At 70.9% G+C, this 109988-nt stretch carries 115 protein-coding genes, 1 tRNA gene and 2 pseudogenes (1 of these 118 running past the window's edge); 62 read left to right on the forward strand and 56 right to left on the reverse strand.

The window, feature by feature from the left end:
* The first annotated feature begins 391 nt into the window (after positions 1-391).
* From EXE45_RS06375 to EXE45_RS06415, 9 genes are all read left to right on the forward strand, one after another.
* On the forward strand, positions 392-1552 hold the full coding sequence (locus EXE45_RS06375) for a LeuA family protein (protein WP_174549015.1): 1161 nt from the start codon (positions 392-394) through the stop codon (positions 1550-1552).
* 373 nt (positions 1553-1925) lie between these two features.
* On the forward strand, positions 1926-3737 hold the full coding sequence (ilvB, locus tag EXE45_RS06380; protein WP_092921652.1) for a biosynthetic-type acetolactate synthase large subunit: 1812 nt from the start codon (positions 1926-1928) through the stop codon (positions 3735-3737).
* Positions 3734-4417 (forward strand): acetolactate synthase small subunit, encoded by a 684-nt coding sequence (ilvN, locus tag EXE45_RS06385; protein ID WP_092921654.1) that lies wholly within the window; start codon positions 3734-3736, stop codon positions 4415-4417. The genes ilvB and ilvN overlap by 4 nt, the downstream gene beginning before the upstream one ends.
* A gap of 92 nt (positions 4418-4509) precedes the next feature.
* Positions 4510-5568 (forward strand): ketol-acid reductoisomerase, encoded by a 1059-nt coding sequence (gene ilvC / locus EXE45_RS06390; protein WP_092921656.1) that lies wholly within the window; start codon positions 4510-4512, stop codon positions 5566-5568.
* A gap of 58 nt (positions 5569-5626) precedes the next feature.
* The gene (leuC, locus tag EXE45_RS06395) at positions 5627-7087 is read left to right on the forward strand and encodes a 3-isopropylmalate dehydratase large subunit (protein WP_137693845.1); all 1461 of its coding nucleotides are present in this window, start codon (positions 5627-5629) and stop codon (positions 7085-7087) included.
* Positions 7087-7710, forward strand: coding sequence for a 3-isopropylmalate dehydratase small subunit (leuD, locus tag EXE45_RS06400; RefSeq protein ID WP_137693846.1), 624 nt, complete (start codon positions 7087-7089; stop codon positions 7708-7710). Before leuC ends, leuD begins: the two co-directional genes overlap by 1 nt.
* Before the next feature lie 5 nt (positions 7711-7715).
* Complete coding sequence (locus EXE45_RS06405; protein WP_137693847.1) at positions 7716-8714, forward strand: isocitrate/isopropylmalate family dehydrogenase; 999 nt, start codon at positions 7716-7718, stop codon at positions 8712-8714.
* A 95-nt stretch (positions 8715-8809) separates the two neighbouring features.
* Positions 8810-9184, forward strand: a complete 375-nt coding sequence (locus EXE45_RS06410; RefSeq protein WP_092921664.1) for a DUF555 domain-containing protein — start codon at positions 8810-8812, stop codon at positions 9182-9184.
* Between the two features lie 107 nt (positions 9185-9291).
* Positions 9292-9831: a CBS domain-containing protein gene (locus EXE45_RS06415; protein ID WP_092921666.1), complete on the forward strand. Its 540-nt coding sequence runs from the start codon at positions 9292-9294 to the stop codon at positions 9829-9831.
* A gap of 33 nt (positions 9832-9864) precedes the next feature.
* On the opposite strand, the gene EXE45_RS20370 is transcribed toward EXE45_RS06415, so the two are convergent.
* The 4 genes from EXE45_RS20370 to EXE45_RS06430 form a co-directional block, all read right to left on the reverse strand.
* Positions 9865-10038 carry a hypothetical protein gene (locus tag EXE45_RS20370; protein WP_167603387.1) on the reverse strand — a complete coding sequence of 58 codons (174 nt, stop codon included), beginning with the start codon at positions 10036-10038 and terminating at the stop codon, positions 9865-9867.
* 105 nt (positions 10039-10143) lie between these two features.
* Positions 10144-11220 carry a phosphoribosylformylglycinamidine cyclo-ligase gene (gene purM / locus EXE45_RS06420; RefSeq protein WP_137693848.1) on the reverse strand — a complete coding sequence of 359 codons (1077 nt, stop codon included), beginning with the start codon at positions 11218-11220 and terminating at the stop codon, positions 10144-10146.
* A gap of 149 nt (positions 11221-11369) precedes the next feature.
* Positions 11370-12044 (reverse strand): metalloprotease, encoded by a 675-nt coding sequence (locus EXE45_RS06425; protein WP_092921670.1) that lies wholly within the window; start codon positions 12042-12044, stop codon positions 11370-11372.
* Positions 12041-13819: a TraB/GumN family protein gene (locus tag EXE45_RS06430; protein WP_092921672.1), complete on the reverse strand. Its 1779-nt coding sequence runs from the start codon at positions 13817-13819 to the stop codon at positions 12041-12043. Before EXE45_RS06430 ends, EXE45_RS06425 begins: the two co-directional genes overlap by 4 nt.
* A 144-nt stretch (positions 13820-13963) precedes the next feature.
* Between EXE45_RS06430 and EXE45_RS06435 the strand changes: the two genes are divergently transcribed.
* The 3 genes from EXE45_RS06435 to EXE45_RS06445 all read left to right on the forward strand — a co-directional run bounded on the left by EXE45_RS06435 (position 13964) and on the right by EXE45_RS06445 (position 15762).
* Positions 13964-14668: a winged helix-turn-helix domain-containing protein gene (locus tag EXE45_RS06435; protein ID WP_092921674.1), complete on the forward strand. Its 705-nt coding sequence runs from the start codon at positions 13964-13966 to the stop codon at positions 14666-14668.
* Between the two features lie 84 nt (positions 14669-14752).
* Complete coding sequence (locus EXE45_RS06440; RefSeq protein ID WP_092921676.1) at positions 14753-15211, forward strand: bifunctional nuclease family protein; 459 nt, start codon at positions 14753-14755, stop codon at positions 15209-15211.
* Between the two features lie 68 nt (positions 15212-15279).
* Positions 15280-15762, forward strand: a complete 483-nt coding sequence (locus EXE45_RS06445; protein ID WP_092921678.1) for an acyl-CoA thioesterase — start codon at positions 15280-15282, stop codon at positions 15760-15762.
* Positions 15763-15781: 19 nt separating this feature from the next.
* Here the strand turns inward: EXE45_RS06445 and EXE45_RS06450 are convergent, their stop codons facing one another.
* From EXE45_RS06450 to glpA, 14 genes are all read right to left on the reverse strand, one after another.
* A complete protein-coding gene (locus EXE45_RS06450) occupies positions 15782-16285 on the reverse strand; it encodes a DUF123 domain-containing protein (protein ID WP_137693849.1) in 504 nt (167 codons plus the stop codon).
* Positions 16286-16322: 37 nt separating this feature from the next.
* Positions 16323-16766: a DUF393 domain-containing protein gene (locus EXE45_RS06455; RefSeq protein WP_092921682.1), complete on the reverse strand. Its 444-nt coding sequence runs from the start codon at positions 16764-16766 to the stop codon at positions 16323-16325.
* A gap of 78 nt (positions 16767-16844) precedes the next feature.
* Positions 16845-17129 carry a hypothetical protein gene (locus EXE45_RS06460; protein ID WP_092921684.1) on the reverse strand — a complete coding sequence of 95 codons (285 nt, stop codon included), beginning with the start codon at positions 17127-17129 and terminating at the stop codon, positions 16845-16847.
* A gap of 96 nt (positions 17130-17225) precedes the next feature.
* Positions 17226-18284 (reverse strand): metal ABC transporter permease, encoded by a 1059-nt coding sequence (locus EXE45_RS06465; RefSeq protein ID WP_137693850.1) that lies wholly within the window; start codon positions 18282-18284, stop codon positions 17226-17228.
* Positions 18284-19024, reverse strand: a complete 741-nt coding sequence (locus EXE45_RS06470) for a metal ABC transporter ATP-binding protein (protein WP_137693851.1) — start codon at positions 19022-19024, stop codon at positions 18284-18286. Before EXE45_RS06470 ends, EXE45_RS06465 begins: the two co-directional genes overlap by 1 nt.
* Before the next feature lie 94 nt (positions 19025-19118).
* Positions 19119-20135 (reverse strand): metal ABC transporter solute-binding protein, Zn/Mn family, encoded by a 1017-nt coding sequence (locus EXE45_RS06475; RefSeq protein WP_137693852.1) that lies wholly within the window; start codon positions 20133-20135, stop codon positions 19119-19121.
* Between the two features lie 120 nt (positions 20136-20255).
* Entirely contained in the window at positions 20256-20774 is a 519-nt protein-coding gene (locus EXE45_RS06480; protein ID WP_137693853.1) for a YbaK/EbsC family protein, read from the reverse strand.
* A 132-nt stretch (positions 20775-20906) separates the two neighbouring features.
* A complete protein-coding gene (locus EXE45_RS06485; RefSeq protein WP_092921695.1) occupies positions 20907-21632 on the reverse strand; it encodes a ribosome assembly factor SBDS in 726 nt (241 codons plus the stop codon).
* Positions 21633-21729: 97 nt separating this feature from the next.
* The gene (locus EXE45_RS06490; protein WP_137693854.1) at positions 21730-21930 is read right to left on the reverse strand and encodes a hypothetical protein; all 201 of its coding nucleotides are present in this window, start codon (positions 21928-21930) and stop codon (positions 21730-21732) included.
* 118 nt (positions 21931-22048) lie between these two features.
* Positions 22049-23455: an ASPIC/UnbV domain-containing protein gene (locus EXE45_RS06495; RefSeq protein WP_137693855.1), complete on the reverse strand. Its 1407-nt coding sequence runs from the start codon at positions 23453-23455 to the stop codon at positions 22049-22051.
* An 81-nt stretch (positions 23456-23536) separates the two neighbouring features.
* Positions 23537-24517 carry a hypothetical protein gene (locus EXE45_RS06500; RefSeq protein WP_137693856.1) on the reverse strand — a complete coding sequence of 327 codons (981 nt, stop codon included), beginning with the start codon at positions 24515-24517 and terminating at the stop codon, positions 23537-23539.
* Positions 24518-24667: 150 nt separating this feature from the next.
* Complete coding sequence (locus tag EXE45_RS06505) at positions 24668-26248, reverse strand: anaerobic glycerol-3-phosphate dehydrogenase subunit C (RefSeq protein ID WP_137693857.1); 1581 nt, start codon at positions 26246-26248, stop codon at positions 24668-24670.
* Positions 26245-27624 carry a glycerol-3-phosphate dehydrogenase subunit GlpB gene (gene glpB, locus EXE45_RS06510; protein WP_137693858.1) on the reverse strand — a complete coding sequence of 460 codons (1380 nt, stop codon included), beginning with the start codon at positions 27622-27624 and terminating at the stop codon, positions 26245-26247. The genes EXE45_RS06505 and glpB overlap by 4 nt, the downstream gene beginning before the upstream one ends.
* Complete coding sequence (glpA, locus tag EXE45_RS06515) at positions 27624-29465, reverse strand: anaerobic glycerol-3-phosphate dehydrogenase subunit GlpA (protein WP_137693859.1); 1842 nt, start codon at positions 29463-29465, stop codon at positions 27624-27626. Before glpA ends, glpB begins: the two co-directional genes overlap by 1 nt.
* Before the next feature lie 174 nt (positions 29466-29639).
* Between glpA and EXE45_RS06520 the strand changes: the two genes are divergently transcribed.
* The 5 genes from EXE45_RS06520 (at position 29640) to EXE45_RS06540 (ending at position 34805) form a co-directional block, all read left to right on the forward strand.
* Positions 29640-29849, forward strand: a complete 210-nt coding sequence (locus EXE45_RS06520) for a hypothetical protein (RefSeq protein ID WP_137693860.1) — start codon at positions 29640-29642, stop codon at positions 29847-29849.
* On the forward strand, positions 29846-31384 hold the full coding sequence (gene glpK / locus EXE45_RS06525) for a glycerol kinase GlpK (protein WP_092921711.1): 1539 nt from the start codon (positions 29846-29848) through the stop codon (positions 31382-31384). The genes EXE45_RS06520 and glpK overlap by 4 nt, the downstream gene beginning before the upstream one ends.
* Positions 31385-32521, forward strand: a complete 1137-nt coding sequence (locus EXE45_RS06530; protein WP_092921713.1) for a hypothetical protein — start codon at positions 31385-31387, stop codon at positions 32519-32521.
* A gap of 342 nt (positions 32522-32863) precedes the next feature.
* A complete protein-coding gene (locus tag EXE45_RS06535) occupies positions 32864-34036 on the forward strand; it encodes a Cdc6/Cdc18 family protein (protein ID WP_092921717.1) in 1173 nt (390 codons plus the stop codon).
* An 88-nt stretch (positions 34037-34124) separates the two neighbouring features.
* Positions 34125-34805 (forward strand): HAD-IIB family hydrolase, encoded by a 681-nt coding sequence (locus EXE45_RS06540; RefSeq protein WP_092921719.1) that lies wholly within the window; start codon positions 34125-34127, stop codon positions 34803-34805.
* Positions 34806-34844: 39 nt separating this feature from the next.
* Here EXE45_RS06540 and EXE45_RS06545 read toward each other — a convergent pair whose 3' ends face one another.
* Positions 34845-35129, reverse strand: a complete 285-nt coding sequence (locus EXE45_RS06545) for a ribonuclease P protein component 4 (RefSeq protein WP_092921721.1) — start codon at positions 35127-35129, stop codon at positions 34845-34847.
* A 116-nt stretch (positions 35130-35245) separates the two neighbouring features.
* Positions 35246-35563: an RPA12/RPB9/RPC11 RNA polymerase family protein gene (locus tag EXE45_RS06550; RefSeq protein ID WP_092921723.1), complete on the reverse strand. Its 318-nt coding sequence runs from the start codon at positions 35561-35563 to the stop codon at positions 35246-35248.
* A gap of 104 nt (positions 35564-35667) precedes the next feature.
* Between EXE45_RS06550 and EXE45_RS06555 the strand changes: the two genes are divergently transcribed.
* The 5 genes from EXE45_RS06555 to EXE45_RS06575 all read left to right on the forward strand — a co-directional run bounded on the left by EXE45_RS06555 (position 35668) and on the right by EXE45_RS06575 (position 38837).
* Complete coding sequence (locus EXE45_RS06555; RefSeq protein WP_199233599.1) at positions 35668-35862, forward strand: methytransferase partner Trm112; 195 nt, start codon at positions 35668-35670, stop codon at positions 35860-35862.
* Between the two features lie 100 nt (positions 35863-35962).
* Complete coding sequence (locus tag EXE45_RS06560) at positions 35963-36544, forward strand: hypothetical protein (protein ID WP_174549003.1); 582 nt, start codon at positions 35963-35965, stop codon at positions 36542-36544.
* A 78-nt stretch (positions 36545-36622) separates the two neighbouring features.
* Complete coding sequence (locus tag EXE45_RS06565; RefSeq protein ID WP_006113388.1) at positions 36623-36811, forward strand: hypothetical protein; 189 nt, start codon at positions 36623-36625, stop codon at positions 36809-36811.
* 21 nt (positions 36812-36832) lie between these two features.
* The gene (locus EXE45_RS06570; RefSeq protein ID WP_092921727.1) at positions 36833-37279 is read left to right on the forward strand and encodes an RNA-binding protein; all 447 of its coding nucleotides are present in this window, start codon (positions 36833-36835) and stop codon (positions 37277-37279) included.
* Positions 37280-37397: 118 nt separating this feature from the next.
* Entirely contained in the window at positions 37398-38837 is a 1440-nt protein-coding gene (locus EXE45_RS06575; RefSeq protein WP_137693861.1) for an FAD-dependent oxidoreductase, read from the forward strand.
* Between the two features lie 27 nt (positions 38838-38864).
* Here the strand turns inward: EXE45_RS06575 and EXE45_RS06580 are convergent, their stop codons facing one another.
* From EXE45_RS06580 to EXE45_RS06595, 4 genes are all read right to left on the reverse strand, one after another.
* Positions 38865-39371, reverse strand: a complete 507-nt coding sequence (locus EXE45_RS06580; protein WP_137693862.1) for a hypothetical protein — start codon at positions 39369-39371, stop codon at positions 38865-38867.
* Positions 39368-39862: a phosphopantetheine adenylyltransferase gene (locus EXE45_RS06585; RefSeq protein ID WP_137693863.1), complete on the reverse strand. Its 495-nt coding sequence runs from the start codon at positions 39860-39862 to the stop codon at positions 39368-39370. The genes EXE45_RS06580 and EXE45_RS06585 overlap by 4 nt, the downstream gene beginning before the upstream one ends.
* Before the next feature lie 75 nt (positions 39863-39937).
* The gene (locus tag EXE45_RS06590) at positions 39938-40582 is read right to left on the reverse strand and encodes a winged helix-turn-helix domain-containing protein (protein WP_137693864.1); all 645 of its coding nucleotides are present in this window, start codon (positions 40580-40582) and stop codon (positions 39938-39940) included.
* A 98-nt stretch (positions 40583-40680) separates the two neighbouring features.
* Positions 40681-41760, reverse strand: a complete 1080-nt coding sequence (locus EXE45_RS06595; protein WP_092921737.1) for a glutamate--cysteine ligase — start codon at positions 41758-41760, stop codon at positions 40681-40683.
* 259 nt (positions 41761-42019) lie between these two features.
* On the opposite strand from EXE45_RS06595, the gene EXE45_RS06600 reads away from it, so the two are divergent.
* From EXE45_RS06600 to EXE45_RS06610, 3 genes and pseudogenes are all read left to right on the forward strand, one after another.
* Positions 42020-43363: an NAD(P)/FAD-dependent oxidoreductase gene (locus tag EXE45_RS06600; RefSeq protein WP_137693865.1), complete on the forward strand. Its 1344-nt coding sequence runs from the start codon at positions 42020-42022 to the stop codon at positions 43361-43363.
* The gene (locus tag EXE45_RS06605) at positions 43360-44268 is read left to right on the forward strand and encodes an alpha/beta fold hydrolase (RefSeq protein ID WP_092921741.1); all 909 of its coding nucleotides are present in this window, start codon (positions 43360-43362) and stop codon (positions 44266-44268) included. The genes EXE45_RS06600 and EXE45_RS06605 overlap by 4 nt, the downstream gene beginning before the upstream one ends.
* Before the next feature lie 271 nt (positions 44269-44539).
* Positions 44540-45142: pseudogene (locus EXE45_RS06610) on the forward strand (RNA-guided endonuclease InsQ/TnpB family protein); the annotation flags it as partial.
* Between the two features lie 77 nt (positions 45143-45219).
* On the opposite strand, the gene EXE45_RS06615 reads toward EXE45_RS06610, so the two are convergent.
* Entirely contained in the window at positions 45220-45774 is a 555-nt protein-coding gene (locus tag EXE45_RS06615) for a DoxX family protein (protein WP_092921743.1), read from the reverse strand.
* Between the two features lie 143 nt (positions 45775-45917).
* Positions 45918-46601, reverse strand: a complete 684-nt coding sequence (gene nth / locus EXE45_RS06620; RefSeq protein WP_137693866.1) for an endonuclease III — start codon at positions 46599-46601, stop codon at positions 45918-45920.
* Between the two features lie 144 nt (positions 46602-46745).
* Between nth and EXE45_RS06625 the strand changes: the two genes are divergently transcribed.
* From EXE45_RS06625 to trpG, 6 genes are all read left to right on the forward strand, one after another.
* The gene (locus EXE45_RS06625) at positions 46746-48029 is read left to right on the forward strand and encodes a tRNA pseudouridine(54/55) synthase Pus10 (protein ID WP_137693867.1); all 1284 of its coding nucleotides are present in this window, start codon (positions 46746-46748) and stop codon (positions 48027-48029) included.
* Positions 48030-48147: 118 nt separating this feature from the next.
* Positions 48148-48837 (forward strand): universal stress protein, encoded by a 690-nt coding sequence (locus EXE45_RS06630; RefSeq protein ID WP_092921749.1) that lies wholly within the window; start codon positions 48148-48150, stop codon positions 48835-48837.
* Positions 48838-48956: 119 nt separating this feature from the next.
* Positions 48957-49991, forward strand: a complete 1035-nt coding sequence (gene trpD / locus EXE45_RS06635; RefSeq protein WP_137693868.1) for an anthranilate phosphoribosyltransferase — start codon at positions 48957-48959, stop codon at positions 49989-49991.
* Positions 49991-50635 carry a phosphoribosylanthranilate isomerase gene (locus tag EXE45_RS06640; RefSeq protein WP_092921753.1) on the forward strand — a complete coding sequence of 215 codons (645 nt, stop codon included), beginning with the start codon at positions 49991-49993 and terminating at the stop codon, positions 50633-50635. Before trpD ends, EXE45_RS06640 begins: the two co-directional genes overlap by 1 nt.
* Positions 50632-52332: an anthranilate synthase component I gene (trpE, locus tag EXE45_RS06645; RefSeq protein ID WP_137693869.1), complete on the forward strand. Its 1701-nt coding sequence runs from the start codon at positions 50632-50634 to the stop codon at positions 52330-52332. The genes EXE45_RS06640 and trpE overlap by 4 nt, the downstream gene beginning before the upstream one ends.
* Positions 52329-52922 carry an anthranilate synthase component II gene (trpG, locus tag EXE45_RS06650; protein WP_092921757.1) on the forward strand — a complete coding sequence of 198 codons (594 nt, stop codon included), beginning with the start codon at positions 52329-52331 and terminating at the stop codon, positions 52920-52922. The genes trpE and trpG overlap by 4 nt, the downstream gene beginning before the upstream one ends.
* 12 nt (positions 52923-52934) lie before the next feature.
* On the opposite strand, the gene EXE45_RS06655 is transcribed toward trpG, so the two are convergent.
* The 6 genes from EXE45_RS06655 to EXE45_RS06680 form a co-directional block, all read right to left on the reverse strand.
* On the reverse strand, positions 52935-53681 hold the full coding sequence (locus EXE45_RS06655) for a molybdenum cofactor biosynthesis protein B (RefSeq protein WP_137693870.1): 747 nt from the start codon (positions 53679-53681) through the stop codon (positions 52935-52937).
* A 67-nt stretch (positions 53682-53748) separates the two neighbouring features.
* Positions 53749-54165, reverse strand: a complete 417-nt coding sequence (locus EXE45_RS06660) for a hypothetical protein (protein ID WP_092921761.1) — start codon at positions 54163-54165, stop codon at positions 53749-53751.
* 101 nt (positions 54166-54266) lie between these two features.
* The gene (locus EXE45_RS06665) at positions 54267-54482 is read right to left on the reverse strand and encodes a hypothetical protein (RefSeq protein ID WP_137693871.1); all 216 of its coding nucleotides are present in this window, start codon (positions 54480-54482) and stop codon (positions 54267-54269) included.
* Between the two features lie 90 nt (positions 54483-54572).
* Complete coding sequence (locus EXE45_RS06670; RefSeq protein WP_137693872.1) at positions 54573-56768, reverse strand: PAS domain S-box protein; 2196 nt, start codon at positions 56766-56768, stop codon at positions 54573-54575.
* Positions 56769-56873: 105 nt separating this feature from the next.
* A complete protein-coding gene (locus tag EXE45_RS06675) occupies positions 56874-58112 on the reverse strand; it encodes an NAD(P)/FAD-dependent oxidoreductase (protein WP_092921767.1) in 1239 nt (412 codons plus the stop codon).
* A gap of 444 nt (positions 58113-58556) precedes the next feature.
* Positions 58557-59135, reverse strand: coding sequence for a DUF1684 domain-containing protein (locus tag EXE45_RS06680; protein ID WP_092921770.1), 579 nt, complete (start codon positions 59133-59135; stop codon positions 58557-58559).
* Positions 59136-59287: 152 nt separating this feature from the next.
* Between EXE45_RS06680 and EXE45_RS06685 the strand changes: the two genes are divergently transcribed.
* Genes EXE45_RS06685 through EXE45_RS06695 form a run of 3 tightly spaced genes read left to right on the forward strand, consistent with a single transcriptional unit; the run spans position 59288 to position 61500 of the window.
* Positions 59288-59884, forward strand: a complete 597-nt coding sequence (locus EXE45_RS06685) for a DUF6149 family protein (protein ID WP_092921772.1) — start codon at positions 59288-59290, stop codon at positions 59882-59884.
* A 51-nt stretch (positions 59885-59935) separates the two neighbouring features.
* Positions 59936-60952, forward strand: coding sequence for an AI-2E family transporter (locus tag EXE45_RS06690; RefSeq protein WP_092921774.1), 1017 nt, complete (start codon positions 59936-59938; stop codon positions 60950-60952).
* A 35-nt stretch (positions 60953-60987) separates the two neighbouring features.
* Positions 60988-61500, forward strand: a complete 513-nt coding sequence (locus EXE45_RS06695; protein ID WP_137693873.1) for a TspO/MBR family protein — start codon at positions 60988-60990, stop codon at positions 61498-61500.
* Here the strand turns inward: EXE45_RS06695 and EXE45_RS06700 are convergent.
* On the reverse strand, positions 61497-62126 hold the full coding sequence (locus EXE45_RS06700) for a GNAT family N-acetyltransferase (protein ID WP_092921777.1): 630 nt from the start codon (positions 62124-62126) through the stop codon (positions 61497-61499). The two genes, EXE45_RS06695 and EXE45_RS06700, sit on opposite strands and share 4 nt — an antisense overlap.
* A 70-nt stretch (positions 62127-62196) precedes the next feature.
* Between EXE45_RS06700 and EXE45_RS06705 the strand changes: the two genes are divergently transcribed.
* Entirely contained in the window at positions 62197-62772 is a 576-nt protein-coding gene (locus tag EXE45_RS06705) for a class I SAM-dependent methyltransferase (RefSeq protein WP_137693874.1), read from the forward strand.
* A 60-nt stretch (positions 62773-62832) separates the two neighbouring features.
* On the opposite strand, the gene EXE45_RS06710 is transcribed toward EXE45_RS06705, so the two are convergent.
* Positions 62833-64248, reverse strand: coding sequence for an ATP-binding protein (locus tag EXE45_RS06710; RefSeq protein WP_092921781.1), 1416 nt, complete (start codon positions 64246-64248; stop codon positions 62833-62835).
* A gap of 192 nt (positions 64249-64440) precedes the next feature.
* Between EXE45_RS06710 and idi the strand changes: the two genes are divergently transcribed.
* From idi to EXE45_RS06745, 7 genes are all read left to right on the forward strand, one after another.
* Positions 64441-65055 (forward strand): isopentenyl-diphosphate Delta-isomerase, encoded by a 615-nt coding sequence (idi, locus tag EXE45_RS06715; protein WP_092921783.1) that lies wholly within the window; start codon positions 64441-64443, stop codon positions 65053-65055.
* Between the two features lie 102 nt (positions 65056-65157).
* The gene (locus tag EXE45_RS06720) at positions 65158-65913 is read left to right on the forward strand and encodes a DUF2064 domain-containing protein (RefSeq protein WP_092921785.1); all 756 of its coding nucleotides are present in this window, start codon (positions 65158-65160) and stop codon (positions 65911-65913) included.
* 70 nt (positions 65914-65983) lie between these two features.
* Positions 65984-66952 carry a CPBP family intramembrane glutamic endopeptidase gene (locus EXE45_RS06725; protein WP_137693875.1) on the forward strand — a complete coding sequence of 323 codons (969 nt, stop codon included), beginning with the start codon at positions 65984-65986 and terminating at the stop codon, positions 66950-66952.
* 214 nt (positions 66953-67166) lie between these two features.
* Positions 67167-67250 (forward strand) — tRNA-Ser (locus EXE45_RS06730).
* Positions 67251-67534: 284 nt separating this feature from the next.
* A complete protein-coding gene (sod, locus tag EXE45_RS06735) occupies positions 67535-68134 on the forward strand; it encodes a superoxide dismutase (RefSeq protein ID WP_137693876.1) in 600 nt (199 codons plus the stop codon).
* A 511-nt stretch (positions 68135-68645) separates the two neighbouring features.
* Positions 68646-68960: a DUF5827 family protein gene (locus tag EXE45_RS06740; protein ID WP_092921791.1), complete on the forward strand. Its 315-nt coding sequence runs from the start codon at positions 68646-68648 to the stop codon at positions 68958-68960.
* A complete protein-coding gene (locus EXE45_RS06745; protein WP_137693877.1) occupies positions 68957-69871 on the forward strand; it encodes an ATPase in 915 nt (304 codons plus the stop codon). The genes EXE45_RS06740 and EXE45_RS06745 overlap by 4 nt, the downstream gene beginning before the upstream one ends.
* 25 nt (positions 69872-69896) lie before the next feature.
* Here the strand turns inward: EXE45_RS06745 and EXE45_RS06750 are convergent, their stop codons facing one another.
* The 3 genes from EXE45_RS06750 to EXE45_RS06760 all read right to left on the reverse strand — a co-directional run bounded on the left by EXE45_RS06750 (position 69897) and on the right by EXE45_RS06760 (position 71343).
* Positions 69897-70379, reverse strand: coding sequence for a hypothetical protein (locus EXE45_RS06750; RefSeq protein ID WP_092921795.1), 483 nt, complete (start codon positions 70377-70379; stop codon positions 69897-69899).
* Positions 70380-70445: 66 nt separating this feature from the next.
* The gene (locus EXE45_RS06755; RefSeq protein WP_092921797.1) at positions 70446-70793 is read right to left on the reverse strand and encodes a 4a-hydroxytetrahydrobiopterin dehydratase; all 348 of its coding nucleotides are present in this window, start codon (positions 70791-70793) and stop codon (positions 70446-70448) included.
* 79 nt (positions 70794-70872) lie between these two features.
* On the reverse strand, positions 70873-71343 hold the full coding sequence (locus EXE45_RS06760; protein ID WP_092921799.1) for a hypothetical protein: 471 nt from the start codon (positions 71341-71343) through the stop codon (positions 70873-70875).
* Between the two features lie 75 nt (positions 71344-71418).
* Here EXE45_RS06760 and EXE45_RS06765 point away from each other — a divergent pair, with 75 nt between their 5' ends.
* On the forward strand, positions 71419-72246 hold the full coding sequence (locus tag EXE45_RS06765; protein ID WP_137693878.1) for a BtpA/SgcQ family protein: 828 nt from the start codon (positions 71419-71421) through the stop codon (positions 72244-72246).
* Between the two features lie 28 nt (positions 72247-72274).
* On the opposite strand, the gene EXE45_RS06770 is transcribed toward EXE45_RS06765, so the two are convergent.
* From EXE45_RS06770 to EXE45_RS20375, 5 genes are read right to left on the reverse strand one after another with little or no spacing between them, the layout of a single operon-like run.
* On the reverse strand, positions 72275-73438 hold the full coding sequence (locus tag EXE45_RS06770) for a carbohydrate kinase family protein (RefSeq protein ID WP_137693879.1): 1164 nt from the start codon (positions 73436-73438) through the stop codon (positions 72275-72277).
* Entirely contained in the window at positions 73435-73956 is a 522-nt protein-coding gene (locus EXE45_RS06775) for a nucleoside deaminase (protein ID WP_137693880.1), read from the reverse strand. The genes EXE45_RS06770 and EXE45_RS06775 overlap by 4 nt, the downstream gene beginning before the upstream one ends.
* Positions 73957-73980: 24 nt before the next feature.
* Complete coding sequence (locus EXE45_RS06780; RefSeq protein WP_137693881.1) at positions 73981-74328, reverse strand: hypothetical protein; 348 nt, start codon at positions 74326-74328, stop codon at positions 73981-73983.
* A gap of 18 nt (positions 74329-74346) precedes the next feature.
* Positions 74347-75072, reverse strand: a complete 726-nt coding sequence (locus EXE45_RS06785; RefSeq protein ID WP_137693882.1) for a Rho termination factor N-terminal domain-containing protein — start codon at positions 75070-75072, stop codon at positions 74347-74349.
* A 14-nt stretch (positions 75073-75086) separates the two neighbouring features.
* Complete coding sequence (locus EXE45_RS20375) at positions 75087-75263, reverse strand: hypothetical protein (RefSeq protein WP_167603389.1); 177 nt, start codon at positions 75261-75263, stop codon at positions 75087-75089.
* Between the two features lie 231 nt (positions 75264-75494).
* Here EXE45_RS20375 and EXE45_RS06790 point away from each other — a divergent pair, with 231 nt between their 5' ends.
* A complete protein-coding gene (locus EXE45_RS06790; RefSeq protein ID WP_137693883.1) occupies positions 75495-76427 on the forward strand; it encodes a permease in 933 nt (310 codons plus the stop codon).
* Positions 76428-76560: 133 nt separating this feature from the next.
* On the opposite strand, the gene EXE45_RS06795 is transcribed toward EXE45_RS06790, so the two are convergent.
* Positions 76561-76740 (reverse strand): hypothetical protein, encoded by a 180-nt coding sequence (locus EXE45_RS06795; protein ID WP_092921813.1) that lies wholly within the window; start codon positions 76738-76740, stop codon positions 76561-76563.
* 114 nt (positions 76741-76854) lie between these two features.
* Here EXE45_RS06795 and EXE45_RS06800 point away from each other — a divergent pair, with 114 nt between their 5' ends.
* The 3 genes from EXE45_RS06800 (at position 76855) to EXE45_RS06810 (ending at position 81191) form a co-directional block, all read left to right on the forward strand.
* Positions 76855-77775, forward strand: a complete 921-nt coding sequence (locus EXE45_RS06800) for a CehA/McbA family metallohydrolase (protein ID WP_137693884.1) — start codon at positions 76855-76857, stop codon at positions 77773-77775.
* A gap of 90 nt (positions 77776-77865) precedes the next feature.
* Entirely contained in the window at positions 77866-79140 is a 1275-nt protein-coding gene (gene glp / locus EXE45_RS06805; RefSeq protein WP_137693885.1) for a gephyrin-like molybdotransferase Glp, read from the forward strand.
* On the forward strand, positions 79137-81191 hold the full coding sequence (locus EXE45_RS06810; protein WP_137693886.1) for a molybdopterin biosynthesis protein: 2055 nt from the start codon (positions 79137-79139) through the stop codon (positions 81189-81191). Before glp ends, EXE45_RS06810 begins: the two co-directional genes overlap by 4 nt.
* Here the strand turns inward: EXE45_RS06810 and EXE45_RS06815 are convergent.
* The 3 genes from EXE45_RS06815 to EXE45_RS06825 form a co-directional block, all read right to left on the reverse strand.
* Positions 81161-81646 carry a PaaI family thioesterase gene (locus EXE45_RS06815; RefSeq protein ID WP_137693887.1) on the reverse strand — a complete coding sequence of 162 codons (486 nt, stop codon included), beginning with the start codon at positions 81644-81646 and terminating at the stop codon, positions 81161-81163. The two genes, EXE45_RS06810 and EXE45_RS06815, sit on opposite strands and share 31 nt — an antisense overlap.
* A 74-nt stretch (positions 81647-81720) precedes the next feature.
* Positions 81721-82704 (reverse strand): hypothetical protein, encoded by a 984-nt coding sequence (locus tag EXE45_RS06820; protein ID WP_137693888.1) that lies wholly within the window; start codon positions 82702-82704, stop codon positions 81721-81723.
* Positions 82701-84377, reverse strand: coding sequence for a histidine kinase N-terminal 7TM domain-containing protein (locus tag EXE45_RS06825; RefSeq protein ID WP_137693889.1), 1677 nt, complete (start codon positions 84375-84377; stop codon positions 82701-82703). The genes EXE45_RS06820 and EXE45_RS06825 overlap by 4 nt, the downstream gene beginning before the upstream one ends.
* 139 nt (positions 84378-84516) lie before the next feature.
* On the opposite strand from EXE45_RS06825, the gene EXE45_RS06830 reads away from it, so the two are divergent.
* The 8 genes from EXE45_RS06830 to tgtA all read left to right on the forward strand — a co-directional run bounded on the left by EXE45_RS06830 (position 84517) and on the right by tgtA (position 92364).
* A complete protein-coding gene (locus EXE45_RS06830) occupies positions 84517-85245 on the forward strand; it encodes a lipoate--protein ligase family protein (RefSeq protein WP_137693890.1) in 729 nt (242 codons plus the stop codon).
* Between the two features lie 58 nt (positions 85246-85303).
* The gene (locus EXE45_RS06835; protein ID WP_092921829.1) at positions 85304-85702 is read left to right on the forward strand and encodes a 30S ribosomal protein S6e; all 399 of its coding nucleotides are present in this window, start codon (positions 85304-85306) and stop codon (positions 85700-85702) included.
* A 10-nt stretch (positions 85703-85712) separates the two neighbouring features.
* Positions 85713-86189, forward strand: coding sequence for a hypothetical protein (locus tag EXE45_RS06840; protein WP_137693891.1), 477 nt, complete (start codon positions 85713-85715; stop codon positions 86187-86189).
* 98 nt (positions 86190-86287) lie between these two features.
* Positions 86288-87373 carry an Lrp/AsnC family transcriptional regulator gene (locus tag EXE45_RS06845; RefSeq protein ID WP_137693892.1) on the forward strand — a complete coding sequence of 362 codons (1086 nt, stop codon included), beginning with the start codon at positions 86288-86290 and terminating at the stop codon, positions 87371-87373.
* Positions 87374-87404: 31 nt separating this feature from the next.
* Positions 87405-88103, forward strand: a complete 699-nt coding sequence (locus tag EXE45_RS06850; protein ID WP_092921835.1) for a bifunctional precorrin-2 dehydrogenase/sirohydrochlorin ferrochelatase — start codon at positions 87405-87407, stop codon at positions 88101-88103.
* Complete coding sequence (gene hemA, locus EXE45_RS06855) at positions 88100-89440, forward strand: glutamyl-tRNA reductase (protein WP_137693893.1); 1341 nt, start codon at positions 88100-88102, stop codon at positions 89438-89440. Before EXE45_RS06850 ends, hemA begins: the two co-directional genes overlap by 4 nt.
* Before the next feature lie 553 nt (positions 89441-89993).
* Positions 89994-90770 (forward strand): Nif3-like dinuclear metal center hexameric protein, encoded by a 777-nt coding sequence (locus EXE45_RS06865; RefSeq protein ID WP_137693895.1) that lies wholly within the window; start codon positions 89994-89996, stop codon positions 90768-90770.
* A gap of 115 nt (positions 90771-90885) precedes the next feature.
* Complete coding sequence (gene tgtA / locus EXE45_RS06870) at positions 90886-92364, forward strand: tRNA guanosine(15) transglycosylase TgtA (RefSeq protein ID WP_137693896.1); 1479 nt, start codon at positions 90886-90888, stop codon at positions 92362-92364.
* A gap of 91 nt (positions 92365-92455) precedes the next feature.
* Here tgtA and EXE45_RS06875 read toward each other — a convergent pair whose 3' ends face one another.
* On the reverse strand, positions 92456-92788 hold the full coding sequence (locus EXE45_RS06875; protein ID WP_092921843.1) for an uS10/mL48 family ribosomal protein: 333 nt from the start codon (positions 92786-92788) through the stop codon (positions 92456-92458).
* Positions 92789-92961: 173 nt separating this feature from the next.
* On the opposite strand from EXE45_RS06875, the gene EXE45_RS06880 reads away from it, so the two are divergent.
* Positions 92962-93408: a bis(5'-nucleosyl)-tetraphosphatase gene (locus EXE45_RS06880; RefSeq protein ID WP_092921845.1), complete on the forward strand. Its 447-nt coding sequence runs from the start codon at positions 92962-92964 to the stop codon at positions 93406-93408.
* An 11-nt stretch (positions 93409-93419) separates the two neighbouring features.
* On the opposite strand, the gene EXE45_RS06885 is transcribed toward EXE45_RS06880, so the two are convergent.
* The gene (locus EXE45_RS06885; protein ID WP_092921847.1) at positions 93420-94754 is read right to left on the reverse strand and encodes an RNA-guided endonuclease TnpB family protein; all 1335 of its coding nucleotides are present in this window, start codon (positions 94752-94754) and stop codon (positions 93420-93422) included.
* 310 nt (positions 94755-95064) lie between these two features.
* On the opposite strand from EXE45_RS06885, the gene EXE45_RS06890 reads away from it, so the two are divergent.
* Both EXE45_RS06890 and EXE45_RS06895 read left to right on the forward strand, forming a co-directional pair.
* Positions 95065-96060, forward strand: coding sequence for a DUF5787 family protein (locus EXE45_RS06890; RefSeq protein ID WP_137693897.1), 996 nt, complete (start codon positions 95065-95067; stop codon positions 96058-96060).
* Between the two features lie 21 nt (positions 96061-96081).
* Positions 96082-96291: a hypothetical protein gene (locus tag EXE45_RS06895; RefSeq protein ID WP_092921851.1), complete on the forward strand. Its 210-nt coding sequence runs from the start codon at positions 96082-96084 to the stop codon at positions 96289-96291.
* A 70-nt stretch (positions 96292-96361) separates the two neighbouring features.
* Here EXE45_RS06895 and EXE45_RS06900 read toward each other — a convergent pair whose 3' ends face one another.
* The gene (locus EXE45_RS06900) at positions 96362-99469 is read right to left on the reverse strand and encodes an FAD-binding and (Fe-S)-binding domain-containing protein (protein WP_137693898.1); all 3108 of its coding nucleotides are present in this window, start codon (positions 99467-99469) and stop codon (positions 96362-96364) included.
* Positions 99470-99629: 160 nt separating this feature from the next.
* On the opposite strand from EXE45_RS06900, the gene EXE45_RS06905 reads away from it, so the two are divergent.
* From EXE45_RS06905 to EXE45_RS06915, 3 genes are all read left to right on the forward strand, one after another.
* Positions 99630-100208: an LUD domain-containing protein gene (locus EXE45_RS06905; RefSeq protein ID WP_092923215.1), complete on the forward strand. Its 579-nt coding sequence runs from the start codon at positions 99630-99632 to the stop codon at positions 100206-100208.
* The gene (locus EXE45_RS06910; RefSeq protein ID WP_137693899.1) at positions 100205-102502 is read left to right on the forward strand and encodes an LUD domain-containing protein; all 2298 of its coding nucleotides are present in this window, start codon (positions 100205-100207) and stop codon (positions 102500-102502) included. Before EXE45_RS06905 ends, EXE45_RS06910 begins: the two co-directional genes overlap by 4 nt.
* A 175-nt stretch (positions 102503-102677) precedes the next feature.
* Complete coding sequence (locus tag EXE45_RS06915; protein ID WP_092921857.1) at positions 102678-102992, forward strand: PRC-barrel domain-containing protein; 315 nt, start codon at positions 102678-102680, stop codon at positions 102990-102992.
* Positions 102993-103030: 38 nt separating this feature from the next.
* Here EXE45_RS06915 and EXE45_RS06920 read toward each other — a convergent pair whose 3' ends face one another.
* The 5 genes and pseudogenes from EXE45_RS06920 to EXE45_RS06940 form a co-directional block, all read right to left on the reverse strand.
* Positions 103031-103357: a hypothetical protein gene (locus tag EXE45_RS06920; RefSeq protein ID WP_092921859.1), complete on the reverse strand. Its 327-nt coding sequence runs from the start codon at positions 103355-103357 to the stop codon at positions 103031-103033.
* A 46-nt stretch (positions 103358-103403) separates the two neighbouring features.
* Positions 103404-103820, reverse strand: a complete 417-nt coding sequence (locus tag EXE45_RS06925) for a hypothetical protein (protein WP_137693900.1) — start codon at positions 103818-103820, stop codon at positions 103404-103406.
* 90 nt (positions 103821-103910) lie between these two features.
* Positions 103911-104606, reverse strand: coding sequence for a hypothetical protein (locus EXE45_RS06930; RefSeq protein WP_092923218.1), 696 nt, complete (start codon positions 104604-104606; stop codon positions 103911-103913).
* 90 nt (positions 104607-104696) lie between these two features.
* A pseudogene (locus tag EXE45_RS06935) lies at positions 104697-104927 on the reverse strand (thioredoxin family protein); the annotation flags it as partial.
* A gap of 36 nt (positions 104928-104963) precedes the next feature.
* A complete protein-coding gene (locus EXE45_RS06940) occupies positions 104964-106307 on the reverse strand; it encodes an RNA-guided endonuclease TnpB family protein (RefSeq protein WP_137693901.1) in 1344 nt (447 codons plus the stop codon).
* Between the two features lie 410 nt (positions 106308-106717).
* On the opposite strand from EXE45_RS06940, the gene EXE45_RS06945 reads away from it, so the two are divergent.
* Complete coding sequence (locus tag EXE45_RS06945; RefSeq protein ID WP_241988345.1) at positions 106718-107011, forward strand: DUF433 domain-containing protein; 294 nt, start codon at positions 106718-106720, stop codon at positions 107009-107011.
* Between the two features lie 61 nt (positions 107012-107072).
* On the opposite strand, the gene EXE45_RS06950 is transcribed toward EXE45_RS06945, so the two are convergent.
* Both EXE45_RS06950 and EXE45_RS06955 read right to left on the reverse strand, forming a co-directional pair.
* Positions 107073-108017 (reverse strand): DUF368 domain-containing protein, encoded by a 945-nt coding sequence (locus EXE45_RS06950; RefSeq protein WP_137693903.1) that lies wholly within the window; start codon positions 108015-108017, stop codon positions 107073-107075.
* A gap of 68 nt (positions 108018-108085) precedes the next feature.
* On the reverse strand, positions 108086-109988 hold the 3' portion of the coding sequence (locus EXE45_RS06955; RefSeq protein ID WP_137693904.1) for an oligosaccharyl transferase, archaeosortase A system-associated. 1244 nt of this gene lie beyond the right edge of the window; the window shows 1903 of its 3147 coding nt (coding positions 1245-3147); its start codon lies off the right edge, out of view — the gene reads right to left on this strand; its stop codon occupies positions 108086-108088.

The raw sequence follows: 109988 nt of genomic DNA on the forward strand, positions 1-109988 counted from the left end.
CGCGCCGACCTTGGAGGGCCCTCGGCTCGCGACGCGCGCCGACCTTGGAGGGCCCCGGTTCGCAACGCGCGCCGACCGGCTCGAACCCCTCGCCGGACCGCGTGCCGGCCGCGGTTCGAACGAAACGAACGTCGATTCTGCTTATTAACTGGCTTCCGGATCGGAATACCGGTCGGATCACCGGTGTGCGTATAACCTCCTTAAGGTGTTTGTATGTCGTCGCTGTCGTGCGGTTTGCTGTTCGCGCCGAGCGCCGATCCGAACTGCCGGTCCGCTCCGATTTTGCGATCGTCCAAACCGTTAAGTACCCGACCGTCTTGTCGTGAACCGATGACAGACATCACGGAGGCTTCGTCGGACACCCCGGCGGATCGAGTTCTTCCAGGGCACGATAGCTTCTAACGTCGATATCGGTCCTGTCAGGATCTTCGACACGACCCTGCGAGACGGAGAACAGTCACCACGCACGTCGTTCAGCTACGATGAGAAACGCCGCATAGCGGCGACGCTGGACGACATGAACACCCACGTCATCGAGGCGGGGTTCCCGGTCAACTCGGACGCGGAGTTCGAGGCCGTCAGCGACATCGCCGCCGCGACGGACACCACCGTCTGCGGGCTGGCGCGGGTCGTCGAGGGCGACATCGACGCCGCCATCGACTCCGGCGTCGAGATGGTCCACGTGTTCGTCTCCACCAGCGACGTTCAGCTGGAGGACTCGATGCACGCGACCCGCGAGGAGGCGAAGGGGCGCGCGGTGGACGCCGTCGAGCAGGTGAAAGACGCCGGCGTCGAGTGTATGTTCTCGCCGATGGACGCCACCCGGACGGACCCGGACTACCTGACCGACATCGTCGAGGCCGTCTCCGAGGCGGGCACCGACTGGATCAACATCCCCGACACCTGCGGCGTCGGGATGCCGACCAGCTTCGGGCAGACGGTGAAGGCCGTCGTCGAGGCGACCGACGCCCGCGTCGACGTCCACACCCACGACGACTTCGGTATGGCCGCGGCCAACGCGGTCACCGGCTTCGAGAACGGCGCCGAGCAGGCGCAGGTGTCGGTCAACGGGATCGGCGAGCGCGCCGGCAACGCCGCGTACGAGGAGGTCGTCATGGCGGTCGAGTCGGTGTACGGCGTCGACACCGGCATCGACACGACTCAGATCACCAAGCTGGCCCGGATCGTCGAGGAGGCCTCTGACATCCCGGTGCCGGCGAACAAGCCGATCACCGGACGCAACGCGTTCGCCCACGAGTCCGGCATCCACGCCGCCGGCGTCATCGAGAACAGCGACACGTTCGAGACCGGCGTGATGACCCCGGAGATGGTGGGGGCCGAACGCGAGTTCGTGCTGGGCAAACACACCGGTACCCACAGCGTGCGCAAGCACCTGGTGGAGGCCGGCTTCGACCCGACGGACAGCGAGGTCCGGACGATCACCAAGCGGGTCAAGGAGTACGGCGCCGGCAAGCGGCAGGTGACCGCCGGCGACGTCGAGCGGTTCGCCGAGGAGGCGGGCGTCACGCGCGACGAGGAGGTCCGGGTCTGATGCCCGCCTCCTCGACCGGAGCGCTCCCCGAGCGACCGCGAGGGCGGTCGTGCGAGGAGCCCGACCGGGGTCTCGTCCCGGACCCCCGACAGGAATTTATACCCCGCCCGCGTTGCTCCGAGCGAGATGCGACGGCACGCCGCGGCCGCGGGGCGAACGCGCGTTCCCGGAGCCGTCGCGCCGATCATCGTAGGGGTCTGACCCCCTACATCATCCCTTCCTCACCGACGCGACGCACCGCTGACCGCCGGCGGACTGACCGTCTCCGACGCACGGAGTCGCGCTCCGCGTCCGAAAAGAGCGATCCCGTCCGCACCGCGTTCGCAGCGACCGACACCACCCGCCAGATGCCACACCGAACACCACCACGACAATGAGCGACACAGCAGCACACACACGAGAAGATGAGCCGGAGGGCTCTACGGAGCCGCCGGCGGGAGCCGACGACGGGACCCCCGACGCCGACGAGACCCCCGCCGCCGGCCCGGTCTCGACCGGCGCCGAGTCGGTCGTCGCCGCCCTCGAAGCGGCGGGCGCGAAGACCGCCTTCGGGGTTCAGGGCGGCGCGATCATGCCCGTCTACGACGCGTTATACGACTCGTCGATCCGACACGTAACGATGGCCCACGAGCAGGGCGCCGCCCACGCCGCCGACGCCTACGGCGTCGTCGCCGGGGAGCCGGGGCTCTGTATGGCCACGTCCGGCCCGGGCGCGACGAACCTCGTCACCGGTATCGCCGACGCGGACATGGACTCGGACGCGTTGTTGGCGCTGACCGGACAGGTGCCGACGGAGTTCGTCGGCAACGACGCGTTCCAGGAGACCGACACGGTCGGCGTCACTCGCCCCGTCACGAAGCACAACTACTTCGCCGGCGGCGCGGACACCGTCGGGGACACCGTCGGCGAGGCGTTCGAGCTGTCGCGCGCGGGACGCCCCGGCCCGACCCTGGTCGACCTTCCGAAGGACGTGACGCAGGACGAGACCGACCGAACGCCCGGTCCGGCGGCGCCGCCGGCGGGGACCGACCCCGACCCGAACGCCGACCCGGACGCGGTCGAGGAGGCCGCGCGCGCAATCGAGTCGGCCGACCGGCCCGTCTGCCTGTTCGGCGGGGGCGTCATCAAGGCCGACGCGAGCGACGAGGCGCGGACGTTCGCCCGGAGCTACGGGATTCCAGTGACGACGACGATGCCGGGGATCGGCTCGTTCCCCGAGGACGACGACCTCTGTCTCTCGTGGGCGGGGATGCACGGCACCGGCTACGCGAACCTGGCGATCACCCACACCGACTGCCTGATCGCGGTCGGTACGCGGTTCGACGACCGGCTGACGGGCGGGATAGACACGTTCGCGCCCGAGGCCGAGGTGATCCACGTCGACATCGACCCCGCGGAGATAAGCAAGAACGTCCACGCCGACTACCCGCTGATCGGCGACGCCGGGCGCGTGTTGGACCAGCTGACCGCCGCGGTCCGCGAGGCGCCAGACGCCGAGGCGTGGCGCGACCGGTGCGCCGAGTGGAAGGAGACGTACCCGCTCACCTACGCGACCCCCGACGACGAGCCGCTGAAGCCGCAGTTCGTCGTCGAGGCGTTCGACGAGGCGACCGACGACGACACCATCGTGACGACCGGCGTCGGCCAACACCAGATGTGGGCCTCGCAGTTCTGGTCGTACTCGGAGCCCCGGACGTGGGTCTCCTCGCACGGGCTCGGCACGATGGGATACGGCGTTCCCGCCGCGGTCGGCGCCCGCGTCGCGGCCGACACGATGGGCGAGGCGGACCGCGACGTGGTGTGTTTCGACGGCGACGGCTCCTTCCTGATGACGATGCAGGAGCTCTCCGTGGCCGTTCGCGAGGAGCTGGACATCACCATCGCCGTGCTCAACAACGAGTACATCGGGATGGTGCGCCAGTGGCAGGACGCCTTCTACGAGGGGCGTCACATGGCCTCCGACTACACGTGGATGCCCGAGTTCGACAAGCTCGCGGAGGCGTTCGGCGCGCTGGGCCTGCGAGTCGACGACTACGACGAGGTCGCGCCCGCCGTCGAGGAGGCGCTCGACTACGAGGGGCCCGCCGTGGTCGACTTCCACGTCGACCCCGAGGAGAACGTCCTCCCGATGGTGCCGAGCGGCGGCGCGAACGGGAAGTTCGCGGCCGCGGAGGACCAGCTATGAGCGGCGACGCGTCCGAGTCGGGGGCTCCCGACGCGGACTCCCGGCCCCTCCCGGGCGAGCAGCCCGGCCCGGACGAGCGCGACCATCCCGAGGGGCGTCGGAACCTCGAGGGGATCCGGATCGACCCCGTCGTCGAGGCCGAACACGAGTCGCGGCGCGCCGTCATCTCCGCCCTCGTCGAGGACGAACCGGGCGTGCTCGCGCGCGTCTCCGGGCTCGTCTCTCGCCGCCAGTTCAACATCGAGAGCCTCACGGTCGGGCCGACGACCGTCGAGGGCCACTCGCGGATCACGATGGTCGTCGAGGAGACGGACCCCGGCATCGACCAGATCGAAAAGCAGATGGCGAAGCTGAAGCCGGTCATCTCGGTCGGCGAGGTCGCCGGCGACGCGGTCACCTCGGAGCTCGTCCTACTGAAGGTCGAGGCCGACGACCCCGCCGCGGTCCAGGCGGTCTCCGAGATGTACGACGGCCGCACGGCCGACGCCGGCCCCGAGACGATCACCGTCGAACTCACCGGCGACAAAACCGACATCGACGGCGCGATCCGCGCCTTCGAGCGGTTCGGGATCGTCGAGATAGCGCGGACCGGACCGACCGCCCTCGCGCGCGGAGACACACCGACGGCGCCCGGAGAGAAGCCCGGAACGGCCGGCGAACCGACCACCCACGACGACTGACACGCGAATCCACACGACGACTGACACGCGAACCCGCGCAACCCGCGAACGCACGCGCACACACGAACACACGGCGAACACACACGATACACATGACCGAAGACGACACGCAGACGTTCGACTCGACAGTATACTACGACGACGACGCGGACGAGGAGGCGATCGCCCACAAGACGGTGGCTGTCCTCGGCTACGGCTCGCAGGGCCACGCCCACGCGCAGAACCTCGCGGACAGCGGGGTGGACGTGGTCGTCGGCCTCCGCGAGGGAAGCTCCTCGCGGGCCGCCGCCGAGAGCGACGGGCTCCGCGTGGCGACCCCCGCGGACGCGGCCGCCGAGGCCGATATCGTGAGCGTCCTCGTCCCCGACACCGTCCAGCCGGACGTGTACGAGAACGCGGTCGAACCCAACCTCGACGCGGGCGACACGCTTCAGTTCGCGCACGGGTTCAACATCCACTACAACCAGATCCAGCCGCCCGCGGACGTCGACGTGACGATGGTCGCGCCGAAGTCGCCGGGGCACCTCGTCCGCCGGAACTACGAGAGCGACCAGGGGACGCCCGGCCTGCTCGCGGTGTACCAGAACGCGACCGGCGACGCGCACGACGAGGGGCTTGCGTACGCGGCCGCCATCGGCTGTACCCGCGCCGGCGTCGTCGAGACGACGTTCCGCGAGGAGACGGAGACCGACCTGTTCGGCGAGCAGGCCGTCCTCTGTGGCGGCGTCACCTCGCTCGTGAAGCAGGGGTACGAGACGCTCGTCGACGCCGGCTACTCGCCGGAGATGGCGTACTTCGAGTGTCTCAACGAGCTCAAGCTCATCGTCGACCTGATGTACGAGGGCGGGCTCGGAGAGATGTGGGACTCCGTCTCCGACACCGCCGAGTACGGCGGGCTCACACAGGGCGATGTCGTCGTCGACGAGCACGCCCGCGAGAACATGGAGGAGGTCTTAGAGAAGGTCCAGAACGGGCAGTTCGCCCGCGAGTGGATCGCCGAGAACCAGGCCGGGCGGCCCTCCTACACCCAGCTCCGGAACGCGGAGAAGGACCACGAGATCGAGGCCGTCGGCGACGAGCTGCGCGGGCTGTTCGCGTGGGAGGAGTCGACCGACGACGAGGAAGAGGAGAGCGCCGAGGTGACCGCGTGATGGGCGTAGCGGGAACCGGACCGGCGTCCGGCGCAACCGCGGTCGGAGGTGACTCCAGATGAGCGAGGGCACGCTGTACGACAAGGTGTGGGACCGCCACAAGGTGACGGAGCTCCCGAACGGACAGGACCAGCTGTTCGTCGGGCTCCACCTCGTCCACGAAGTGACGAGCCCGCAGGCGTTCGGCATGCTCCGCGAGCGCGACCTCGACGTCGCGTACCCCGATCGGACGTTCGCGACGACAGACCACATCGCGCCCACCGAGGCCGACAAGCGGGAGCGCCCCCTCGCCGACGACCAGGCCGAGGAGATGCTCTCCGCGCTCGAACGCAACGTGAGCGACAGCGGGATCACGTTCTTCGGCTTCGAGTCCGGCAAGCAGGGGATCACCCACGTCGTCGCCCCGGAACTGGGGCTCTCCCAGCCCGGGATGACCGTCGCCTGCGGCGACAGCCACACCGCGACCCACGGCGCGTTCGGCTCCATCGGCGTCGGCATCGGCACGAGCCAGATCCGCGACGTGCTCGCGACCGGCTGTATCGCGGCGGACAAACAGAAGGTCCGCCGGGTCAACGTCGAGGGCGAACTCGGCGAGGGCGTCTACGCGAAGGACGTGATCCTGAAAGTGATCCAGGACCTCGGCGTCGACGGCGGCGTCGGGCACGTGTACGAGTACGGCGGTCCCGCCATCGAGGCCCTCGACATGGAGGGCCGGCTCGCGGTGTGTAACATGTCCATCGAGGGCGGCGCCCGCGCGGGCTACATCAACCCCGACGAGACCACCTACGAGTACCTGAAGGGCCGCGAGTACGTCCCCGAGGGCGAGGCGTTCGAGGAGCGGAAAACGTACTGGGAGTCGATCAGCTCCGACGCGGACGCCGAGTACGACGACGTGGTCACCGTCGACGCCGACGGGCTCGACCCGCTCGTCACCTGGGGAATCAACCCCGGACAGGTGATCGAGATCTCGGAGCCGGTCCCGCACCCGGACGACTTCGAGGCCCGGACCGACCGCGAGGCCGCGGAACAGGCGCTCGATCACATGGAGATCGAGGCCGGCCAGTCGATGCTCGGCTACGACGTCGACGTGGCGTTCCTCGGCACCTGTACCAACGGCCGCCTCTCGGACTTCCGGGAGGCCGCGCGGATCTTGGAGAACCACGACGTCGACGAGGGCGTCCGCGCGCTGGCCGTCCCCGGCTCCGAGACCGTCCGCCAGCAGTGCGAGGCGGAGGGAATCGACCAGACGTTCATCGAGGCCGGCTTCCAGTGGCGCCGCGCCGGCTGTTCGATGTGTCTCGCCATGAACGACGACGCCCTGGAGGGCGACGAGGTGTGCGCGTCCTCGTCGAACCGCAACTTCGTCGGCCGGCAGGGGTCGAAGGAGGGGCGGACGGTGCTGATGAGTCCCGCGATGGTCGCGGCCGCGGCCGTCGAGGGCGAGGTCGCGGACGCGCGCGACTACCTCGACGACGGGCCGACCGGGGGCGCCGGCGGCGTCGAGGAGGTGGCGGACTGATGGCCCCCGACGCGAACGCGGGCGGCGACCAGCACATCACCGACGTATCGGGCACCGGCGTCCCGATCCCGGGCGACGACGTGGACACCGACCAGATCCTGCCGGCGCAGTTCATGAAGGAGGTCACGTTCGACAACATGGCGGACTACCTCTTCTACGACGCCCGGCGCGACGAGGACGGGGAGTTCAACGACCACCCCCTCAACCGCTTCGACGGCGCGTCGATCGCGGTGGTCAACTCCAACTTCGGCTGCGGCTCCTCCCGTGAACACGCGCCGCAGGCGATGATGCGCTGGGGCGTCGACGGGATCGTCGGCGAGTCGTACGCCGAGATCTTCCGCGACAACTGCAAGTCGCTCGGCATCCCCGCGGTCACCGCGGACCACGAGACCGTGGTGGCGCTCCAGGAGTGGATCGAGGCGAACCCCGACGGCCACATCGACATCGACGTCGAGGGCGAGACCGTCACCTACGGCGACACCGTCATCGACGTGGAGGTCGACGACGCGATGCGGGAGGCGTTGGTCGAGGGGATCTGGGACACGACGGCGCTGATGTACTCGAACCGGAGCAAGGTCGACGAGACGGTCGCCGGCCTGCCGTACGTCGAGGGGGACGACTGAGCCGAATGACGGACGAGATCGTCGTCATCGAGGGCGACGGCATCGGCCGCGAGGTCGTGCCGGCCGCCGTCGAGGTGTTGGAGTCGTTCGAGTTGGACTTCGAGTTCGTCGCCGCCGAGGCGGGCGACGCGACGAAAGCGGCCACCGGCGAGGCGCTCCCCGCGGAGACGTACGACCTGGTCGCCGACGCGGACGCGACGCTGTTCGGCGCGGCCGGCGAGACGGCCGCCGACGTCATCCTCCCGCTGCGCGAGGCGGTCGACTCGTTCGTCAACGTCCGCCCCGCGAAGGCGTACCCCGGCGCCGACGCGCTCCGCCCCGAGACGGACGTGGTGTTCCTCCGCGAGAACACCGAGGGCGTCTACGCCGGTCACGAGGACCGCCTGTCCGACGACCTCTCGACGCTGACGCGGGTCGTCACCTCGTCCGCGTCGCGGGAGCTGGCCGAGTACGCCTGCGAGTTCGTCCGCGACGGTCGCGGTCCCGCGGGCGACCCCGACGAGGGGTTCACGGTCGCGCACAAGGCGAACGTGATGCGCGAGACGGACGGCCGGTTCCGCGAGGAGGTCCTCGCGGTCGCCGACGAGCGCGGCGTCGACGCCGACGAGGAGCTGATGGACGCGTTCGCGACGAAGCTCCCGCTGGACCCGAGCCAGTACGGCGTGATCGTCTGTCCCAACCTCGCGGGCGACGTGCTCTCCGACCTGGCCGCCGGCCTCGTCGGGGGGCTCGGCCTGCTTCCGTCCGCGAACGTCGGCCACGAGAACGGGCTGTTCGAGCCGGTCCACGGCACGGCGCCGGACATCGCGGGCGAGGGGATCGCGAACCCGACGGCGGCGGTCCTCTCGGCGGCCATGCTGCTGGAGTACCTCGGGCACGTCGAGGAGGGTGGACGGGTGCGCGCCGCCGTGGAGAGCGTCCTCGCGGACGGCCCGCGCACCGGCGACCTCGGCGGGTCGGCGACCACCGACGAGGTCACCGCGGCGATCGTCGACCGGCTGTAAGGCGGCGCTCGCCCCCGATCGCGTCGGAACGGCGGGCGGATCGCGACCGCGAGCGAACCACAAGACAGGAAACCCTGCGGCCCCTCCGACCGGATATGAGCAACTACGAAGTCGCGATGGAAGCCGCCTGGTTGGTCCGTGACGTCGAGGAGACCGACGACGCCATCGGCGTCGCGGTCAGCGAGGCCGGCAAGCGACTCAACGAGACGGACAAGCAGTACGTCGAGGTCGAACCCGGCGTCACCGGCTGTCCCGCCTGCGGCGAGCCGTTCGACGCCGCGTTCCTCGCGGCGAACACGGCCTTGGTCGGACTCCTCTTAGAGATCGACATCTTCAACGCCGACAGCGAGGAGCACGCCGAGCGGATCGCGAAAAGCGAGGTCGGCGGCGCGCTCCGCGACGTCCCCCTCGAAGTCATCGACGTCTTCGAGACCGAGGCCGACGACGAGGACGAGGGCGCTGACCGATAGCCGCGACCGCGTCCGCGGACCCGACGCGGTCGGTCGAAGGATCCGCGGGCGACGCGAGTTCGATCGGTCCCGAAAGCTTTTCTAATAACCATAAGTAATTAGGTGGTATGGAACTGCCGACGCCACAGGACCTCCGCGAGCGCCGGACGGCGCTCGATCTGACGCAGAGCGAACTCGCCGACGCCGCGGACGTCTCGCAGCCGCTCATCGCTCGGATCGAGGGTGGCGACGTCGACCCCCGACTCTCGACGCTGCGCCGCATCGTCAACGCCCTCCAAGAGGCCGAAGGCGAGGTCGTGCGCGCGGCCGACCTGATGAACGAGACCGTGATCAGCGTCGCGCCGGACGACGCCGTGAGCGAGGCGGTCGAGCTGATGGAGGCCGAGGCGTACTCGCAGCTCCCCGTCCTCCAGAACGGGGTGCCGGTCGGCTCGATCAGCCAGGGCGACGTCGTCCACGCCGGCGAGAACGTGGGCGACCACCCCGTCAGCGAGGTGATGAGCGAGTCGTTCCCGACGGTCGCGCCGTCCGCGACCGTCGACGAGGTCCGGAACCTCCTCGACCACTACAAGGCCGTGATGGTCACCGACGGCGGCGAGACCGTCGGGATCATCACGGAGGCCGACATCGCGGCGCAGCTGTCGTAGCGCTCCGCGGGGCCGACCGCGCCGGACCGCGCCCTACTCCTCCCGGCGCTCCGAGAGCCGCTCCCAGATCTCCGTACAGCCCGCGCCGTCCTCCACGTCGTCGAGGTGGCTCGATCCGCCTCCCGCGTCGCCGTCGGCCTCGTCGTCCCGTCCGGAGCCGTCGCTGTCCCCTCCCGTCTCGTCGTCCGCCGCGGCTCCGTCGGTCATCTGCCGGACGTAGGTCAACGCCGCTGATAAGCGGCCATTCGGCGGCACGACGCGCCGCGTCTCCCCGCCGGCCGCAACGCTCTCCGGTACCCCGGACGCGCCCGCTTACAGCTCCAGTCCGCGGATCGCGACGGTCGCTCTCCCCTCGTCGCCGGCCTCATCGCTCGCCTCGGCGGCCTCGACGCGCCCGATCACGCGCCCGTCGGTGGCGTCGGCCAGCGACTCGGCCGCGTCGGAGTCGAGCGCCGCGACGAACCCGGTCCCCATGTTGAACGTGCGGTGCATCTCCTCGTCGGTGACGTTCCCCTCACTCTGGACGAACTCGAAGACCGGCTGGGGGTCGAACGCGTCGTCGATCACGTAGCGGTGGCCGCCCAGGCGTTCGAGGTTCGTCCAGCCGCCGCCGGTGACGTGGGCCGCGCCGCGCACGCCGTGGGCGCGCATCGGGTCGAGCAGGTCGGTGTAGATTCGGGTCGGTTCGAGCAGCGCGTCGCCCAGCGTCTCGTAGCCGTCGAACGGACAGGGGTCGGCGTAGGCGTGCTCGCGCGTGACCGCCTCCCGCGCCAGCGTGAGCCCGTTCGAGTGGATCCCCGACGAGCGCCAGCCGACCAGGGCGTCGCCCGGCTCGGCCCGGCCGTCGAACACGCCGTCCTTCGCGGCGAGGCCGGCGCAGGTGCCGGCCAGGTCGAGCCCGCGGACCACCTCGGGCATCACCGCCGTCTCGCCGCCGACGAGCTCCATGTCGGCCAGCTCCGCGCCGCGGGCGAGCCCCTCGCCGACCTGCTCTGCGAACCGCTCGTCCGGCTCGTCGACCGCGAGGTAGTCGACGAACGCGACGGGGCGAACGCCGGCCGCGACGAGGTCGTTGACGTTCATCGCGACGCAGTCGATGCCGACCGTGGAGTAGTCGCCGAGCGCCTCCGCGACGAGCAGCTTCGTCCCGACGCCGTCGGTCGCGAGCGCGAGGTAGCGGTCGCCGATGTCGAGCAGCCCGGCGTACTCGCTCCCGGAGCCCTCCGCCTCGGTGTCCGCCCCGACCGCGCCGATCAGCGCCGCGGTCGCCGCCTCGCTCGCGTCGACGTCGACGCCCACGTCCGCGTAGGTGAGTTCGTCGCCCTCGGCCGCCTCCGGTTCCCCGTCGTCGCCCGCCGATCCGCCGTCGCCGCCGTTGCCCTCGGTCATGTGTGAGGGGGCACGCCCCCGGAGCAAAAGCGCACCGTTCCGGAGGGCGGGGAGCGGTCGCGGAACCAGACGGGCCGGCGATCAGAACGAGGCGGCGGTCGTGACGAGCCGGCGATCAGAACGAGGCGGCGGTCGTGACGAGCCGGCGATCAGAACGGCCCGCCGAACCCGAGCCCGACGACGAAGACGAGCCCGAAGGCGAGCAGCACGGACGGGACGAAGACGGCCGCCCAGACCGGCTTGCTCCAGTTCAGCACCGTCTTCCCGTCGAGCGGACCGTACGGGACGAGATTGAACGCGGCGAGGAACGCGTTGATCGCGACGCCGCGCGCCCCGAGGATCGTGACGATCTCGCTGCCGACGATTCCGCCGAGGGCGAAAAGCGGGACGAACGCGACCATCAGCCCGAGGTTCACGACCGGCCCCGCCAGCGCGATGTGGCCGTGTTCGCGGGGCGTCAGCCGTCCCCGGTGGTGGACGGCGCCCGGCGCGGCGAAGATGAAGCCCAGTAAGGAGCTCATCACCGCGAGGAACAGCATGCTGTTGTCCGCGCGGAACTCCGCGACCTGGTCGTAGTGGACCGCGACGACCTTGTGTGCGACCTCGTGGAGCAGGAAGGCGACCCCGGCGGTCGCGAGCGCGACGAACAGCGGCGGGAGCACGCCGGCGGCGAGGATCCGACTGATCCCGCCCGAGCCGCCGACGAAGAACAGCGTGAACGCCACGCCGAGCGCGAGCCACGCGACGAGGAGGTCGCGGATCTCCTGTCCGCTGAAGTAGAGCCCGGCTATCCGACGCCCGGCGAACGTCGAGTCGCCGCTCATGCGATCCCCTCCACGGCGCCGCGCACGAGGTTCGCGCCGTTGATCGCGCCGTCGACGAGCAGCCGCCCGACGTCCTCGACGCCGCCGACCTCGGCGCCGAACATCGCCGGGATGACGTACGCCGCGAAGAGGAAGCTCGCGACGATGCTCCCGACGTTCGTCATCGCGACGACGACGATGAGCCGGAACAGCGGCACGTCTAACATTGCGGAGACCAGCTCCGCCGCGGAGCGCGTCTCGTCGGCGAGCAGGTCGTTCAAGGCGCCGATGTCGGCGACGTTCACGGTCAGGCTCCGGAGTTCGACGTAGCCGGTGAACCAACCGGGCGCGAGCAGCGGGTTGATCGAGGTCATCCACGCGACGGCGCCGCCCACGCCGGCCGATAGCCAGCGCGCGCCGGCGACCTTCGCGAACGCGAACGCGAAGACCCCGTTGATCAGGAACCACGCGCCGAACAGCCGGAGCAGGAACGCGTTCCCGGCCCCGCCCAGGGCCAGCAGGACAAAGAAGCCGACGAAGCCGACCGTGATCGCGTAGCCGATCGCCTTCTTCCACGGGAGCCCGCGACCGGACTCCTGGCCGACCAGGCTCTCCATCGGCGGGAGGGTCGTCGGGCGGGCGAGGTAGCCCTCGATCCCCGCCCGGTGGCCGGCGCCGACGACCGCGACCACGTCGTAGCCCGACTCGCGGAGCGCGACGAGCCGGTGGGCGATGAACGCGTCGCGCTCGTCGATGAGCGCCTCCGCGCCGCCCGGAGAGAACTGGCGGAACTCCTCCATCATCATCGTCACCACGTCCGTGTCGGTGAGGTCGGCCTCGTCGAGCTCCTCGATCCCGCCGGCCTCGGCGTCGACGTCGCCGCCGGCGAACGCGCCCACCGCGACCGCGAGGACGGCGCCGACGACCAGGCCGAGGCCGATCCCGACCCCGAAGCCCCCGATCGCCGTGACGGCGAAGCCGCCGAGGTACGTCGACACGAGCCCGTCGACGACGCCCGTGACCCCGGCGGCGACGCCGAGCGCGAGCCCGGTGCCGACCGCGGCGTAGAGGCGCTGGTCCGGCGAGAGCGCGAGCGTCCCGACCTGGTCGACGACGATACCCGCGACGAGCGCGACGAGGACGCCGGCGGCGACGCTCGTCAGCACGGCGTTCGTGATCCCGACGGCGCCGCCGAAGAGGCCGATCGCCGGTCCGGCGAGGATCCCGACGAAGAGCCCGCCGATCACGCCGGCGACCCGCGGGTCGCTGACGCCGAACGCGAGCCCGCCGACGAGACGCAGCTTCTCCGTGACCGTCATGCGCGCCCAGAAGCGCTGGATCGTGGTCTGGATGTCGCGGTCAACGAGGGCCACGTCGATGCCGAGCGACTCCGCGAGGTCGACGGCGGCCTTCATGTCCGCCCCCGGCTCGATGTCGAACCGCTCGCCCAGCTGGGTCTGGACGTACGAGAGCATCCAGTACGCGAGGAACTGGAACACGGTGTTCCCCCTGAGCAGGTCGCTCGCGTCGAGGTCCTCGGGCGTCTCGCCGTTGAGCTGCCGGTAGCGCCCCTCGTCCAGCTCGACCGCGACGACGTCGGGACGCTCCCGCTCGATCGCCGCTTCGACCTCGTCGACGGACTGCTCCGACACGTGCGCGGTCCCGACGACCGTGACCGACCCTTCGTCGGCGGCGGGATCGCGGCGCGGCCCCGCCTCGAGGCCGCCGCCGTCGGTCCGCGCGGACCGATCGGCCGACGGGGGCGCCTCGTCGGTCCCCCGTGACGTCTCTGTCATCACCCGTCGTACTCGGTCACCGCGTTTAGGGTTTGTGAGTCGATCCCGGCGTTCGCGCGCCCGCCGCCGCGTCGCGGGCCCGCCGCCGAACCGCGTTCCCGGCGATCCAACAAACTTGTATTCTCACGCCTCTCACCTCCTCGTATGTCCCGGCTGTTGCCCTCCCTGCCGGACGCGACCCCGGAGGAGCGCGAACCCCGGGTCGTCGGCGTCGACGACGACGAGGCCGACGACCTCATCGCCGCCCTCGGCTCCGAGACGGCCCGGGCGATCCTCTCGACGCTCCACGAGCGCCCGGCGACGAAGTCCGAGCTCGCCGACGAGGTCGACACGTCGCTTCAGAACGTCCAGTACCACCTCTCTCGGCTCGACGAGGCCGACCTCGTCGACGTCGTCGACACCGCCTACTCCGAGAAGGGCCGCGAGATGGACGTGTACGCCGCCGCGGACGAGCCGCTCGTGCTGTTCGCGGGCGGCTCCGAGGAGTCGACCGGGATCAAGACCGCGCTCATGCGCCTGCTCGGCGGCTACGGGATAATCGGCCTCGCGGCGGTCGCGGCCCAGCGGCTCCTCGCGGTCGGCTCGCTCGGCGGGTACCGGGCGAGGAGCGACGCCGGGGCGGCCGGCGGCGCGGGGGGCGACGGGGGCGCGGCCGACGGTCCGACGATAGCGAGCGCCCCGAACGCGGACTCCGGGGCCGAGACCGCCGACGGCGCGATCGAACTCGTCGGCGACCCGCTCGCGGAGTACGCCGTCTCGCTCGTCGAGCCCGGACTCGTCTTCTTCGTCGCCGCCGCGCTCGTGTTCACGCTCGCGTGGGCGTACTGGTACCGCGCGTCGAACCGGTAGCGCGGGCGTCGTACCGGGCGGAGCGCGTCCGCCAAACGGCGGCTCGTGGGACAGCTATTCAAAGCGCCGTCCCTACGTTCGCGTATGGAACACGAGGCCGAGGTCGTCGGCGTCGGTGCGGGGTCGGCGCCGAGCGGCGACGTCCCGGCGGTGATCCTGTCCGCGCGCGGCGAGTACGTCCCGATATTCGTCAGCGCCGACCAGGCTCGATCGATCGGGATGGCGCTGGAGGGCGAACCGTTCGACCGACCGCTCACCCACGACCTCCTGGTCGACATCCTCACGGAGTTCGGCGGCGCCATCGACCGCGTCAGGGTCGACGACCTCCGCGACGGCACCTTCTACGCGAAGGTCGACGCCGAGCGCTACGAGGACGGCGAGCCGGAGCGGTTCGTCTTCGACGCCCGCCCCTCCGACGCGCTCGCGCTCGCCGTGCGCGTCGACTGTCCGATCGTCGTGACCGACGAGGTGATCGACGAGGCCGGCCGCCCGTCGGACTCGGTCGAGTTCAGCGGCGACGGCGACCCGTCCGAAGAGCGCTGAGCCGCCGGGTCCGGTGACGGCCGACCGGGAAGCCCGTCGTTCAAGTCGCCGGGCGTCCCACGACGGGTATGGACGAGACGGCCACGCTCGCCTCCTCGCACACCGAGATGACGGAGATGCTGCTCCCGAACGACACGAACAACCTCGGCCGCGCGCTCGGGGGCGCCGTGTTGCACTGGATGGACATCTGCGGCGCCATCGCCGGCATGCGCTTTTCGAACCGACAGGTCGTCACCGCCTCGATGGACCACGTCGACTTCATCGCGCCCATCGAGACGGGCGAGGTCGCGATCATCGAGGGGTACGTGTTCAACACCGGTCGGACGAGCGTCGACGCGAAGGTCGACGTCCGCGCCGAGGACCCGCGAACCGACGAGACGCGGCGGACGACCACCTCCTACTTCACGTTCGTCGCGCTCGACGACGAGGGACGCCCGACGCCGGTTCCCGATCTCGCGTGCCCGACCGCGGACGAGGAAGCCCTCCGCGACGACGCCCTCGAAGGCCGCGAGGAACAGCTGCGGCAGGTCGTCGACCGCTACGACATCTGAACGGGCGCCCCGCGAGCGTTCACTCCGCCGAGCCCGCGACGACCTCGACGGTCGCGTCCGGCGCGTCGGACGCGGCGACCGCCGCCCCGTGCGCCGCCAGCGCGCGCTCCGCGAGGGCGTCGAGCGCCTCGTCGGCGTCGCCGCCGCGCTCGTCCCGGTCGCCGCTCGCGAGGTGGCTCGGACAGCCGCAGTCGGAGGCGCCGAAACCGTCGATCGGTCCCGGCGGCAGGCGCTCGGCGACCGCGCACTCGACGTCGACGCCGACGCTCCGGACGACGCGGTCGATCCGCGCGGTCGGGCGGCCGAGCAGGTAATCGACGTGCCAGTGGCGGACGTCGTGGTCGCCGCGGGCGGTCCGGCGGTGTCTGTCCACCCGCGAGAAGCCGCCCGAGCCGAGCGCGCTCCCCGTGTAGGCGTACGCGCCGGCCGGGAGGCGGTACTCGCCCAGCGCGCCCGCCGACAGCGTCGCGTCGCTCGCGAGGGCGACGACGAGGGTGTAGCTCCCCCCGTCGGCGCCGCTCATCGGTCGATCACCGCCCGAGCGCCGCTCTCAGCGGCACTCACGACAGCGCGGCCGGGGCCTCGTCGGCGGCCGACCGGAGCGATCCCACCAGATCGCTCGCGTCGCCGTCGAGCGGGTAGGCGTCGTGGAAGTCCGCCGGGTCGCGGTCGCGGCCCGACAGCGCGCCGACGACGCCGGCGATGCGGTCGTAGTTGTCGCGGACGAGCCCCCCGACGATCCCGGGTGTCCCGGCGCGGTCGGCCAGCTCTTCGGCGGCCGACCGGCCCGCGTACACCCGGCGCTCGGCGGGGTCGACGAACACCATCGCGAAGGGGCGCGAGCCGAACTGGGCGTCGAGGAACGGCCCGACCGGGTCGGCCTCCCACGGGACCGCGACGACGCCGTCGAGCCGGCGGAGCGCGACCGCCGCGACCGAGCAGTACGGGCAGTCGCCGTCGAATATCAACACCGGAGCGTCGGCGCCGTCCGGGTCAGGAGTCATATCGAATAAGAGGGTTTCCATCGGCTTAAGCGGCCGGCCGGGACGAACTTGTTCGGTCGGAGAGCGTCGCGAACCCGCTCAGTGCGAGTGACCGAGCGCCTCTTCGAGCGGCTGTCCGAACCGCTCCTCGAACAGCTCCGCGGCCGTCTCCTCCATCTCCGCGATGTCGTCGGGCACGTCGCCCTCGCTGTGGTTGACGATGACGTGCGCCTGCTGGGCCATCGCCTGAACGATCACGTCGGAGACGACCCGCGTCGCCGGCTCTCCCTGCTCGCTGAGCACGTCGACGAGGCCGGCGGGCAGTTCGAACGACTCTTCCTCACCGTCGGGGCCGCTGACCGTGTAGGTCTCGGTGTCTCCCATACGCGTGGGTCGCGGCCGCGACATAAGGGTCTGTGGAAACCGGACGCGAGCCGGACGCGGTCACCGCTCGCGAGCCGGGCGCGGATTCCTCCGTCCTCACCCGTGCGTCGAGATGGCCCTCACGGAGAAGCCGGAGCCGACGACGCTCGCGAGGTACACGGCGATGGCCGTGACGACGATGGATCCCCCGGAGGGAAGCCCGAGGCCGATCGAGACGGCGAAGCCCCCGATCACCGACAGCTGGCCGACGATGACCGAGAGGTACACCGTCTCGCGGAAGCTCCGGGCGACCTGCGAGGCGGCCGCGACGGGGACGACTAACATCGCGGCGACGAGGATGACGCCCAACACCTGCATCGCGCCGACGACGACGACCGCGGTCAACACCACGAGCAGGGTGTTGTAGCCGGTGACGTTCAGCCGTGCGACCCGCGCGGCCTGCTCGTCGAAGGTGATGAAGAGGAGCTGTTTGTACGTCAGCGCCACGCCCGCGACGACGATCAGCGCGAGCGCGCCCATCAGGCGCGCGCCCTCCGGCGTGACCACCGCGAGGTTCCCGAACAGGTACCCCTGAATGTTGACGCCGGTGAGGCCGTCGCCGTAGCTGATGATCAGCGTGCCGACCGCGAAGCTCCCGCTGAGCATGATCGCGATCGGCACGTCGCCGTAGGCGTCGGTGCGCTCGGTGAGCCACTGGACCGCGAGCGCGCCGAGGATACCGACCGCGAGCGCGACGAGCAGCAGCGACCCGTTCCACCCGGTCGAGGAGGTGACGAGGATGCCGACCGCCACGCCGGCGAACGCCGTGTGCGCGAGCGTCTCGCCGATCAGCGCCATCTCTCGGTGGACGAGGAACGAGCCCACGAGCGGAGCGACCACGCCGACGAGCACGCCGACCGCCATCGACTGCCACATGATCGGGTGTCGGAACACGTTCGTGCCGAACGCGGCGTCCATCCCGCGGCCAAGCGAGCGGAACGCGACGTAGAGGTCGCTCGCCACCGGGAGGTCCCGCGCCCAGTAGAGCAGGAGGAACCCGAGCATGCCGGCCGCGACGACGCCGGTGAGTCCGATTCCGACGAGCTCCGCGGTTCGGCGGAGGCCTCGGACGGAGCGGGCACGCGCCCGGTCGTCGGCCGCTGATTCCCCGCTCATCAGTGGTGATGGTGGACGACCTGTCCGTCGGTGCCGTACGCAGCCGCGAGGGCGTCGCTCTCGACGAACGACTCGGTGTCCCCGTGATGGTACAGCTCGGTGTTGATACAGGCGATGCGGTTGGCGCGCTCGGTGACGACGCCGATGTCGTGCTCGATGAGGATGACCGTGATCCCCTCGTCGTTGAGGTCGTCGAGGAGGGCGTAGAAGGCGTCGCGCGACTCGGCGTCGACGCCGACCGTCGGCTCGTCGAGCGCGAGCAGGTCCGCGTCGCTCGCGAGGGCCCGCGCGATGTACGCCCGCTGTTTCTGGCCGCCCGACAGCTCCGAGACGAGCCGGTCGGCCAGCCCCTCGATACCGACCGTCTCGATGGCGTCCGCGACGGCGGCTCGGTCGGTCGCGGAGAGTCGCCCGCGGCCGGCGCGTGCGAACCGGCCCATCGTGACGCACTCGCGGACGGTGACCGGCATCGCGCCGCCCCGGCTCGTCGCCTTCTGGGAGACGTAGCCGATCCGGCCCCCGTCGTCGAACTCGTCGATCGGACGCCCGAACAGCTCGACGGACCCCTCGTCGGGCTCGTGGAGCCCGAGCATGAGGTGGAGCAGGGTCGTCTTCCCGGAGCCGTTCGGCCCGACGAGCCCGAGGAAGTCCCCCTCCTCGACGGTCAGCGAGACGTCGCTGACGGCGACGGTGTCGCCGTAGGCGAACGTCACGCCGTCGAGAGCCACGATTGCGGTCACTGCGTGTCCCTCACGTGGGGAGCCCGTACGTTTAGCTCTTTTACTCCGTCGTCGCGTCCGCAGCGGGGAGTCCGGCGGTCGGTCACGGTCCCGCTCACTGCGCCCCCAACGCCCGCTCGAAGGCGGGGACGTTGATCTCGGTCATCTGTTCGAGGTAGCCGTACCCGGCCTCGTTCCACTCGCGGGTCGTTCCCCCCGCGGGCGTGACGGGGACCGCCGCCGTCGCGCCGCTGTTCGCGACGATCGACTCGGCGAGTCTGGGCGACTGGAAGCGGTCGTACAACACGACCTCGATCCCCGCCGAGTCGACGAGTTCGATCGTGTCGGCTATCTCCGTCTGCGTCGGCTCGTTCTGCGGCGAGACGCCGACCGGCGAGTGGAGTCGGAAACCGTAGCGCGCCTCGAGGTACTGAAACGAGTTGTGACCCGCGATCACCGCCACGTCTCGCGCGGCGTCCTCCGCGATCGACTCGAAGGCGGCGTCGATCGCGTCGAGCTCCTCGACGTACGCGTCGGCGTTGGCGGCGTACGCCTCGGCGTTGTCCGGATCCGCCTCCCCGAGCCCCGTGGCGATCGTGTCGACCATCTCGCCCGCGAGGACCGGGTCGACCCAGACGTGCGGGTCGTACCGGGTCTCGCCGTCGCCGTCGCCCCCGCCGCCGTCGCGGGTTCCGCTCCCGTCGTCCCCGCCCGTCCCCCCGCCGTGCGAGTGGTCCCAGGCGAGCAGGTCGTCCTCCAGCCCGTCGAGCCCGTCGATCACGGCGACCGTGTCGTAGTCCCTCTCGAGGGTCGCGGCGAGGTCCTGCGCCCACGAGAACTCCGGGCTGTCGAGGTAGACGAACGCGTCCGTCGCGGCGACGTCGGCGGCGAGGGTCCCGTCCGGGGTCCAGCCGTGACCGAGCTGCCCCACGTCGACCGGGTCCTCGAAGCTCGCGCGGTCGCCCGCGACTTCGTTCGCCCAGTCGCTGAGGGTGAAGAAGGCGGCGTACCCCGAGTCGAACCCCTCGGGGTCGGCGTTCGCGGCGCCGGAACACCCCGCCAACGCCGCCGTCGTTCCGGCGACGGCCAACCCGGCGCCGCGCCGCAGCACGGACCGCCGTGAGTGAGTCATACCGATCGATACCACCGATTAACAGAAAAGAGTTGTTATTTCACAACTCCCAGTTAATAACTCAGGTTCGAAACCCGCCCGACGTTAACAACTCGACGGCGGGGTACCGGCGACGTTGGCTCAGTCGGTGAGGTCGACGACGGTCGCGTCCGCGAGTCCCGCGAGCGTCTCGGGCTCGACCGCGAACACCGCGTTCGGTGTCCCCGCCGCGCCGTAGACGGTGTCGTACTCGGTGAGCGTCGGATCGAAGACGGTCGGCAGCGCGGCGTCGTGGCAGACCGGTGGAACGCCGCCGATGCTCCAGCCGACGACCTCGCGGATCCGGTCGGGGTCGCCCATCTCGGCGGCGTCGGCACCGAAGTGGTCCGCGACGGCATCGAGGTCTAGCCGGTTCGCGCCGCTCGTGATCGCCGCGACGAGGTCGTCGGGCGGAGCCCGACCGCCGGACCCCCGTCGCGCCTCGTCGTCGCCGCGGGAAAGCGAGACGATGATCGTCGACGCGATGGCGCCCGTCTCGCAGCCCAGGGCGTCGGCCGCGGCGGCCGCGGTCTCGGTGCCGGCGTCGAACTCCAGCACGTCGACGTCGGCGTCGTACCGTTCCCGGGCTCGCTCCCCGAACTCCGCCGCGCGTGGATGCATGCGATCGGAGCCGCGCCCGGACGATATCAAGCCCTCGGACGCGGTGAAACTGCGCCAAGTCGATCGGCGTCAGCGGCGTCTCTGATCCCGTCAGCGGCGGTTCAGACCGCGTCAGCGCCGGTTCGGACCCCGTCAGCGGGTCCGCAGCTCGTCTTTGTCCTTGATCACGCGGGCGTCGCCCTCGCCGGAGGTGACCTCGTTGACGAGGTCGTAGAGGTCGTTCTGGAGCCCGGCGGGGAACGTGAGCACGCCGACCCACGAGCCGTCGTTCTGCCACTCCTCGCGCTCTAAGTCACCGAACTCCCGGATCTGGGCCTGCCCGGACCCCGCGTAGTCGGCCGGGAGCTGGACCGCCATCGTCACCTCCTCGAACCGGATCGGGATCACGGGTCGGAGCGCCTCGAGCGCGTCGTCCACCTGGTTCTCCACCGGCTCCATCGGATCGATCTGGAACCCGGCCTCCTCGAGGGCGCGCTCGATACGCTCGGGGGGGTGCGGCGAGTCGTCCATCTGCGGGTTCACCGCGTTGCGCGTGATGGTGGTGACCAGCTGGTTGTGCTTGCGCTCCTGCATCTCCTCGCGCTGCTCGGCGGTGATCTGGATCTCTCCGCGCTCGACGACCTCGGGGATGATCGAGAGCGCGTCCGTGGTGCCGAAAACGGTCTCTAAGTCCTCCTCGGCGGGCCGGTCCCCGCGCGAGGCGTTCTCGAAGACGTCCTCCGCGGCGATGACGTCTTCCAACTCCCCCTCGAACTCCCCGCGTTTGATCGCGAGCGCGGCGTCGGGGTCGATCAGGACCTCGAAGCGCTCCCCGTGCGACTCCAGTCGGGCCGTCACGGCCTCGTCGAGCGATATCATACCGGAGGGTACCACCCCCGCGGGCAAAAAGCCTCCCGCCGCCGCCGGTCGTCGCGTCGAGTCGTCGGGTCCGGGCGTCGCGCCGCCGCTCCCCCGACTACCCGCCCGCCGTCGGCCGCTCGTCGTCCCACTCCGCTCGGCACGACTGCGAGCAGAAGTGCCGGTGAACGACGTCGTCGCCGTCGACCCACGTCACCGTTCGGTGCCCGGTCCCCAGCGCCGGCTCGCCGCACGTCGCGCAACTCGGCGCGGACTCCTCGTCGACGTCCTCCTCGAGCTCCGAGGTCGGATCCACCATACCTCCCGGTACGCCCGCGGACACTTGAACCCGCGAAGGGCGGCAGTTCTGGCCACGGCTCCCCCGGTCTCGCACCGAGGGCGGGCCGATCGGGCGGGCGGCGTGGGCGCTCGCGTCGCTAGCGCGTCGTCCGCACGTCGCGGTCGGTCGCCTCCTGTGACGGGTGTTTGACGGTGATCTCCCGGTCCGCGCTCGGTCCGACGACCGTCCGCTCGCGGCCGTCCGGCCACCGCACGTCCACGCGCAGCGGCTCCGCGTCCCCGAGTCCGAAGTGCGCGACCGGCTCCGTCTGACAGAGGCAGCCGCCGCCCGCGTCGATCGCTCGCCGCTGGACCCCGTCGTCGGTCTCCAGGGTGACGACGGCGCCGCGGGCCGGCGCGCCGTGCCGCGTCGTCGGACGTACCCGGAACCATCCGGCGGCCGACGCGTCGTCGTCGCCGTACGCCGTCACCGGCTGCGCGGCGACCTCGCCGTGGACGACGAGGAGCTCCAGCGCCCCGTCGCCGTCGAGGTCGGTCGCGACCGCGCCGGTACCGAACCCGTCCGGCTCCGCGGCCGCCCCGAGCGACGCCGCCTCCCAGCGCGCCGCCTCGTCGGACCCGTCGACCCGCTCGAACAGGCGGTTCTCGGCGCCGCAGACGTTGAAGAAGAGCTCCTCGCGCCCGTCGTTATCGAAGTCCGCGGCGACCACGGTCCGGACCGCTCCGACGTCGCGGAGCGCCGGCGGGGCCACGTCGTCGTACCCGCCGCCGGGCGAACAGCGCAGGAGGCGGCTCGGGGCCGCCTCGTTGCCGACCGCGAGGGCGAACGTCCCTCCTTCGTCGACGACCGCGGCGCCGCGCGTGTCGCCGGCGGGGTCCGAGAGGTCCGGTCCGCCGTCGGTCCGGACGTAGTGGCCGTCGCGGTTGCTGAACAGGCGGTTCGGCCCGCCCTCGACGCCCGCGAACAGGTCGCCCTCGCGGGAGCGGTACGGGACCGCGAGCAGCGACCGACACCCGCCGTCCACCTCCAGCCCGACCGCCTCGGCCATGTCGGTGATCTCGCCGTCGTCACCGAGCTCGTAGAACGCGAGGGGCGCGGCGTACCCGGAGACGGCGACCCCGTATCGCCCGGTCCCCAGCCGGTCGAGCGCCGCGACCGACCGGCCGGCGCGGACGTCGAGCCGGTCGGCGTTCACCTCGCGGGCGAACACGTCGGTCCAGCGGTACCGGTCGGCCTCCAGGCGGCTCAAGAGGAGGTCGGGGTCGCCGCCGTCGACGCCGCGCGCGCAGTTGTGGACGTACACCTCCTCGCAGCCGTCGGCGTCGAGGTCGGCCGCGCACACGCCCATCCCGTGGCGCGTCCCGTCGGCGACGATGCCGCAGGCGGTGTCCGAGAAGCGGCCGTCCTCCCGGGCGTACAGCCGGTTCGGCTCGCCGTAGCCGGCGACGAAGACGAGCGGCCCGTCGCGGCCCGGCGTCACCGCGACGCCGTACCCGCGCATCGGGCGCCCGTCGTCGACGAGCGAGGACCGCTCCGTGAACATGGCCGTCCGTCACCGCTCCGAGAATATGAACGCACGGGTTGGATACGACCGCGCGGCGGCGGGAGGAAATCGACGGCCGGGCTAGAGGTGCCGCTCGATGTACCGGTTCACCCGCGAGACGCGCTCCGCGTCGAACGTCCAGAGGCCGCGCCAGACGCGGGGCTCCGTCTCGACCGCGAGGAGCCCGACGCCCCCCTCGATCCCCCGCACGAGGTCGCTTCTCGGGTCGCTCTCGGCCGGGTGCGGTCCCTCCGGAGGGCGGTACACCACGAACCAGCTGTCGGTGAAGTCCGGGTCGTCCCCGGCGTGGACGACCGCGTCGAGGTCCGTCGGGAGCTCGTCGGGGACGCCGTAGAGGTGCGTGTCGACGCCGGTGTCGGAGACGCGCTCGTACACCTCGCGCGTGCCGACCTCGTCGTCGATTCGCGAGAGCCGCTGGAACGACGAGCGCAGGGTGCCGTCGCCGGCGGTCCACGCCGCCCGCTCGATGAACCGCGAGATGGTGATCAGGAGCAGCTTCTGCCGGTTCGACTCGGGATACCCTCGAAGCGTGAACGTCGCGTCGTCGAGGCCGCTTATCACCGACGGGAGATCGACGTCCCCCAGCGGCCGGCTCCCGGTGACGTACAGGTCGGAGTTGACGAACAGCACGGCGTCACCGAGCTCGCCGAGCGTCGAGCCGGCGACCACCTCGTCGCCCTCCATGAGCAGCACGAGGTTCTCGATGTCGTCGGGGTCGTCCCCGTCGAACGGGACGTTGTCGTGGCGGCGGAGCACGTTGACGTCGATCGACGGGGCGGGTTCGTCGCCGTCGACGACGCCGCTCGTCGTCAGCTCCCGGGCGGTCAGTCCCCCCCGTCGCTCGGGGCCGGCGACCCCGGCGCCGTCGGTCGCGGGCCGCTCGGCGTCGCCCGTCGTCATCCGGCCGTCGACCACCCGCACTGCGTCGTCGCCGAACGTGTCCACGAGCATGTTCAAAACCGGGTCCGGGTCGGTTCGGTTGACGGTGACCACGGACCGCTCGGGGCCGTCGAAGCGATCGAGAAACTGTTCGAGTGTCACGTACCCCGACTGAGCGATTTCGCCCCATAAGGATTCGCGCGCAGTTATCGGGGTTGAGAACGAACGGTGCCGACGACGGGACTGACCACGCCCGCGGGCAGCGCCCGTAGCCGTTCGGGGCCGGCGACCCCGATCGGCGGACCGGTGCCGCTACGCGCCGAGCGTGTCCGCCAGCAGCTGAAGCGGGTGTTCGATCTCGTAGCCGGTGCCGTGTTCCATCTGCATCGCGCAGGTCGGGCACTCCGTCATGCCCACGTCGCCCTCCGCGTCCTCCATGTGATCGAACATCTCCGCGCCGATCTCCATCGACTTCTCGTACTTCTCCTCCTTCCAGCCGTACGTGCCGGAGATGCCCGAACAGGAGTCGCCGACGTCCTCCATCGTCACGCCGTCGACGTCGCGGAACGTCTCGACCGCCTGCCGGGAGAGCCCCTGATTGCGGGCGTGACACGGCGCGTGGTACGCGAACGCGCGCTCGTCGTCGAGCCCGCCGGCCGCGTCGAGTTCGCCCTCGAGGTCCTCGTGGATCCGGAGGTACTCCAGCGCCTCGAAGGTATGCTCGGCCACGTCCTCGATCCCGTGGAGGTCGAACAGCTCGGGGTACTCCTGGCGCAGCGACATCGAACAGGAGGTACAGGACGCGATCACGTCGGCGCCCTCCCCGATGGCCTCGACGAGGTTCTCGACGTTCGTCTCCGCGTGGCGCCGGGCGTCCTTCAGCATCCCGTTCGCGAACATCGGGGTGCCAGAGCACTTCTGGGGCGGCACCATCACCTCGTAGCCGAAGTGCTCGTACACGCGGACCATGGCCTTCCCGACCTCGGGGGTGTTGTAGTTGGAGTAGCAGCCGTGGAAGTACGCCACGCGCTTGTCGGGGTTCTCCACCTGCGCGCCGCCGCGCGCCTTCCACCACTCGCGGAACGTCTCCGTGGCGAACTCGGGGAAGTCGCGCTCCTTGGGGATCCCCATCACCTTCTCCATCGCCCACCGCGCGGGCCCGAAGTTCATCGCGAACGACGCCGTCCGCGGGAACATGCTGGCGAGGCTCGCGGACGTGCGGTAGTTGGCCAATATCCGGTTCCGGACGTACTCCACCGAGAGCTTCTCCATCTGCCGCTCGACGAACTGCCCGCGGGCCTCGTTGTGCATCTGCGAGAGCGGCACCGAGGAGGGGCAGGCGTCGTCGCAGCGCATGCAGTTCGAACAGGAGGTGATCGACTCGTCGATGTCGTGGTCCCCCTTCCGCTTGAGCCGCCACTGCTCCGGCCCCTGGAACTTCGGCCCCGGGAACTCGTCGTCGACCTCCGCCACCGGACAGGAGGTGTCGCAGCTCGTGCACTTGTAACAGGAGTCGGCCCCCTCGCGGAGGTCGAGGTCGCCGCCGGGGAACACGTCGACGGGGTCGTACGCGTCGGGGTCGAGCTCGGTCGAGTCGGTCCCGCCCGGCGCGCTCTCCGCCCCGCCCGAGGCGCTCTCGACGCCGCCGTCGGTGGCGGCGCGGTCGCTCGCGCCGCGACCGCCGCCCGCCTCGCCCTCGGCCACCTCCCCCTCGTCGGGGACGAATATCGACGGCTGCTCGTCGCGCCCCGCCTCGGGGACGCCCGGACTCGGGCTCCCGCAGCCGCAGTCCCCGCATCCCGCGCGCTCGCGGGCCGCGTCGCGCCCGCCGCTCGGTCCGTTCGTCCCGTTCGAGTCCTCAGCGTCCCCGTCGTCCTCCGTGTGTCGTGTCATTGGCTCGCCTCCGTCGCCGCCCGCCGCCCGGCCACGAGGCCGGTCGCGAGCGACACCCCGCTCGCGGACTTCTCCCGCGCCGCGTCCGCGCCGCCGACGACGCCGCCGGCCGCGAACACGTTCTCGTACTGTACCTCGCCGTCGGCGTCCGTGGGCCGACACCGCTCGTCGGGCCGGACCCCGAACCGGGCGTACGGCTGATCGCCGAACGCGTCGTCGACGAACCACTCGTACCGGTCGTCGGGCTGGTCGACGTACAGGTCGAAGACCGGCTCGCGGACGCCCTCGCGGTCGGAGTCGAGCCCCTTGCCGACCAGCCCGCCGGTCGCCAGCACGAACGCGTCCGCGCCGTACGGCGCCGTCCGCCCCTTCCGGTCGACCGCGACCGATTCCACCCGGCCGTCGCTCGCGGACTCGACGCCGACCACGGGGTTGCCGGTCTCGAACCGGACGCCCTCGGCGTCGAGCGCGTCGAACAGCCGGTCCTCTAAGCGGAGGCCCGGAAGGCTCGGCGGCCCCATCGGAATCTCGAACACGTCGGCGCCGAGCCGGTCCGCGAGCTCCGCGCGGACCTCGTCGCCCTCGTCGTCGCCGAGGAACGCCGGGAAGCCGACGCGCTCGACGCGGTCGACCCCGCCCTCCTCGTCGACGACGTCGTGGAGGTGCGGCGCGACCGCCTTCGCCAGCGCCTCGCGCGCCGGTACGCCGTCGATGGCCTCGTCGTGGTCGAGCGCCTTCGCGAGCCGGGTGATCTTCGCGTCGGCGCGGAACGCCTCCGCGAACTCGACCTCGGTCCCCGCGGCGTCGAACGGGACGCCCGCGGCCTCCAGCCGGCCCGCGAAGGCGCGCGCGTCGTACTCGGTGAGCGACCGGAACCCGACGATCAGCATCGGCCGGTCGTCGCTGGCCAGCCCGGCCTCCGCGGCCGCCGGGTACCGCGCCGTCGGCTTCACCGCGCCGCCGAACGTCGGAACGAGGGCGTTGCGCTCGGTGTGGCCCCCGCGGTACGCGTCGCCCGCGAGGTCGTCGAACAGGTCGAGCCCCTCGCGGAGCGCGTCGCTCCCCACGATCCGGTAGGGATGGCTCTCGGGGAGTCGGTCGATTCCCTCGAACGGGTCCGCGAGCGGTCCCTCCGGGTCCGGCCACTCGTCGCGGTCGAGTTCGCGCCCCGCGGTCGGCGGCCCGTCGCGGAGCGGCTTGGCGGGTTCGGTCGCCGGGACGTAGCCGAGCGCGTCGATCAGCCCGGACGCTTGCCGCAGCGTGCTCGCCTTGTGGGAGACGAGCCGCACGTCCGCGCCCTCGCGGGCGGCCGACACCGCGGCCGTGACCGCGGCGAGCCCGCCGCCGACCACGAGGACGTCGCTGTTAATCGCCATCAGCGACCTCCGCCGTCGGTGGTCGCGTCGCCGTTTGCGCGCCCACCGTTAGTGGTCGCGTCGCCGTTTGCGCGCCCACCGTTAGTGGTCGCGTCGCCGTTTGCGCGCCCACCGTCGGCCGCCGCGGTCCCCGTTTCTCCGCTCGAACCGTCGGCGCCGGGCGAGCCGGCGTCGGCGCCCGCGTCGAACGCGCCGAATTCGACTTCCTCGTCCAGGCTCGCGGGGTCGCCGTCGCGGTTCATCGTCGTCGCGTGGAGCATGTGGTTCAACATCGCCTGCGAGAGCTGCTCGCCCCACAGCGCGTGGCGCTGGCCCTTCCAGCGCTCCTGGTACAGCTCGTCCTCGGCGTCGCGGACGACGGGCTCGGGGTACTCCTCGGCGAGCTCCGCGGCGATCCGGTGGGTACAGAAGCCGCCCTGACAGTTCCCCATCGAGGCGCGGGTCCGCAGCCGGGCCGCGTTGAGGTCGGAGCCGGCCTCGCCGATCGCGTCCTGGACCTCCGCGCGCGTCACGCTCTCGCAGTTACAGACGATCGGGTTCGGGTCGTACTCGTCGAGCACGTCGTCGGCCCGGGACCCGAGCCGCTGGCCCGAGCGCCGCGCGACCGGCGAGCGCAGCCCGAACTCGTCCATCAGCTCCGCCATGCGCGCCTCGCTCTCCGAGCCCGGCAGCGGCGCCTCCGCGGTGTCGCAGGTCGCCTCGTGGCCGAGCGTCTCGCAGACGTGGTCGGAGATGGACTCGGCCATCATCCGGTAGGTGGTGAGCTTCCCGCCGACGATGGTGGTCATTCCCGGCAGGTCGTCGCGGTCGCCGTGGTCGAGCAGGAAGTAGTCGCGCGTGATGTCCGTCGGGTCCTCCGTGCCCGTCCCCGGGGGCTCGTAGAGGGGCCGGACGCCCCAGAACGAGCGGAGCGTCCGCGCGTCCTCGAGCGCGGGCACGAGCTCCGAGAGGGTCTCGATCATCAGGTCCACCTCCCACTCCTCTTCGGGGTAGTCCTCGGGGTCGTCGACCTCCTCGTCGGTCGTGCCGAGGATACAGGCGGTCTCGTGGGGGACGATGATGTCGGCGTCGCCCTTCGGCCGGCAGCGGTTGACCACGGTGTCGACCTGCCGGGTGTTCATCACCGTCATCACGCCCTTCGAGGGACGGACCTCCACGTCGACGCCCGCCATCTCGCCGACGTTGCCCGCCCACGCGCCGGTCGCGTTCACGACGTGGCGCGCGCGGATCTCCTCGGTCGTCCCCGGCTCGCGGTGGACCCGCTTGCCGGGGCCGGTCTCGTGTTCGACCTCGACGCCGACGACCGCGCCGTCCTCGACGAGCACGTCGGTCACCGGCGCGTGCGTCTCGATCCGCGCGCCGTGCTCGCGGGCGTCGGCGGCGTTGGAGACGCAGAGCCGGAAGGGGTCGACCGCGCCGTCGGGCAAGGCGATCGCCTTCTCGACGTCTCGCGCGAGGTACGGCTCGCGGCGCCGCGCCTCCTCGCCGTCGATCACCTCGACGGGGATGTCACACGCCTTACACCCCTCCAGCTTCTCCTGGAAGTACTCCTCGGAGTCCTCGGGTCGCTTGACGAACATTCCGCCCGTCTCCTCGACGCAGTGCGCCGCGATGTCGCGGAGGACGCGGTTCTCCTCGATACACTCCTTCGCGCTCTTCTGATCCGAGACCGCGTAGCGGCCCCCGCTGTGGAGGAGCCCGTGCATCCGTCCGGTCGTGCCGTGCGTCAGGTTCCCCTTCTCGACGAGGACCGCGTCGAGCCCGCGCCGCGCCAGGTCCCTGACGACGCCGCACCCCGTCGACCCCCCACCGACGACGACGACGTCCACTTGTCTGTCCATGGGAGGTCCTTGGACCCCGACCACTTTACTTTACCTCCCGGCGCACTTCGATCATAACTATCAGGGACGTTCAAGTAGTGTAATCGCTGCCAATGCCGGTGTGTTTATATACTACACTTTTTCACTCACGCCGATATCCGGATTTTAACAGGAAGATTATTATGGTAGTACATTATGTTCACGATTGGCGTGGTAGCTTCCGTGAAGATATGTCGGGACGGCGTCGATACGCCTCTCGGCCGCCCCGAGTCGGCTCCGGACGGGCCTGGCTCGGCGGACGCGAAATGCGGCAGCGAACGCGGCGCCGAGGTCGCGCTCGTCGTCGAGCGCGACCCGGTCACCGCCGCGCACGGACCAGCGCCACAGGAGGGATCCACAACATGACACAGTACGTCGGTGCGATAGACCAGGGGACGACCGGGACCCGATTCATGGTGTTCGACCATGCGGGGCAGGTCGTCGCGAACGCTTACGAACAGCACGAACAGATCTACCCGAACCCGGGCTGGGTCGAACACGACCCGATCGAGATCTGGGAGAACACCCAGCAGGTCGTCCTCGACGGCCTCGCGGACGCCGGCCTCGACGCCGACCAGCTCGAGGCGATCGGCATCACGAACCAGCGCGAGACGACGATCGTGTGGGACAAAGACTCCGGGAAGCCGGTCCACAACGCTCTCGTGTGGCAGGACCGCCGGACGACCGACCGGGTCGAGGAGCTTCAGGAAGCGGACAGAGTCGAGGACATCCGCGAGAAGACCGGCCTCGAGGCCGACGCGTACTTCTCCGCGACCAAGACCGAGTGGATTCTCGACAACGCCGAGCCGCTCAAGATGCAGAGCTCGCGCGGCGGCGACCTCCGCGACCGCGCCCGCGAGGGCGAACTCGTGATGGGGACGATCGACGCGTGGCTCATCTACAACCTCACGGGCAACCATATCACGGATGTCACCAACGCCTCCCGGACGATGCTGTACAACATCCGGGAGATGGAGTGGGACGACGAGCTCTTAGCGGAGTTCGACGTACCGAAGGAGATGGTGCCCGAGGTGCGCCCCTCCTCCGACGAGGACTACTACGGCCACACCGACCCCGACGGCTTCCTCGGCGAGGAGGTCCCGGTCGCCGGCGCCTTGGGCGACCAGCAGGCCGCGCTGTTCGGGCAGACCTGCTTCGACGAGGGGGACGCGAAGAACACCTACGGCACCGGCTCGTTCTACCTGATGAACACCGGGACCGACGCCGTCGAGTCCGACCACGGACTGCTGACGACGATCGGGTTCCAGATGTCCGGCGAGCCCGTCCAGTACGCGCTTGAGGGCTCCATCTTCATCACCGGTGCCGCCATCGAGTGGCTCGAAGACGTCGACCTCATCAACAACGCGGCACAGACCGCGGAGCTCGCGCGCTCGGTCGACTCGACCGACGGCGTCTACATGGTCCCGGCGTTCACCGGGCTCGGCGCCCCGCACTGGGACGGTCGCGCCCGCGGCACCATCGTCGGGATGACCCGCGGGACGAGCAAGGAGCACATCGTGCGGGCGACGCTCGAGTCGATCGCCTACCAGACCCGCGACATCGCCGAGGCCATGGAGGCCGACTCCGGCGTGGAGACCACGACGCTCCGCGTCGACGGCGGCGCGGTGAAGAACAACTTCCTCTGTCAGCTCCAGTCCGACATCATCCAGACCGAGATCGCGCGACCGGAGGTCGACGAGACGACCGCGCTCGGCTCGGCGTACGCCGCCGGCCTCGCCGTCGGCTACTGGGACAACGTCGACGAGCTGCGCGACAACTGGCAGGTCGACCGCGAGTTCACGCCCGAGAAGTCGCAGGGCGAGGTCGACAAGCTGTACGGCCGCTGGGACGACGCGGTCGAGCGCTCGAAGAACTGGGCGATCGACGAGGAGGACGAGTAAATGAACGAACTGCTGCTTCAGGTCCCGGTCCTCGGGATCGAGGTCAAGCTGTTCGTCATGCTGCTCATCACCGCGCTCGCCGGCGGCGCGTTCGGGGCCGCGATCGGCGCGCTCCCGGCGTTCATTTTCACCGGGTTCGTCGTCTTCCTCGGTGAGGGTATCGGCATCCTTCAGCGACAGATCGGCGCGGTCGAAGGCATCCCCGCGGGCGAGCTCGCCGCGGGCATCACCGGCGTCATCGGGTTCGGTGCCATAACCGGCCCACACATCGTGTTCGCGGGCGGCGTGGCCGCCTCGGCGTACGCGGGCAAGAAGTACCCCGACATGAACCCCGCGGACGGCGGGTACCACTTCGGGAAGGACATCACGTATGCGTTCGGCACGAAGCCTGACATCCTCGCCGTGGGCGCGATATTCGGCGTCGTCGGGATGCTGTTCACGCGGGTCGCCAACGGCGTCTTCATCAACGTCTTGGGGATGACGCCGCCGACCGACTTCATCGCGGTGTCCGTCTTCGCGACCGCGTTCCTCGCGCGGCCCGTATTCGGCTACCCGATCGTCGGGAGGCCGGCCGGCAAGGGCCTGCTCGACATGTCGCCGTTCGAGCGCGGCGACATGCACCCGCAGGCCGACGGCGGCGCCGAGGAACACGCCGGCCGGCCCGCGACCGAGCCGTGGCTCCCCCACCAGTACAAGTGGTCGGGCGTCGCCGCGATCGGTCTCGTCGGCGGGATCTTGGGCGGGTACATCTACCTCCAGACGGGGAGCATCTTCCTCGGCTACGCGATCTCGGCGATCAGCCTGCTGTTCCTGAACCTCGGCGTCGAGAAGATTCCGGTGACGCACCACATCACGCTGCTCGGGTCCGTCGGCGCCGTGGTCGCGGTGGGCGCGTTCGGCGACACCAGCGCGGTGACGCCGCTGGCGTCGGTGGGCGCGGTCGGCGCCGTCGTCGCGCTGCTCGCCGCCGGGGCGCTCGGCGCGCTCAGCGGCCTCGTCGGCGAGGTCACCCAGCGGCTGTTCTACTCGCACTCCGGGACCCACGTGGACCCCCCGGCGATGGCGATCGCGCTCACGATGCTCGTGATCGCGGTCCTCTCGATCCTCGGCGTCCTGCCGAACGCCGGGTACCTCTGAGCCCGCTCGCGGGAGCCGACGCGGCGTCGGCCTCTCGCGGCGGTCGAGAACGGCTCCGCCCGAGAAACACTTCCGACCAAGTCGCCGGACACCAATGAGACCAGACCGGACACGCGACCGCCGACGAGACCGATCCCCGAGCGACCGCCGTCGCCGGGTCGACGCAGCCACCGCTTTCGGCCGCGACGGCGGTCGCGACGAGGACACCGCGGTCGACACCGATCGCGGCGGCGACACCGCGGCCGACACCGATCGCGACGGCGGCGCCGGTCGTCGCCGCGACCGGCTTCGTATCGCCGCCGCTTCGTACCTGTTTTGTTCGGGAACCCCGGAGGGACGCCCGTGAACATCGACGACCGGATCGAGCGACGGCTCGGCTACGACACCGGCATGAGCGTTCTCGCCGACTTCGAGGCCGTCTCACCGGTCAGGCACGTCGACTCACCGATCGGTCGCGGTCCGGCGATAGAGCGACTGCTAGACGTGTTCGCGCCCGCATTCAACGGATCGCTCCCCCCGAGCGTCTACGTGTACGGTCCGAAGGGGAGCGGGAAGTCGGCGGTCGTCTCCGCGCTGTTCGACCGACTCGCGAGCCACAGCGGGCCGCGGCGGGCGATCCAGACGACGACGCGGGCGGTCGAGCCGACGATCCCCGGGTTCGTCTACGTCGACGCCCGACAGGCGTCAACCCGCTTCCGGCTGTACCACGCGATGCTGAACGCGATGAGCGACGACCCCGTTCCGGACCACGGGATCGGGACCGAGGAGCTGGCCGACTCGCTGCGCGACGCGATGCGCACCGGCCCCGAACTCGTCGTCGCCGTCGACCACGCGAACGAGTCCGAGACGCCGACGGCGACGACGCTGATCGACTGGCTCACCGAGGTCGGCGAGCGACTGACGCCGGCGTGTCTCGGCCGCGACCCGCCGGACGCGATCGAATGGGAACCCGAGACGACCGTCGAGTTCGCGAAGTACCGGCGGCACGTGCTCGTCGAACTGCTGACCAGTCGGTGTTCGACCGGGCTCGGCCGCGACGCGCTCAGCCACGACCAGATCCGCGAGATCGTCGAGTGGGCCGCGGGCGACGCCCACGACGCGCTCGCCGCCGTGATGGGCGCCGCGGTCAACGCGGAGCGGGCGGGCGCGTCGACGATCCGATCCGGAGATATCGACGCCGGTATCGACGGGGTCCCGCGCCCCTGCGTCTCGCTGGGTCGCGTCCTGGCGCTCCCCGAGAGCCGGGAGCGACTCCTCTACGAACTCACCGGGCTCTCGGACGCGGAGCGGTCAACCGTCGGCGAGGCGACGGCGGCCATCGCGGCGCGCCCGGGCGTCGACCTCTCGGCGTCGACGGTGCGGCGCGCGCTCTACGAACTGGCCGACGCCGGCCTGCTCGAACGCGTCACCGTCCACCGGAGCGACGGGAAGGGGCGGCCGCCGAGCCGGCTCGTCCCGCTTTTCCCGACGGTCGTGTTCCGCGAACTGTTCGACCGGCGCGCCCGGACGGGGTAGCCTCGCAGGGCCGGCAGCGGCCCGCTCCGCCGCCGACCCCCGCCGATCGAACGGAAGACAGTTGACCCCGAGTCACCGACTGGCGGGTATGGTTCCGCCGCTCGCGCTCGATATCGACGGCACGCTGACGACGCCGACCGGTCGGATCGACCCGCGGGCCTTCGAACTGCTGCCCGCGTGGGACGCGCCGATAGTGTTCGCCACCGGGAAGGCGTTCCCGTACCCGGTCGCGCTCGCGCACTTCCTCGGGCGCGAGGAGACCGTCATCGCCGAGAACGGCGGCGTCGCCCACGTCGAGGGCGAGACGGCGATCGTCGGCGATCCGGACGCGGCGCGAGCGGTCGTCGAGGCGTTCCGCGAGCGCGGCGGCGAGGTGGGCTGGGGCGACGGCGACACCGTGAACCGGTGGCGCGAGACGGAGGTCGCGCTCTCGCCCGACGCCGACGCGGATCTCCTGCGGGAGGTCGCCGCGGCCGTCGACGACGTGGAGGTCGTCGACACCGGCTACGCCTACCACGTCAAGTCGACGGCCGTGAGCAAGGGGCGGGCGCTCGGCGTGGTCGCCGACGCGCTCGGGGTCGGCCCCGCCTCGTTCGTCGCGGTCGGCGACAGCGAGAACGACGTCTCCACGTTCGAGGTCGCCGGCGAGTCCTACGCGGTCGCCAACGCGGACGACGCGGCCCGCGGGGCCGCCGACGCGGTCCTCGACGAGGGGTTCATGGACGGGACGGTCTCTGTGCTCGACGGGCTGCGCGAGCGCGCCGAGTAGTCGCACGCGGTCGCTGGCGCGGTCCCGCCGCCGACCCGGTCACTCCCCGCCGTAGGGGTACCGCGCCGTCGCGCCGCACTCGGTACACCGGACGACCACGCGCCCGGGCCGCGTCCGGACGCGGCTCGTCTTCCCGGGCCGGAGGTAGACGGCGCAGTCGTCGCAGGCGCGCCTGGAGAGTTCGGAGGGAACGCCGCAGCGGTTCCGCTCGGCGATCCGGCGACCGCGGGCGACGTACTCGCGGGCGCGGTCGTACTCGTCGTCGACGACCGCCTCGCGGGCGAGGGCGAACAGCCGCTCGATCCGCTCCGCCGGGATGCCCATGTCACCGATGCCGGGGCGCGTCGCAAAAGGGGTTGTTATCCGTGGGAGTCAGTTCGGATCTGGGAGCCGAAGGCGCGGTCCGCGTCCCGCTGACCGGCGGAGACCGCGGGATGCCGTCAGGACTCGCGCCACTTGTGGCCGCACTCGACGCAGGTGAATAGACGGACCTCGTAGGAGCCCCCCGGCTTCGGCAGCATCTCGTAGCGGGCCCGGTCGCCGTCGCAGTCGTCCGCCGGACAGGGCTCTCGCATCGTGTCGGCGGAGCCCTCGGTCGCGTCGGCCACGGCGGGCGCCCCGTCGTCGCGCTGCGCGTCCCGCGTCGCCATCGCCGCCTCGTCCCCCGAGTCCCGGGGCTCCTCGGCGTCGCAGGAGTGGCACACCCACGCGTCGCCCTCGGCGTACATCGTCGACCCGCATTCGTCGCAGAACCGCATACGGAATCGACGTACGCCCACGGCTGATAAATACGTTAAGTTCCGAGCCGCCACGGCGGGGCCGACCCGCACGCTTTTTTATCGGTCCGATCCAATCGAGCGGTATGAAGGAATCCCTGATGGACGTGATCTGCTGTCCGCTGGATAAAGCGACTCTGGAACTCGACGTCGACGAGGCGGACGACGAGGAGGTCCTCGCCGGGACGCTCACCTGTACGGAGTGCGGCGAGACGTACCCCATCGAGGACGGGATCCCGAATCTCCTCCCCCCGGACATGCGCGAAGAGGCGGCGGCGTAGGGCACCCCGACGCAGACGGACCACGACGACGGCGGCGACACCCTCTCCGAAACCCTTGGCCGTGTGAATCTTTTTTTAGTACGGGGTCGTGGTCTCACCCGTGTCGACACTCGACGTCGAACTGAACGGGGAAGCGGTCCACGACATCGACGCCCCGGACTCGTTCGTCACCGACGGGCCGTTTCCGGTCGTGCTCGACAACAGCGGGCGCTCGACGCACGTCCACCTTCACTTCGACGACGACCTCGATCGGGTGGCCAGGGTCGAGGAGGGCAACCACTTCGTCGCCGACGAGGCCACCCGTCGCGTCCACGTCTCGACGGCCGACGTCGACGAACCGGTCCGGGGCAAACTGAAGGTCGTCACCGGCTACGGGTCGAACACGCGCTACGTCGACGTGCGGATCGACCCGTCGCCGGAGTCCTCGAACGAGTCGGTGGCCGTCGACGAGACCCTCTCCGCGCCCCCGGAGCGCGCTCCGGAGGCCCCGCGCGGCCAGCGCGCGGTGAACGCGCTCGACCGACTCGTCCAACGCGGCGGGACCGCGGGCGCGGCCCTGGGGTTGGTCGCGATCGCCGCGGGCGTCGCGCTCGCGCTCGTCGTCGACAGCCTCCTCGTCTCGGTCGCGGTGGGACTCGCCCTGATGATCGCGCTCGGCGCGGTCCTGCTCGCGGTGACGTGAGGCCCCGTCGCGGTCCGGTTCGCCTTCGGCTCGCTCCGGATCCGCGCGCTTTTAACCGTCCCGGCGGAACGAGAGGCCATGAGCTTCGAGAAGGAAGACGAGGTCGTGCTCCACGACAAACACAGCGAGTACGACGGCGAGTCGGGCACGATCACGCAGGTGATGGAGACGATGTTCGGCGACGCGACGTACACGGTCAGCTTCGAGGACGGTCAGGAGACGGGCGTCCCCGAGGACGCGCTCGACGCCGTCGAGAGCGAGGAGTAACGCCGCCCCCACTCGTACCGCATGCCGAAAGTCCCCTTCCACTACGTCGATCTCCGGGCGTTCTCGTACGCCACGGAAGACGAAAAACGGGTCGAGCAGGCGCTGTACAACCTCCTGCCCGAGGACGTCGAGCTCGACCGCGTCGAGAACGTGGGCCACCACGGGGACCGGATCGTCGTGCTGTCGGCGCGCGTCGAGCGAGCCGACGAGATGCGACACGTGCTGGACCGGCTGTCCGAACTGAACGACCTCGACCGCGTCCTCGACGAACTCGACGAGCGGGTCAACGACAACTGCGCGCTCTTCTTACGCCTCGACAAGCAGGCGGCGTTCCGCGGCGACGTCAGGCTCGGTCCCGGGCTCACCGTTCGGACGAAGGTCGAGGCGTACCCGGCGAAGAAGGAAACGGCGGTCGAGAACGCCCGCGAGACGCTCTCCCGGTTGGCGGACGCCGACGCCGACGACTGAGCGCCGATCACGGGAGTCGGCTTTCGAGCCGCGCCGACGGTCGCGCCGGACCCGCCGGTCGCGTGTCCGGGTCGCACCCGCGGCGTGACTTTTTCACGCGGCCCGCCGATGCTCTGTCATGAGCGATCCGTTCGTGGTCGTCGGCGCCGACGCGGCGGGGTTGAGCGCGGCCAGTAAGTTCCGACGCGAGGCGCCCGACCGCGAGGTCGTCGTCTTCGAGAAGGGCCGGTGGATCTCGTACGCCTACTGCGGGATGCCGTACTTCGTCGCCGGCTACGTCGACCGGATGTCGGACCTCCTGTCGCTGTCCCCGAGCGAGGTGGACGAGCGGGGGATCGACCTCCGGCGCGACCGCGAGGTCGTCGCCGTCGAGCCCGACGCGAAGCGCGTCACCGTCGAGACGGCCGACGGCGACCGGTTCGAGCAGGCGTACGACGACCTGCTCGTCGCCACCGGCGCGCGCGCGACCACCGGCCCGTTCGACGTGCGCGGCGTCGACGGCGCGTTCACGCTCCACGACATGGACGCGGCGGCCGCCATCGACGCGTACGTCGCCGAGCCGGACGCCTACGACCCGGACCGCGCGGACGTGAGCGCGGTCGACCGCGAGCGAGTCGACCGCAACGCGGCGATGCGGGCGCCCGAGACGGCCGCCGTCGTCGGCGGCGGGTACGTCGGCGTCGAGGTCGCGGAGGCGCTCGCGGAGCGCGGTCTCGACGTCCACGTGTTCCACCGCTCCGGTCACCTCCTGTCGCCGTTCGGCGAGACCGTCGGGAACCGCGTCGAGGAGGCGCTCGAGGCCGAGGGCGTGAGCGTCCACACCGACGCGCCGGTCGACGCGCTCGTCGGAGACGACCGGATCGAGGCGGTCGAGATCGGGGACGAAGCCGACCCCGAGACGGTCCCGGTCGACATGGCGGTCGTCGGCGTCGGGATCCGGCCGAACACCGACCTCCTCGACGGCACCGGCGTCGACCTCGGCGCGGGTGGCGCGATCCGCGTCGACGACCGCGGCCGCACCAGCCTCCCGGACGTGTACGCCGCGGGCGACTGCGCGACCGCGCGCCACGCGGTGACGAGCGAGCCCGACTGGACCCCGCTCGGGCTCACCGCGAACCGCGCCGGCCGGGCCATCGGCGCGACGGTTGCCGGCGACCCGACGCCAGTCGGTGACATCGCGGGCACCGCGGCGGTGAAGGCGTTTGACACGGAGGCCGCCCGCGTCGGGGTTCTCGACCGGGGGAAGGCGGAAGAAGCCGGTTTCGATCCGGTCAGCGAGACGGTGACCGCGGGCTCCCGCTCGGGCTACTACCCCGGCGCGGCCGAGACGGACGTGACGCTCGTCGCCGACCGCGACACGGGGCGACTCCTCGGCGGGAGCATCGTCGGCACCGACCGCGCGGCGATCCGGATCGACACGCTCGCGACCGCGATCGAGTCGGAGATGACCGTCCCCGAGATCGAGCGACTGGACCTCGCGTACGCCCCGCCGTTCAGCCCCGTCTGGGACCCGATACTCGTCGCCGCGAAGGTGCTGAACGGAACCCTCGACGGCTGACGAGCCGAGCCGACCCGCGGCGCGACGCTACCGCGATGCCGCGATCCGGTCGAGGAGGGAGCCGACGACCGCCGAGGCGGCGCCGACCGCGACCGCGACCGCGCCGGCGAGCGCGAGCGGGGCGGTGAACGCGGCGGCGGCCGGGCCGCCGGCGGCGAAGGGCAGCACGTACGGTTCGGGCCCCAGTCCGCGAAGCAGCGTCCCGGCGAACGGACCGTACGCGAGCAGCATCGCCGGGAGCGCGCCGCCGCCCGCCGCGGCGAAGGCGACCGCCCCGACCGCCGTTACCGCGGCGAGGGCCCCGGTGGTCCCCGCGTCGCTGACGCCGACCGCCGCCGTCGCGTCGAACGCGACGTACGACAGCGCGAACCCGACCCCACACCAGACCGCGGCCCGCTCGAAGCCCGACTCGCCGAGGAGCGTCCGCCGCAGCGTCGCGCGTCGGGAGGCGGCCGCGTCCCCCTCGGTCCTCCCCTCGCCCGTCGTTCCGGTCGCGTCGTCGCCCGTCGTTCCGGTCGCGTCGCCGCCCGTCATTCCGGTCGCGTCGCGCCCCGCCCATCGCGGTCGGGGGTGAGGTTGCCGTGTTCGTCGATCTCGCCCGCGACGATCCGCGTCGAGGAGATGCGCTCGCCGTCCTCGGCCGTGACGTGGTCGACGACCACCAGGTCGAGCGGGTCGCGGCCGCGCTCGGCGCGGATCTCGTTGATCCGCTCGCCGCCCGCCTTCGTCTCGGGCGAGACGATCAGCGCGTCGAACTCCGGCTCGACCGCGATGCCGGTCGGCTCGGTCAGCTCTCGGATCTCGTACTCGCGCCCGTGCGCCTCGGCCCGCGGGGCCAACTCCGCCGCCAGGTCGCGCTCGCGCCGGTCGTAGGGACGGACGTACCGCTCGACGTGCCGGGTCTCCGGCGCCAGTTCGTCGGCGGTGAGCCCGACGGTGACGTCACCCAGCTCGAACGCCCGTTCGAACAGCTTGCGGTGACCGTCGTGAACGGGGTCGAACGTACCTCCCAGCGCGACGTTCATGCCTCTCCGTTGCGCGGGTCGAACTTAAAACGTCCCGAACCGCGGTCGGCGCGGAATCGGGTCGGCCGGGACCGCTCAGTTCGCGGACTCGCTCCCGTCCGCGTCGGCCTCCTCGGCGTCACCCTCGTCGGGGTCGTCGTCCTCGACCGCGTCTGGGTCGTCGCCCTCGACCGCGTCTGGGTCGTCATCCTCGGTCGCGTCGGGGTCGTCGCCCTCCCCGCCGACGGATATCTGGACGGGTTCGGCGTCGCCGTCGGGCGACTCGCCGCCGAGGCGCCGGTCGAGGTTGAAAACGGCGTTCAGCTCCGCCTGAACGTCGCCGACGACGCCGCGGACGAGGTCACTGGGCGCGATCGCCTCGTACTCGTAGGGGTTGTTGCCCGCGCCCTCCGCCTTCCGCTTGTCGCGCTCGACGGTGCCCTCGTCGTGGAGTTCCGCGAGCGCCTCGCGGACGGTGCTGGGGTAGAGGCCGGTGCCGTCGGCGACCTCGTCGCTCGTGCTCCGCGGGTTGTCCCGGAGGTAGACGTAGATGCGCGCGCGGGTCTCCGTGTCGAGGACCCACGCGAGGAGGTCGACGACGTTGTCGTCGAACCCCTTTACGGCTCTGTCGGCGCCCTCGCCCAGCCGTTCCTTCGTCTTCCGAAGCTCCTCGCGGGTTCGCTCCGTCGGTGACTCCTCCGGGTCGTCTACCGGCTCCGAAGGCGAATCGTCCGTGGTCATGGCGAAAAGTGGGAGCTACGCGGGCAAAAGGGTTTCTCGTTGCTTTCGTTCCGACGAAACACGCGGACGCGGTCCGCGTCGCGTTTCCGCTCCCGGCGTCAGGCCCGCACGAGGAGGTCGGAACGCAGCGCGTCGGCGCCCGACTCCCCCCGGATCCGGCGCTGGCGCGCCGCCCCGCTCTCCGCCTCGTACACCTCGCGGATGCCGTCGATGCCCAGGCGATCGCACTCCGCCTCGACGATCTCGCCCAGCGGCGTCGTCCCCTCGCCGTCGCGGTCGACGAACGCGGCGTCGTGACCGTGCCGGATCGCGCGCCACTTGTTCTCGTCCAACAGTTCGCGGCGCAGCGTCGGCGGGGACTCGCCGTCCTCGTACCGCGCCGCGTAGTCGACGACCAGCGCGCGGACGTACTCGACCAGGGCGAGCGTGACCTCGGGGTCGCGCTGCGCGTCGGGCGCGCGCACCTCCACGGTGCCGTGGCCCGTGTGGGGGCGCACGTCGAACCACAGCTCGCCGCGGTCCGCGATGGAGTCCGTCTCGACCATCCGGCGCTCGTACCGCCGGAAGGCGTCGAAGTCGTCGAACGCCGACGGGATACCCGTGTTCGGGAGGTTCTCGAACACCTTCGCGCGGGCCGAGGCGAGCCCGGTGTCGAACCCGTTCCAGAACGGGGAGTTGGCCGACAGGGCGAGCAGCACCGGGCAGTGCCACCGCAGGCGGTTCGCGATCCAGACGGCCTTGTCCGCGTCGTCGACGCCGACGTGGACGTGGAGTCCCGCCGTCGTGTTCCGGTGTTGCGGGTACCGGATGCGGTCCAGCTGCGCCTGGTACCGCGGCTTCTCGACGTGATCGAGTTCGCGCCACTTCGCCGTCGGGTGGAGGCCCGCCGCCGCGATCCGGTAGCCGTCCGCGGCGGCGTGGTCGACGAGCGCCTCCCGGACCGTCGCGAGCGCCTCGCGCGCCGCCGCGGGGTCCTCGATCGTCTCGGTCTGGGCCTCTATCGTGCACTCGAACAGCTCGTGGTCGAACCCCTCCGGCACCGCCGCCGGCGGGTCGCGGCCGTACACGAGGTCGTCCGTCCCGGACGTGGGGTGGCCGTCGGCATCGACGATGTAGAACTCCTCTTCGATGCCGAGCGTCCCCATCCGGGAGAACGCGTCCCGCGAACCGAGTTCCATTACGCCCCCGTTCCGCCCCCGCGGTCTTATATCGATTGGAACCCGAAACGGAGCGCCGGTGTCGACAGCGGGCGGGTCAGCGGACGGTTCGCACCGAGAGACGGTGCCGTCGACGCGTCGGGCCGTCCACTACGGGAACTGAGCCGTCCGCCGTCGAGGTTGTCGCCTCTCTGGGTTGAATTTATTATCCTAGAGGCACGTTAGCAGTCATCATGGTGAGAGCGCGTACCAGGGGACGGATCCGTCCGACGACCGAGCCATGACGCTGGGTGAGACCCGGAGATACGACGGAGAGCGAGCGTCGAGCAAGGGCGAACGGGCAGTGGTCCTGGGAGCGAGCATGGCCGGGTTGCTGGCCGCCCGCGTTCTCGACGACGCCTACGAGCGAGTCACGGTCGTCGAACGCGACTCCCTGCCGACGGCTCCCGAGACCAGAGACGGCGTCCCCCAGGGAAAACACGTTCACGTGCTTCTGGAGGCCGGCCGTTCGAGCATCAGTGACCTCTTTCCGGGATACGGGGAGGACCTCGTCGACGCCGGGGCGCTGATCATCGACGTGGGCCAGGAGCTGCGCCACTACGACGAAGGCGGCTATCTGGCTCCGCCGGCGAGGAGGATGGAAATGTACTGCGCGAGCAGGCCCCTCCTGGAGACGGTCGTCCGCCGGCACCTCGCCGAACTGGACGGCGTGACGATCCGTGACAACACGCAGTTCGTCGCTTACCGGACCGACGCCGACGCCGACCGGATCGACGGTGTCCGCGTCAGGGGCGACGACGGGCTCGAGACGCTGGAGGCGGCGGTCGTCGTCGACGCGACGGGTCGGGCCAGTCGAACGCCGGCCTGGCTGGCCGAGAACGGCTACGGCGAGCCGCCGGTCGAGGAGGTCGAGATCGACATGGTCTACAGCACCCTTCGGGTCAACCGTCCGGAGGGCGACCGCCGGATGCCGTTCGTCCCTCAGTCGGCACCCAGGACCCGCGGGGGCGCTGCCTTCCCCGTTGAAGGCGGCGAGTGGGTCGTGACCCTCGGCGGGATGCACGAGACGGACCCGCCCGCCACCGTCGAGGGGTTCCTCCCGTACGCCCGGGAGCTCCCCGTCGAGGACATCGAAACGATTCTCGCCTCGCACGAGGTGGTGTCCGACGGCGTCGAACGGTACCCGTTCCCGTCGAACCGGCGAGTTCGCTACGAGAGTCTGGACCGATTCCCCGGCGGCCTCGTCGTCTTGGGCGACGCGATCGCGAGCTTCAACCCGATCTACGGTCAGGGTATGTCGGTCGCCGCCCTGGAGGCCTTGGCGCTCCACGAAACGCTCGCCTCGAGCGGCGACGGCCCCCTCGGCAAACGGTTCGCCGAGCGGGCGACCGACGTCGTCGACATCGCGTGGCAGATGGCCGTCGGGTCCGACGCGGCCTTCGAAGCGACCGACGGACCGACGCCCCCGGGCGCGTCGATGTTCGATACCTACCTCTCGCGGCTGGTCCGTCAGGCCCACACCGACCCGCGTCTCTCCGAGGCCTTCTACCGCGTCGTCGGGATGGAAATCGCACCCACCGACCTGCTTCGGCCGGGTACCGTCTGGCGGACGGTGACGCCATGAGCGACTCGGAACGGGCGTCGGCGCCGCTCCCCGACGTTCCCGGCATCGAACGGGGGTACCGGGAGGTCAACGGCGTCGAACTCCACACCGTCACCGCCGGCGACCCCGGCGGTCAGCCGGTCGTCCTGCTACACGGGTTCCCCGAGTTCTGGTACGAGTGGCGCGAGTACCTGGACCCGCTGGCTGAGGCCGGCTACCGCGTCGTCGTCCCGGACCAGCGCGGCTACAACCTGAGCGGGAAACCCACCGGGCTCGACGCCTATAGCATCGACACGCTCGCTGCCGATATCGTCGATCTCATCGAGACGACGGGCCGCGAGAGCGCGCACGTCGTGGGGCACGACTGGGGGGCGGCCGTGGCCTGGGACCTGGCGCTGCGCCATCCCGAGTCCGTCGACCGGCTCGGCATCGTCAACGTCCCGCATCCGACCGTCTTCCAACGGACGCTCACCGCCGATCTCACTCAGCTGCGAAACAGTTGGTACATGTTCTTCTTCCAGCTTCCGCTGCTCCCCGAGTGGACGAGCAGTCGGAACCGGTTCGCCTTCTTCGTGAACACGATGGAGGGCGGCTCGCGGCCGGGGACGTTCGACGAACCGGACTTCGAACGCTACCGACGGGCCTGGAGCCGTGCGGACGCCGTCGGCTCGATGATCAACTGGTACCGCGCCCTGTTTCGACGGCGGAGAGATCCGCCCCGAGAACGGGTCGACGCTCCCACGCTCGTGGTCTGGGGCGAGAACGACCAGGCCCTGGTTCCGCGGATGGCCGAGGAAAGCGTCCAGTTCTGCTCGGACGGGCGCCTGGAGCGGTTCCCGGACGCGACTCACTGGGTGCCGCACGAACGTCGCGACCGGGTCGCTGCACTCCTCCTGGAACATCTCGACGGGAGTGCCCCCGCCTGAACGGCGACGCTCTCGCGGCTCTCGGCCGACGCGAGTCCCTCCGTACGGGTGGACGTTTCGCCGCGAGGACACGGGCTACGACGCGCAGTCGGTCCGGTCCCTTACAACGCGCCGCGGGCGCCATCGGACCCGCCTCGCTGTCCGCAGACCGTCGCTCGGCGATGAAACGGACCGCGGAACCGGCAGAAAACGAGTCGGCGGCGCGCGTTCACGCGCCCGATCTCCTCACCCCGATTCTCCGAGTCCGACACCGTCTCCCTTCAGCACAATTCAAGGTGACGACTACGACCATTGGTGCCGCGAGTTCGAGAAGCGCCGTGAGGAGATGCAACAGCGTGGGACGCAAGCTGCACACAACGCCCTGCTTCGCCTCGGAAAGCGGGAAGAAGCGTGGCGGAAGCAGTACATCCACACGGTAGCCAATGAGATCGTTTCGGAAGCCGTCGAACACGACTGCGACGTGATCGCGTTCGAGGACTTGAGCGACATTCGAGAGCGGCTTCCACACGCGAAGTGGCACCACATGTGGGCGTTTCGACGCCTGTACGAGTACGTCGAGTACAAAGCGCCAGAACAAGGCGTCTCCGTGGAGCAAGTTGAGCCGAACCACACGTCCCAACGTTGTTCTCGGACGGACTGTGGGTTCACGCATGAAGACAACCGCCACGGTGAACACTTTGAGTGCCAGAAGTGCGGGTACGAGGTCAACGCGGACTACAATGCGGCGAAGAATATCGGGGTTCGATACGCCCGGAAACAGAGACACAGCCTCCGTTCCTCGCCCAAGTCGGGGAGCGGAGACGCACAAGTAGACGTGCGTGTGAATGGTGGGACGGTGAACGGCGAGAGTTACCAGCCTATTGCTGGCGACTGATTTCCGGGAGTCCACATCAAAGCCCCACCCTCAACGAGCGAACCCCGTATGGGGTGAGCGAAGTAGGGTGGGGTAGTTTACCCGAGGACGTAGCGGAGCTTCGGGAACCGCTCGACGAGCGTCTGCCCGCCGACCTCCAGTTGCTCGATGAAGGCGTCGAGGCCGAGGACGCGGCCCGCGCCGAACGCGGCGACCGTGAGGAACACGACCGCGTAGACGAGCGTCGAGTCGAACAGCGCCAGGAGGTCGCCGCTCCACCCGCCGAGGTAGAACAGCGTCATCTGGAGCGTGCCCCCGAGCGCCGCCAGCCGGACGAACGCGCCGGTGATGAGCGCCGCGCCGACGAGCAGCTGCGTCGCCGGAACGAACACGTTGACGAACTCCATCAGCGCCGCGTTCGACGCCATCGCGGCGTAGATCCCGCTGACCGGGCTCGCGGGGTCGACGTTCGCGAGGTACCCCGCGGCGTCGAACGGCCACTCCGAGACCTTCCCGAGGCCCGCGAACAGGATCATCCCGCCGATGGTCGCCCGGAGCAGGACGATGAACAGCGCCGACAGCGAGTGCGCCTTCCCCAGCAGCGTGATCCCGCCGAACTCCCCGCCGAACTCGTTTGTGTTTTTCGTGGACATAGTGTCTCTCCTCACTTACGAGTACGCCGAACACCCGTATAAATCGGAAAGCGAGTTCCCCCTCGGCGGGACGAATTCGGCCGGGCCCCCTCGTCCGAGGGGATTTTAAATACCACGACCCGAACGCTATCGGCTCCCCTCGTTTACCACGCCTCGCCGCTCGCGAGGTCGACGTCGGCGTCGCCCTTCTCGGAGGGGCAGACGTCCGCGAGCGCGCAGTCGGCGCAGTCGGGGTTGATCGCGGTGCACGTCGCGCGGCCGTGGTCGATCATAAGGTGCGTGAACTGCTGCCAGTCGCGCTCGGGGACGACGTCGAGCAGGTCCTGCTCTATCGACTCGGGGCGTTCCTCCTCCGTGATCCCGAGCCGCCGCGTGATCCGCTGGACGTGGGTGTCGACGACGATCCCTTTGACCACGTCGTGGCCGTGCTGGAGGACGACGTTCGCGGTCTTGCGACCGACGCCTGCGAGGTCCGTCAGCTCCGACATCGTGTCCGGCACCTCGCCGCCGTGCTTCTCCGCGATGTCCGAACACGCCGAGCGGATGTACTTCGCCTTGTTGTTGTAGTAGGTGATGGAGTGTATCGCCTCCGCGAGCTCCTCTTGGGGCGCGTTCGCGTACTCCTCGGGGGTCTCGTAGGTCTCGAACAGGTCGGCGCACACCCCGTTCACGCGCTCGTCGGTACACTGTGCCGAGAGGATCACGGCGATGAGCAGCTCCAGGCGGTTCGAGTAGTTGAGCGAGATGGTCGAGTCGGGGTACTCCTCGTACAGTCGGTCGACGACCTCGTCGACCTGTTCCTCTCGCGAGTCGAGTGGGGTTCCCATACGACTCCCTCCGTCCGGGCGACATTGAACGATCCGACTGGGCGTTCCCCGTTCCGGGTACTCCGACCGTCGCCCGGTCGAGCGGTCCGACGAGCGACTCGACCGAGTAGTAAGACAGTTACCACGCGCCGCGTTTGAGGGCGTATGGACGTACTCGACGTCGCGGCGCGCGCGGCAGCGACCGGGCCGGTGTGCGACGCCTGCCTCGGCCGGCTCGTCGCCGACCGGAGCTTCGGGCTGTCGAACGCCGACCGCGGCTCGGCGCTCCGGGTGTCGCTCGCGCTGCGCGACGACGAGGATCACGAACCCGTCGACACCGCGGACTGCTGGGTGTGCGAGGGGCGCTGCGCCGAGTTCGACGCCTGGGCCGAGCGCGCCGCCGAGGCGGTCGAGGGGATCGAGTTCGCCACGTACAACGTCGGCACCCGACCGCCGCCGCTGATCGAGGAGAACGAGGCGCTGTTGCGCGCGGACGTCGGCCTGGACGAGGACGCGGGCGAGCCGTTCAAATCGGAGTTCAACCGCGAGGTCGGGAAGCGCTTCGGGCGACTCACCGACACCGAGGTCTCCTTCGACCGCCCCGACGTTCAGTTCACGATCGACCTGGCGGAAGAGGAGGTCGACGCGAAGATCAACTCTACCTTCGTCTACGGCCGGTACCGCAAACTGGAGCGCGACATCCCCCAGACCGAGTGGCCCTGCCGCGAGTGTAAGGGCTCCGGGCGGCGGGGCGCCGACCCCTGCGACCACTGCGGCGGCTCCGGCTACCTCTACGACGACAGCGTCGAGGAGTACACCGCACCGGTCGTCGAGGACGTGATGGACGGGACGGAGGCGACGTTCCACGGCGCCGGCCGCGAGGACGTCGATGCCCTGATGCTCGGCACCGGCCGCCCGTTCGTGATCGAGGTCGAGGAGCCCCGCCGGCGTCGGGTCGACACCGACCGCCTCCAGTCCGACATCAACGCGTTCGCGGACGGCGCCGTCGAGGTCGAGGGACTGCGGCTCGCGACCTACGACACGGTCGAGCGCGTGAAGGAACACGACGCCGCCAAGCGCTACCGGGCGCGGGTGACCTTCGACGCCGACGTCGACGCCGACGCCCTCACAGAGGCGGTCGGGGAGCTGGAGGGCGCCACCGTCGAGCAGTACACGCCGAACCGCGTCGACCACCGCCGCGCGAGCATCACCCGCGAGCGCGACGTGTACGAGGCGACCGCCGAACTCGACGACCCGCGCCACGCGACCGTCGAGATCCGCGGCGAGGGGGGACTCTACGTCAAGGAGCTGATATCGAGCGACGAGGGACGCACCGAACCGAGCCTCGCCGGCCTGCTCGGCGTCGGCGCCGAGGTGACCGCCCTCGACGTCCTCGCGGTCGAGGGCGAAGACGAGCCGTTCGAACGCGACGAGTTCTTCCGCGAGTGACGGGTCGCAAGCCGCTGACACGGCGTCTCACGGCGGCGCGGCGTCTCACGGCGCAGACGTACATCTGAACGCGCCGGGAACCAGCGGGATTTATCTGACGAGCGTCAGACGTTCGCGTATGAACGGGAGCGACGCCGACGGTGGGAGCACCCGAAACGGCGGCGCCCGCGGCGGATCGAGCGACTCGACCGCGAGCGGCGATTCCGCCGCCCCGGCCGACCCGCCCGGGGTCGGTGACACCGTGATCCGGCCCGCGGTCGACGACGCCGGCGACGTCTCGGCCGCCGCCGACGTGTCGCTGAAGGGCGCCGACCGCGCGGACCGCCCCGACCGGGTCTCTTCGGTCCTCGTCGCCGTCGGCCCCGGGCCGCACTCGGGGGCGACCGTCGACGTCGCGCGGGAGGTCGCGGCGGCGACCGACGCGTGGCTCGAACTGTTTCACGTCGTCCCCTCCGACGCGGCCCTCGCCGACGCCGACTCCGCGGAGGACGCCGCCGGAACCGTCGCCGCCGTCGGTGACGCGGACGACACCGATTACGCCGCGGCCGGCAGGCGACTCCTCGACGCGGCCGAGGACCGACTCGGCGGGTTCGACCGCGCCGACCGGTGGCTCGTCGAGGACCGCACCGCGGCTGGCGCCATCGTCGAGCAGTCGGCGTACTACGACCTGGTCGTCGTGGGCGCGCCGACGACGGGAACGGTCGGGCGGTTCGTCTTCGGCTCCACCACGGATACGGTCGTCGGCGACGCCGAGGTCCCCGTCGTCGTCGTCGAGGCCGACGGGTCGACAGCGCTCGACGCGGCGTAGGGCCGCGGCAGACGCGCACCCGTCCGGCGCGCGTGCCAGCAGCTCCCATGCTGGCGACAGCGTTAAATTAGTGTACATACTTGTACATCACAACGCGGAATACTACATCGGTGGACACAATGAATCTCAACGACACGGTCGAGCGCGTGACGGACGGGAACGATCTGACCGTAGGGGAGGCGCGCGAGGCCGCGCGACTGGTCTTCGAGGAGGCGACGGAGGCCCAGATCGGTGCGCTGCTGGCCGCGCTCCGCACGAAGGGTGAAACGGAGGCGGAGATCGCGGGCTTCGCGCAGGGGATGCGCGACGCGGCGCGCACGATCGAGCCCGACCGCGAGCCGCTCGTCGACACCTGCGGCACCGGCGGCGACGACTACGACACGATCAACGTCTCGACGACCGCGGCCATCGTCGCCGCGGGCGCCGGGGTGCCGATCGCCAAGCACGGCAACTACTCGGTCTCCTCCTCGTCGGGCAGCGCGGACGTGCTGGAGGTCGCGGGCGCCGACGTCGAGGCCGAACCCCCGGCCGTCGAGGCGGCGATCGAGGAGGACGGGATCGGTTTCATGCTCGCGCCCGTCTTCCACCCGGCGATGAAGGCCGTCATCGGCCCGCGAAAGGAACTCGGAATCCGGACGATATTCAACGTCCTCGGGCCGCTCACCAACCCCGCGGGCGCCGACGCGCAGGTGCTCGGCGTGTACGACCCCGACCTCGTCCCCGTCATCGCGCGGTCGCTCGCGCACATGCCCGTCGAGCGCGCCCTCGTCGTCCACGGGGCCGGGATGGACGAGATCGGGATCCACTCGGAGACGGTCGCCGCCGAGGTCGACGGCGATGACGTGACGGAGTTCACGATCGCGCCCGAGGACCTGGGACTCGACTGCGCGCCCGTCGAGGCGGTCGCGGGCGGGACGCCGGAGGAGAACGCCGCCGACCTGCGCGGGATCGTCGACGGGTCCGTCACCGGGCCGAAGCGCGACCTGATCCTGGCGAACGCGGGCGCCGCGATCTACGTCGCCGGCGAGGCCGACTCGCTCGCGGCGGGCGTCGAGCGGGCGGCCGAGGCGGTCGACTCCGGCGCGGCCGCGGAGAAGTTCGCGGCGCTGTGCGGGGGATCGGCCGCGGAAGTCCCCCCGGAGGACGACGACTGATGGCGCGGGTGAAGATCTGCGGGATCACCCGCGGGGCCGACCTCCGCGCCGCGGTCGAGGCGGGCGCCGACGGCGTCGGCGTCATCACCGAGGTGCCGGTGGACTCGCCGCGCGAGGTCGACCCGGCGACGGCCGCCGAGCTGCTCGCGGACGTCCCCCCGTTCGTCACCGCGACGCTCGTGACGATGCCCGACTCCGCCGAGCGCGCGGTCGAGCTCGTCCGGACGGTCGCCCCCGACGCGATCCAGCTTCACGGCGAGTGGACCGTCGACGAACTGCGGTACGTCCGCGCGGAGACGGAGCGGAAGGTGCTGCTCACGGTCGACGCTGACGATCCGGCCCGGGCCGAGGAGTTCGACGGCGCGGTCGACGCCCTGGTCGTCGACTCCACCGACGACGCGGGCGCGGGCGGCACCGGCGAGACGCACGACTGGCGCGCGACCGGCGAACTCGCCGCCCGGCTCACCACGCCAGTCGTGCTGGCCGGCGGGCTCACGGCCGACACGGTCGCGGAAGCGGTCCGCGTCGCGGACCCCTTCGCGGTCGACGTCGCCTCCGGCGTCGAGATCGAGGGCGGGCGGAAGGACCACAACGCGGTGGCCCGCTTCGTCGCGAACGCGGGGCGGGAGATGGAGCTGGTATGAGCGACGCGGGCCCCTCTCTCGACCGCTCGAAAGCGGCGTTCGTCGACCTCGCGGCCGACGCGGAGAAGCCGGTCGTGGTCCGGGCGTCGGCCTCGATCGACGCCGACGTGTCCCCGCTCGCGGCGTACGCGACCCTGGTCGGTGAGGGCCCGTACGGGTTCCTCTTGGAGTCCGGCGAGAAGGTCGCCTCCAGCGACCCAGACGGCGCGTTCACGGCCGGCTCGAAGGCCGACAGGCACGCCCGCTACTCGTTCGTCGGCTACGACCCCGAGGCGATCGTCTCGGTCCACCCGGACCGCACCGAGGTGACCGAACTCGGGCCCGCGGCCGAGTTCGTCGGCGGGGACGCGGGCGGGGACGCGACCGCCGGGGACCTCGGCCCCGCCGCGGGCGACGCGGTCGACCGCATACGGGCGGCGTTCCCCGACGTGCGCCTGCGCGGGTTCCCCGACACCGACCGTCAGATCCTCTCGGGGGGCTTCGTCGGCTTCCTCGCGTACGAGGCCGTCTACGACCTCTGGCTGGAGGAGGTCGGCGTCGACCGCCCGGAGACTGAGTTCCCGGACGCCGAGTTCGCGCTCACGACCCGGACCGTCGTCTTCGACGAGAAGGAGGACAGCGTCGAACTCGTCTTTACCCCGGTTATCGGCGTCGACGACGACCCGGGAGCGGTGTACGACGACCTGCTCGCGGAGGCCGAGCGCGTCGCGACCGAACTGCGGGAGGCCGGACCGCCGGACCCGGGCGGGATCCAGGTAACCGAGGAATCCGCGGACCCGCGCGAGGAGTACGAGGAGGCGGTTCGAACGGCCAAGCGCCACGTTCTCGACGGCGACATCTATCAGGGCGTGGTCTCGCGCAGCCGCGAGCTCCGCGGCGAGGTCGACTCGCTCGGCCTCTACGCGGCGCTCCGGGACGTGAACCCCTCGCCGTACATGTATGTGCTGCGTCACGACGAGCGGAGCGTCGTCGGCGCCAGCCCCGAGACGCTCGTGTCGGTGAAAGGCGACCGGGTCGTCTCGAACCCGATCGCGGGCACCTGTCCGCGCGGGACCAGCCCGGTCGAGGACCGCCGGCTTGCGGGCGAGATGCTGGCGGACGGGAAGGAGCGCGCCGAGCACACGATGCTCGTCGACCTCGCGCGCAACGACGTGCGGCGCGTCTCGGAGCCCGGCTCCGTCCGCGTCGAGGAGTTCATGAACGTGCTGAAGTACAGCCACGTCCAGCACATCGAGTCGACGGTGACGGGGACGCTCGCCGCGGACGCGGACGCGTTCGACGCGACCCGCGCGACGTTCCCCGCCGGGACGCTCACCGGCGCGCCGAAGGTGCGCGCGATGGAGATCATCGACGACCTCGAGACGACCCCGCGAGAGGCGTACGGCGGCGGCGTCGGCTACTACGCGTGGACCGGCGACGCCGACTTCGCGATCGTGATCCGGACCGCGACGCTCGACGAGTCGAACGACGAGTCGGTCGTGGGCGTGCGCGCCGGCGCCGGCCTCGTCGCGGACTCCGACCCGGCGGCCGAGTACGAGGAGACCGAACAGAAGATGGACGGCGTGTTGACTGCGATCGACGAGATCCGCGAGGGGAACGCGGTGGAAGAGAGGGAAGGCGACGCGGTCGACGGACTCCGGACCGACGGCGAGACCGACGCGGAACCACTCGCCACCGGCTCGGAGGCGGACCGATGAAGGTCGCCGTCGTCGACAACTTCGACTCGTTCACCTACAACCTCGTCGAGTACGTCTCCGACCAGTCGATCGGCGGCGAGCCGGTCGGCGTCGAGGTGTTCAAAAACACCGCGTCGCTCGCGGAAATCGAGGGAGCGGAACCGGACGCGGTGATCATCAGTCCGGGCCCGGGCCACCCGAAAAACGACCGCGACGTGGGCGTGACGACCTCGGTGCTGCGCGACCTCTCTCCGACGGTGCCGACGCTCGGGGTCTGTCTCGGGCTGGAGGCGGCGGTGTACGAGTACGGCGGGACGGTCGGCCACGCCCCCGAGCCGATCCACGGCAAGGCGTTCCCCGTCGACCACGACGGGGAGGGCGTGTTTCGCGGGCTCGACCAGGGGTTCCGGGCCGGCCGCTACCACTCGCTCGCGGCCACCGAGGTGCCGGACGCGTTCGCGGTGACGGCCACCACCGACCACGACGGCGACTCGATCGTGATGGGGATCCGGCACCGAGATCACCCGATCGAGGCGGTCCAGTTCCATCCGGAGAGCGTGTTGACCGCGTCGGGCCACGACCTCATCCGGAACTTCCTCACCGGCGTCTGAGGCACGCCCGCGTCAGGCGTCGTCGCTCTCGGACGGCTCCTCGCCCGATTTCGGGTCGGCTTCCGCTCCACCCTCGGGTTCAGTCTCCCCTCCGGACCCCGTTTCCTCGTCGGGTTCCGCTTTCTCGCCCTTCTCGTCGACTCCCCGTCCGGCGAGTCCGACGAGGTGGCCGACCTCGGGGAGGATCACCTCGTCGACCCCGAGCCGGACCGCGTTCTCCGAGCCGGGGAGACAGAAGACCGGAGTCGCGGAGACGACGCCGGCGGTCGCGCGCGAGCCGATGGTCCGCGTGCCGATCTCCTCGTGGGAGAGCCGGCGGAACAGCTCGCCGAACCCCGGGAGCCGCTTCGCGAACAGCCCGCGTACCGCCTCCGGCGTGACGTCGTCCGGCGTGACGCCCGTGCCGCCGGCCGTCACCACCGCGTCGGTGTCTTTCCGGCGAGCGAGTCTGTCGACGGTCCCCTGAACGCTGTCGTAGTCGTCGTCGATCAGCTCGCGGACGGCGACCTCGTGGCCCGCGTCCTCGAAGGCGGCCGCGACGTAGTCGCCGGCCGGGTCCTCGTCCGCGCTGCGCGACGTGGAGACGGTGACGACCGCGACCCCGACCGAGTCGACGTCGTGGTCGTGATGGTCCCCGTGGTCGTGGTCGTGACGGTCCCCGTGGTCGTGGTCGTGACGGTCCCCGTGGTCGTGGTCGTGACGGTCCTCGTGGTCGTGGTCGTGACGGTCCTCGTCGCTGGCGTCGTCGCGGTCGGTCATGACTCCGCGTTCGGTCGCCCCGTCAAAACACCTCCCGGTCGAGGGAGCCGAGATCGCGGCCGCCGAGTTAGGGCCAGTCGTCGCGGGACTGCTCCTCGGCCGGTTCGGCCGCCGCCTCGCCGGTCGCGAGCGTCCACCCCGCGGCCTCCGCGGCGTCTTCGACGTGGAGGAACTCCCAGCCGGTCGCGTCCGCGACCGCCTCGTCCTCCTCGTCGACGCCCACGAAGACGTGTCGGTCCGTGTCGAACTGTTGGCTGATGTTCTCCAAGCTCTCCTCGACGCCTCGCGGGCCGGAGAAGAAGTCCTGACGCACGCGGTGTTTCCGCGTGAAGTTCGTGACGACGTACGTCGGCTTCTCGCTGACGACGCCGACGTACTCGGTCCACTGCCGGGCGTTGTTGAACACCGCGTTGGGGTCCGCGAGGGCTTTCAGCGCGTCCAACTCGAACGCCAGCGTCATGTCGGTGGATCCGCCGCTGTCCATGCGCCCGCTTGCCCCCGACCGGCGAAAACAACTTCGCTTCCGCGGGGGCGACGCCTCAACCGCTCACTGAGATCCGAGCGCCGTCACCACGTCCGACCCCCTCAGCGCGACCGGATCAGGTAGTAGTCGGTGAACTTCACCACGTCGCCGTCGTCGAGCTCACCGATCTCCGGCGCCGTCCACGGCTCGCCCGCCAACTCCCGCACGACGCCCTGCTCGTCGTCGCTCAGCTCGTCGTAGTGACGGACCCGCGCGTCGGACGGGATCCGACCGGTGCGGCGGAGCCGTACCCGTCGCCCGGTGTCTCTAAGTGACATGTGGTACCATATACCATGGTTGATCATAAACGTTTCGCGACGAGCGTCGGCCGAGTGCCCTCCCCGGTCCGCGAGCGCCCCGCCCGCGGCTCAGTCGTCGGCCTTGGGGAGAGTGAGCGAGACCACGGTACCGCGGGGCTCCGCGTCCGCGACCGCGGCGTCGCCGCCGGACTGCTGGACGACCCAGTAGACGAGCCACAGGCCGAGCCCGCTGCCGTGGTATAGCGCGTCGACCGCCGTGCCGTCGACGAGCACGTCTCGGTTCATCTGGTTCAGTCCCGGCCCGTCGTCCGCGATCCGTATCTCGACCGACTCGGGTCGCGGTTCGACGGACACCGTCACCGTCGGCTGCTCTCGGTCGTGATGAATGACCGCGTTCCGGATCAGCTCGTCTATCGCCCGCGAGAGCCACGTCGTCGCCGACGCCGTCGCGACACCGTCGTCCGGCGCCGACCCCTCGATCGTCGCGTCCGGGAATTCCTCGGCCCGCGCGGCGACTACCTCTCGGACCACACGTCCGACATCGACCGGCTCCGTCTCCGGCGCGTCGCTCAGTATCTCGGTGATGTGGTGGGCCTTCTCGCTCGTTTCCAAGAGGTCGTCCGCCCGCGAGACGACGTACTCGGCCGCTGCCGCGGGGTCTGCGGTCCCGGCGGCGATCTGCTCCGCTCGCCCGCGGACGACCGTCAGCGCGTTCCGGAGGTTGTGCTGGAGGACCCGGTCGACGACCCGAAGCTGTCGCGCGCGGTTCTCGCTGTCCGTCACGTCCCGAAGCACGCCGACGACCCCGGCGGGCTCGCCGTCGTCGGGGCCTCCGAGCGGGTAGTACCGAACGTCGAACGTCCGCCTGCCGCGGGTCGGGTGCGTCCGCGTCGTCCGGTACTCCACCGACTCGCCCCGGAGCGCGCGCTCCACCTGTCGCTCGACGTCCTCGTAGCCGTCGGCCGGGACCACGTCGGCGAGCGTCAGGTCCGTCACGTCGCGGTCCTCGAGCCCGTGGTACTCGCGGTACTGCGGGTTCGCGAACAGGAGCCGCCCGTCGCGGTCGACCGCCGCGATGAGGTCCGTCGCGCCGTTGATCGCGCGCTCGTACCGCTCCAACTCCCGTTCGCGCTCCTTGCGGTCGGTGACGTTCCGACAGATGGCGAAGGTGCCGGCGAGGTCGCCGTCGGCGTCGTAGTAGGGGTACCGCTGCGTGCTGAACGTCGCCTCCCGATCGGTCTCCGGAAACGTCGGTGAGACCTCGTACTCGGCCATCTCCTCGGCGTCGAGCACGCTCTGGCGGCGCTCGTCGACCTCGCCCGCCGTCTCCGCGTCCATGAACGCGAACTCGTCGGTCCCGTACAGCGCCTCGCGGTCGACGCCAGCGAACTCGCTTACGGCCTCGTTCAACAGCTCGAACTCCCCGTCGCGGTTCTGGAGGAGGACGGGGTCGTCGAGCCGCTCGACGATGTCCCGGTACTGTTTCAGCTGGCCCATCGCCGCCTTCCGCGCCGTGACGTCCGTCTGGATCGCGACGAACCGGGACACCTCGCCGTCGTCGCCGACCACGGGCGCGATCGTCTGGTGGGCGCGGTACGGCTCGCCGTCTCGCCGTCGGTCGATTATCTCCTCCTCCCACACCTCGCCGTCCAGCAGGGTTGACCACAGCGCGTCGAAGTACTCGTCCGGCATCTCGCCGGAGTTGAGTATCGCCGGGGTCTCGCCGAGGACCTCCTCGGACTCGTAGCCAGTATGATCGGTGAACGCCGGGTTGACGTACTCGATCGTCCCGTCGACGTCGGTGATGTAGATGGCGTGGCCGGCGTGTTCGACGAGGTTGCGGAACGTCTCCAGCGTCTCTCCGCCGGCTTCGTCGACGCCGTCGCGAAATATCCCCGTGTAGACGGCGTCGCGGTCGCCGGTCGCCCCGTCGGGGACGCCGCCGCTTCCGTCGCCTCCGCGCTCGTCTCCCGTCGCGTGTTCGTGGAATCGGACGGAGAAGGTCACGGTGTGCCCGGCCGCGTGTCGGACCGGAACGGAGAAGCTCCCGCGGTCGTCGAGCCCCTCGACCCGCGCGAACCGCTCGCGGACCGATCGGGCGCGTCCGTCCGCGGCCTCCGAGGCCACGAGGGAGGCGAGGTCGCGGCCGCGAAGGCCGGCCGGATCGTACCCGAGAACCGCCTCGGTGGCGGGGTTCGCGTAGACGACCGTCCCCTCCCGGTCGACGGAGACGACCGGATCGGAACACCCCTCGACGAAGGAGGCGAAGAAGCCGGCCGGAGGCCCTTGTGATCCGGGTGACATATAAACGAGATAGCGCGTCGACGGTGAAAAGCACCGTGGCACGTCGCTGGCCGCGAATCCGTCGCCGCGATCGGTGTTCGTCGAGACGGGGCGGGGGTCGGTTGGCTACTGCTCGGTCGGGGCCGCCAGATCGTCTACCGAGAACCCGGGCTCCATGAGGGCGTCCGTCTGGTCGCTGACGTCGCGACCCTCGCGCATCAGCTGTTTGAACGCCGACTGCGGCGAGAGGTCGCCGATGAGCACGCCGCCGACGACCTTGCCGTCCTTCAGCGCGACGCGGCGCCACTCGCCGTCGGCGGTGGTCGCCTCCACCGAGTCCTCGCCGAGCGTCGGATGGCCGAACGAGAGGAAGGGGAAGTCGAAGTGGGTGATCGAGTACGAGGAGACCCACTCGAACGCCTCGCTGCCGTATTCGACCATGTTGCGGGCGGCGATCGTTCCCTGCTCTTTGGCCGAGCCCCACGAGCCGTTCTTCGCCCGCTCGCCCAGGATGAGGTCGTTGAACGTGGTGATGTCGCCCGCGGCGAACACGTTGTCGATGTCGGTGCGCATGAACTCGTCGACGACGATGCCGTCGTCGAGCGCCAGCGGCGTGTCCTCGACGAGCTCGGTGTTGAAGTTCAGCCCGATGGCGACGCCCGCGAAGTCGCACTCGTGGCGCTCGCCGTTCGGGTCGACCGCGGCCTCGACGCGGCCGTCGTCGTCGACCTCGAAGTGGTCCACGCCGGATCCGAAGACGGGCTCGACGCCGCGCTCGCGCATCGCCTCGTGCATGATCTCCGCGCCCTCCTCGGAGAGCGCGTAGCGCCACCAGTTGTCGCCGCGCATCAGATACTTCGCCTCGACGTCCTGCGCGCCGCAGATGGCCGCGAAGTCGATCCCGAGCAGGCCGGCGCCGACGATGACGCCCGTCTCCGCGCCCTCCACGCTCTCCTTGATGTTACGGGCGTCCTGGAACGTCCAGAAGTGGTGGATCCCGTCGGCGTCGGCGTTCTCGACCGGGAGCTGCTGAGGCGTGCCCCCGATCGCGAGCAGGAGGGAGTCGTACTCGAACGTCTCCCCGTCGTGGGTGTGAACCGCGTCGTTCTCGACGTCGATGTCGACGACGACCGTGTTGAGGCGGAGGTCCACGTCGTGGTCGTCGTACCAGTCTTCCTGATGGATCGAGATCGGGGCCTCGGGGAGCTTCCCCTTCGCGTACTCCTTGATCAGAATCCGGTTGTAGAGGGACTCACCCTCGTCAGTGAGAACCGTGATCTCGGCGTCGGGCGCTTCCTCGCGGAGCGTTTCGGCCGCGGACGCGCCCGCGATACCGTCACCGATGATCACGTACGAATCGCTCATAGCCGGCCGTTCGGATTCATGGTTAATGTGGGTTGTCATCCGCGTCCGGGGGCGTGAGAACGGGCGACACGACCCGCGAAAACGCGAACGAAGGCGCCGTTCGCGGTGGTACCGCGATCCGTTTCAGCATACTTCGAGGTGGAGCCTCCGGCCTCAAGGAGCGACCGAAGGGAGCGAGTAGACCGGAGAGAAAACCGACATGCTACTGAGCAACCGTTAAGTTACACTCCATCGTACTGCCAATCAGTGCTGTGCTGGCACAAGTCCCGCGCAGTACGGGCCGTAGTAGCCCGGCCCAAGATGGTGAGTTCGCCGACCCCGAAGGGCGTTCGGTAGGCGGGGCGCATAAAACGCCCCGTCGCGCCAACTGACGGCGAGGACCGCATCAAAGTCCCACCCTCAACGAGCGAACCCCTCGGGGCGAGCGAAGTAGGGTGAGGTCGGTTACTGGTCCGCGCCCGCCGGTTCCGCGGGGAAATCCTTCTCGCCCGCCTCGATCGCGACGTCGAGCCAGTTCTCCGTCGGGACGAGCGGGCACTCGTACGCGTGGTTGTACGCGCACGTCGGATTGTACGCGAGGTTGAAGTCCACCACCCACTCGCCGTCGACGCGGTCGCGGTCGGGCTCCAGATCGAGGTACCGCCCCGCGCCGTACGTGGCCTCGCCGCTGGTCGCGTCGCGGAACGGCACCCAGAAGCGGTCGGCGCCGTCGGCCGGCCGATACGCCTGAAGGGTCACCGACTCCCCGCCGACCTCGAAGCGGAACTCGCCCCAGCGGCGGTACGTCTGCTCGCCGTCGGCGGTCGTCTCGACGGTCACGGTCTCCTTTTCGTCGTGCTCGTGAAGCGGGAGGCGGAACCGGTACGCCGGGTCCGGGTCGAAGTAGGCCAGCCCCGGGAACGCGTCGCCCCGCATCGAGACCGGCAGCGGCGACCGCGCCGACTCGCGGAACCGTTTCGTCTTCGCCTCCCGCTGTGCCTCCACCTGCGCCGCCCAGTCCTCGTCGCCCTCGTCAGACTCCATGTCTACCGCAATCTTGTCCCCTGGGCGCAATAACAGTTCCGCGGCGGGACCGGGCGCACACACGGCCGCGCGCCCAGTCGCTGACGGGAGTGTGGACGGGCGCCGCGGTCGCGACGCCACAGATTCAAGAGCGTCCCGGCCCAACCGGACGTATGAAAATCCGGCAGAACATCCGCCACTGGGCCGCCAAGAAGGCGTTGACCACGCCGGTCGTCGGCGACGTCGCCAACGACAAGCTCGTCGACCTCCACACGAGCATCTTCCTCAACAAGGCCGACGAAGACCGGCGGGAAGAGCGCCGCGACCACCTCGACAGCTTCTTCGACGCGACGATGGACGCGTACGTCGCCGCCTTGGAGGCCGGGTTCCCGGAGGCCGAGGCCCGCGAGATCACCCACGTCCAGGCGAACTTCGACTTCTTCAACCACGGCTGGACGGAGATGATGGAGATCCCGGGCGACGAGTTAGAGGCCCACTACCGCCGGTACGAGTCGTTCTTCTCGGAGTACGGGATCACCATCGACGACCCGCTGGGCGAGTTCCGGCCGCCCGGCGGCGTCGTCGAGGCGCCGGCGACCCCGGCGAGGCTCGACGAGCCCGAGTACGAGAACGCGCTGGCCGGCTTCGCGGACGACGTGTACGTCGAGACCGACGACGGGGAGACGGTCGTCGGGGGCGACACGGAGGAGCCGGACGAGGTCGACGCCGCGACCGCGCCCGGTCTCGACGAGGACGAGGCGAGCGCCTGAGCGCGGTCGCCCTCCGGGCACGTTTATATCGTGTCGGAGACACGGTGGTCCATGAACCGCGGGCAATCGTTCCTGCTCCTCCTCATGGGGTCGGTCGCGCTGTTGACCCTCTTCGTCATCCTCCCGTTCGTCGAGTACGTGATCGCCTCGGCGATCCTCGCGTTCGTCCTCTACCCGTTCCACCGGCGGCTCACCCGCTGGCTCCGGACGCGGGTCTCGGAGCGGTTCGGAGAGATGCTGTCGGCGCTGACCCTCATCCTCTCCGCCATCGTCGCCGTAATCTTACCGCTCGCGTACATCTCGTGGGTGTTCGTCCGGGACCTCACCGCCATCGCCGCGGGGGAGACCGCGATAGACGTCGCGGCGATCGAGGCGGAGATCGCCGCGCTCACCGGGCAGGACCCGGAGATCGGTGAGCTCCTTCAGACCGTCGGCGAACTGCTCGTCCAGACGCTGTTCGGCGGGTTCAGCGGGGTGTTGAACACGGCGATCCGCGCGTCCGTGGGGCTGTCGCTCGCGCTGTTCCTGGTGTACTACACCCTTATCGACGGCCCGGCGTTCGTCAAGTGGATCCGTGACTCGAGCCCGCTGCCGCCCGACGTCACCGCCGACCTCGTCGACCGCACCCACGTGATGACCCGGGGCGTCGTCATCGGCCACATCTCGGTGGCGCTCCTCCAGGCGTTGGTCGCCGGGCTCGGCCTCTGGGCGGCGGGCATCCCGAACGTGGTGTTCTGGACGTTCGTGATGGCGGTGCTGGCGCTGTTGCCCCTCATCGGCGCCTTCTTCGTGTGGGGGCCGGCGGCCGCGTACCTCGTGATCGTCGACCAGGTGACGGCCGGGATCTTCCTCGCGGCGTACGGCGTCGCGGTGATCGCGATGGTCGACAACTACGCTCGGCCGCTCGTCATCGACCAGCAGGCCCACCTGAACCCGGCCATCATCCTGCTCGGCGTGTTCGGCGGCATCTACTCCGTCGGGTTCACCGGCCTCTTCGTCGGCCCGATCGTGATCGGCGTGCTCGCGGCCACGCTGGAGACGTTCCGCGAGGACTACGACGCGATCTGAGCGGGATTTAAGCCCGTGCGCGGTCGAGAGCGCCCATGGCGACGACCGCGACCTCCCGACTCCCGGACCGACGCGACGCCCTCCGCATCGCCGCCGCGGCGGTCGCGGTCAACCTGATCGGCGCGCTCGGCGTCCCCTTCACGACAACCCAGAGCGCCTGGTTCGCGGCGCTGGAACTCCCGGCCTTCTACCCGCCGGGCTGGGCGTTCGGTGTCGTCTGGCCGGTGCTGTACGCGCTGTGCGGCGCCGCGGCCGCGCTCGTCTACCTCGCCGGGCGCGACGGCGCGGCGACGGCGGGACGCGTCCGGACCGCGCTCGCGCTGTTCGGCGTCCAACTCTCCGTCAACGTCGCGTGGTCGCCGGTGTTCTGGGGGCTCGAACGCCCCGACCTCGGACTCGCCGTCCTCGTCGTCCTCCTCCCGTTGGTCGTCGCGACGATCCGGGCCTTCGACCGCGTCGACCGCCGCGCGGCGGCGCTACTGCTCCCCTACCTCGCGTGGGTCTGCTTCGCGACCGCGCTCAACTACGCCATCTGGATGCTCAATTAGCGCCCGTCGGGCGGGGTTCGGTCGAGTTCGGGGGGCCCGCGCTCCAGTCGCTCGGCGACGAACCGGCGCTCCGCCGGCGTCAGTTCGCCGTCGGTCTCGCGGAACGCCGACAGCCCCTCGCGGTACCGCTCGGGGTCGACCTCCGCGGGCGCCGCGGCCGGTCGCTCCAGCTCCAGTTCGGCGATTCCCGTGCGTTCACCGGTGTACGCGAAGCCGCACTTGTGGCACGCCTCGTACGCGAACGGGTTGTTCACGGCGATCTTCACGCGTTCGAAGCCGGCGACCGCCAGGTCGGCGACGGTCTCGCCGATCAGCCGCGGGCCGATCCCCTCGCCGCGCCGCGCGGCGTGGACCGTGACGTACCGCAGCCGACAGCAGGCGGCGTCGGTGCGGTCGGGCGAAAAGGAGACGGCCGCGACCACGTCGTCGTCGAACGCATCGGGGTCGACCGTGTCCGGCAGCGGCTCGTCCGGCTCCCAGTCGGGCGCGGCCGGGCGCCCGTCCGGCGTCCGAATCACCGACTTCCCCGGCGCGCCGACGACAAACTTCCCGGCGTACGCGAACGCCCGGTAGTCGAGGCGGAGGGTCTCCCCCTCGTCGGGCGGACACACGAGCGCGTACTCCATGGGCGCCGTACGGCGGCGAGAAGGTAAATAGGGCGGTGGCTCTTTGTCCCCCGCGGCGCTCGTCTCGCCCATGTACGGAGTCGGTGACGTGGACTTCTTCGACCGGGTAGCGCCGCTGTACGACCTCGCGATGCCGCCGGCGGACGGCGAGGCGCTGGCGGCCGGCCTCGACCACGCCGCGCGGCCGATCGAACGGCTCCTCGACGTCGGCGGCGGCTCGGGGCGCGCGGCGGCCGCGCTCACCGGCCCGGAGATCACGGTCGTCGACGCTTCGGTCGAGATGCTCTCGCGTGCGCGTCGCGGCCGCGGGCTCGCGGGACTCGCGGCCGACGCGGGACGGCTCCCGTTCCGGGACGCGAGCGTCGACGCGGTGACGATCGTCGACGCGCTCCACCACCTGCCCGACCAGGACGCCGCGCTCGCGGAGGCGGCGCGCGTACTCTCGCCCGGCGGCGCGCTCGTCGTCCGCGAGTTCGACCCCGCACACCCGATCGGGCGGCTGCTCGTCGCCGGCGAACACGCGATCGGGATGGACTCGCGGTTCCGGACGCCGTCGGACCTCGCGGCCGCGATGGGCGACGCCGGCCTCGACCCGCGGACCGTCGACCGCGGCTTCGGCTACACGGTCGTGGGCGTTCGGCGCTGAGCCGTCGCGAGAAGGTCGATCCGGGTCGCTCGGTCGCCGCGCGATCCTCGTCGTCCCGGCTCAGTCGTGCGAGGCGCCGTGCGCGGCGTGGTCGTGGTCGTGTGACCCCTCCCCGTCGCCGGACTCGTCGCGGGTGTGCTCCTGTTCGCCGGAGCTCGTCTCGCCGAGCACCTCGGCTCCCTCCCCGTCGATCATGTCCATGTTCTTGAGGTTATCTCGCTCCTCGAAGTCCTCGACCGCCGACATCACGTCCGCCTGCGTGATCGTCATCCGGTCTTCGGTGAGCGCGCCGAGGACGGCCTCGCGGAGCACCATCCGGAGGTCGGAACCGGTGAGCCCGCCGGTCCGGTCGGCCACCTCCTCGGGGTCGAAGTCGGCGATCTTCATCTCCTTGGTCACCACGCGGAGGATGTCCGCGCGCATGTCGCGGTCCGGCTTGGGGAAGTTGACGATCTCGTCGAACCGGCGCCACGCGGCGGCGTCGAGCTGGTCCGGATGGTTCGTCGCGCCGATGAGGAGCACCTCGTCGCGAACCAGCGACACCTCGTCGATCGATTTCAGGAGCGTGTTGACGGCGCGCTTCAGGGCGGCGTGCTCGTCCGAGCGGCGGGTCTTCGCGACCGAGTCGAACTCGTCGATGAAGAGGATGCACGGCGAGAGCCGCTTGGCGACCTCGAAGCTCTTCTCGACGTTCTTCGACGTCTCGCCGAGGTACTGGCTCGTGATCATCGAGAGCTTCACCTCCACGAACGGGAGCCCGAGCTCGTGGGCGAGCGCGCGCGAGACGGTCGTCTTTCCGGTGCCCGGCGGGCCGACGAACAGCAGCTTGCCGATCTCGCGGAGGCCGATCTCCGCGAGGTACTCGCGGTGTTCGATCGCCTTGACGATCTTCTGGATCTCGCCCTCCTGGTCGCCGGTCAACACGAGGTCGGCCAGCGTCGTCTCGATCTCCTCGGGCGCCCGGACGTTGACGAGGTCGAGCATCTCTCCGTCCTCGTCCTCGTCGAAGTACTCCGCGAGCAGCGCGTCGATCCAGACGCGGTCGGCCTGGACCGGCCGCACGTCGTCCCTGGCTTCCTCGCGGGTCACCGGCGCGTCGAGGTCCTCGGCGGCCTCCATCGCGGCGACGATCGTCGGGTTCCCGGCGACGCGCTCGTCGTCCGCGCGGTCGCGGTACCACTCCAGCCCCATCGCCGGCTGCGTCAGCGAGATCTCGCCGGAGAACTCCGTCCGTTGGGTGAAAAGGAGGTCGGAGACCGCCTCCCACGGCCGCTCGACGCCGGTGGCGGTGCGGGTGGTCTCGTCCGTCGCCTTCAGCGGTCGCTCCACGCCGCCGGGGGCGTCGTCGGCGGCGTCGGCCGACCAGAACACCTGCCGAAAGCGGGGGGGCAGGTCGTTCTCGTCGAGGTCGCGGTCCTGCGTGTAGAAGTGCGTCGTCAACACGAACTCGACGACGTCGAGCGCCGGGTCACTCATCCGCGGCTAGTAGCGCCGGGACGCGGTTAAGAGCGTCGAAGCGCCGGCGGGAGACGGGCGGAAGCGCCGGCGGGAGAGGGATCTGCCGGAGCGTACGGGCGGTGGGCGAACCAGAGCGGAGGCGGACGGCGGGTGCGGGGGACCGGACGCCGTATCGAACCCTTATTAGCCCTGGTCTGTGACGTACCGCGCATGAGTTCCGACGACGCGACCACGCCGGGGGACCCCGCCGGCGACGACGCGAGCGAGACCGGCGGCGCGAGCGAGACCGACCACGAGAACGCGCTTCAGGACGTCATCGCGGTCGACCCCGACGACGCGGCGCAGGGCACGGTGAACCGACTCGACGCGCACACCGGTGACGGGATCCGTCACCGCGCGTTCACCTGCCTCGTCTTCGATCGGGACGGGCGGATCCTGCTGGCCCAGCGCGCGCCGACCAAGCGCCTGTGGGACGGTCACTGGGACGGCACGGTCGCCTCTCACCCCGTGGAGGGACAGTCGCAGGAGGCGGCTACCGAACAGCGACTGGCGGAGGAGCTCGGCATCTCGCCCGACCAGTACGACGACCTCCGGGTGACGGACAAGTTCGAGTACAAGCGCTACTACCCCAACGAGGGCGTCGAGTGGGAGGTGTGCGCGGTGCTGAAGGTCACGCTCAACGACACCGCGCTCGACCCGGACGACGACGAGATAGGCGGCATGCTGTGGGCCGACTACGAACACCTTCACGAGAACCCCGCGCTGTACCGGCAGCTCCGCCTCTGCCCGTGGTTCGAGATCGCGATGCGGCGCGACTTCTCCTGATCGGCCGGGTCCGCGCGTCACGGCCGAAGGGATCCACTCCCCCGACGCTCCCCGCTCGGACCGAAACGGCGACTTGAAGGCGCTCCCGCGCCGCGGTCCGATATGACCGTCGTCGCCCTGCTGGCGAACCCGCCCCGCGAGGGGCTCGTCGGAACCGCGATCGCAGAGTCGACGCCGCTGTCGCCCGCCGAGGCGGCCGACCTCTACGAGGCGGGGTTCCGCGACGCCGTCCTCGCGGTCGACCGCTCGGGCGGCGAGCTCCTCGTCAACTACCCCGACGAGGACGACCTCCCCGCGGAGCACCGGACCGAGACGAGCCCGGAGGCGGAGCTTCGAACGCTCGTCGCGGACACCCTCGGCGGGACCGACGAGGTCCGCTTCGAGCGGCAGGTCGGCTCCTCGTTCGGCGCGCGCGCCGGGAACACCGTCACGCACCTGCTGCGCGAGGAGGGCGCCGACTCGGTCGCGGTCGTCACCCCGACCGCGCCGCTGCTCTCGCGGACCGTCGTCGACTCGGCTGCGATGAAGCTGCGGACGACCGAGGTCGTCCTCGGGCCCTCGTCGAACGGCCGGGCGTACTACGCGGGCTTCACCGAACCGATCGACTTCGACGGCGCGTTCGCGGCGCCGGCGCTGCCGACGCTCGCGGAGCGCGGCCGCGACGCGGACCGCTCCGTCGACTTCGTGGAGCCGTCGCCCTCGCTGGAGACCGGCGAGGACCTGTTCGACGTGGTGCCGAACCTCCGGGCGCGGTTCGCCGCGGAGCGCGTGGTGCCCGACTACACGGCCGCGTTCGTCCACGAACACGGGCTCGACGTGGTCGTCGAAGACGGCGAGCAGCGATTGGTCCGGGACTGACGACCCCGGGCCGCGTCCGGGGTCGGACCCCCGAACTTTATTTCCGCACACGCCTAAATCGGCTGTCACGATGGCCCTCTCCCCGACCGACGCGCTCCGACGGGTGCTGTGGGGTCGCGAGCGGGACCGGCTCCGAGCGACGTGGCGGATCCTGCTCGGGTTCGTCGTGGTTCTCGGCGTGCTGCTCGGCGGCGGCCGCCTCCTCGGACGAGTCGACGTCCCGAGCGTGCTGGTCAACGGCCCGGTGGCGCTGCTCGTCGCCGCCGCCGTCGGGGCGTACGCGCTGGTGACCTCGCTCGTCCCCGGCGAGCGCCCCGTCGGCGGGTACGGCCTCGCGCTCGACCGCCGCTGGGCGCGCGACTTCCTCGCGGCGGTCGTCGTCGGATGCGTCGCCCAGGGAGTGTTCACGGCCCTGCTGCTCGCGACCGGCACCGGCCGCGTCGTCGAGACGCTCTCGGCCGGCGTCGCGAGCGGTGGCGGAGCTCCGGCGGTCGCCGTCGCGGTCGCGGCGACGGCGGTCGCGTTCGCCGCCGTCGGGCTCTGGGAGGAGCTGCTCTTCCGCGGGGTGTTCGTCCTCAACGCGAGCGAGGGGCTGGCCGCCCGAGGGTTGTCGCCGGGACGGGCGGTCTGGGCCGCCGGCGCGGCGAGCGTGCTCGCGTTCGGGCCGGCGCACGCTGTCGTCGCCGCGCAGGGCGCGACTCCGCTGTTCGCCGCCGGACAGGCGATAGCCGCGGTGGTGTACTTCGCGGTCGCGTACGTCCTCACCGGGAGTCTCGCGTTCCCCGTCGGGATCCACTTCGCGACGAACTTCTGGGTCGCGTCGGTGGCCGGACAGGCCGGCAGCGGGTTTCCGGCGCTCGTCCGACTCGAACGGGACCTCGGGGCGGGGGCGGTCGAGCTGCTGTTGGTCGTCCTGCCGACGGCGGTGCTGCTCGGCCTGATCCTCGCCTGGGTCCGCGTGACGCGAGGAGCGGTCTCGCCCGACGAGTCACTGTCGGCGTCGGTCCGACGCCGATACGGGTCGGCCGCCGGCGAGTAGACCGCGACCCCTCGTCCGGCGCGCTCCCTGAGACACCTCGTCGCGGTCGTCAGGCGAGAAGCCGCGAGAGCGATAGCTTCAAACTCCTCGGGAGCGATCCTTCGACAACGCCTCGTCGCGGCGGAATTCGGCGGTTTCGGTGACGGTCGCGCGGCCGCAACGCCAACGGGCGGCCGGCCCCCGGACCGGACGACGGCGTCGAGACGGTCGAGTTGGTGGGATGGCAGAGCGGCCCATTGCGCCTGCCTTGAAAGCAGGTAGCCTCACGGCTTCCTGGGTTCGAATCCCAGTCCCACCGTGTCGAGCGCGGCGCACTTTCGCGCCGCGCGAGAACCGTGCGAGATTCGAATCAGAGAGCGGCGCGGGCTTCACTCCGTCTTGAAACCGGAAGTGGTTACGGTTCGCTTCGTCCGTCGATTTCCGCTCGGCGCCGCGCGTCGTCGGTGCTGACGCCCCGAACCGCAACACTACCGGTACCGGTCGCGGCCGCCGGATAACACCCGAGTCCGGTGACCCGTGGTAGCGCGTGCCGCATTATCTTTAACAGCGTTCCGACACATGTTCGTGGTAGGTGATACAGACATGAGCTACGAACTCGATCCGCTGCCGTACGATTACGACGCGCTGGAACCCCATATCTCCGAGCAGGTGCTCGAATGGCATCACGACACCCACCATCAGGGGTACGTCAACGGCTGGAACTCGGCCGAAGAGACGCTCGAAGAGAACCGTGAGTCGCACGACTTCTCTTCGTCGGCCGGCGCCATCCGCAACGTGACCCACAACTCCTCGGGGCACATCCTCCACGACCTGTTCTGGCAGAACATGTCGCCGGAGGGCGGCGACGAGCCCGAGGGCGCGCTCGCGGACCGCATCGCAGAGGACTTCGGCTCGTACGAGGCCTGGAAGGGCGAGTTCGAAGCCGCTGCGGGCAACGCGAGCGGGTGGGCGCTGCTGGTGTACGACACGTTCTCGAACCAGCTCCGCAACGTCGTGGTCGACAAGCACGACCAGGGCGCGATCTGGGGCGGTCACCCGATCCTCGCGCTGGACGTCTGGGAGCACTCCTACTACCACGACTACGGGCCGGCTCGCGGCGAGTTCGTCGACAACTTCTTCGAGGTCGTCGACTGGGAGGAGCCGTCGTCCCGCTACGAGCAGGCCGTCGAGCTGTTCGAGTAAGCGCGTCCCTCGGGACGCGTTACGCGCGTCGAGATCCGCGTTTTTTCACAGGACGTTGCCCGGTTAGTAACCGGTTCGTTCGGGCAGAGTGGTTGACTCTTGGTTATCGATGGGACGGCGGTGAACACCTCCAAAGCCCCGGCCGCGAGGACTCGCGCGACTCGCTGCGGTCCTCGGTCGGTCGCTTCGCTCCCTCCCTGCGGTCCTTCCGTCGTCGTGCTTCGCCCTCGCGGCAGCGTGGCGCGACGCGCCACGGGCAGCCGGCGGCGAAGCCGCCGGCGACTGCCCCTCTGAGTCCCGCCCCGCACAGCACCGCCCCGCGCCTCACGCCTCCCCAGCCTCGTCGGCCGGTCTCCGCTTCGCTCCGACCGGCCGACTCCCTCGCACGGGCTCCTCGCAGCCGCCTTCGGCGGCCGCTCGGAGGCACGCGCCACCACACCGGATCGAGCGTCATCGGATCGATTCGGGTCGTATCGGCAGCGTTTACGGACGCGGTCGCGTATCCCCGCGCATGCCCGAACCGAAGTCGGCGTTCGACGCCACCTACCCGTGCGACTTCTACGAGCCCGCGGAGCTGTTCGAGCCGGACCAGATGTACACTATCCCGGAGATCGGTCGCCTGCTCCAGGGACTGGAGCCGGACGCCGAGGTCGACCCCGACACCGAGGCGGTGCTCGTCGACTGGGCGGTCCCGTGGGTGATGGTCCACGCGGCGGACATGGTGATCGCCGAGCCGCTGAGCGAGGACGGCCCGGGGTACTACGGGCTCGCGGATCACGCCGCTCCGGACGACAGCGAGGCGACCAACGTCGACGAGTCCGCGTGACCGGGGACGCCTCCGATCCGCCGGTCTACCTCGTCGCCGGCGGCGCGCGCGTCGACGCCGGCAAGACCACCTTCTCGGCGGGGCTGGTCGCGCACCTCGCGGAGCGAGCCGGCGACGCGGTCGGCGTCAAGCCCCGCGCGGGCAACGACTACTGGTTCGACCACGACGACTACCGGGTCGCGACCGACGCGGGCCGGCTCTACGGGAAGGACGCGCGCACCCTCGCGGCCGCGAACACCCGCGCGCCGGCGACCGTCGACGACGCCTCGCCGTCGCCCTCGGCCGTCACGCCCGAATCTATCAACCCCGTCCACCGGCTCTGGAAGCCGACGCCGGGCCGGACCGGGATGCTCGGCGACGCCGACCGCACCTCCCTCTGCGACCGGGTGACGACGGAGTCCGGGACACGCTTCGTCGTCAACGGCGCGGCCGAAGACGCGGGGCTGCTCCCCGACGCCCTCACCGAGCGCCTCCCGCTCGCGGACGCGACCCGGGTGCGCGACGTGCCCGAGTTCAACGAGGCGATGGCCGAGGCCCACCTCCCCGCGATCGAACGCCTCGCCGAGCGCGTCGCGCGGACCCCGGTCCCGGTCGTCGTCGAGTCCTACGCCGACGTGGCCGGGGCCCTCCCTCGAGACGGACCGGTCGCGCCCGACGCCGTCGCCGTCGTCGACCCCGGCCGCGCACGGATCTACGCGGGCGACCGCTACGCGAAGGCCCGCGCGGTCGCCGCCGGGAGCCCTCGCGAGGGGACCCGCGAGGAACACGTCGGCGCGGTGACGGGGATGATCGAACCGCTCGCGGCCGTCTCGCTCCCGGCGCTTTCCGGCGACGTCCGAGGCGACCCCGACCGCGTCGCGACGGCGTACGAGTCGGCGTACGCGGCGCTCACCGGTACCGTTGAGTCGTGAGAAGTCACCGCCGCGCGGCCCGCGCTCAGGCGTTCCGCTTCGTGTAGTGTTCCAGCGCGGACTCGATCGACGAGAGGTCCGCGTTGACCCGGCCGTCCGCGACGCGCATGAACCCGGGCGTGTACGACGACGAGTAGTCGAATATCCGGTTGACGGCTCGCTTGGGCGCTGAGACGGCGTTGAACTCGGTGACGGTGTACACTCGGGTAGTCGGGAACGCGGTCCAGAACGTGCCGCTCGCCCAGCGGTCGTCGTCCGCGAACGCCTCGCCGACGCGGCCGGTCCCGACGTACTCGTCGTCGGCATAGAACAGGAGCAGGTCGCCCTCGCTCATCTTCTCGAACGTCGAGCCGTTGCCGCTGTCGTCGTCGACGGCCCACAGGCGGACCTCGTCGAGGTCTGCGAGGGGCTCTGGGCGATCCGGGTAGTCGGTGAGATCGACCGGGGACCGGACCGTTCGGTCGAAGTTCTCCGGGTCTATCGGGACCAGGAAGACGTTCTCGCTCATTACCCGTCATTTCGCCGGCAGGGGTTTAAAGCCGTTCGTTGATGCGTCAGGTCGAGCCCCGTCGGGTCACTCCTCGTCGTCGGCGTACAGCCGGTCCATCCGCGCCGCCATCACGAAGTCGGCGCGCGTCAGGCCCCCGACCTCGTGGCTCCACAGCTCGATCCCGACCTCGCCCCACGACAGCGCGATGTCGGGGTGGTGCCACTCCCGTTCGGCGAGCTCGCCCACGTCGTTCGTGAACGCCAGCGCCGTCTCGAAGTCGGGGAACTCGTAGCTCGCCTCCAGGTGGTGGTCGTCGACGACCTCCCACGCGTCGCCGAGTTCGTCGACGTAGTCGGCGCACTCGTCGGCGTCGAGCGGCTCCGCGTCGTCGCCGGCCGGTTCGACCGGTTCGTCCGCGAGCGGTGTGGACATACCTTACGTTGGGCGACGAACGGTTTGTACCTTCCGCGGGCGAGCGGAGGGGAGAGGTCGGCGGGCGCGGACCGGAGGGTCACCGGAACCGCGAGAGGGCGTCACGGACCGCCCCGCGGAGTCGGGCGAAGCGTCCGTCGCCGCGTCCGTCGGCCGTTCCTCCTCCGTCCGCACCCGGATCCGAGAGCTCCCAGCCGGCCTTCTCGGCGGCCTCGACGACCCGCAGGTACTCGTAGCCGGTCTCGGTCGCGACGCGCTCGTCCGCGCGGGTGGTGCCGACGAACACGCACCGCGGGGCGGCGCTCTCCTCGCGGATCTCCGCCAGCGTTCCCCACTTGTCCCAGTTCGTGAGCTCGTAGTCGTTGTCGAGGCCGTGGTCGCGGGCGAACGACGCGACCGCGTCCGCCTCGTTCGCGACGATGCCGACGTGGCGGCTCCACCGTCGCGCGTCGGCGAACGCCGCGGCCGGGTCCGCGAGCGAGCGCGCGGCGCCGAGCGAGAAGACGAGCGTCACCTCGCCGTCTCCGGGGGTCGTCGCGTCGATTCCCATCCCGACCGGACCCTGACGGCGCGCGGACTAAACGCTGTGGGGAGGCTTATGTCCGGGCGCCTCCTCGCCCCGACGATGGAGTTCGAATCCACCTTCGGCACGGCCGCGCCGCTCCTGGGCATGGTCCACCTCCCGCCGCTGCCCGGGGCCCCCCGAGCGCCAGACGACGGCCGCGAGGCGATGCGCGCGGCGGTCGACCGGGCGGCGAGCGACGCAAGAGCCCTCGACCGCGGCGGCGTCGACGGGATCGTGATCGAGAACTTCGGCGACGCGCCCTTCTACCCCGACGAGGTCCCGCCGCACGTCGTCGCCGCCGTGACCCGCGCCGCGACCGCGGTCGCCGCGGAGACCGATCTCCCGCTCGGGATCAACGTCCTTCGGAACGACGCCGAGGCGGCGCTGTCGGTCGCTGCCGCGGTCGGCGCCGACTTCGTCCGCGTGAACGTCCACACCGGCGCCCGCGTGACCGACCAGGGGATCGTCCAGGGACGCGCCCACCAGACGCTCCGCTTACGCGACCGTCTCGGCGTCGACGTCGGCGTCTTCGCGGACACCGACGTGAAACACTCCGCGCCGCTGACGCCCGAGGGGCACACCGCGGAGTCGTTCGCGGACACCGCCGAGCGCGGCCTCGCGGACGCCGTCATCGCCTCCGGCGCCGGGACCGGCGAGGCGGTCGACACGGAGGCGCTGGAAGCGGTCGTCGCGGAGCGCGAACGACACGGCCTCGACACGCCGGTCCTCGTCGGCAGCGGCGTCACGCCGGAGACGGTCGCCGACCTGCTCGGCGTCGCGGACGGCGCCGTCGTCGGCACCGCGCTCAAGGAAAACGGTGAGACGACGGCCCCGGTCGACGCCGACCGCGTCGCGCGGCTCGTCGCGGCGGCCGACGCCGTGCGCTAAGCCCGTTCCGCCGCCACCCGACCGCTCGCTACCGGCTTCCGTCGGGGCCGAGTCCCCGCTCCGCGAGGAACGACTCGACCTCGCTCCGCGTCGGGAGTCCGGGCTGCGTGAACCGGCTCGTGCAGTTGATCGCGGCGACCGCGGCCGCGAACCTGACGCCGGGGACGACGCCGCCGCGGTCCCCGTGCGACTCCGCGGCCGCCTCCGCCGACGGTCCCGCGATCCACCGGTCGATCAGCCCCGCGGTGAACGCGTCGCCGGCGCCGGTCGCGTCGACCGTCTCGACGTCGAACGCGTCGACCTCGGCCACCTCGCCTCCGGCGATCGCCGTCATGCCGTCCGCGCCGCGCGTGAGGACGGCGCGGGGCCACGTCTGGCCGCGTCGCGACCGCGACTCCGAGCCGGGTTCGGACGCGACCGCTCGGCGCTGCGCGGCCGCGATCCGTTCCACCGCCGCCTCCGCCGAGCCGAAGAACGCGGGCGCGGCGACGCCGCCCGCGACGAACAGGTCGGAGCGGTGGAGGAACCGATGGACCGTCGCCGGTTCCGTCCCGCGCCCGACCAGCTCCTCGACCGGCCCGGAGAGGTCGAAGACGAGCGCCGGCGGCTCGCTCGCGGTTTCCCCGTCCGCCCCGCTGGCCCCCTCGGCAGAACGCTCCCGAAGCGACTCGATCCGGTCGAGCACTCGCCGCGCCGCGGGGTCCGGGGCGTAGGCGGTGAGGAAGACGGCGTCGGCGTCGCCCATCGCCGCGAGCGCGTCGTCGTCCGGCCGGAGTCCGCGGAAGCTCTCGCCCGCCGTGACGATCGCGCGCTCGCCGTCCGGATCGCGGAGGATCAGCGACCGGGTGTGTGAGTCGTCACAGACGGCGACGTGGCTCGCGTCGACGCCGGTCTCGTCGAGGTACTCCAGCGCGCGCCGCCCGTACTCGTCGTCGCCGACGCGGCTGACGAGCCCCGCATCGCGTTCGAGACGGTCGAGCGCGACCGCGACGTTCGCGCCGACGCCGCCGAACGCGGACGTGACCTCGCGGGCGAACGCGCCGCCGTCGGGCTCGGGGAGGTTGCTGACGGCGTACCACTCGTCTATCGCCGCGGCGCCGATCGAGAGGACGGCGGGCGTACCGCCGTCGGGTCCTCCCGCGTCGCCGTCGTCTGGTCCTCCCGCGTCGCCCGGGTCCGATCCCGTCGTCACGAGTCGTCGAAGAAGGACTCGTGGACGGTCATCACGGCGTCGACGGCGATCGGTCCCTCGACCGTCGTCTCGCCGTCGGCGCGCCGGATCACCTCTTCGAGGGGGATCGGCACCACGTCGGCCGACAGTCCGCCGAGCGTCTCGCCGTCGACGCCGAAGACGACCCGCCCGATCCCCGCGTGGTGGATCGCGGTCGCGCACATCGGACACGGCTCCGTGCTGGCGTACATGGTACAGTCCGCAAGCTCGTCGGCGCCGAGCTCGCGCGCGGCCCACCGCGCGAGCGTCAGTTCCGGGTGCGCCGCCACGTCGCCTTCGCTGATCGTCTCGTTGCGCGCCTCGCGGACGACCTCGCCGTCGACGACGAGCAGCGCGCCGAACGGCGTGTCGCCGGCCTCGACCGCCTCCTCGGCCAGCCTGATCGTTCGCTCCACGTACTCCCGGTCGGTCGGATCCTCGGGCAGATCGTCGAGGTCGTGGTACTCGCCGAGGTCGCCGGGCTCGTCCGCGTCTGTCATACCACCCCGTTCGCCTCGGGGCACCTAACGGTTGGTACCGTCGTCGTCCGACGGGCTCGTGCGGTCGGCGCGCGGCGACCCTCCGTCCGCCTCGTCTGGGGCTGTCGCGGGGTCTTCCGCGCTCGTCCCCTGCGATTCCCGCACGTCGCGCAGGGCGTCGACCGCGTCGTCGGTGGCGGTCGCCGTTCGCGTTTCGGTCGCGGCCTCGGGGTCGAGGCCGTCAGGCTCGTCGCCGCCGTCAGCGTCGCCGCCGTCAGCGTCGTCGGCGTCAGCGTCGGTCGCGTCGTCTCGACCGCTCGATCCGTCCGGATCGTCGGCGTCGTCGTCGTCCGCGCCGAAGAGCCACGCGCGGACCGCGTCGATGAATCCCATGAGTCGGTGTGGTTCTCGTCAGTAGTTCTTGAAAAGCAGCGCGCGCACGTCGTCTTTCGTCCGCGCCGTCTCGACGCTCCCGTCAGGGAGGTCGACCTCGTACCGCGCGTCGCCGTCCGCCTCCCGCCACTTGTCGCCGTGTGTGTCGAGGAGGCTCATCATCGCGTCCAGTTGGCCGGCGCCGCCGTCGTCGCTGTCGTCGGCCGCGTCGTCTCCGGTCGCGTCGTCTCCGGTTGCGTCATCTCCGGTCGCGTCGCCCTCGACCGCGTCGTCTTCCTCCGCGGAGTTCTCTCCGTCACCGGCGGGTTCAGCCGCGTCGAGGCCGATATCGACGCGCGCGAAGGGGTCGGCGGCGAGGCGTTCGGCCGCGTCCAGGATCGCGTCGATCAGGTCGTCCTTCGTCATCTCGCTGCGTCCCGCGACGTCGAAGGCGGTCGCGATGTCGGAGAGGTCCATCGGGTCCTCCGGATCGGGGTCGCTGCGCCGCCGGTTCCGCGCCGCGAGGAGTTCGCGGGCGCGGTCGCGGTCGAAGGGATCGGCGTCGGGCGTCTCGTCGCCGCCACCGTCGCGCGTCGGCTCCGCGACGCGGTCGGCGTCGTCGACGGCGTCCGCGAGGTCGAGCAGGTACGCGAGCGCGTCCTCGCGGTCGACGGAGGCGTACGGGCCGGCGTGGGCCGCTGCCAGCTCCTCGCGGAGCGCTTCGATCCGGTCCGCGTGATCGTCGGTGATGTCGAGCGTGGGCATGGGTGGGGTAGGCGTTACCGGTCCTCCTGAAAGCGCGCGAGCGCGTCCGCCCAGCTCTCGGCGAACTCCGGCTCGCCGGAGTGATCGGCCTCGACGTCGGCGTAGCCGCAGTCGTCGCAGGCGACGGCGGTGGCGCCGCCGAGCGACAGCTCCGACAGGTCGCCGCCGCAGCGGGGGCACTCGTGCGACACAGACTCTCGCGTGGGACCTCGTCGCCCGCGGTGAAAAACGCACGGGTCGGGGGCCGCCGGATGTTGATGGAGGCCGCCGGATGTTGATGGAGGCTGCCGGATGTCGATGGGAGTCCCCAGATCTCGATGGGAGCCGCCGGAGCCCGACGGACGCTCGGGACTCGGGCGAACGGGGCCCCGATCGGAGCGATCGGGGGTAACAGTCTTTACACTCGGCGGAAACGTTCGAACATGAGCGAAGCGGACGCCGAGAACGTCCTCATGGAGTACTACCGGCGATACGTCGGGGACCCTGACCGGACGATCGACGTGTACGCCGGGTTCGGGCTGTTCTTCACCGGTATCGCGCTTGGGGTGATCGGGGTCGTCGTGTTCCTCTACAGCGCGACGCTCGACCCGACCGCGCTCTCGACGTACGGGGTCCGCGAGGTCGCCGCCGTCGCGGCCGCGGTCGGTCTCCCGACGCTGCTTTTCGGCATCGTCGTCCTCCTGCCGGTCGACCGCCGGATGCTGTACCTCGCGGGCGCCGGGATCGCGATCACCCTCGCCGGGACCGGCGCGTTCACCTGGGCGTACCCGTACAGCTGGAACGTCGCCTCCGGCCCCGAGTACAGCGCGCAGGTCGTCGCCGTCTACAGCGTCGGGCTCGTGGCGGTCATCGGCGCCACGGGCGGCGCGCTCGTGGCCCATCGGGTCGAACGCGCGACGGGCGGTACGGGCGCTCCCGGAACTGGCGCCGAGGCGGACGCCGGCGGCGGGTCGGGCGCGGAAGCGACCGGGACCGGGGACGAAGCGGTCACCGAGGAGTCGGTCCGCGCCGACATCGAGCGCGAACTGGAGGACGCGGAGCTGACGTGGGGCGGCGTCGAGCGCTCCGAGACGCGCCGGCTGGAGCTGAACACGAGCGCGGTCGACGAGGCGGACGTCGACACCGAGAAGCTGGCGGGCTCCGCGACCGAGACGCGGACGACCTCCGGCACGGTCAACGACGCGGTTTCGGAGCTGAAGGGCCTCCAGGGCGGGGACGTGAAGACCGACAGCGGCCAGGGCACCGACGACCAGGCCGCGAAGCTCCGCGAACTGCGCGAACAGCAGCGGAAGGAGGCCGAGGCGGACGACGAGGAGGGCTCGGTCGTCGACAGGATCAAGGGACTGTTCGGCTGAGGGGGCGCGTCGCGCTCGATACCGCCGACCGTCTCGACGGGGACGGCGGCTTCCCGGAGGCGGCCGGCGCTCGGGCTCCGTCGCCTGCGACCTCGTCGCACCGGCCTCGGACCGCCGCCGGCCTCCCGCTTCGTCATCCGGAATTCGCGTACCCGAGCGCCGACGCCGCGACGAGCGCGGTCGGGAAGAGCGCGAAGACGAAAAATCGGAGGCCGACGCGCGGACTCAACGCGAGGTACGTCAGCGCGACGCCGAGCAGTGCGGAACAGAGGAGGATCAGAACGTCCAGCCGCCGACGGACACCGGCACTCATGCCTCCGTGCTACCGCGCACGGGGTGAAAACGGGATCGGTGAGCGACCCGCTTCGCGGACGCCGGCGGCCGCCGTCTTCCCCCATTTATATACCTCCCGCCGCGTAGTTCGGGCGTGTCTCGCGTCACCGTCAGCATCGACCCGCACGTCCACTCCGAGGGCAGCTACGACGGCCACGAGCCGGTCGAGCTGATTCTCGAACACGCGGCCGAGATCGGGCTCGACGCGGTCGTCATCACCGACCACGACGTGATCCGCGAGTCGAAACGCGCCGCGGAGATCGCTTCGGAGTACGGACTCATCGGGATCCCCGGCGTGGAGGTGTCGACCGCGCACGGCCACCTGCTCGCGATCGGCGTCGATCGGATGCCGCCGCGCGGGCGCTCGTACGCCGAGACGGTCCGCTGGATCCGCGACCGCGGCGGCGTCGCCGTCGTCCCCCACCCGTTCCAGCGCTCGCGCCACGGCGTCCGCCAGCGCAACATTCCGACGCCCGGCCCGGACGACGGCGACGCCGCCGCGGGCGACGCTCCGGCGTCGGGGAGCGATCCGGCGGACGACGCGGACCCGGAGCCGAAGCCAGCCGCGGCGGTCGCGGAGGTCGACGCCGTCGAGGTGTTCAACGCCTGGCTGTTCACGGGGTACCGAAACCGACGCGCGCGCCGGTTCGCGGCCGAACAGGGCTACCCCGGCGTCGCCGCGAGCGACGCGCACCACCTCCGGTACGTCGGCCGGGCGTTCACGGAGCTGGACGTCGAGGGGCGGGAGTCGGCGGCCGAGGTCACCGCGGACGACGTGCTGGCGGCGATCCGCCGCGGTACGACGACCGTCGAGGGGCGGCGGGCGCCCATCCGGATGGCGGCGAAACACTACGTCGGCGCGGCCGGGCGCCGGTCGGCGTACTACGCTCGGACCGGCGCGGCCCGAGGCGCTCGGGCCACCGAGCGGACGACCCGCGACGCGTTCACGGCCGCGAAGGTCGCTGCCCTCCAGTCGGTCCACCGCACCCGGCGGCTCCTGTCCTGGTTCGCCTGACGGGGCGCGGCACGGCCGCCGCCGGGAGGGGAGCCGGCGCCGGCGCCCGCGGAGAACGGGGTTTTTGCCCGCGGCCGCGAATGTATTCCCATGAGCCACGACAGACGCGAGTCCGGGTTCAAGCGGCGGACCCGGGTCGCGGACGCGAGGGCGACGCTGCTCGACGCCGCCTCTCCCCACGACCGGACGGAGTCGGTCCCCGTCGAGTCGGCCGACGGCCGAGTCGTCGCCGAACCGATCGACGCCCCGGCACCGGTGCCGGGGTACGACCGCGCCGCGATGGACGGGTACGCGGTCCGCGCGAGCGACACCTTCGCCGCGGGCGACCGCTCGCCGGCGGTCCTCGCGGCCAAGCCCGCCGAGGCCGACGCGGTCGCCCCCGGCGAGGCCGCGCGCGTCCACACCGGCAGCGCGGTGCCCGAGGGCGCGGACGCGGTCGTGATGATCGAACAGGTGGAGGCGGTCGGCGACGAGGTGGAGGTGTTCGACGCGGTCGCGACCGGCGAGAACGTCGGCGAGGCCGGCGAGGACGTCGCCGACGGCCAGCGCCTCTACGAGCCCGGCCACGTCCTGCGTCCCTCCGATCTGGGCCTCCTGCGCTCGGTCGGTCTCGACCGGATCCGCGTCAGGGAGCCGCCCGAGGTCGCCGTCATTCCGACCGGCGAGGAGCTGGTCGAGTCCGACCCCGGCCCGGGCGAGGTGATCGAGACGAACGGGCTCACCGTCTCGCGGCTGGTCGAGCGGTGGGGCGGCGAGGCGCGCTACCGCGACGTCGTCACCGACGACTCGGACGCGCTCCGCGAGGCGGTCGCGGCCGACCTCGACGCCGACGTGGTCGTCACCACCGGCGGCTCCTCGGTGGGCGAGCGAGACCTGATCCCCGAGGTCGTCGACGGGCTCGGCGAGGTGCTGGTCCACGGCGTCGCCCTGAAGCCCGGCCACCCCGTGTGTCTCGGGCGCGCGGAGGGGACCCCGGTCGTGTCGCTGCCCGGCTACCCGGTCGCGTGTATCGTCAACGCCGCGCAGTTCCTCCGTCCCGCGATGAAGCGCGCCGGCGGGACCGACGCCGAGCCGTTTCCGACTCGGCGGGCGACGCTCTCACGGAAGGTCGCGAGCGAGCCCGGCGTGCGGACGTTCGCGCGAGTGAGCCTCTCGGAATCGGACGAAGGCGGGAATTCGACTGAAACCGGCGACGGCGACGCGGACGACGACGCGCTCCCGACCGCGACGCCGACGCGCGCGAGCGGCTCCGGCATCCTCTCCAGCGTCGCGCTCGCGGACGGATGGGTCGTCGTGCCCGAACCGCGAGAGGGGCTCGACGCGGGCGACCCCGTCGACGTCGAGCTGTGGGAGGTGACGCCGTGAGCGACCGCAAGGAGTTCCGCGACCTCGCGACGCCGGCGGCCGCCCGCGAGGCGATCGCGTCGCTCGACCTCTCGCCGTCGCCGGAGACGGTCCCGCTGCGGGAGGCCCGCGGGCGCGTCCTCGCCGATCGCGTCGACGCCGCCGTCGACGTCCCCGGCTTCGACCGCGCCTCGATGGACGGCTACGCGGTGCGGGCGCGCGACACCTTCGGCGCCGACGAGGCCGACCCCGCCGAACTCGACCTGGTCGGCGCGGTCCACGCCGGCGCGGCGCCCGACGTGACCGTCGACCCGGGCGCCTGCGCGGAGGTGTCGACGGGCGCGGTGATGCCCGACGGCGCCGACGCGGTCGTGATGGTGGAGCGGACGGACGAGGTCGACGCGGGCGACGACGGCGGGTCGGGCGAGGGCGACGCCGCGACCGACGACGCCTCGCGGATCGCGGTCCGCACGTCGGTCGCGCCCGGCGACCACGTGATGACCGCGGGGACCGACATCGCCGCCGGCGCCCGCGCGCTCGGCCCGGGCACGCGGCTGACGCCCCGCGAGATCGGCCTGCTGTCGGCGCTCGGCCTCGACGAGGTCCCGGTGAAGGGGCGCCCGCGCGTCGGGATCGTTTCCACCGGCGACGAACTCGTGCGGCCGGGCGACGAGCTCGACCCGGATCGCGGCGAGATCTACGACGTGAACTCGACGACGATCGCCGCCGGCGTCGAGGAGGCGGGCGGCGAGCCGGTGCTGTACCCGCACGCCGGCGACGACTACGACGAGATGGAGCGGCTGCTCCGCCGGGCGGCCGACGAGTGCGACCTCGTTCTCTCCTCGGGGTCGACCTCGGCGAGCGCGGTCGACGTGATCTACCGCGTGATCGAGGCGCGCGGCGAACTGCTCCTCCACGGCGTCGCCGTCAAGCCCGGCAAGCCGATGCTCGTCGGACGGCTGGACCGTACCGACGAGGCGGACGACTCCCGGGGGAGCGAGTCCGCGTACATCGGCCTCCCCGGCTACCCGGTGTCCGCGCTCACGATCTTCCGGACGTTCGTCGCGCCCGCGATCCGCGAGGCGGCCGGTCAGCCCGAGCCCGCGACGGCGACCGTCGAGGGCCGGATGGGGGTCGAAGAGCGGTACGCCGAGGGCCGCCTGCGGCTGATGCCGGTCGGCCTGCTCAACCTCGACGAGGCCGCGACGGCGGCGGCCGACGACCGCCCGCTCGTCTACCCGGTCGACAAGGGCTCTGGCGCGACGACGAGCCTCGTCGAGGCGGACGGCGTCGTCGCGGTCGACCCGGACACCGAGTACCTCGACGTCGGCGAGACGGTCTCCGTCGACCTGTTCTCGCCCGACGTGCGCCCGCCGACGCTGCTCGGCGTCGGCGAGGACGACCCCGCGCTCAACCGCCTGCTCGACCGGCTCGACAACCCCCGGTACCTCGCCGTCGGCTCGCGCGAGGGGCTCCGCCGCCTCCGCGACGGCGTCCCCGACGTGGCGGTGACCGCGGGACCGACCGACCGCGACGTCGACGCCGAGGTCATCGGCGGGTGGGCCCGCGAGTGGGGGCTCGTCGTCCCCGAGGGGAACCCAGAGGCTGTTTCGGGGCCCGCCGACCTCGTCGACCGCGACCTCCGCTTCCGGAACCGACAGACCGTCTCGGGCCTCCGGAGCAGCCTCGACGCCGCCCTCGACGACCTCGCGAGCGAGCGCGACGCCGACCGCCGCGCGCTCGCCGAGCGGATCGACGGCTACGAGCGCACCGCGAAGGCGTTCGAGAGCCCGGTCCGCGCGGTCGCCGCCGGCGACGCGGACGCCGGCCTCGGCCTCCGCGAGACGGCCGAGCGGCTCGGCTGCGGGTTCGTCTCGTTGGGCGAGCAGTCGGTCGTCGTCCGGGCGGCCGCCGACCGCGTCGAGCGCGAGCCGGTCGCGGCGCTGGCGGCGGAGCTCCGCGGCGGCGAGGGCGATGACGGCGGCGCGGACGCGGCCGAGAGCGGTCCCGACTTCGACGCGATCCTGGCCGACCTCCCGGGCTACTCGCGGAACAGCCGGAACGACCCCTGACCGACGACGACCTCCGAGCGGTCGCCGTCGGCCCCGTCATCTTCACTCCCCCCGCCGCCGGCGGTGACGGTCATCTCGCTGACGCCGATCGACCCCCCGGCCCTGACCACCTCGGCCTCCGCGCGGAGGTCGCCGTCGGCGGGGCGGAGGTAGTTCGCGTTGAGGTTCACCGTCGCGACGCCGCCGTCGAGCGGGTCCTCGAACGTCGTGCGCTGAGCGACGCCGCCGGCCGTGTCGATCAGCGTCGCCGCCACGCCGCCGTGGATCGTCCGCCCGTCGGCGTTGGTGAGCTTCTCGTCGAAGGGGATCGAGAGCACGACCCGCCCGCGCTCGATCGCCTCGACCGACGTGTTCAGCCACGAGAGGTAGCCGTGATCGTCCTCCAGCTTCCGCTCGACGAACGCCGTCGCCCCGTCCGGCAGCGGATCCATCGCCGCGATCTCCGTGCGGTCCATGTTCCGTGGGACACGCCGGGAGGGCTTGTACCCCCCGGAAACGCGCGACAACCGGCGATCGATTTCCGCCCCTCTCACCCGACGCCGAGGCGGATCGGGTCGTCGCTCGGGACGATGTCGAGCGTCACCGACTCGCCGATCTCGAACGTGCGGTCCGGACAGACCACCTTGACGCCGAACCGGTCGCCGCGCGCCGCGAACAGCGACAGCCCGGTCACGCGCTCGCCGTTCGCGCGGACGTCGACGGAGCCCCAGTCGACGCCGGGCGCGCGGGCATCGGCGCCGTCGGTCCGGACCGTTCCGATCTCAGTTCCGAAGAGCGACAGCGTCGTCCCCTCCGGCGCGGACGCACCTTCGTCCGCCTCGAACGTTCCACCGCCCGCGTAGTGCGTCACCCCGCCGTCCAGGGGGACGCCCTCGTCGCTCGCGAGCGCCGCGAACGGCGGGCCAGGGTCCGAGCGTCGCGGCCCGTCGAGGACGACGTGCGTCGGGCCCCGCTCGACGACGGCGCCGGTCCCGTCCCACGCGACCGGTTCGACGGGAACGTCGACGGCGACCGGGAGCGACCCGCTGGCTCGGCGGGGATTCGCGTCCGGCGGGCGGAACCCGAGGTGAACGTGGTCGTCGACCCACTGCCCGAAGAAGCCGGAGCGCGTCGTCGGACCGAGCGCGTCGCCGGCGGCGACCCGATCGCCCGGCGACACCTCCGGGACGACGTGGAGGATCCGCGCGACCGTGCCGGGAGAAGCGTCGGCGCGAGCACACCACCCGTCCGCGAGGTCGACGACGATCAGGTGGTCCTCGTCGGCCGCGTACGGGCGATCCGGACAGCCGACGGTCCGGACATCGCGAACGGTTCCGGCGACCGGAGAACGCCCCACGCCGTCGCGCGGATACAGGTCGACCGCGCGGCCGCGGTCGTGGGCGGAGTACGGGGAGTTAACCCGCGAGAACTTCTCGTATCGCCCGACGACGGCGGCGGACAGCGAGACCGTCGCCTCCGGCGGGTCGCCGTCGGCAGCGTCGCCGTCGGCCTCGTTCGGTGGGGTCCCCGTCACCCGTCCGCCGCCTCCACGCCATCGATCACGAACCGCGCGCCGCCGGCGTCGGACTCCGCGACCGAGAGCGTCCAGCCGTGGGCCTCGGCGATGTCCCCGACGATCGCCAGTCCCAGGCCCGTGCCGCCGCCGAGCGACACGCCGCGCTCCGTCACGCGCTCGCGCGCTTCCGACGGGATCCCCGGGCCGTCGTCCTCGACGGCCAGCGCGACCCCGTCGCCGCGGGCCGCGACGGAGACCGTGACGGCGACGTCCTCGCCCGCGTGCTCGATCGCGTTGCGGAACAGGTTCGAGACCAGCTGTTCGAGGCGGTCGCGGTCGGCCAGCGCGGTCGCGTCGCCCTCGACGGTCAGCGTCGCGTCCGCGGTCTCCAGCCGTGACCAGACGCGCCTGACCGTCGCGTCCAGCGAGACGCGGTCGAGGTCGTCGACCGTCTCGCCCGCCGTCGCCAGCGCGAGCAGCCCCTCGATCATGTCGTCCATCCGCTCGTGGGCGTTCGCCGCCCGCTCTAAGGCCCCGTCCGGGTCGTCGGCGCGCTGGCGGGCCAGTTCGACGGCCGCGGACGCGGCGGCGAGCGGGTTCCGCAGGTCGTGCGAGACGACGCCGGCGAACTCCTCGAGCCGCTCGTTCTGGCGTTCGAGCTCGGCCTCCCGGCGTTCGAGCTCCGTCTGTCGCCGCTCCCGCTCGGTCACGTCGCGGAGCAGGAACACGTGGCCGCGATCGGTTCCGCGGGGGTCCGTTATCGGGTCCTCCTGGATGTCGAACTGGCGGTCCCCGACGGTGACCGGATGTTCGTCGCCGTCCTCCAGCCGCGGGAACGCCTCCGACAGCGACGAGCCGACCGCCTCGGGCGGGAGGATCGCCTCGGCGGCCGGGTTGAGATCGCGGATCCGCCCGTCCGAGCCGGAGACGATCACGGGGTCTTGCATCACTTCGACGGCGGTGTCGCGAGCGACGACGGCGGCGTCGAGCGTGCCGAGCCAGAAGACGGTGCCGTACAGGAACACGCCGTGGATCACGAACGCCGTCGGCAGCCACGAGAGGTGCGCGTAGCTCCCGACGTCGACGAACGTCGCGACGCCCGCCAGAAACGGGAACAGCGTGCCGAGCAGCACGACGAACGTCTGGAGCCGGTACCGGTTCCCGGTCCGCTCGTAGAGGTCGACGACGAGGAGCGCGCCGGCGATACACAGCCCGTACGCGAGGAGGACGAACGCGCCCCCGACGGGGCCGAGCCCGTACCCGAGCAGCGTGAACGGGCCGTCGACGACGGGCGCGATCGAGCGCCGCGCCAGCCCGTGAGTCCCGCTCGACCACGCGAGCAGCACCCAGGCGAACGCGGGGGTCGCGAGCGCGACGATCCGGTTCTCCGTCCGCCAGCGGTCGTGGCCGGTGAACGCCAAGGCGAAGAGGATCCAGAGGACGGGGAGCGCTCCCAAGAGGGGGGTCGCGAGGTTAAGCGCGACTCGCATCGCGGTCTCGCCGGGCGCGACGACACGGAGGGCGTACAGCAGCGAGACCCCGCCGCCACAGAGCAGGTAGAGCGCGACCTCGAGCCCCCCGGGCTCGTCGCGCTCTCGCCACGCGACTCGACCGAGCCAGAGCCCGATACCCCCCGCCAGTAGGCAGGCGGTCAGGTAGGCTTGGACCGGCAGGGCGCCGAGGTCGCTCATCGATACCCGTACCACTCTCAGGGCGGACAAAACTGTTGTGTCACGCGGCGGCGAGACCTCTCGATGTCGGGTCCGCCTCGGACGCGAGTCCGTCGCTCGCGCCGCAAGGGGTTTGTACCCCCCCGGCGTCGCCTTCCCCATGCGCGTGTACAGGGGCGAGTTCGCGACCCCGACGGCGGACCGCGGACCCGCGGCGGACCTGCTCGATTCCGCGGCCGAGGGGGTCCCGGCCGTCCGCGTCACCGCGCCGCCGCGACAGGTGGCCTTCGGCCGCCGCGACGCCCGCGAGTCCGGGTTCGACCGGGCGAAGCGGGCGGCCCGCGACGCGGGATTTCCGCCCGTCGAGCGCGACGTTGGCGGCCGCGCGGTCGCGTACACCGGGTCGACGCTCTCGTTCGGCGTCGCGGTGCCGACGGGGGAGGGCCGCGGGTCGATCGACTCGCGGTACGAGACCGCGACCGAGACGCTCCGCGACGCGCTCCGAGAGCTCGGCGCCGACGCGGTTCGAGGGGAGCCGCCGGCCGCGTTCTGTCCCGGCGACCACTCGCTGCGGGTCGCGGGCGGAACTGATGCCTCTGCCGGCGGGAAGGTCGCCGGCCTCGCGCAGCGCGTCCGCGCCGACGCGGCGCTCGTCGCGGGCGTCCTGGTCGCCTCGGCCGCGGATCCCGACCCGATCGCGTCGGTTACCGAGTCCGTCTACGACGCGCTCGACGTGCCGTTCGACCCGGAGTCGGTCGGGAGCGTGGCCGGCGCCGGCGGTCCCGACGACCCGGACGCCGTCGCCCGCGCGGTCGAGGACGCGTTCGTCGAGGGGCCGTGGGGCGACGGCGAGCGCCGAATCGTGCGTCTCGACGGTTCGGACGCCTGAGCGCGGCGCGGCTCTCGGTTTCGACGTGCTTTTTATGCGCGGGAGTCTGCGTTCGGGCATGGCCGAATTCAAAGTCGTCGTCGCCGACCCCGAGACCGGCGAGACGTTCCAGCGAGAGGTCGACGGACAGGACGCCAACCGATTCCTCGGTCGCGAACTCGGCGACGAGATCGGCGGCGACGCCGTGGGGCTCTCCGACCACACGATCGAACTCACCGGCGGCTCCGACGAGACCGGGCGCCCGATGCGCGAGGACGTCTCCGGCACCCGGCTGAAGGAGCTCCTCTTGGAGGGCGGCGTCGGCTTCGAGCCGTCCCGCGACGGCGAGCGCAAGCGTATCACCGTTCGCGGCCGCGAGATCGACGACGACGTCGCGCAGATCAACGCGAGCGTCGTCGACGGCGACGGCGACGTGGCGGCCGCGTTCGGCGAGGGCGACGCCGAAGCCGACGAGTAGCGACGGCCCGATGCCTCGCGTTCCCTCCGACGGCGAGGACGTTTCCTCGATCCGCGTCTTGCTCGCCCGGAGCGGCGGCACTCGCCGCCCCTGCGTCAGGCTCCCGGACGACGACGCGCTCGACGGGCGCGTCGAGTCCGGCGCGGACCGCCTCGACGACGGGCTCGGCGTGAGCGCGGGCGATCTCGTCCGGATCGCGTTCGACCGCGAGGAGTACCACGCGCGGGTCGCGGCCGACTCGCGGGGGCGACTCCTCCGCGGCGCGTTCGACAACCGGCGACTCGCGCGCGACGCCGGCGAGGGCGCGAACCGGCTGGTCGAATGGCTCGACGCGAACGACCGGGAACCGGGTGACAGTGTCGTCCTCGACGTCGTGGTGTCCGGCGAGCTGTACGGCCTCCGGATCCCGGGCGATCGGACCGTGTACGACGCGAACCGCGGGCCGCGGTCGTCGCTCGCGGACATCGCCCGCGACGTCGACGAGTGACTGCGACGGGACGACAGGGCGCCGTCCGGAGGCGGCGCGGTACGGGCCCGCCGGCGCAGGCCGAATCGCTTATTCTCGCTCGGGCCCGAGGTCGCTCCATGCAGGAGGTCGACGCGGATCTGACGACGCTCGACCGCGCGATCATCAACGCGTTCCAGGGCGGCTTCCCGGTCGCGGAGCGTCCGTTCGACGCCGCGGCGGCCGCGCTCCGCGAGCGCGGCGTCGACGTCACGGGGACGGAACTGTGCGAGCGCGTCCGCGAGCTCGACGAGGCGGGAACCCTCTCGCGGTTCGGCGCGCTCGTCAACGCCGAGGAGATCGGCGGGGCGGCGTCGCTCGTGGCGATGCACGCGCCCGAGGACCGCTACGAGGCGATCGCGGACATCGTCAACGAGTTCACCGCGGTCGCGCACAACTACGAGCGCGAGCACCCCCATCTCAACATGTGGTTCGTCGTGAGCGTCGCGGACCATCCGGACCCGGACAAGGACGGGAGCGATCGGGTCGAGGAGGTGCTCGAAGAGATCGAGGCGGCGACGGGTCAGGAGACGTACAACCTCCCGAAACTGCGCGAGTTCCACGTCGGCGCGAGGTTCCTCGTCGACGGGCCGGTCTCCGACGGCGACATCGATCTCTCGGATCTCGGCGCCGAAGCCGCCCCGAGCGACCGCGGGACGCTCACCCCCGACGAGCGCGACCTGATCGTCGAGATCCAGGGCGGGCTCCCGGTGACGGAGACCCCGTACGCGGACGTCGCGGCCGCGATCGGCGCCGATGTCGGGTGGGTGATCGAGACGGTCAAGCGGTTCGAGCGGGAGGGGAAGGTGCGCCGCGTCGGCGTCATCCCGAACCACTACGCGCTCGGCTACACGGAGAACGGGATGACGGTCTGGAACGTGCCCGAGGAGGTCTTAGACGAGGTCGGCCCCGCCGTCGCTGACTTGGACTTCGTCACGCACTGCTACGAGCGCCCGCGCCACGCGGGCGTCTGGGAGTACAACTTCTTCGCGATGACGCACGGCCGCACCGAGGCGGAGAGCGAGCGTCGGATCGCGGAGGTGCGAGAGCTGATGGACGAGCACTGGGACGTCGGCGCCGACGACTGGGACACGCTGTTCTCGACGCGCATCCTGAAGAAGACCGGCATCCGCATCGCGGACCGGGCGGACAGCAACACGGCGTGACCCGCCGAACTGCGGGGCCCGAGGGCCGAACGTGACGCCGCTGTACCACGACCTCTCGGGCGAGACGGTGGTCGTCTTCGGCGGCGGCGCCGTCGGCTCGCGGAAGGCGAAGGGGTTCGACGAGGCGGCGCAGGTCGTCGTCGTCAGCCCCGAGTTCGACGAGCGGCTGCGCTCGCCCGCGGACGAGCGCGAGGCAGACGAGCGCGAGGCGGCCGACGCCGCGGACGGGCCGGCCGTCGAACTGGTCCGCGCCGCCCCGGACGCGGACGCCGTCACAGACTGGATCGATCGGTTCGACCCGGCGCTCGCGGTCGCCGCGACCGACGACGCCGCGGTCAACGCCGCCGTGGAGGCGGCCGCGCTCGACCGGGGGATCTTGGTCAACCGGACCGACGTCTCGGGCGGCCGCGACCCCGGGAGCGTCGTGGTGCCCGCGACGATCGAGGACGATCCGGTGACCGTGGCGCTCTCGACGGGGGGAACGAGCCCCGCGCTCGCCAAGGCGCTGCGCGAGCGGATCGAGGCCGAGATCGAGGGGGCTGGCGCGATGGCGGCGCTCTCGGGGGAGATCCGCGAGGAGCTGAAAGACGAGGGCGTCGCCCCCGAAACGCGTCGGGAAGCGGTCCGGCGCGTTGTCAGGTCGCGGGGGGTTTGGAAGGGTTTACAAAAGGGGAGATCCAACGGACGGCAAGAGGCCGACACCGTGATCGAGGAGGTACTCAACCGATGAGAGAGACGGGTGCGATCGCCGGCGTGAGCGTCGCCCACGCCGACGCGACCGTCGACGAGATCGAGGCCGCCGGCGGCGACGGCGTCCGCGCGACCGTCTCCGACCTGCTCGCTCGCGAAGGGGTCGAGGAGGCGTTCGCGGTGCAGACGTGTAACCGCTCGGAGGCGTACGTCGTCACCGATCGGACGGTCGACGGCACGACGGCGCTCTCGACGTTCGCGCCGGACGTCCGCGGCGGCGCGGTCCGCCGCCTCGACCACGAGGAGAGCCTGGAACACCTGATGCGCGTCGCCTCCGGGCTGGAGTCGCTCGTGCTCGGCGAGGACCAGATCATCGGCCAGCTGCGCGAGGCCTACGAGGAGTCGAAGTCCGCGGGCGGCATCGGCCCCGTCCTCAAGGACGCCGTGACGAAGGCGCTCCACGTCGGCGAGCGCGCGCGGACGGAGACCGAGATCAACGAGGGCGTCGTCTCGCTCGGCTCCGCCGCCGTCCGACTGGCGGCCGGTGAGATCGACCTCACCGACGGGACGGCCGTCGTCGTGGGCGCCGGCGAGATGGGGACGCTCGCGGCCCGCACGCTCGACGACACCGCCGTCTCGGGGATCGTCGTCGCGAACCGCACCGTCCCGCACGCGGAGTTCGTCGTCGAGGAGGTCGACACCCCCGCGGAGGCGGTGTCGCTGGCGGACCTCCCCGCGGTCATCCCGGACGCCGACCTCGTCGTCACCGCGACCGGGAGCCCCGACCTGATCGTTCACCCCTCGTACGTCGACGACGCCGGCCGGCTCGTCTGTATCGACATCGCGCAGCCCCGCGATGTCGACCCCGCGGCCGGCGCCCGCGAGGGCGTCACCGTTTACGACATCGACGACCTCGAAGACGTCACCCGCCGGACGAGGGAGAGCCGTGCGGAGGAGGCCCGAAGGGTCGAGTCTCTCATCGACGAGGAGCTCGACCGGGTTCTGGAGGCGTACAAGCGCAAGCGCGCCGACGACGCCATCTCGGCGATGTACGCCGGCGCGGACCGCGTGAAGGCGCGCGAGCTCGACCGCGCGATGTCGAAGCTGGAGGCCCAGGGCGAGCTGACCGACGAGCAGCGCGAGACGGTCGCGGACATGGCCGACGCCCTCGTCGGCCAGCTGCTCGCGGCGCCGACGCGCTCGCTTCGGGACGCCGCCGGCGAGGACGACTGGGAGACGATCCGCACGGCGCTTCAGCTGTTCGACCCCGAGTTCACGTCCCAGGCCGACGGGCCGGAAGAGGCGGACATCACCGACGCCGCGGCCGGCGGCCCCGACGCGATCCCCGACTCCGTCGTCGAGGAACTGGACGACTAAGTCGTTTACTTGTAACAGACTGATAGCGGAGCGACGTTGAACGGCTCCGCAGTTCCGGTCGATCGCTTATAAGTCGCTGCCTGCACGGTGAACGCCTCCAAAGCCCCAGCCGCGAGGCGGGCGCACGCTCGCTGCGGTCCTCGTCGCTCACTCCGTTCGCTCCTGCGGTCCTTGCTTCGCCTGCGCCCGCCTCGCGACTGCCCCTTTGAGTCCCGCCCCGCACAGCGACCGCAGCCTCACGGCTCCCCAGCCTCGCGGCTCCCTCCGCTTCGCTCCGGTCGCCGCGTCCAGCGAGAATCGAAGATTCTCTGGCAGCCGGCGCGTCGCGCCGGCGACAGCGAGGCGCGACGCGCCTCTGGCAGTCGGGCGAAGCCCGACGACCTCGCGCGTGCGACTCGCGGCCTCCGCTTCGCTCCGGCCGCTCGCAGGCACGCGCCACCGCCGTGTTCACTTGTAAACGGCCATCTGTGAAGTTCGAGATCACCAGGACTGCGACCCGCCTCCTTTCCGACGGACCGCCGCGCTTTATTCCCCGGCCGGTCCACGGGTCGGTATGAAGCTCTCCGAGTACGTCGACCAGCTCGACGACCGGCTCGACACGGCCGCGTACGCCGACGTCGACGCGAGCGCGAACGGGTTACAGGTGGGGCCGGACGACGCCGAGGTCGAGCGCGTCGCGTTCGCGGTCGACGCCGCGCGGGCGACGATCGAAGCCGCCGCGGACGCCGACGCGGACGTCCTCGTCGTCCACCACGGGCTCTCGTGGGGCGGCATCGAGCGCGTCACGGGCCGAACCCACGACCGGATCGCCGCGCTCGTCGAGCACGATATCGCGCTGTACGTCTCGCACCTCCCGCTCGACGGGCACCAGGAGCTGGGCAACGCGGCGGGTGTCGCCGAGGAGATCGGCCTGAGCGAGCGGGAGCCGTTCGGCGAGATGGGCCCGGCCACGGTCGGGACGATCGGCGAGACGACCGAGCCGCGGTCGGCGGCCGAGATCCGCGAGACGCTCGACGGGTTCGAGGGCCAGCCCGACGGCGAAGCGTCGCCGACCCGAGTGCTCGACTTCGGTCCCGACGAGATCGAGCGCGTCGCGGTCGTCACCGGCTCCGGGGTCGACTGGCTCGACGAGGCGGTCGCGGGCGACGCGGACGCGCTGGTCACCGGCGAGGGGAAACAGCAGGTCTACCACGACGCGCGGGAAGCCGGAATCACGGTGTTCCTCGCCGGCCACTACGCCACGGAGACGTTCGGCGTCCGCGCGCTGGAGTCGCTGACCGCCGACTGGGGCGTCGAGACGACGTACCTCCCGCACCCGACCGGGCTGTGAGTCGGCCGTCGGAGCGGCCGGGCGTTGAGGTGGCCGGGCGTTGAGGTGGCCGGGCGTCGGGGGCGCGCCCGCCGCCGAACGCAACCCTTACCGCTCGCGTCCGCGCAGTCGGGGTATGCGCGATCACTTCGAGATCCGGGACCACGACGCGGCCGGGCGGATCGGCCGGCTGGAGGTCCCGCGCGCCGACGTCACGGTCGAGACGCCGGCGCTCCTGCCCGTGGTCAACCCCAACGTGCTCACGGTAGAGCCCGAGCGGCTCCGCGGGGAGTTCGGCGCGGAGATGCTTATTACCAACTCCTACATCATCCGCAGCACGGACCGCATCCGCGACCGGGTGCTCGATCGGGGGCTCCACGAGTTCCTCGGCTTCGACGGCGCGATCATGACCGACTCCGGCTCATTCCAGCTGGCCGAGTACGGCGACATCGACGTGACGACCGCGGAGATCATCGAGTTCCAGCGGAAGATCGGCAGCGACGTCGCGACGCCCGTCGACGTGCCCACGCCGCCCGACGCCGACCGCGAGCGAGCGGAGCGGGAGCTGGCGACGACGAAGCAGGCGCTCGCGGACGCGGAGTCCGCGGAGACCGGCGAGATGCTCGTCAACGCGCCCGTTCAGGGTGCGACGTACGCCGACCTCCGCGAGGAGGCGGGGCGGCACGCGGCCGCGACCGACCTCGACGTGTTCCCCGTCGGCGCGATGGTCCCCCTCCTGAACTCCTACCGCTACGCCGAGGTGGTCGAGGCCGTGCGCGCGGCCAAGCGCGGGCTCGGCCCGGGAGTTCCGGTCCATCTGTTCGGCGCCGGCCACCCGATGATGCTCGCGCTCGCGGTGGCGGCGGGCTGCGACCTGTTCGACTCGGCCGCCTACGCGCTGATGGCGCGCGACGGCCGCTACCTCACCGTCTCGGGGACGGAGCACCTCGAAGCCCTGGACTACCTCCCCTGCTCGTGTCCGGTGTGTACGGATCACACGCCGGCCGACCTCCGCGGGTTCGACGACGGCGAGACGGAGCGGCTGCTCGCGGAGCACAACCTCCACGTCACCTTCGAGGAGCTGCGCCGCGTGAAGCAGGCGATCCGGTCCGGAACCCTGCTCGAACTGGTCGACCGCCGCGCCCGCGGCCACCCGGCGATGCTCGACGGCTACCGCGCGCTGCTCGACCACGCCGACGAACTGGAGCGCACCGACCCCGGGTCGAAGGACGCGTTCTTCTACACCTCACACGAGGCGGCCCGTCGGCCCGAAGTGGCGCGACACCGGGACCGACTCGCCCGGTTGGCGGCGCCCGAGCGCCTCCTCCTCACCGAGTCGAAGGCGCCATCGGACCACGACTACGACGCGGTGTGGCGCGTGAAACCGCCGTTCGGCCCGTACCCGCCCGCCCTCTCGGAGACGTACCCGCTCACCGCCGAGGTACCCGAGCGGACCGACGACGCGGCCCAGGTCGCGGCCGCGGCGGGCGTCGGCGCGCTGGCGGCGGCCAACCCCGAGACGGCGCTTACGCTCGGTCACGACGCGTGGTGCGAGCGCGCGCTCGACCGGATCCCGGACCGCGTCGAGACGGAGAACCTTCGGACGCTCGGCTGACGGAGACGCCGCTCCCCGGTCGGACGGTGCGTCGCGTGCCGCGAAAAACCGTAGTCGTGACCCGGTCGACCTCGCTTCGGGGGAGACCGCGTCAGTCGCGTCGGTGCCCGAGCGGCTTCTTCTGGTCGACCTCGACCTCGACGTGGATCGAGTCGGGGAAGTCGCGCCCGACGACGTCGCGCGCGATGTCGTCGGCGCCGTGGATCTCCATCGAACGTCGGTACACGTCGTAGCGCCACGGCGAGAACTCGTCGCCGGGCGCGAGGTTCTTGTACAGCGGGACGGTGACGTTCTCCGAGGGGCTCGCGTGGGGGCCCTTACACTCGGCGCCCTTGCGTTCGAGGGTCTCCTTGAGTTCCTGAACGGTTTCGGCGAGCACGTCGCGGTCGCCGGACGCGAAGTCGAGTTTCGTGACGAAGGTCATGGCTGGGGGTCGTGCGCCAATGACTGCCCGAGCGGTAAAAACGCATCTACCCGTCGTCGGGGCGGCCGCCCGCTCCCCGAATCCCCCTCGGAGACCGGTCGACGCAGCCGAGTCGCTCGTCTCTGTTCGGAAGTCCGACACGCTCTTTAGGGGTGATCGCTTACCTGCGGCCAATGACGGTCGAAGCGACCAGTGCCGGAGCCATCCTCTTCCGCGATACCCGCGGCGAACGGGAGTACTTGCTCCTGAAGAGCCGACCGGGGGACTGGGAGTTCCCCAAAGGCGGGGTCGAGGGGGACGAGGAGCTCCAGCAGACGGCGATACGAGAAGTCGGCGAGGAGGCCGGGATCGAGGATTTCCGGCTGATCGACGGGTTCCGCAGGGAGTACGACTACGTGTTCGAGGCGAACGGGAAGACCATCCACAAGACGGTCCACCTGTTCATCGCCCGCTCGTTCGAGGCGAGCGCCGAGCTCTCGAAGGAACACCGCGACCTCCAGTGGCGCGACTACGACCAGGCGCTCAACACGATCACCCAGGACGGGCCGCGAGACATCTTAGAGGAGGCCCACGACTACCTCGACGAGCGGAAAGACGAGGAGGAGGGGAAGTACGTGTAAACTACCCTACCCTACTCGCTCACGGCGCTGCCGTTCGTGGTTCGAGACGGGTCCGCCGTCTCGTCATCACGAGAGACGCGGCGCGTCTCTCGAACGACTTCGTTGAGGGTAGGCCTTTCGCGTGGACTCCCGTTCTGGCCATCGCTGGCAGGCTCGTAATCGCCGTTCACGTTCAACGTCCCGCGATTCAAGCGCACGTTTACGGGTGCGCCTCCGCCCGACGACGTTTGCGCCGAGCGGAGATGCTTCAGACCGATATTCTTCGCCGCGTTGTAGTCGGCGTTCACTTCGTAACCGCACTTCTGGCAGCAGAACCGCGCTTGTGTCTCGCGGTTCTCTCGGAGTGTCGTCCCGCACTTGGAACATCGCTGGCTCGTGTACGCAGGACTCACCTGTTCAACCGAGATGCCGACCACCTCGGCTTTATACTCGACGTACTCGAACAGGCGTCGGAACGCCCACGCGTGGAACTTCTTGGCGTTCGCCATCCGCTCACGAATTCCGGTCAGGTTCTCGAACGCGATCACGTCACAGTCGTATTCGAGGGCTTCCGCGACGAGTTCTTTCGAGACAGTGTGTAAGAAGTGGTCGTAGCGTCCGGTCTCGGTGCGTCCAACTGACTGGATGGTCTCGTGAGCGGCCCGCGTCCCGAGCTGTTGAAGCGACCCGCGTCGCTTCTCGAACTCGCGGCGCCAATGGTTCAGCTCTGCCCCGTTCCAGAACGTGCCCGTGGAGGTGACGGCGACGTTTTCGATGCCGAGGTCAACGCCGAGGACTGTGTTGTGCCCGTCGTTGCCGTCGTCGGCAGTCTCGAACTCCGCGTCCGCCTTTGTGCGGACGTGAAGGTAGAACTCGCCGTCGCGGTAGTGTAGTTCTGCGCCCGTCACGTCGTAGTCGTCGTTGAACAGATACTCCGAATGAGGCGTCTCGCGATCCTCGTCGGGGAGAACATATCTGGCGGTGATACGTCCCTCGACGGTCGAAAGCGTCGCGTGGTCGTCGTTGAACGTCGCACATCGCATGTCGTAGACGAGCGTCGGGGCGGAGAAGCGCGGCTTTCCCGCGTAGTCACCCTGTTTCCAGCGTGCGACAACGCTCTGGACGGCGTCGGCGGCCTTGTTGCGAGCGTTCTGGACGAGATTCGCTTGGAGCCTCGTTTCGGCCCGCACGTCGTCGTAGGTTTCACGCTGGAGTTGGGCTTTGCTCGTCGTCTTGTACTCACCTCGCCAGGCGTGGTCAACGACGTAGTTGGCGGCCCACAGGAACTCGGAGATGGTTTCGTGGAGGAGGGCGGCGTCGCCGTCGGCCACGTCGAGTTTGACGGGGACCGTGCGACGTACCTCCATCCGTAATTCAGATGTTACGCTAAGTATTTATTATAGTACTGTTTTTGGAGGAGAGTTAGCCACGTGTAGAACGTGGTAATGACGGTATCATGTCGGTTTCCTCCCCGACCTACTCGCTCCCTTCGGTCGCTCTCTCCTCACGGGCCGCAGGCCCGTTCGGATGGTCAGCGGGACCTACGGTCCCGCACGACTCGAGGTCGGGGGCTCCAGCTTGAATTACGCTGATCGGGACGCGGGGGCGCACCGCGACCGATCGACGCCCGCGCCCCGAGCGATTCGTTTTTGTCCGCCCCGCTCGACGGGGCGACCAGTGACGCCCGACGCCGAGTTCGGCTACGAGCTCTTGGTCTGCCGGTACGCCGAGCTGGCGTGGCACCCGAGCGAGGGCCCCCGTCCCGCGCTGGTCGCCCGCCAGCTCGGCACCCAAGACCGACGGTGGGACACCGTCGTTATCGAAGTCGACCCGGCCGCGTTCGAACGGCGGCGCGCGTTCGGCGACCGGGCCATCGGCTCCGACCTCCTCCACGTCGTCCGGGGGGCGCCCGCCGAGTGGGCGTTCTATCGCGACGCGCTGCCGCACCCCGGCTACCCGTGGCGCTACGTCCGGCAGGCGGTCCACCGCGCCGCGGGCCGGGACCTGATAGCGAAGCGCCGCGACGGGAATCGGATCCAGATCCGCCGGAAGCGACCGTACCCGGACTGGGTCGAGCGGATCGTCGCGGTCGAGAACAAGCCGGACCTGGACCGCTCGGCGGCCGACAGGCTCGTCGACCAGCTCGCCCACGACGTCGAGACCGCGCTCGCCGACGAGGCGTGGCTGGCGACCGAGACGACCGGTGAGCGCGTCGAACCCGCCCTCCTCCGCGAGCTGCCGGTCGAGGCCGGGATCCTCGCGACCGACTTCTCCGCGGGCGTCGACGCCGACGCGGCCGACGTGGCGTGGCATCCGAGCGACCTGGCGCCCGCGGAAGGCGAGGCCCGGAGTCCCGAGACCGAGACGCTGCGGCTGGAGATCGCCGAGCGCGCCTACGGGAAGGGGTGGCGCTCGTACCACGACACGATGCGCCCCGACTGCCGGCATTTCGAACTCCGGCGCGAGGGGGGCGCGCTCGTCCCGCACTGCGCGGCGAAGGGGACGCTCCCGACCGCCCGGGAGTGTTCGGGATCCTGTCCGGAGTTCTCACCGGAGCCGCCGGGGTGGCGGACGAACGGGTGGCCGATCGAGGGCGGCCCCGGGAAGGGGTTCACACGCGTGTTGGCCCGGCGGCGGGACCGCGAACGCGATCGGGTCGAAACCGTTGAGTGAGCGGCGGTACCAGCCGGTCGTATGCGGTTCCCCACCCCCCCGCTCTCCGAGTACGCGATCAACACGGCGTTCGTGGTCCTCACGCTGGCCGTCCTCCAGTACACCGGCTGGCTCTCCGACGACCCCGCCGGGCTCGAACCGGCGTTCCTCGCCGTGGTCGCGGTGACGTTCCCGGCCTTCTCGTACCTGATCGCCCTCGTCGGAGCGAACGTTCGGTCGAACGCGGAGTGAGGCTCGGCGGCGTCGACCGAGCCGTCCGCGGCCGCCCCGTAACCACCCCCAACGCCAGCGCGGTCGCCCCCTACGCCAGCGCGGCCGCCAGCTTCTCGATCGGGTGCGTCGGCTCCGGCACCTCGCCCGGCCCCTCCTCCAGCTGCGTCCGGCAGGAGGTGCCGGGCGCGACGAGTTCGTCGCCGTCGCTGGCCAGGACCTGCTCGAACAGGGTCTCCCCGATGGCCTTGCTCATCGAGTAGTGTTCGGCCTCGTATCCGAACGAGCCGGCCATCCCGCAACACGAGGAGTCGAGCGGGTCGACGCCGTAGCCGGCGCGCCGAAGGACACCGACGGCGTGGTGGTCCTTCTTCGTCGCCTTCTGGTGGCAGTGGCCGTGGTAGGTGAGCGACTCCGTGGGCGCGTCGAGGTCGATATCCTCGTCGAGTCGACGGGCGTCGACGTACTCCATGACGCCGTAGGCGCTCTCGGAGACGGCGGCCACGTCGGCGTCGGGCACGTCGCTGGCGCCGCCGTCGAGCAGGTCGTGGTAGTCCGACTGAAGCATGACGGCGTCAGAGGGCTCGACGACCACCACGTCCCAGCCGTCGCGGACGTCCGGCGCGAGCGTCTCGACGGCGGACTCGGCGGTCGCGCGTGAGACGTCGAGCATCCCCTTCGAGTGCGGTGGGCGCCCGCTGCCGTCCACGTCCGGAATTTCCACGTGGCAGTTCGCGGCCTCCAGCACGCGCACGGCGGCCTTCCCCGCGCCGGGGTTGGTGTAGGTGGTGTACACGTCGGGGAACAGGAGGACGTCGCGGTCGGCCTCCTCGCGCGGGACGCCCGCGCCACCGCGCGCCTCGAACCAGTCGACGAGCGTCTCCGAGCGGAAGGCGGGGAGGTCTCGCTCCCTCGCGATACCGAGCGCCTTCTCCGCGATGAGCCCGCTCCCGGGGAGTTTGTTCGGGAGGTTCGAGAGCGGCGCGAACCGCGACGCGAGCGGCGCGAGCGACTCGAAGCGGCCGAGCAGCCGCGTCCGGAGGTCGACACCGTGTTCCTCGTGGTGGGCGTGTTCGACCTCCGCCTTCAGCTTCGCCATGTCGACGCCGCTCGGGCAGTCGACCTTACAGCCCTTGCAGCCGACACAGAGGTCCATCACCTCGGTGACGAACTCGTCGTCGGTCGGATCGGCGGGGAGTTCGCCGCTCATGGCGCCGCGGAGGGCGTTCGCCCGGCCGCGCGTCGACTGGATCTCCTCGTCGGCGGCGCGGTAGGTCGGACACATCACGCCCCCGGTCGTCTCTTGGGGTCCTCGACAGCCGCCGCAGCCATGGCAGAGTTCGACCATCCCCTGCATTCCGTTGTCGACGGCCCACTCCATCGCCGGATCGAAGCCGGCGTCGTGCTCGTAGTCGGCGTCGAACCGGAGGTTCTCGCGCATGTCGAACTCCCCGCAGACGTTGCCGGGGTTGAGCAGCCAGTCTGGGTCGAACGCGGTCTTCAACTCGCGGAACGCCTCCCAGAGGTCGTCGCCGTACAGCTTGCGGTTCCACTGGGTGCGCGCGCGGCCGTCGCCGTGTTCGCCCGAGACCGACCCGCCGAGCCGGACCACCGCGTCGGTGACGCGGTCCGCGATGTCGAGCATCGCCTCGACGTCGTCGACGTCCTTCGTGTTGATCAGCGGGCGGACGTGGAGGACGCCTGGTCCGGCGTGCGCGTAGAAGGTGGCGAAGGTGTCGTTGTCGTCGAGGATCTCCTGGAACTCGCGGGTGTACTCGGGGAGGTGTTCCGGCGGGATGGCGCAGTCCTCGATGAAGGAGATGTGCTTCTCGTCGGTGGTCCGCGAGAGGAGGATCGGCAGGCCCGCCTTGCGCATCTTCCAGAACCGGTCGCGCTTCTCGGGGTCGTGCGCCTCCATCGCGTGGACCGCCCGACGGGGGTGGCTCGTCGTCTCCGCGGCGCCCGCGCTCGGGTCGACCGCGGTGTCAACGGCGCCCGCCTCCCCGTCGAGGGCGCCCGCCTCCCCGTCCGCCTCCTCGTCGACAGCGCCGACTCGATCCGCGATCAGGTCCGCGACCTTCCGTTTCCCCTCGGCGTCGCTGTCGGCGTAGAACTCGACGAGGAGGACGGAGTCGGTGCCGTCGGGGAGCGTCCCGACGATGTCTTCGAACTCCGGCGTGTCGGCCGCCAGGCCCAGCAGCACGTCGTCCATCACCTCGACGGCGGCGGGGTCGTGCTCGAGGCACGCCGCCACGTCCTCCATCGCGTCGAGCAGGTCGTCGTAGGTGAGCAGCGCGACCGCCTTCGTCTCGGGGATCTCGACGAGCGAGACGGTCGCCTCGGTGACGGTCGCGAGCGTCCCCTCGCTGCCGGCCATGAGGCGGGCGAGGTTGACGACGCCTTCCTCGCCGTGCTCGCCGCGATGTTCGGCGAGCAGGCGGTCGAGGTTGTAGCCGGAGACGTTCCGCTTCAGTTCCGGGAACCGCTCGTCGATCCGGTCGGCCTCCTCGTCGAGGATTCGGACGACCTCGGCGTGGATTCGGGGCAGCAGGTCGTCGGCGTCGGGGTCCGCCGACTCACGCAGATCCTCGACCGCGACCTCGCCGAACGTCGCCACGGTGCCGTCCGCGAGGACGACCTCCAGTTCCTCGACGTAGTGGTCGGTCTTCCCGTACTTCAGCGAGTGCGAGCCGGTGGAGTTGTTCCCGATCGCGCCGCCGACCGCGGACTTGTCGCGCCACGCCGGGTCGGGCGCGAACTTCAGCCCGTCGCCCTCGACTGCGGCGTTGAGGTCGCCCACGTACGCGCCGGCCTGGACGCGGGCCGTCTTCGTGCCGGGATCGGCCGACACCACCTCGTCCATCTCGCCGGTCAGATCCAGGACGACCGCCTCGTTGACGGTCTGTCCCGCGAGCGAGGTCCCGCCGCCTCGCGGCAGGACGGGGATCCCCTCGGCGAAGCAGTACTCGTGGACGGCCGCGACGTCCGCGGCCGACTCCGGGATCACGACGCCGATCGGCGTCACCTCGTACGCGGAGGCGTCGGTCGCGTACAGCCGCTTCGAGTAGTCGTCGAACCGCACGTCCCCGTCGACGCGGCGGTCGAGCGCGTCGACGAGGTCCGGTCGCTCCACCTCGCCGCCGGTGTAGTCGAAGTCCCCGCCGTCCGTCGGGTCCGGGCTCGGGGTGTTGGTCGCCATGCGACTCCCTCGCGGTCGAGCGATGAAAAAGCTCCTGCCGCTCGCCCCTCGCGGGAATCCGATCGCCCGAGCGGGGCCGAACCGGAACCGTCACACCGCCACGGTTCTGCGCGCCGAGAACGGCCCCAACACCCATATGCCGGCCGTCGAAGGAACGATCATGACGCTCGCAGACGCGTCGACGTTCACCCGTCGACTCGACGACCTCGGCGTCTCGGTCTCCGCGGGACCGCCGTCGGAGTGCGCGGCCATGATCGACGCGGCCGCGGGCGAGCCGGCGGTCGGGGTACCGCTGAACCGTTCCGGCCCGGACGCGTTCGCGGACTCGCCGGCCGGCCTTCCGGACCGGATCGAGACCGACCCCACGACGGCCGACTTACGCGGGGCCCACACCGGCGTCACCGCGGCCTCGCTCGGCGTCGCCGCGTACGGGAGCGTCGCGCTGGAGGCGGACCCGGACGGGACGGAGCCGGTGGGCCTCTTCGTCGACCGCCACGTCGTCGTGCTCCGCGAGGCCGACCTCGTCCCGGACATGCCCGACGCCTTCGACTGGCTCGGCCCGCGGGCGCGAGACGAGTCGGTCGACGTGGTGTTCGCGACCGGCCCGAGCGCGACCGCGGACATGGGCGGACTCGTCCACGGCGCGCACGGGCCGAAGGAGGTCCACGTGGTGCTGTTGCGGGACGAGGACGCGGCGGACGGCTCGGACGCCGCTGTCGACGCGGAGGACGGCCAATGAGTAGCGACGCCGAGACCGGCGCCGAGGAGGCGGCGGCGACCGAACCGGCGGGCAATCCCGACCGCGAGACGAAGGCCGAGCGGATCCGCGAGCTGCTGGCGACCGAGGGCGACGCGGTCGCAGAGAACACCCGCGGCTTCAACGAGGGGCGCTACGAGTCGACGGGGCGCCTCGACGGCTACGAGGCGCTGAAAGCCGAGGCGCGCGCCATCAAGGAGGACGCGATCGAGCGGCTCCCGGAGCTCATCGACGAGGTGACGGAGGCGGTCGAGGCGAACGGCGGGACCGTCTACCTCGCGGACGACGCGGCCGACGCGAACCGGTACGTCCGCGAGGTCGCGGCCGAGCGCGGCGCCGAGCGCGCGGTGAAATCGAAGTCGATGACCTCCGAGGAGATCGAGGTGAACGACGCGCTCGAAGCGGACGGCGTCGAGGTCGTCGAGACCGACCTCGGCGAGTGGGTGCTCCAGCTGGCCGACGAGGAGCCCTCCCACATCGTCGCGCCGGCGATCCACAAGTCGCGTGAGGGGATCGCGGAGCTGTTCGCGGAGCGGTTCGACCCGGAGGACCCGCCAGAGACCGCCGAGGAGCTCACCATGTTCGCCCGCGAGCGGCTCGGCGAGCTGATCGAGGGCGCCGACCTCGGGATGACCGGCGCGAACTTCGTCGCGGCCGATTCGGGGACGATGTTACTGGTCACCAGCGAGGGGAACGCCCGCAAGACGGTGACCGCGACCGACACCCACGTCGCGGTCGCGGGCGTCGAGAAGCTCGTCCCGACGGTCGAGGAGTTCTCCCCGTTCGTCGAGCTGATCGGTCGCTCGGGGACGGGACAGGACGTGACCTCGTACATCTCGACGCTCACGCCCCCGGTCGACTCGCCGGTGCCGGACTTCGCGGCCGACGAGACGCCCCTCGCCGTCGACCCCGACGGCCCCGGCGCCGACCGCGACTTCCACCTCGTGCTTATCGACAACGGGCGCATGGCGATGCGCGACGACGAGACGCTGCGGGAGACGCTGTACTGCATCCGGTGTTCGGCCTGCTCGAACGCCTGCGGGAACTTCCAGAGCGTCGGCGGCCACGCGTTCGGCGGCGAGACGTACTCCGGCGGCATCGCCACGGGCTGGGAGGCGGGGATCGAGGGACTCGACACGGCCGCCGAGTTCAACGACCTCTGTACCGGCTGCTCGCGCTGCGTGCCGGCCTGCCCGGTCGGCATCGACATCCCGTGGATCAACACCGCGGTCCGCGACCGGATCAACCGCGGCGAGGCCGACCCGAGCCAGCTCGACTGGGCGTTCGAGGAGTTGGTCCCCGACGAGGAGCCCGGCGGCCTCGACCTCGGCACGCGGCTCGTGGGCAACTACGCGACGCTCGCGAAGTGGGGGCACAGGACCGCGCCGGTCGCCAACCGCCTCGCGAACGCCGGGCCGGTGCGCGCGCTGGCCGAGCGGGTGGCCGGGATCGACCGCCGCCGCGACCTCCCCGAGTTCGCCCGCGAGTCGTTCGTCGAGTGGTTCGACGCCCGAGGCGGGCCCGCGGTCCCGGCCGACGAGGCGACGCGCGAGGCGGTCGTCTACCCCGACACCGCCACGAACTACGTCGACGTCGAGCGCGGGAAGGCGACCGTGCGCGCCCTGGAGGCGCTCGGCGTTCACGTTCGGGTTCCGGACCTCCCCGGTAGCGGGCGCCCGCCCCTCTCGCAGGGGATGATCGCGACCGCCGAATCGGCGGCCGAGGACCTCTACGCGGGACTGGCGCCACACGTCGACGCCGGCCGCGACGTGGTCGCGATCGAACCGAGCGACCTCGCGACGTTCCGGCGCGAGTACGAGCGGTTCCTCCCGGACGGATCTCACGAGCGGCTCGCCGACGCGAGCTACGACGCGATGGAGTACGTGTTCGGTCTGCTGGAAAGCGGCGGCGACCCGGCGGCGCTGCGCGCGCCGAGCGAGGGAACCGGACCGGTCGCGTCGGGAAAGCGGATCGCGTATCACCCGCACTGCCAGGCCCGCACGGTCGAGGTCGGCGAGTACGCGACCGCGGTCTTCGAGCGGCTCGGCTACGACGTTCGCGTCTCCGACACCGAGTGTTGCGGGATGGCGGGCTCGTTCGGCTACAAGACCGACTACTACGAGCTGAGCGTGGACGTCGGCGAGCCGCTCCGCGAGCAGTTCGGCGACACCGACCGCACCGTCGTCGCGCCCGGCACGTCCTGTACCGAGCAGCTCGACGCCCTGCTGGACGCGTCCCCGATGCACCCGATCGAAGTCGTCGCGCCGCGGGAATAGCGCGGCCCGCGGCGCGCGGGAGGGGGCGTCGGTCGCGGGGTCCGCCGGCGTCCGCCGCGCTGACCCTCGCCGCGTTGACCCCCCGCCGGCGTCCGCCGCGCTGACCCCCGTCGGCGTCCGACGCGCGTCGTTCGACAACGAACGCTTAATAGGCGCGCTCGTGACCGTATCGTGTATGAACGCAGCCCCCGAAGAGATCACGTCGCTCGTCGGTCGCGAGGTGTACTCGAGCAACGGCGTCTTCGTCGGCGAAGTCGAAGACATCCAGCTCGATCTGGACGCCCGCGCCGTGACCGGACTCGCGCTGGCCGAACTCAACCGCGAGCTGTTCGCCGGACAGGTGGGCGGCTCGACCGGCGTCGTCGTCCCGTACCGCTGGGTCCGCGCCGTCGGGGACGTGGTCCTGATCAACGACGTCATCGAGCGGTACGACGCCGGCGAATCCGACGAGGAGGCGAACGAGATCGAGGCCCGCTCCGAGTCGCGATAGCGGGGTTCCGCCCGCCGACGCCGCGACGCGGTACCGGCTCAGAAGGGTAACGCGTCCCGGAGGCTCGCGATCACGCCCCGTTCCTCGCGGCGCGCCTCGTCGAACACCGGATAGAGGGCGTTGAGAAACGCCGTCTCGTTTTCGAACTCCCGCTGCGGCACGCGGTCGAGAGCGTCCGAGAGCGCGAGCGAGCGCCCCTGCGCGTCGTAGGGGATCTCCGGGTCACCGAGCGCGTCGCGTATCTCCGCGGCCGTCGCGGGAAACGACACGTCCGCCTCGTCGAGCCGGGCGTCGAGCGCCGCGATGCCGAATTCGATCGCCTCGGGCTCGGCGGTATCACCGCCGCCGGGTGGCCGTGCTGCCATTGCGACCGGATATTTCCTCCGACGGCTTGAAACCCCTGCTCTCGGCTCACTCGGGCACGGACTCCGTCGGCGGGGCCGCGTCGACGACGGCGAGCTCGACCCCGTCCCCGGACCGGTCGAAGGCGGCGACCGAGTCGGCGTCGTACGGCGGCACCGCGACGATCACCACGCCCGCGAGGTCGTCGGTGCGGGAAATCCCGAGGAAGCCGTCCGGATGCGAGACGAATCGCGCGCCGCCCTCGCCCGCCGGCGTGCCGAGGTCGACGCCGAACACGGAGCTGACCGAGCCGCCCACGGACGGGAGCGTGAAGTGGGTCACCACCGGCGTCGCCGGGTCGAGCCCGAGGTCCATCTCGAACTCGCCGGCCGGCGTCGACGAGAGCCGGACGTTCACCTCGTCGGGGTCCTCGCTCGCCGCGCGCTCGCGGAGCACCGTCAACAGGTCGCGGGTGACGTAGATCACTGGTCGGCCGTCGGTACGGGACGCACTGGCAAAAGGTCACGCACGATGCGGTCGACGCGTCCGGCGCCGCTCTCCGGCCGCTCTCCGCGCTCAGAACGGCAGCGCCGACTTGAGGGTCTTCGCGTACAGGCCGGGCGCCTTCGACCGCGAGCCGGAGAGCGCGTCCTCGAGCGCGACGGCCGCGCGCTCGTGGACGCCGACGCCGTGGCCCACGAGGACGCGTTCGGGGTCGAGCCCGGAGAGGGGGGCCGTCGGCGGCGTGAGCCGGAGCATCGGGTGGACGCCGAGCCGCTCGCGGTCGCCGCGGAAGTACGACCCCGTGCCGAGCGACTCGGGGACGATCAGCGTCTCCCCGTCGAAGAGCCCGACCTCCTGCCACGGCGGCAGCGAGGAGTCGCGGATCCGGATCGCCTCGAAGCCGGTGTCCGCGAGCCGCGAGCCGAACCGCTCGATTTCGACGTCCGGACCGAGCTCCTCTGCGACGCCCGTCATCCGCTCGGGGGCGTACACGGGAGCGTCGTGGCGCGCGGCGAGTTCGCCGCTGTCGCGCACGTGGCGGTCAAGCCCGACCACGACGCCGGCCACGTCGCCGAGCTCGTCGAGGAGCTCGTCGACCCCGGGCGCGTCGACCGGGTCGACCACCCACACGTCGTCCGCGCCCGTCTCGTCGTTGTGGACCGCGAACGCGTGGCTCGCGCGCTCCATCGTCTCGTCGGGGTACGCGATCCAGCCGACGCCGCCGTCGTAGCGATCGATCTCGTGGAGGTCTGGCTCGCCGCCTTTCATTCCCATACTACCCGTTCGGCCCGGACGCTTGTTAAGTCGTCTCCGGCGGAACGCCGATCCGGTGTTACCGGTGATCGCAGCGGGGGCGACTCAGGCCTCCGGCCATTTGATCGAACAGCCCCGGGAGGGCCGGTCCGGAATTTCGACGTCCTCGCCCGCGAGGACGGCGTCGACCGCGTCGCGAATGTAGAACTCCGTCGGCTCGTCGTCTGGGTTGAGCGCGTCGTCGAGCCGGCCGTGATACTGGAGTCGCCACGTCCCGGCCTCGCGGCCGAAGAGGAACGAGTCGGGGGTACACACTGCGTCTTGACATCTTCCCACGACTGAAGCCGTGGGATTCCTCCCGTGGGATATTGGCTATGCCGTCTCCCCGGAGGCAATTTTTCCGTCACTGTCGACGGTACTCCGGTCTGTGCGCGCTTCTTTGGGACTGTCGTGAGGGTGTGGTGTCCCCGACCACTCGTGGTCGTCCCACTCGAATCGCACGGGCCGTGCCATCGGCCTGACTTCTTGCTCCATCTGCCGCTCAAGAAATGTTTTCGACGCCGCGAGGTCCGCGTGTCCCTCGAACCCACACGCACACGTCAGCGTCTCCTGATGCCGCGTGGTTCGATCCGTCGATCCGCACTGCGGACACTCCTGACTTGTCCACGCTTCCGACCGAACCTCAACCGAGATCCCGTACTCTTCGGCGGTACAGGCCAGTCGGTCCACGAATTTCCTGAACGCCCAGAAATTGTGCGTCTTGGCGTTTGCCTCAACAGACCAGTGCGTCTCTAGCACGCCGGTCAAGTCACCGATATACAACGTGTCGACACCCTCGGCGTACAGCCGTTCGATCACGTCGCGACACAACGCTTCTTGGACGTGATCGCGGCGCCGAGTGCGCTTGCGATACAGCCGTCGGATGCGCTCGCTGCTGTGTCGGCCCGCTTCGAGTTTGGCCTGTAACCGGGCAATTTCTTGCGTCGTCTCCCGGAAGCGAGCGAACAGGTCGCGACCCTCGTACAGATACTGCTCGCCGGTCGTCGTGGTACAGGCAACGAGATTGTTCGCACCGATATCCAGAGCGGCCATTTCATCAGCCAGTGGAGTCACCCGCGTTTCGTCGGAAACAGTCACGGGCTGCGAAGCTCGGAAGGTGTTGTCGGTCTCGTCGTACCACAGGTCCAACCGACCCTGTTTCTCGTAGTCGGGCCAATTCGGCTCGCCGGCAATTTCGAGCCGGAGACGCCCAGTATGGTCGTATTTGTCTTTCAGCTCGCTCCCAATCAGTATTTCGAGTCGCGAGCGGTCGCCCCATTCGACGGTGTACGACGTGTTGCGAATGACGGTCTTGAGCTGACGACCGTCATCCTCGTTGCCACGGAATCCCGGTGGTTCGGGGTGGTCCGTGACGGAGGTGTTGGAAGCATCATGGTATTGTTCTTTGAGTCGGAAAAACCCGCGCCACGCCTCGCTGTTTTTGCGGATTACCTGCTGAGCGGTGGACGCGCCGAGAACGCCTTTGTACTTACCTTCGAGATGGCCTGTATCGGCGTCCCACACGCTGCCTTTGAACCTGTCTCCGTCGTTGTACCGCATGAGGCGCTGATAATTGACTTCGTTCCAGAGAGCGGCGGAAGCGTCCAACAGGTCCCGTAGCAGCCCCTCTCCGTCCTCGGAAAGCGGACGTACTGCGAACGTGTTGGTACGCTTCACGACGATGATTTATTATACTTTTAGTCTTAAAGTCTTTTTGTCATGCGCCCGAACGTAGATATTTCACACACGCTTGGTGGCCGAATCAAAGACTACGCTGAAGCGAACAATCTGGGACTCTCGGAGGCATACACCGAAGTGCTAGAGGCAGGATTGGATGAATTGGAAAATTGAGTATCCAGTAGTGTCTTAGTGTTTATATATTAACAGTTATTGGATTTACTCACAGCTGAACTCACAAGTCCTATTATTACTGATATTTAGGGCCACAAACCTCGGTAGCCTCGTTGCTGAAGAACATGTTACGAGCCAGCAAAATCCGACTCATGCGGTCGCACCCGTCCTTAATCTCCACATACCGGCAAAGACTAAAGGCAAATACGCCGGTAGCTGCCGGTATGTCGAGGCAGATGAACACCGTCGTCGCAGGTGACGAGTCGGGGATCCACGACGAGCCGCACATTCGGGACCGACGAATCACCGTGCGCCACGTCCACGCGCTGGTGGAAGAGCGCGGGCTCGACGCACAGACGGTTGCGGATCGGTTCGACCTCACTGCCGCGGAGGTCTACCACGCGCTGGCATACTATCACGATCACCCAGAAGAGATGCGGGATGTCGAGGAACGTCGTCAAGATCTCCACGACGCCGCAGCAAACGATCCGGACATCGTCACCGGTCCCGAGGATCTGTCGGACCCGTGACTTGGACACCTCGGTATGACTGTTCTAAAGTCATCCTTGCGTTCCCGTGACTGTACTCCAGTCAGTATTCGATGGTCGCGGAGTACCGATTCAGAACGGCCACGAGCCCGGCGCCGACGAGCGCGGCCAGCGCGAACCGCGGCGCGGCCGCGCGCCACGACTCGCCGCTTTCGGCCAGCCGCGCGGACACCTCCACCAGCGGCGCGCGCAGCGCGCCGACGACGAGGCTCACGAGGAACGCGAGCGTGGCGGCCCGCGCCCGCGACAGCGCGTAGCGGACGGCGTGCGCGATCGTGAAGAGCCCGCAGACCCCGCCGAGGAGGAACGTCGCAACCGGCGGCAGCGTCTCGACGAGCGCGTCCGTGCCGTTCCCGAGCGCGAGCGCGCCGGCGGCGTCGACGAACCGCGCGACGACGCCGGACATGTACTCGTACTGGCCGAGGACGACGAGCAGCAGCGAGCCCGAGATCCCGGGCAGCACCATCGCGCTGACGGCGAGCCCCCCGGCGACGAAGACGACCGGTAGCGGGCTGCCGAGCGCGGTCGCCGCGACGCCGGACGCGAGGAACGCGAGCGCGAAGCCGGCGACCGCGGCGGCCTTCCGGCGCGGCGTCGCGAAGTCGACGTCGCCGAGCAGCACCGCGGCGCTGGCCGCGATCAGCCCGAAGAAGAAGCCGTACGTCGCCACCGGCTGCGTCGCGAGCAGGCGGTTGACCGCGCTCAACACGGTCACGACCGCGGTACCGATTCCGGTGCCCAACACGAGGAGGAAGACGCCGTCGACCTCGCGGAACGCGGCCCGCGCGTCGGCGCGGCCCCCCGGTCTCACGCCGCCGAGCACGCGGCGCGCGCGGTCGGGGTCGACGGCGGTGACCGCCGCGATCAGCCGCTCGTAGATCCCGACGATCAGCGCGATGGTGCCGCCGGAGACGCCCGGCACGGCGTCGGCGCTGCCCATCGCCACGCCCTTCAGGTACAGCGTCGCCCACTCGCGGAGGTCAGCCATCTGGTCTGGAGGAACAGAGCCGCGGTAATGAAGGGTCGGGTAACGCGTGGCCGCGTCGGTCGCGGGCGCTAGGCCGTGGCCGCGTCGGCCGCGGTCGCGGTCGTCGCCGTCGTCGCGGCGGGGTCGACGCCGGTCAGCGAGCCCGCGTCGGTCGAGTTCGTCGAGTCGCCGCCGTCGCTGCTACCGCCGCCGACGGGACACGCGGGGTCGCCGCTCGGACAGTCGACGATCCGCTCTTCGAGTTCGACCGTCGCGGCCGAATCGTCGACGCCGACGACCTGGGCCTCGGTGACCTCGACCTGCCCGAACCGCTCGGTGGTGTACAGGTCGTCGCCGGTCGTCTGTGCGGTGGTGATGTTGTACGGCCCGGTGGCGCGGACGCTCGTGTTCGTGTACCCGTTCTCCGGCCCGAACTCGTCGTAGCCCGTCGTCGAGTACGGGAGCGTGAACTCGAAGTTCCCGTTCTCGTCGGCGGTCGCGTACTGCGTGTACTCGAACGTCTGCCCGTCCGGCTTCCGGAGTTCGACGGTCGCTTTGACCTCCTGGCCGGGCGCCGCGCCCGACCCGTCGACGGTCGCGCCCGGCACGCGTTCGAACGTCTTGACGAAGTCGTCGGTGAACGCCCCGAACAGCGACTCGCCGAACGTCGCCCGGAGGTCGACGCCGAACCGCTGGGCGAGGATCTGTGCCTGCTGCGCGTACGGCGACCGCCCCGGAGCCCGCGTGGCGTGAACTAACCGGTAGTGCTCGAGCGCGTCGAGCCGCTCGGACGGAACGCCCATCACGCCGCCGACCTGCGCCGATCCGTCCGCCTCCACGTACGACCGCGCCGCGGAGAGGTTATCGAACCGACGGACCACCTGCCCCTCGCTCGGGAGGACCTTGATCTGGACCCGCTCGCCAGACGTCGTCTGCGCGGTCTGCGACTCCCAGTCCAGCACGACCGGCCGCGGCTCGACCGCGCTCCCGTAGTGTTGGTAGAGCCGGATCATCTGGCTCTCGTGGTAGCGCTGGGTCCGCGTCTGGAGTGCGGGGCGAAGGCCGCCCTGCTGGCCGTTCTGTCCCTGAACGCGCTGGTAGAGCAGCTCGTTGAAGTCGCGCACCGTCTCGTTGCCGCTGTAGAAGGTGACCGGCGCGTTGAACTTGGAGTTCGGCGAGGCCATCTGCCAGTCGACCATCACGTAGCGGGTCCGGTTGCCCTCGGTGCTCTGGCTCGCGAGCACCTCGGCCGCTTCCGCCTCGCTCGGTGCGAGGAGGTAGTCCGCCGCCGCGCCCGCGTTCTGCTGGAACGGGTTCGCGTTCGGGATGCGCTCGGCGCGCGTGGTGATCCAGTGGCCGTAGTCCCACCATGACATGACGCCATAGGCGCCCTCCGGATACTCGAAGTCGCCGTCGGCCGGTCGCTCGTAGGTGCCGTACGGCTCCATCGGGTTGTCCGCGCCCTCGAGCTCGCCCGGTTCCGGGGTGTTGTCGTTCATCCACTGGAGGCTCTCGTCCCACTGGACGACGCTGCCCGGCTGGCTGGAGTTGCCCGCCTGCCAGACCGGGGTCGCGACGCCGACGAGCGGGACGAGGAGGACGGCGAGCACCGCGACCACCGTCAGCACCTGCCAGCCCTCGACGTCGCGGACCGCGTCGAGCGAGGTGAGATCCAGGGCGTCGAGCGCGACCTGGAGGAAGTACGCCGTTCCGACCGCGACGACGACGGCGAGGTAGTAGTTGAAGCGGACCTGCGTGAACGCCGCGCTACCGATGAACGCCGCCCACACGACGAAGTACAGCTCTTGGCTGTCGTACTCGACGAGCAGCGTCGCGCCGACGAGGAAGGCGGCGGCGATGAGCAGGCCGATCACCTGCCAGTCGACGCCGACGACGCCGCCGATAGCGTTGTACGCTTGCGGGACCGCGTAGACGGAGCCGACGACCGCGAGCGCGGCCGGAACGTAGAGGGTGTGGTTGGTGTCGTCGGAG

Origin of the sequence: Halorubrum sp. SP9 (genome assembly GCF_005435015.1) — an archaeon.
GTDB lineage: Archaea > Halobacteriota > Halobacteria > Halobacteriales > Haloferacaceae > Halorubrum > Halorubrum sodomense.

What these genes read in the sequence shown, in the direction of transcription:
- ilvB (WP_092921652.1), top strand. Translation starts at nt 1,926, where the DNA reads ATGAGCGACACAGCAGCACACACACGAGAAGATGAGCCGGAGGGCTCT.
- ilvN (WP_092921654.1), top strand. Translation starts at nt 3,734, where the DNA reads ATGAGCGGCGACGCGTCCGAGTCGGGGGCTCCCGACGCGGACTCCCGG.
- ilvC (WP_092921656.1), top strand. Translation starts at nt 4,510, where the DNA reads ATGACCGAAGACGACACGCAGACGTTCGACTCGACAGTATACTACGAC.
- leuC (WP_137693845.1), top strand. Translation starts at nt 5,627, where the DNA reads ATGAGCGAGGGCACGCTGTACGACAAGGTGTGGGACCGCCACAAGGTG.
- leuD (WP_137693846.1), top strand. Translation starts at nt 7,087, where the DNA reads ATGGCCCCCGACGCGAACGCGGGCGGCGACCAGCACATCACCGACGTA.
- EXE45_RS06405 (WP_137693847.1), top strand. Translation starts at nt 7,716, where the DNA reads ATGACGGACGAGATCGTCGTCATCGAGGGCGACGGCATCGGCCGCGAG.
- EXE45_RS06410 (WP_092921664.1), top strand. Translation starts at nt 8,810, where the DNA reads ATGAGCAACTACGAAGTCGCGATGGAAGCCGCCTGGTTGGTCCGTGAC.
- EXE45_RS06415 (WP_092921666.1), top strand. Translation starts at nt 9,292, where the DNA reads ATGGAACTGCCGACGCCACAGGACCTCCGCGAGCGCCGGACGGCGCTC.
- EXE45_RS20370 (WP_167603387.1), bottom strand. Translation starts at nt 10,038, where the DNA reads ATGACCGACGGAGCCGCGGCGGACGACGAGACGGGAGGGGACAGCGAC.
- purM (WP_137693848.1), bottom strand. Translation starts at nt 11,220, where the DNA reads ATGACCGAGGGCAACGGCGGCGACGGCGGATCGGCGGGCGACGACGGG.
- EXE45_RS06425 (WP_092921670.1), bottom strand. Translation starts at nt 12,044, where the DNA reads ATGAGCGGCGACTCGACGTTCGCCGGGCGTCGGATAGCCGGGCTCTAC.
- EXE45_RS06430 (WP_092921672.1), bottom strand. Translation starts at nt 13,819, where the DNA reads ATGACAGAGACGTCACGGGGGACCGACGAGGCGCCCCCGTCGGCCGAT.
- EXE45_RS06435 (WP_092921674.1), top strand. Translation starts at nt 13,964, where the DNA reads ATGTCCCGGCTGTTGCCCTCCCTGCCGGACGCGACCCCGGAGGAGCGC.
- EXE45_RS06440 (WP_092921676.1), top strand. Translation starts at nt 14,753, where the DNA reads ATGGAACACGAGGCCGAGGTCGTCGGCGTCGGTGCGGGGTCGGCGCCG.
- EXE45_RS06445 (WP_092921678.1), top strand. Translation starts at nt 15,280, where the DNA reads ATGGACGAGACGGCCACGCTCGCCTCCTCGCACACCGAGATGACGGAG.
- EXE45_RS06450 (WP_137693849.1), bottom strand. Translation starts at nt 16,285, where the DNA reads ATGAGCGGCGCCGACGGGGGGAGCTACACCCTCGTCGTCGCCCTCGCG.
- EXE45_RS06455 (WP_092921682.1), bottom strand. Translation starts at nt 16,766, where the DNA reads ATGACTCCTGACCCGGACGGCGCCGACGCTCCGGTGTTGATATTCGAC.
- EXE45_RS06460 (WP_092921684.1), bottom strand. Translation starts at nt 17,129, where the DNA reads ATGGGAGACACCGAGACCTACACGGTCAGCGGCCCCGACGGTGAGGAA.
- EXE45_RS06465 (WP_137693850.1), bottom strand. Translation starts at nt 18,284, where the DNA reads ATGAGCGGGGAATCAGCGGCCGACGACCGGGCGCGTGCCCGCTCCGTC.
- EXE45_RS06475 (WP_137693852.1), bottom strand. Translation starts at nt 20,135, where the DNA reads ATGACTCACTCACGGCGGTCCGTGCTGCGGCGCGGCGCCGGGTTGGCC.
- EXE45_RS06480 (WP_137693853.1), bottom strand. Translation starts at nt 20,774, where the DNA reads ATGCATCCACGCGCGGCGGAGTTCGGGGAGCGAGCCCGGGAACGGTAC.
- EXE45_RS06485 (WP_092921695.1), bottom strand. Translation starts at nt 21,632, where the DNA reads ATGATATCGCTCGACGAGGCCGTGACGGCCCGACTGGAGTCGCACGGG.
- EXE45_RS06490 (WP_137693854.1), bottom strand. Translation starts at nt 21,930, where the DNA reads ATGGTGGATCCGACCTCGGAGCTCGAGGAGGACGTCGACGAGGAGTCC.
- EXE45_RS06495 (WP_137693855.1), bottom strand. Translation starts at nt 23,455, where the DNA reads ATGTTCACGGAGCGGTCCTCGCTCGTCGACGACGGGCGCCCGATGCGC.
- EXE45_RS06505 (WP_137693857.1), bottom strand. Translation starts at nt 26,248, where the DNA reads ATGACACGACACACGGAGGACGACGGGGACGCTGAGGACTCGAACGGG.
- glpB (WP_137693858.1), bottom strand. Translation starts at nt 27,624, where the DNA reads ATGGCGATTAACAGCGACGTCCTCGTGGTCGGCGGCGGGCTCGCCGCG.
- glpA (WP_137693859.1), bottom strand. Translation starts at nt 29,465, where the DNA reads ATGGACAGACAAGTGGACGTCGTCGTCGTCGGTGGGGGGTCGACGGGG.
- EXE45_RS06520 (WP_137693860.1), top strand. Translation starts at nt 29,640, where the DNA reads ATGTTCACGATTGGCGTGGTAGCTTCCGTGAAGATATGTCGGGACGGC.
- glpK (WP_092921711.1), top strand. Translation starts at nt 29,846, where the DNA reads ATGACACAGTACGTCGGTGCGATAGACCAGGGGACGACCGGGACCCGA.
- EXE45_RS06530 (WP_092921713.1), top strand. Translation starts at nt 31,385, where the DNA reads ATGAACGAACTGCTGCTTCAGGTCCCGGTCCTCGGGATCGAGGTCAAG.
- EXE45_RS06540 (WP_092921719.1), top strand. Translation starts at nt 34,125, where the DNA reads ATGGTTCCGCCGCTCGCGCTCGATATCGACGGCACGCTGACGACGCCG.
- EXE45_RS06545 (WP_092921721.1), bottom strand. Translation starts at nt 35,129, where the DNA reads ATGGGCATCCCGGCGGAGCGGATCGAGCGGCTGTTCGCCCTCGCCCGC.
- EXE45_RS06550 (WP_092921723.1), bottom strand. Translation starts at nt 35,563, where the DNA reads ATGCGGTTCTGCGACGAATGCGGGTCGACGATGTACGCCGAGGGCGAC.
- EXE45_RS06555 (WP_199233599.1), top strand. Translation starts at nt 35,668, where the DNA reads ATGAAGGAATCCCTGATGGACGTGATCTGCTGTCCGCTGGATAAAGCG.
- EXE45_RS06565 (WP_006113388.1), top strand. Translation starts at nt 36,623, where the DNA reads ATGAGCTTCGAGAAGGAAGACGAGGTCGTGCTCCACGACAAACACAGC.
- EXE45_RS06570 (WP_092921727.1), top strand. Translation starts at nt 36,833, where the DNA reads ATGCCGAAAGTCCCCTTCCACTACGTCGATCTCCGGGCGTTCTCGTAC.
- EXE45_RS06575 (WP_137693861.1), top strand. Translation starts at nt 37,398, where the DNA reads ATGAGCGATCCGTTCGTGGTCGTCGGCGCCGACGCGGCGGGGTTGAGC.
- EXE45_RS06580 (WP_137693862.1), bottom strand. Translation starts at nt 39,371, where the DNA reads ATGACGGGCGGCGACGCGACCGGAACGACGGGCGACGACGCGACCGGA.
- EXE45_RS06585 (WP_137693863.1), bottom strand. Translation starts at nt 39,862, where the DNA reads ATGAACGTCGCGCTGGGAGGTACGTTCGACCCCGTTCACGACGGTCAC.
- EXE45_RS06590 (WP_137693864.1), bottom strand. Translation starts at nt 40,582, where the DNA reads ATGACCACGGACGATTCGCCTTCGGAGCCGGTAGACGACCCGGAGGAG.
- EXE45_RS06595 (WP_092921737.1), bottom strand. Translation starts at nt 41,760, where the DNA reads ATGGAACTCGGTTCGCGGGACGCGTTCTCCCGGATGGGGACGCTCGGC.
- EXE45_RS06600 (WP_137693865.1), top strand. Translation starts at nt 42,020, where the DNA reads ATGACGCTGGGTGAGACCCGGAGATACGACGGAGAGCGAGCGTCGAGC.
- EXE45_RS06605 (WP_092921741.1), top strand. Translation starts at nt 43,360, where the DNA reads ATGAGCGACTCGGAACGGGCGTCGGCGCCGCTCCCCGACGTTCCCGGC.
- EXE45_RS06615 (WP_092921743.1), bottom strand. Translation starts at nt 45,774, where the DNA reads ATGTCCACGAAAAACACAAACGAGTTCGGCGGGGAGTTCGGCGGGATC.
- nth (WP_137693866.1), bottom strand. Translation starts at nt 46,601, where the DNA reads ATGGGAACCCCACTCGACTCGCGAGAGGAACAGGTCGACGAGGTCGTC.
- EXE45_RS06625 (WP_137693867.1), top strand. Translation starts at nt 46,746, where the DNA reads ATGGACGTACTCGACGTCGCGGCGCGCGCGGCAGCGACCGGGCCGGTG.
- EXE45_RS06630 (WP_092921749.1), top strand. Translation starts at nt 48,148, where the DNA reads ATGAACGGGAGCGACGCCGACGGTGGGAGCACCCGAAACGGCGGCGCC.
- trpD (WP_137693868.1), top strand. Translation starts at nt 48,957, where the DNA reads ATGAATCTCAACGACACGGTCGAGCGCGTGACGGACGGGAACGATCTG.
- EXE45_RS06640 (WP_092921753.1), top strand. Translation starts at nt 49,991, where the DNA reads ATGGCGCGGGTGAAGATCTGCGGGATCACCCGCGGGGCCGACCTCCGC.
- trpE (WP_137693869.1), top strand. Translation starts at nt 50,632, where the DNA reads ATGAGCGACGCGGGCCCCTCTCTCGACCGCTCGAAAGCGGCGTTCGTC.
- trpG (WP_092921757.1), top strand. Translation starts at nt 52,329, where the DNA reads ATGAAGGTCGCCGTCGTCGACAACTTCGACTCGTTCACCTACAACCTC.
- EXE45_RS06655 (WP_137693870.1), bottom strand. Translation starts at nt 53,681, where the DNA reads ATGACCGACCGCGACGACGCCAGCGACGAGGACCGTCACGACCACGAC.
- EXE45_RS06660 (WP_092921761.1), bottom strand. Translation starts at nt 54,165, where the DNA reads ATGGACAGCGGCGGATCCACCGACATGACGCTGGCGTTCGAGTTGGAC.
- EXE45_RS06665 (WP_137693871.1), bottom strand. Translation starts at nt 54,482, where the DNA reads ATGTCACTTAGAGACACCGGGCGACGGGTACGGCTCCGCCGCACCGGT.
- EXE45_RS06670 (WP_137693872.1), bottom strand. Translation starts at nt 56,768, where the DNA reads ATGTCACCCGGATCACAAGGGCCTCCGGCCGGCTTCTTCGCCTCCTTC.
- EXE45_RS06675 (WP_092921767.1), bottom strand. Translation starts at nt 58,112, where the DNA reads ATGAGCGATTCGTACGTGATCATCGGTGACGGTATCGCGGGCGCGTCC.
- EXE45_RS06680 (WP_092921770.1), bottom strand. Translation starts at nt 59,135, where the DNA reads ATGGAGTCTGACGAGGGCGACGAGGACTGGGCGGCGCAGGTGGAGGCA.
- EXE45_RS06685 (WP_092921772.1), top strand. Translation starts at nt 59,288, where the DNA reads ATGAAAATCCGGCAGAACATCCGCCACTGGGCCGCCAAGAAGGCGTTG.
- EXE45_RS06690 (WP_092921774.1), top strand. Translation starts at nt 59,936, where the DNA reads ATGAACCGCGGGCAATCGTTCCTGCTCCTCCTCATGGGGTCGGTCGCG.
- EXE45_RS06695 (WP_137693873.1), top strand. Translation starts at nt 60,988, where the DNA reads ATGGCGACGACCGCGACCTCCCGACTCCCGGACCGACGCGACGCCCTC.
- EXE45_RS06700 (WP_092921777.1), bottom strand. Translation starts at nt 62,126, where the DNA reads ATGGAGTACGCGCTCGTGTGTCCGCCCGACGAGGGGGAGACCCTCCGC.
- EXE45_RS06705 (WP_137693874.1), top strand. Translation starts at nt 62,197, where the DNA reads ATGTACGGAGTCGGTGACGTGGACTTCTTCGACCGGGTAGCGCCGCTG.
- EXE45_RS06710 (WP_092921781.1), bottom strand. Translation starts at nt 64,248, where the DNA reads ATGAGTGACCCGGCGCTCGACGTCGTCGAGTTCGTGTTGACGACGCAC.
- idi (WP_092921783.1), top strand. Translation starts at nt 64,441, where the DNA reads ATGAGTTCCGACGACGCGACCACGCCGGGGGACCCCGCCGGCGACGAC.
- EXE45_RS06720 (WP_092921785.1), top strand. Translation starts at nt 65,158, where the DNA reads ATGACCGTCGTCGCCCTGCTGGCGAACCCGCCCCGCGAGGGGCTCGTC.
- EXE45_RS06725 (WP_137693875.1), top strand. Translation starts at nt 65,984, where the DNA reads ATGGCCCTCTCCCCGACCGACGCGCTCCGACGGGTGCTGTGGGGTCGC.
- sod (WP_137693876.1), top strand. Translation starts at nt 67,535, where the DNA reads ATGAGCTACGAACTCGATCCGCTGCCGTACGATTACGACGCGCTGGAA.
- EXE45_RS06740 (WP_092921791.1), top strand. Translation starts at nt 68,646, where the DNA reads ATGCCCGAACCGAAGTCGGCGTTCGACGCCACCTACCCGTGCGACTTC.
- EXE45_RS06750 (WP_092921795.1), bottom strand. Translation starts at nt 70,379, where the DNA reads ATGAGCGAGAACGTCTTCCTGGTCCCGATAGACCCGGAGAACTTCGAC.
- EXE45_RS06755 (WP_092921797.1), bottom strand. Translation starts at nt 70,793, where the DNA reads ATGTCCACACCGCTCGCGGACGAACCGGTCGAACCGGCCGGCGACGAC.
- EXE45_RS06760 (WP_092921799.1), bottom strand. Translation starts at nt 71,343, where the DNA reads ATGGGAATCGACGCGACGACCCCCGGAGACGGCGAGGTGACGCTCGTC.
- EXE45_RS06765 (WP_137693878.1), top strand. Translation starts at nt 71,419, where the DNA reads ATGGAGTTCGAATCCACCTTCGGCACGGCCGCGCCGCTCCTGGGCATG.
- EXE45_RS06775 (WP_137693880.1), bottom strand. Translation starts at nt 73,956, where the DNA reads ATGACAGACGCGGACGAGCCCGGCGACCTCGGCGAGTACCACGACCTC.
- EXE45_RS06780 (WP_137693881.1), bottom strand. Translation starts at nt 74,328, where the DNA reads ATGGGATTCATCGACGCGGTCCGCGCGTGGCTCTTCGGCGCGGACGAC.
- EXE45_RS06785 (WP_137693882.1), bottom strand. Translation starts at nt 75,072, where the DNA reads ATGCCCACGCTCGACATCACCGACGATCACGCGGACCGGATCGAAGCG.
- EXE45_RS06790 (WP_137693883.1), top strand. Translation starts at nt 75,495, where the DNA reads ATGAGCGAAGCGGACGCCGAGAACGTCCTCATGGAGTACTACCGGCGA.
- EXE45_RS06795 (WP_092921813.1), bottom strand. Translation starts at nt 76,740, where the DNA reads ATGAGTGCCGGTGTCCGTCGGCGGCTGGACGTTCTGATCCTCCTCTGT.
- glp (WP_137693885.1), top strand. Translation starts at nt 77,866, where the DNA reads ATGAGCCACGACAGACGCGAGTCCGGGTTCAAGCGGCGGACCCGGGTC.
- EXE45_RS06815 (WP_137693887.1), bottom strand. Translation starts at nt 81,646, where the DNA reads ATGGACCGCACGGAGATCGCGGCGATGGATCCGCTGCCGGACGGGGCG.
- EXE45_RS06825 (WP_137693889.1), bottom strand. Translation starts at nt 84,377, where the DNA reads ATGAGCGACCTCGGCGCCCTGCCGGTCCAAGCCTACCTGACCGCCTGC.
- EXE45_RS06830 (WP_137693890.1), top strand. Translation starts at nt 84,517, where the DNA reads ATGCGCGTGTACAGGGGCGAGTTCGCGACCCCGACGGCGGACCGCGGA.
- EXE45_RS06835 (WP_092921829.1), top strand. Translation starts at nt 85,304, where the DNA reads ATGGCCGAATTCAAAGTCGTCGTCGCCGACCCCGAGACCGGCGAGACG.
- EXE45_RS06840 (WP_137693891.1), top strand. Translation starts at nt 85,713, where the DNA reads ATGCCTCGCGTTCCCTCCGACGGCGAGGACGTTTCCTCGATCCGCGTC.
- EXE45_RS06845 (WP_137693892.1), top strand. Translation starts at nt 86,288, where the DNA reads ATGCAGGAGGTCGACGCGGATCTGACGACGCTCGACCGCGCGATCATC.
- hemA (WP_137693893.1), top strand. Translation starts at nt 88,100, where the DNA reads ATGAGAGAGACGGGTGCGATCGCCGGCGTGAGCGTCGCCCACGCCGAC.
- EXE45_RS06865 (WP_137693895.1), top strand. Translation starts at nt 89,994, where the DNA reads ATGAAGCTCTCCGAGTACGTCGACCAGCTCGACGACCGGCTCGACACG.
- tgtA (WP_137693896.1), top strand. Translation starts at nt 90,886, where the DNA reads ATGCGCGATCACTTCGAGATCCGGGACCACGACGCGGCCGGGCGGATC.
- EXE45_RS06875 (WP_092921843.1), bottom strand. Translation starts at nt 92,788, where the DNA reads ATGACCTTCGTCACGAAACTCGACTTCGCGTCCGGCGACCGCGACGTG.
- EXE45_RS06880 (WP_092921845.1), top strand. Translation starts at nt 92,962, where the DNA reads ATGACGGTCGAAGCGACCAGTGCCGGAGCCATCCTCTTCCGCGATACC.
- EXE45_RS06885 (WP_092921847.1), bottom strand. Translation starts at nt 94,754, where the DNA reads ATGGAGGTACGTCGCACGGTCCCCGTCAAACTCGACGTGGCCGACGGC.
- EXE45_RS06895 (WP_092921851.1), top strand. Translation starts at nt 96,082, where the DNA reads ATGCGGTTCCCCACCCCCCCGCTCTCCGAGTACGCGATCAACACGGCG.
- EXE45_RS06900 (WP_137693898.1), bottom strand. Translation starts at nt 99,469, where the DNA reads ATGGCGACCAACACCCCGAGCCCGGACCCGACGGACGGCGGGGACTTC.
- EXE45_RS06905 (WP_092923215.1), top strand. Translation starts at nt 99,630, where the DNA reads ATGACGCTCGCAGACGCGTCGACGTTCACCCGTCGACTCGACGACCTC.
- EXE45_RS06910 (WP_137693899.1), top strand. Translation starts at nt 100,205, where the DNA reads ATGAGTAGCGACGCCGAGACCGGCGCCGAGGAGGCGGCGGCGACCGAA.
- EXE45_RS06915 (WP_092921857.1), top strand. Translation starts at nt 102,678, where the DNA reads ATGAACGCAGCCCCCGAAGAGATCACGTCGCTCGTCGGTCGCGAGGTG.
- EXE45_RS06920 (WP_092921859.1), bottom strand. Translation starts at nt 103,357, where the DNA reads ATGGCAGCACGGCCACCCGGCGGCGGTGATACCGCCGAGCCCGAGGCG.
- EXE45_RS06930 (WP_092923218.1), bottom strand. Translation starts at nt 104,606, where the DNA reads ATGAAAGGCGGCGAGCCAGACCTCCACGAGATCGATCGCTACGACGGC.
- EXE45_RS06945 (WP_241988345.1), top strand. Translation starts at nt 106,718, where the DNA reads ATGAACACCGTCGTCGCAGGTGACGAGTCGGGGATCCACGACGAGCCG.
- EXE45_RS06950 (WP_137693903.1), bottom strand. Translation starts at nt 108,017, where the DNA reads ATGGCTGACCTCCGCGAGTGGGCGACGCTGTACCTGAAGGGCGTGGCG.